Annotated in this window: 106 protein-coding genes and 1 pseudogene (2 of these 107 only partly in view); 58 read left to right on the top strand and 49 right to left on the bottom strand. The window is 62.1% G+C overall.

Going from position 1 to position 111,728, the window contains the following annotated elements; translation table 11 throughout:
* The 5 genes from ACM6IM_RS26765 to ACM6IM_RS26745 form a co-directional block, all read right to left on the bottom strand.
* On the bottom strand, positions 1–8 hold the 5' end (the start) of the coding sequence (locus tag ACM6IM_RS26765; RefSeq protein ID WP_192309761.1) for a DUF1244 domain-containing protein. 289 nt of this gene lie to the left of the window's left edge; the window shows 8 of its 297 coding nt (coding positions 1–8); it begins with the start codon at positions 6–8; its stop codon lies off the left edge, out of view.
* Between the two features lie 97 nt (positions 9–105).
* Positions 106–477, bottom strand: coding sequence for a dihydroneopterin triphosphate 2'-epimerase (folX, locus tag ACM6IM_RS26760; protein ID WP_108218231.1), 372 nt, complete (start codon positions 475–477; stop codon positions 106–108).
* 2 nt (positions 478–479) lie between these two features.
* A complete protein-coding gene (folE, locus tag ACM6IM_RS26755; protein ID WP_414866762.1) occupies positions 480–1,055 on the bottom strand; it encodes a GTP cyclohydrolase I FolE in 576 nt (191 codons plus the stop codon).
* A 21-nt stretch (positions 1,056–1,076) separates the two neighbouring features.
* Complete coding sequence (gene folM, locus ACM6IM_RS26750; RefSeq protein WP_192309765.1) at positions 1,077–1,787, bottom strand: dihydromonapterin reductase; 711 nt, start codon at positions 1,785–1,787, stop codon at positions 1,077–1,079.
* A gap of 114 nt (positions 1,788–1,901) precedes the next feature.
* Positions 1,902–2,462 carry an antibiotic biosynthesis monooxygenase gene (locus ACM6IM_RS26745; RefSeq protein WP_414866761.1) on the bottom strand — a complete coding sequence of 187 codons (561 nt, stop codon included), beginning with the start codon at positions 2,460–2,462 and terminating at the stop codon, positions 1,902–1,904.
* A gap of 210 nt (positions 2,463–2,672) precedes the next feature.
* Here ACM6IM_RS26745 and ACM6IM_RS26740 point away from each other — a divergent pair, with 210 nt between their 5' ends.
* The gene (locus ACM6IM_RS26740) at positions 2,673–3,629 is read left to right on the top strand and encodes a MerR family transcriptional regulator (protein ID WP_192309770.1); all 957 of its coding nucleotides are present in this window, start codon (positions 2,673–2,675) and stop codon (positions 3,627–3,629) included.
* A gap of 1 nt (position 3,630) precedes the next feature.
* Here the strand turns inward: ACM6IM_RS26740 and ACM6IM_RS26735 are convergent, their stop codons facing one another.
* Both ACM6IM_RS26735 and ACM6IM_RS26730 read right to left on the bottom strand, forming a co-directional pair.
* Positions 3,631–4,236, bottom strand: coding sequence for a hypothetical protein (locus ACM6IM_RS26735; RefSeq protein WP_201194714.1), 606 nt, complete (start codon positions 4,234–4,236; stop codon positions 3,631–3,633).
* Positions 4,237–4,308: 72 nt separating this feature from the next.
* Positions 4,309–4,767: a PAS domain-containing protein gene (locus tag ACM6IM_RS26730; RefSeq protein ID WP_414866760.1), complete on the bottom strand. Its 459-nt coding sequence runs from the start codon at positions 4,765–4,767 to the stop codon at positions 4,309–4,311.
* A gap of 101 nt (positions 4,768–4,868) precedes the next feature.
* Here ACM6IM_RS26730 and ACM6IM_RS26725 point away from each other — a divergent pair, with 101 nt between their 5' ends.
* Positions 4,869–5,324, top strand: coding sequence for a flavodoxin (locus ACM6IM_RS26725; protein WP_201194718.1), 456 nt, complete (start codon positions 4,869–4,871; stop codon positions 5,322–5,324).
* On the opposite strand, the gene ACM6IM_RS26720 is transcribed toward ACM6IM_RS26725, so the two are convergent.
* Positions 5,305–6,201, bottom strand: coding sequence for a LysR family transcriptional regulator (locus ACM6IM_RS26720; protein WP_414866759.1), 897 nt, complete (start codon positions 6,199–6,201; stop codon positions 5,305–5,307). The two genes, ACM6IM_RS26725 and ACM6IM_RS26720, sit on opposite strands and share 20 nt — an antisense overlap.
* A 93-nt stretch (positions 6,202–6,294) precedes the next feature.
* Between ACM6IM_RS26720 and ACM6IM_RS26715 the strand changes: the two genes are divergently transcribed.
* From ACM6IM_RS26715 to ACM6IM_RS26695, 5 genes are all read left to right on the top strand, one after another.
* Entirely contained in the window at positions 6,295–6,681 is a 387-nt protein-coding gene (locus tag ACM6IM_RS26715; RefSeq protein WP_414866758.1) for a CidA/LrgA family protein, read from the top strand.
* The gene (locus ACM6IM_RS26710; RefSeq protein WP_414866757.1) at positions 6,671–7,357 is read left to right on the top strand and encodes an LrgB family protein; all 687 of its coding nucleotides are present in this window, start codon (positions 6,671–6,673) and stop codon (positions 7,355–7,357) included. The genes ACM6IM_RS26715 and ACM6IM_RS26710 overlap by 11 nt, the downstream gene beginning before the upstream one ends.
* Before the next feature lie 131 nt (positions 7,358–7,488).
* A complete protein-coding gene (locus ACM6IM_RS26705) occupies positions 7,489–8,271 on the top strand; it encodes a class II aldolase/adducin family protein (RefSeq protein ID WP_414866756.1) in 783 nt (260 codons plus the stop codon).
* Positions 8,271–9,173, top strand: coding sequence for an alpha/beta fold hydrolase (locus ACM6IM_RS26700; RefSeq protein ID WP_414866755.1), 903 nt, complete (start codon positions 8,271–8,273; stop codon positions 9,171–9,173). Before ACM6IM_RS26705 ends, ACM6IM_RS26700 begins: the two co-directional genes overlap by 1 nt.
* A 270-nt stretch (positions 9,174–9,443) precedes the next feature.
* Positions 9,444–10,355 carry an SDR family oxidoreductase gene (locus ACM6IM_RS26695; RefSeq protein WP_414866754.1) on the top strand — a complete coding sequence of 304 codons (912 nt, stop codon included), beginning with the start codon at positions 9,444–9,446 and terminating at the stop codon, positions 10,353–10,355.
* Positions 10,356–10,409: 54 nt separating this feature from the next.
* On the opposite strand, the gene ACM6IM_RS26690 is transcribed toward ACM6IM_RS26695, so the two are convergent.
* On the bottom strand, positions 10,410–11,177 hold the full coding sequence (locus ACM6IM_RS26690) for an N-acetylmuramoyl-L-alanine amidase (protein ID WP_414866753.1): 768 nt from the start codon (positions 11,175–11,177) through the stop codon (positions 10,410–10,412).
* 585 nt (positions 11,178–11,762) lie between these two features.
* Here ACM6IM_RS26690 and ACM6IM_RS26685 point away from each other — a divergent pair.
* The 4 genes from ACM6IM_RS26685 (at position 11,763) to ACM6IM_RS26670 (ending at position 18,158) form a co-directional block, all read left to right on the top strand.
* Complete coding sequence (locus tag ACM6IM_RS26685; RefSeq protein WP_192309796.1) at positions 11,763–13,556, top strand: DUF1302 domain-containing protein; 1,794 nt, start codon at positions 11,763–11,765, stop codon at positions 13,554–13,556.
* 23 nt (positions 13,557–13,579) lie between these two features.
* On the top strand, positions 13,580–14,947 hold the full coding sequence (locus ACM6IM_RS26680; protein ID WP_414866752.1) for a DUF1329 domain-containing protein: 1,368 nt from the start codon (positions 13,580–13,582) through the stop codon (positions 14,945–14,947).
* Positions 14,948–15,087: 140 nt separating this feature from the next.
* Positions 15,088–17,640, top strand: coding sequence for a LuxR C-terminal-related transcriptional regulator (locus ACM6IM_RS26675; RefSeq protein WP_414866751.1), 2,553 nt, complete (start codon positions 15,088–15,090; stop codon positions 17,638–17,640).
* Between the two features lie 191 nt (positions 17,641–17,831).
* Positions 17,832–18,158, top strand: a complete 327-nt coding sequence (locus ACM6IM_RS26670) for a hypothetical protein (RefSeq protein ID WP_414866750.1) — start codon at positions 17,832–17,834, stop codon at positions 18,156–18,158.
* A 24-nt stretch (positions 18,159–18,182) separates the two neighbouring features.
* On the opposite strand, the gene ACM6IM_RS26665 is transcribed toward ACM6IM_RS26670, so the two are convergent.
* Entirely contained in the window at positions 18,183–18,977 is a 795-nt protein-coding gene (locus ACM6IM_RS26665; RefSeq protein ID WP_201194735.1) for an IclR family transcriptional regulator, read from the bottom strand.
* 163 nt (positions 18,978–19,140) lie between these two features.
* Here ACM6IM_RS26665 and hmgA point away from each other — a divergent pair, with 163 nt between their 5' ends.
* Genes hmgA through maiA form a run of 3 tightly spaced genes read left to right on the top strand, consistent with a single transcriptional unit; the run spans position 19,141 to position 22,401 of the window.
* The gene (gene hmgA, locus ACM6IM_RS26660; protein WP_414866749.1) at positions 19,141–20,445 is read left to right on the top strand and encodes a homogentisate 1,2-dioxygenase; all 1,305 of its coding nucleotides are present in this window, start codon (positions 19,141–19,143) and stop codon (positions 20,443–20,445) included.
* A 3-nt stretch (positions 20,446–20,448) separates the two neighbouring features.
* On the top strand, positions 20,449–21,753 hold the full coding sequence (gene fahA, locus ACM6IM_RS26655) for a fumarylacetoacetase (protein ID WP_414866748.1): 1,305 nt from the start codon (positions 20,449–20,451) through the stop codon (positions 21,751–21,753).
* A 12-nt stretch (positions 21,754–21,765) separates the two neighbouring features.
* Positions 21,766–22,401 (top strand): maleylacetoacetate isomerase, encoded by a 636-nt coding sequence (gene maiA / locus ACM6IM_RS26650; RefSeq protein ID WP_414866747.1) that lies wholly within the window; start codon positions 21,766–21,768, stop codon positions 22,399–22,401.
* Between the two features lie 117 nt (positions 22,402–22,518).
* Here maiA and ACM6IM_RS26645 read toward each other — a convergent pair whose 3' ends face one another.
* Positions 22,519–23,322 carry a SirB1 family protein gene (locus ACM6IM_RS26645; protein WP_414866746.1) on the bottom strand — a complete coding sequence of 268 codons (804 nt, stop codon included), beginning with the start codon at positions 23,320–23,322 and terminating at the stop codon, positions 22,519–22,521.
* A gap of 173 nt (positions 23,323–23,495) precedes the next feature.
* On the opposite strand from ACM6IM_RS26645, the gene ACM6IM_RS26640 reads away from it, so the two are divergent.
* Entirely contained in the window at positions 23,496–24,515 is a 1,020-nt protein-coding gene (locus tag ACM6IM_RS26640; protein WP_201194743.1) for a Glu/Leu/Phe/Val dehydrogenase family protein, read from the top strand.
* A gap of 176 nt (positions 24,516–24,691) precedes the next feature.
* Here the strand turns inward: ACM6IM_RS26640 and ACM6IM_RS26635 are convergent.
* Positions 24,692–24,931, bottom strand: a pseudogene (locus ACM6IM_RS26635) (YebG family protein); the annotation flags it as partial.
* Between the two features lie 283 nt (positions 24,932–25,214).
* Here ACM6IM_RS26635 and ACM6IM_RS26630 point away from each other — a divergent pair.
* Positions 25,215–25,715, top strand: coding sequence for a phosphate-starvation-inducible protein PsiE (locus ACM6IM_RS26630; RefSeq protein WP_192309824.1), 501 nt, complete (start codon positions 25,215–25,217; stop codon positions 25,713–25,715).
* Here ACM6IM_RS26630 and ACM6IM_RS26625 read toward each other — a convergent pair.
* Positions 25,712–26,029 carry a DUF3509 domain-containing protein gene (locus ACM6IM_RS26625; protein WP_192309825.1) on the bottom strand — a complete coding sequence of 106 codons (318 nt, stop codon included), beginning with the start codon at positions 26,027–26,029 and terminating at the stop codon, positions 25,712–25,714. The two genes, ACM6IM_RS26630 and ACM6IM_RS26625, sit on opposite strands and share 4 nt — an antisense overlap.
* Positions 26,030–26,534: 505 nt before the next feature.
* Between ACM6IM_RS26625 and ACM6IM_RS26620 the strand changes: the two genes are divergently transcribed.
* The 7 genes from ACM6IM_RS26620 (at position 26,535) to ACM6IM_RS26590 (ending at position 33,577) form a co-directional block, all read left to right on the top strand.
* Entirely contained in the window at positions 26,535–26,942 is a 408-nt protein-coding gene (locus tag ACM6IM_RS26620; protein WP_192309826.1) for an HPF/RaiA family ribosome-associated protein, read from the top strand.
* A 222-nt stretch (positions 26,943–27,164) separates the two neighbouring features.
* Positions 27,165–27,470, top strand: coding sequence for a DUF3649 domain-containing protein (locus tag ACM6IM_RS26615; RefSeq protein WP_414866745.1), 306 nt, complete (start codon positions 27,165–27,167; stop codon positions 27,468–27,470).
* Positions 27,467–29,047, top strand: a complete 1,581-nt coding sequence (locus ACM6IM_RS26610) for a PepSY-associated TM helix domain-containing protein (protein ID WP_414866744.1) — start codon at positions 27,467–27,469, stop codon at positions 29,045–29,047. Before ACM6IM_RS26615 ends, ACM6IM_RS26610 begins: the two co-directional genes overlap by 4 nt.
* A complete protein-coding gene (locus ACM6IM_RS26605) occupies positions 29,048–29,371 on the top strand; it encodes a DUF3325 domain-containing protein (RefSeq protein ID WP_201194753.1) in 324 nt (107 codons plus the stop codon).
* Positions 29,372–29,377: 6 nt separating this feature from the next.
* On the top strand, positions 29,378–29,941 hold the full coding sequence (locus ACM6IM_RS26600; RefSeq protein ID WP_201194755.1) for an RNA polymerase sigma factor: 564 nt from the start codon (positions 29,378–29,380) through the stop codon (positions 29,939–29,941).
* Positions 29,938–30,924 (top strand): FecR family protein, encoded by a 987-nt coding sequence (locus tag ACM6IM_RS26595; RefSeq protein ID WP_414866743.1) that lies wholly within the window; start codon positions 29,938–29,940, stop codon positions 30,922–30,924. Before ACM6IM_RS26600 ends, ACM6IM_RS26595 begins: the two co-directional genes overlap by 4 nt.
* Positions 30,925–31,147: 223 nt before the next feature.
* Positions 31,148–33,577, top strand: a complete 2,430-nt coding sequence (locus tag ACM6IM_RS26590; protein WP_414866742.1) for a TonB-dependent siderophore receptor — start codon at positions 31,148–31,150, stop codon at positions 33,575–33,577.
* A gap of 114 nt (positions 33,578–33,691) precedes the next feature.
* Here ACM6IM_RS26590 and ACM6IM_RS26585 read toward each other — a convergent pair whose 3' ends face one another.
* Positions 33,692–34,567 carry a helix-turn-helix domain-containing protein gene (locus ACM6IM_RS26585; protein ID WP_414866741.1) on the bottom strand — a complete coding sequence of 292 codons (876 nt, stop codon included), beginning with the start codon at positions 34,565–34,567 and terminating at the stop codon, positions 33,692–33,694.
* 136 nt (positions 34,568–34,703) lie between these two features.
* Here ACM6IM_RS26585 and ACM6IM_RS26580 point away from each other — a divergent pair, with 136 nt between their 5' ends.
* Positions 34,704–35,606, top strand: a complete 903-nt coding sequence (locus ACM6IM_RS26580; protein WP_192309849.1) for a DMT family transporter — start codon at positions 34,704–34,706, stop codon at positions 35,604–35,606.
* Between the two features lie 232 nt (positions 35,607–35,838).
* On the opposite strand, the gene ACM6IM_RS26575 is transcribed toward ACM6IM_RS26580, so the two are convergent.
* Positions 35,839–36,813: a 2-hydroxyacid dehydrogenase gene (locus tag ACM6IM_RS26575; RefSeq protein ID WP_201194768.1), complete on the bottom strand. Its 975-nt coding sequence runs from the start codon at positions 36,811–36,813 to the stop codon at positions 35,839–35,841.
* 171 nt (positions 36,814–36,984) lie between these two features.
* Positions 36,985–37,953, bottom strand: a complete 969-nt coding sequence (locus ACM6IM_RS26570; RefSeq protein WP_192309853.1) for a LysR family transcriptional regulator — start codon at positions 37,951–37,953, stop codon at positions 36,985–36,987.
* Positions 37,954–38,229: 276 nt separating this feature from the next.
* Between ACM6IM_RS26570 and ACM6IM_RS26565 the strand changes: the two genes are divergently transcribed.
* The 4 genes from ACM6IM_RS26565 (at position 38,230) to ACM6IM_RS26550 (ending at position 43,089) form a co-directional block, all read left to right on the top strand.
* Entirely contained in the window at positions 38,230–39,729 is a 1,500-nt protein-coding gene (locus ACM6IM_RS26565; protein WP_414866740.1) for an efflux transporter outer membrane subunit, read from the top strand.
* A gap of 115 nt (positions 39,730–39,844) precedes the next feature.
* Complete coding sequence (locus tag ACM6IM_RS26560; protein ID WP_192309858.1) at positions 39,845–42,025, top strand: FUSC family protein; 2,181 nt, start codon at positions 39,845–39,847, stop codon at positions 42,023–42,025.
* A complete protein-coding gene (locus ACM6IM_RS26555; protein WP_192309861.1) occupies positions 42,015–42,215 on the top strand; it encodes a DUF1656 domain-containing protein in 201 nt (66 codons plus the stop codon). Before ACM6IM_RS26560 ends, ACM6IM_RS26555 begins: the two co-directional genes overlap by 11 nt.
* A gap of 10 nt (positions 42,216–42,225) precedes the next feature.
* The gene (locus ACM6IM_RS26550) at positions 42,226–43,089 is read left to right on the top strand and encodes an efflux RND transporter periplasmic adaptor subunit (protein ID WP_414866739.1); all 864 of its coding nucleotides are present in this window, start codon (positions 42,226–42,228) and stop codon (positions 43,087–43,089) included.
* A 130-nt stretch (positions 43,090–43,219) separates the two neighbouring features.
* Here the strand turns inward: ACM6IM_RS26550 and ACM6IM_RS26545 are convergent, their stop codons facing one another.
* The 16 genes from ACM6IM_RS26545 to yaaA all read right to left on the bottom strand — a co-directional run bounded on the left by ACM6IM_RS26545 (position 43,220) and on the right by yaaA (position 63,478).
* Positions 43,220–43,615, bottom strand: coding sequence for a DUF4440 domain-containing protein (locus ACM6IM_RS26545; RefSeq protein ID WP_414866738.1), 396 nt, complete (start codon positions 43,613–43,615; stop codon positions 43,220–43,222).
* 124 nt (positions 43,616–43,739) lie between these two features.
* The gene (locus tag ACM6IM_RS26540; protein WP_414866737.1) at positions 43,740–44,564 is read right to left on the bottom strand and encodes an SDR family oxidoreductase; all 825 of its coding nucleotides are present in this window, start codon (positions 44,562–44,564) and stop codon (positions 43,740–43,742) included.
* Positions 44,565–44,594: 30 nt separating this feature from the next.
* Positions 44,595–45,059, bottom strand: a complete 465-nt coding sequence (locus ACM6IM_RS26535; protein ID WP_414866736.1) for a multidrug transporter — start codon at positions 45,057–45,059, stop codon at positions 44,595–44,597.
* 175 nt (positions 45,060–45,234) lie between these two features.
* Positions 45,235–46,686, bottom strand: a complete 1,452-nt coding sequence (locus ACM6IM_RS26530) for a mannose-1-phosphate guanylyltransferase/mannose-6-phosphate isomerase (RefSeq protein WP_414866735.1) — start codon at positions 46,684–46,686, stop codon at positions 45,235–45,237.
* 214 nt (positions 46,687–46,900) lie between these two features.
* Positions 46,901–47,557: an alginate O-acetyltransferase AlgF gene (locus ACM6IM_RS26525; RefSeq protein ID WP_371049138.1), complete on the bottom strand. Its 657-nt coding sequence runs from the start codon at positions 47,555–47,557 to the stop codon at positions 46,901–46,903.
* 15 nt (positions 47,558–47,572) lie between these two features.
* Complete coding sequence (locus ACM6IM_RS26520; RefSeq protein ID WP_192302771.1) at positions 47,573–48,748, bottom strand: alginate O-acetyltransferase; 1,176 nt, start codon at positions 48,746–48,748, stop codon at positions 47,573–47,575.
* An 11-nt stretch (positions 48,749–48,759) separates the two neighbouring features.
* Complete coding sequence (locus ACM6IM_RS26515) at positions 48,760–50,325, bottom strand: MBOAT family O-acyltransferase (protein ID WP_192302769.1); 1,566 nt, start codon at positions 50,323–50,325, stop codon at positions 48,760–48,762.
* A 209-nt stretch (positions 50,326–50,534) separates the two neighbouring features.
* The gene (locus ACM6IM_RS26510) at positions 50,535–51,656 is read right to left on the bottom strand and encodes a mannuronate-specific alginate lyase (RefSeq protein WP_414866734.1); all 1,122 of its coding nucleotides are present in this window, start codon (positions 51,654–51,656) and stop codon (positions 50,535–50,537) included.
* Between the two features lie 8 nt (positions 51,657–51,664).
* Entirely contained in the window at positions 51,665–53,113 is a 1,449-nt protein-coding gene (locus ACM6IM_RS26505) for an alginate O-acetyltransferase (RefSeq protein ID WP_414866733.1), read from the bottom strand.
* Positions 53,114–53,123: 10 nt separating this feature from the next.
* Positions 53,124–54,698, bottom strand: a complete 1,575-nt coding sequence (gene algG, locus ACM6IM_RS26500; RefSeq protein WP_414866732.1) for a mannuronan 5-epimerase AlgG — start codon at positions 54,696–54,698, stop codon at positions 53,124–53,126.
* A 26-nt stretch (positions 54,699–54,724) separates the two neighbouring features.
* Positions 54,725–56,212: an alginate export family protein gene (locus ACM6IM_RS26495; RefSeq protein ID WP_414866731.1), complete on the bottom strand. Its 1,488-nt coding sequence runs from the start codon at positions 56,210–56,212 to the stop codon at positions 54,725–54,727.
* Complete coding sequence (gene algK / locus ACM6IM_RS26490; RefSeq protein ID WP_414866730.1) at positions 56,209–57,714, bottom strand: alginate biosynthesis TPR repeat lipoprotein AlgK; 1,506 nt, start codon at positions 57,712–57,714, stop codon at positions 56,209–56,211. Before algK ends, ACM6IM_RS26495 begins: the two co-directional genes overlap by 4 nt.
* A 9-nt stretch (positions 57,715–57,723) precedes the next feature.
* The gene (locus tag ACM6IM_RS26485) at positions 57,724–58,893 is read right to left on the bottom strand and encodes a PilZ domain-containing protein (protein ID WP_414866729.1); all 1,170 of its coding nucleotides are present in this window, start codon (positions 58,891–58,893) and stop codon (positions 57,724–57,726) included.
* 35 nt (positions 58,894–58,928) lie between these two features.
* Positions 58,929–60,410, bottom strand: a complete 1,482-nt coding sequence (gene alg8, locus ACM6IM_RS26480; RefSeq protein WP_412547985.1) for a mannuronan synthase — start codon at positions 60,408–60,410, stop codon at positions 58,929–58,931.
* A gap of 155 nt (positions 60,411–60,565) precedes the next feature.
* The gene (locus ACM6IM_RS26475; RefSeq protein ID WP_192302756.1) at positions 60,566–61,882 is read right to left on the bottom strand and encodes a nucleotide sugar dehydrogenase; all 1,317 of its coding nucleotides are present in this window, start codon (positions 61,880–61,882) and stop codon (positions 60,566–60,568) included.
* Positions 61,883–62,698: 816 nt separating this feature from the next.
* Complete coding sequence (gene yaaA / locus ACM6IM_RS26470; RefSeq protein ID WP_414866728.1) at positions 62,699–63,478, bottom strand: peroxide stress protein YaaA; 780 nt, start codon at positions 63,476–63,478, stop codon at positions 62,699–62,701.
* Between the two features lie 171 nt (positions 63,479–63,649).
* On the opposite strand from yaaA, the gene ACM6IM_RS26465 reads away from it, so the two are divergent.
* From ACM6IM_RS26465 to cyoE, 12 genes are all read left to right on the top strand, one after another.
* Positions 63,650–64,774 (top strand): polysaccharide deacetylase family protein, encoded by a 1,125-nt coding sequence (locus ACM6IM_RS26465; RefSeq protein ID WP_414866727.1) that lies wholly within the window; start codon positions 63,650–63,652, stop codon positions 64,772–64,774.
* Between the two features lie 348 nt (positions 64,775–65,122).
* Entirely contained in the window at positions 65,123–66,517 is a 1,395-nt protein-coding gene (locus tag ACM6IM_RS26460) for a PhoH family protein (protein WP_192302750.1), read from the top strand.
* 255 nt (positions 66,518–66,772) lie between these two features.
* Positions 66,773–67,246 carry a cyclic pyranopterin monophosphate synthase MoaC gene (gene moaC / locus ACM6IM_RS26455; protein WP_192302748.1) on the top strand — a complete coding sequence of 158 codons (474 nt, stop codon included), beginning with the start codon at positions 66,773–66,775 and terminating at the stop codon, positions 67,244–67,246.
* A complete protein-coding gene (gene moaD, locus ACM6IM_RS26450; protein ID WP_201196759.1) occupies positions 67,243–67,485 on the top strand; it encodes a molybdopterin converting factor subunit 1 in 243 nt (80 codons plus the stop codon). Before moaC ends, moaD begins: the two co-directional genes overlap by 4 nt.
* A 3-nt stretch (positions 67,486–67,488) precedes the next feature.
* Positions 67,489–67,950 (top strand): molybdopterin synthase catalytic subunit MoaE, encoded by a 462-nt coding sequence (gene moaE / locus ACM6IM_RS26445; protein ID WP_192302744.1) that lies wholly within the window; start codon positions 67,489–67,491, stop codon positions 67,948–67,950.
* 258 nt (positions 67,951–68,208) lie between these two features.
* Positions 68,209–68,985, top strand: coding sequence for an ABC transporter substrate-binding protein (locus ACM6IM_RS26440; protein WP_192302742.1), 777 nt, complete (start codon positions 68,209–68,211; stop codon positions 68,983–68,985).
* A gap of 275 nt (positions 68,986–69,260) precedes the next feature.
* Complete coding sequence (locus ACM6IM_RS26435) at positions 69,261–69,770, top strand: disulfide bond formation protein B (protein WP_414866726.1); 510 nt, start codon at positions 69,261–69,263, stop codon at positions 69,768–69,770.
* 820 nt (positions 69,771–70,590) lie between these two features.
* Positions 70,591–71,523, top strand: coding sequence for a ubiquinol oxidase subunit II (cyoA, locus tag ACM6IM_RS26430; RefSeq protein WP_192302738.1), 933 nt, complete (start codon positions 70,591–70,593; stop codon positions 71,521–71,523).
* Positions 71,524–71,526: 3 nt separating this feature from the next.
* The gene (cyoB, locus tag ACM6IM_RS26425; protein ID WP_201196762.1) at positions 71,527–73,557 is read left to right on the top strand and encodes a cytochrome o ubiquinol oxidase subunit I; all 2,031 of its coding nucleotides are present in this window, start codon (positions 71,527–71,529) and stop codon (positions 73,555–73,557) included.
* A 3-nt stretch (positions 73,558–73,560) separates the two neighbouring features.
* A complete protein-coding gene (locus tag ACM6IM_RS26420) occupies positions 73,561–74,187 on the top strand; it encodes a cytochrome o ubiquinol oxidase subunit III (protein WP_034147024.1) in 627 nt (208 codons plus the stop codon).
* Positions 74,188–74,517 (top strand): cytochrome o ubiquinol oxidase subunit IV, encoded by a 330-nt coding sequence (gene cyoD / locus ACM6IM_RS26415; protein WP_192302734.1) that lies wholly within the window; start codon positions 74,188–74,190, stop codon positions 74,515–74,517.
* An 11-nt stretch (positions 74,518–74,528) separates the two neighbouring features.
* The gene (cyoE, locus tag ACM6IM_RS26410; protein ID WP_192302732.1) at positions 74,529–75,416 is read left to right on the top strand and encodes a heme o synthase; all 888 of its coding nucleotides are present in this window, start codon (positions 74,529–74,531) and stop codon (positions 75,414–75,416) included.
* A 124-nt stretch (positions 75,417–75,540) separates the two neighbouring features.
* On the opposite strand, the gene ACM6IM_RS26405 is transcribed toward cyoE, so the two are convergent.
* A complete protein-coding gene (locus tag ACM6IM_RS26405) occupies positions 75,541–76,950 on the bottom strand; it encodes a PLP-dependent aminotransferase family protein (RefSeq protein WP_414866725.1) in 1,410 nt (469 codons plus the stop codon).
* A 148-nt stretch (positions 76,951–77,098) separates the two neighbouring features.
* Between ACM6IM_RS26405 and ACM6IM_RS26400 the strand changes: the two genes are divergently transcribed.
* The 10 genes from ACM6IM_RS26400 to ACM6IM_RS26355 all read left to right on the top strand — a co-directional run bounded on the left by ACM6IM_RS26400 (position 77,099) and on the right by ACM6IM_RS26355 (position 86,371).
* Positions 77,099–78,199: a hypothetical protein gene (locus ACM6IM_RS26400; protein ID WP_414866724.1), complete on the top strand. Its 1,101-nt coding sequence runs from the start codon at positions 77,099–77,101 to the stop codon at positions 78,197–78,199.
* Positions 78,200–78,240: 41 nt separating this feature from the next.
* On the top strand, positions 78,241–79,521 hold the full coding sequence (locus ACM6IM_RS26395; RefSeq protein WP_414866723.1) for an ATP-grasp domain-containing protein: 1,281 nt from the start codon (positions 78,241–78,243) through the stop codon (positions 79,519–79,521).
* A gap of 49 nt (positions 79,522–79,570) precedes the next feature.
* Entirely contained in the window at positions 79,571–80,071 is a 501-nt protein-coding gene (locus ACM6IM_RS26390) for a RidA family protein (RefSeq protein WP_207195657.1), read from the top strand.
* An 82-nt stretch (positions 80,072–80,153) separates the two neighbouring features.
* A complete protein-coding gene (locus tag ACM6IM_RS26385; protein ID WP_414866722.1) occupies positions 80,154–80,621 on the top strand; it encodes a cupin domain-containing protein in 468 nt (155 codons plus the stop codon).
* A 209-nt stretch (positions 80,622–80,830) separates the two neighbouring features.
* Positions 80,831–81,478 carry a glutathione transferase gene (gene yfcF, locus ACM6IM_RS26380; protein ID WP_192302722.1) on the top strand — a complete coding sequence of 216 codons (648 nt, stop codon included), beginning with the start codon at positions 80,831–80,833 and terminating at the stop codon, positions 81,476–81,478.
* Positions 81,479–81,516: 38 nt separating this feature from the next.
* Positions 81,517–82,854, top strand: a complete 1,338-nt coding sequence (locus ACM6IM_RS26375) for a KamA family radical SAM protein (RefSeq protein WP_201196778.1) — start codon at positions 81,517–81,519, stop codon at positions 82,852–82,854.
* Between the two features lie 24 nt (positions 82,855–82,878).
* A complete protein-coding gene (locus ACM6IM_RS26370; protein WP_201196780.1) occupies positions 82,879–83,751 on the top strand; it encodes a branched-chain amino acid aminotransferase in 873 nt (290 codons plus the stop codon).
* 21 nt (positions 83,752–83,772) lie between these two features.
* Entirely contained in the window at positions 83,773–84,531 is a 759-nt protein-coding gene (locus ACM6IM_RS26365) for a TauD/TfdA family dioxygenase (RefSeq protein ID WP_192302716.1), read from the top strand.
* Between the two features lie 66 nt (positions 84,532–84,597).
* Positions 84,598–85,557 (top strand): diiron oxygenase, encoded by a 960-nt coding sequence (locus ACM6IM_RS26360; RefSeq protein WP_414866721.1) that lies wholly within the window; start codon positions 84,598–84,600, stop codon positions 85,555–85,557.
* Between the two features lie 13 nt (positions 85,558–85,570).
* Positions 85,571–86,371 carry an N-acyl homoserine lactonase family protein gene (locus ACM6IM_RS26355; RefSeq protein ID WP_414866720.1) on the top strand — a complete coding sequence of 267 codons (801 nt, stop codon included), beginning with the start codon at positions 85,571–85,573 and terminating at the stop codon, positions 86,369–86,371.
* Positions 86,372–86,501: 130 nt separating this feature from the next.
* Here ACM6IM_RS26355 and ACM6IM_RS26350 read toward each other — a convergent pair whose 3' ends face one another.
* The 4 genes from ACM6IM_RS26350 to ACM6IM_RS26335 form a co-directional block, all read right to left on the bottom strand.
* A complete protein-coding gene (locus ACM6IM_RS26350) occupies positions 86,502–87,932 on the bottom strand; it encodes a PLP-dependent aminotransferase family protein (RefSeq protein WP_414866719.1) in 1,431 nt (476 codons plus the stop codon).
* A gap of 212 nt (positions 87,933–88,144) precedes the next feature.
* Complete coding sequence (locus ACM6IM_RS26345; RefSeq protein ID WP_201196789.1) at positions 88,145–88,849, bottom strand: hypothetical protein; 705 nt, start codon at positions 88,847–88,849, stop codon at positions 88,145–88,147.
* 245 nt (positions 88,850–89,094) lie between these two features.
* Positions 89,095–90,612, bottom strand: coding sequence for a sensor histidine kinase (locus ACM6IM_RS26340; protein WP_414866718.1), 1,518 nt, complete (start codon positions 90,610–90,612; stop codon positions 89,095–89,097).
* Positions 90,609–91,325, bottom strand: a complete 717-nt coding sequence (locus tag ACM6IM_RS26335) for a response regulator transcription factor (RefSeq protein ID WP_192302696.1) — start codon at positions 91,323–91,325, stop codon at positions 90,609–90,611. The genes ACM6IM_RS26340 and ACM6IM_RS26335 overlap by 4 nt, the downstream gene beginning before the upstream one ends.
* 151 nt (positions 91,326–91,476) lie before the next feature.
* Between ACM6IM_RS26335 and msrB the strand changes: the two genes are divergently transcribed.
* Both msrB and msrA read left to right on the top strand, forming a co-directional pair.
* Positions 91,477–91,995: a peptide-methionine (R)-S-oxide reductase MsrB gene (msrB, locus tag ACM6IM_RS26330; protein WP_414866717.1), complete on the top strand. Its 519-nt coding sequence runs from the start codon at positions 91,477–91,479 to the stop codon at positions 91,993–91,995.
* 28 nt (positions 91,996–92,023) lie between these two features.
* Complete coding sequence (msrA, locus tag ACM6IM_RS26325) at positions 92,024–92,731, top strand: peptide-methionine (S)-S-oxide reductase MsrA (protein WP_414866716.1); 708 nt, start codon at positions 92,024–92,026, stop codon at positions 92,729–92,731.
* An 8-nt stretch (positions 92,732–92,739) separates the two neighbouring features.
* Here the strand turns inward: msrA and ACM6IM_RS26320 are convergent, their stop codons facing one another.
* Both ACM6IM_RS26320 and ACM6IM_RS26315 read right to left on the bottom strand, forming a co-directional pair.
* Positions 92,740–93,753: a sensor domain-containing diguanylate cyclase gene (locus ACM6IM_RS26320; RefSeq protein WP_192302690.1), complete on the bottom strand. Its 1,014-nt coding sequence runs from the start codon at positions 93,751–93,753 to the stop codon at positions 92,740–92,742.
* A 65-nt stretch (positions 93,754–93,818) separates the two neighbouring features.
* Positions 93,819–94,724: a LysR family transcriptional regulator gene (locus ACM6IM_RS26315; RefSeq protein WP_414866715.1), complete on the bottom strand. Its 906-nt coding sequence runs from the start codon at positions 94,722–94,724 to the stop codon at positions 93,819–93,821.
* 102 nt (positions 94,725–94,826) lie between these two features.
* Here ACM6IM_RS26315 and ACM6IM_RS26310 point away from each other — a divergent pair, with 102 nt between their 5' ends.
* Entirely contained in the window at positions 94,827–96,002 is a 1,176-nt protein-coding gene (locus ACM6IM_RS26310) for an aspartate aminotransferase family protein (protein WP_414866714.1), read from the top strand.
* A 3-nt stretch (positions 96,003–96,005) separates the two neighbouring features.
* On the opposite strand, the gene ACM6IM_RS26305 is transcribed toward ACM6IM_RS26310, so the two are convergent.
* The 5 genes from ACM6IM_RS26305 to ACM6IM_RS26285 all read right to left on the bottom strand — a co-directional run bounded on the left by ACM6IM_RS26305 (position 96,006) and on the right by ACM6IM_RS26285 (position 99,859).
* Positions 96,006–96,260 (bottom strand): Txe/YoeB family addiction module toxin, encoded by a 255-nt coding sequence (locus tag ACM6IM_RS26305; RefSeq protein WP_414866713.1) that lies wholly within the window; start codon positions 96,258–96,260, stop codon positions 96,006–96,008.
* A complete protein-coding gene (locus tag ACM6IM_RS26300) occupies positions 96,257–96,511 on the bottom strand; it encodes a type II toxin-antitoxin system prevent-host-death family antitoxin (RefSeq protein WP_371049183.1) in 255 nt (84 codons plus the stop codon). Before ACM6IM_RS26300 ends, ACM6IM_RS26305 begins: the two co-directional genes overlap by 4 nt.
* A 305-nt stretch (positions 96,512–96,816) precedes the next feature.
* A complete protein-coding gene (locus ACM6IM_RS26295) occupies positions 96,817–98,736 on the bottom strand; it encodes an alkaline phosphatase D family protein (protein ID WP_414866712.1) in 1,920 nt (639 codons plus the stop codon).
* Between the two features lie 84 nt (positions 98,737–98,820).
* Positions 98,821–99,078: a hypothetical protein gene (locus tag ACM6IM_RS26290; RefSeq protein WP_192302674.1), complete on the bottom strand. Its 258-nt coding sequence runs from the start codon at positions 99,076–99,078 to the stop codon at positions 98,821–98,823.
* Positions 99,068–99,859: a VacJ family lipoprotein gene (locus ACM6IM_RS26285; protein WP_414866711.1), complete on the bottom strand. Its 792-nt coding sequence runs from the start codon at positions 99,857–99,859 to the stop codon at positions 99,068–99,070. The genes ACM6IM_RS26290 and ACM6IM_RS26285 overlap by 11 nt, the downstream gene beginning before the upstream one ends.
* Before the next feature lie 168 nt (positions 99,860–100,027).
* Between ACM6IM_RS26285 and ACM6IM_RS26280 the strand changes: the two genes are divergently transcribed.
* Genes ACM6IM_RS26280 through ACM6IM_RS26270 form a run of 3 tightly spaced genes read left to right on the top strand, consistent with a single transcriptional unit; the run spans position 100,028 to position 102,586 of the window.
* Positions 100,028–100,738, top strand: a complete 711-nt coding sequence (locus tag ACM6IM_RS26280) for a response regulator (protein ID WP_414866710.1) — start codon at positions 100,028–100,030, stop codon at positions 100,736–100,738.
* Positions 100,735–102,096, top strand: coding sequence for an ATP-binding protein (locus ACM6IM_RS26275; RefSeq protein ID WP_414866709.1), 1,362 nt, complete (start codon positions 100,735–100,737; stop codon positions 102,094–102,096). The genes ACM6IM_RS26280 and ACM6IM_RS26275 overlap by 4 nt, the downstream gene beginning before the upstream one ends.
* Before the next feature lie 37 nt (positions 102,097–102,133).
* On the top strand, positions 102,134–102,586 hold the full coding sequence (locus ACM6IM_RS26270; protein WP_414866708.1) for a hypothetical protein: 453 nt from the start codon (positions 102,134–102,136) through the stop codon (positions 102,584–102,586).
* A 130-nt stretch (positions 102,587–102,716) separates the two neighbouring features.
* Here the strand turns inward: ACM6IM_RS26270 and ACM6IM_RS26265 are convergent, their stop codons facing one another.
* The 4 genes from ACM6IM_RS26265 to ACM6IM_RS26250 are packed head-to-tail and all read right to left on the bottom strand — an operon-like array spanning position 102,717 to position 107,849.
* The gene (locus tag ACM6IM_RS26265) at positions 102,717–102,938 is read right to left on the bottom strand and encodes a formate dehydrogenase subunit delta (protein ID WP_371049189.1); all 222 of its coding nucleotides are present in this window, start codon (positions 102,936–102,938) and stop codon (positions 102,717–102,719) included.
* On the bottom strand, positions 102,935–105,817 hold the full coding sequence (fdhF, locus tag ACM6IM_RS26260; RefSeq protein WP_414866707.1) for a formate dehydrogenase subunit alpha: 2,883 nt from the start codon (positions 105,815–105,817) through the stop codon (positions 102,935–102,937). Before fdhF ends, ACM6IM_RS26265 begins: the two co-directional genes overlap by 4 nt.
* Positions 105,814–107,373: a formate dehydrogenase beta subunit gene (locus ACM6IM_RS26255; protein ID WP_414866706.1), complete on the bottom strand. Its 1,560-nt coding sequence runs from the start codon at positions 107,371–107,373 to the stop codon at positions 105,814–105,816. The genes fdhF and ACM6IM_RS26255 overlap by 4 nt, the downstream gene beginning before the upstream one ends.
* A complete protein-coding gene (locus tag ACM6IM_RS26250; protein ID WP_414866705.1) occupies positions 107,373–107,849 on the bottom strand; it encodes a formate dehydrogenase subunit gamma in 477 nt (158 codons plus the stop codon). The genes ACM6IM_RS26255 and ACM6IM_RS26250 overlap by 1 nt, the downstream gene beginning before the upstream one ends.
* A gap of 657 nt (positions 107,850–108,506) precedes the next feature.
* Between ACM6IM_RS26250 and ACM6IM_RS26245 the strand changes: the two genes are divergently transcribed.
* Entirely contained in the window at positions 108,507–109,844 is a 1,338-nt protein-coding gene (locus tag ACM6IM_RS26245) for an MFS transporter (protein WP_414866704.1), read from the top strand.
* A 30-nt stretch (positions 109,845–109,874) separates the two neighbouring features.
* Here ACM6IM_RS26245 and ACM6IM_RS26240 read toward each other — a convergent pair whose 3' ends face one another.
* Positions 109,875–110,909: a LacI family DNA-binding transcriptional regulator gene (locus ACM6IM_RS26240; RefSeq protein ID WP_414866703.1), complete on the bottom strand. Its 1,035-nt coding sequence runs from the start codon at positions 110,907–110,909 to the stop codon at positions 109,875–109,877.
* 210 nt (positions 110,910–111,119) lie between these two features.
* Between ACM6IM_RS26240 and ACM6IM_RS26235 the strand changes: the two genes are divergently transcribed.
* A protein-coding gene (locus ACM6IM_RS26235) for an MFS transporter (protein ID WP_192302651.1) crosses the window boundary here: on the top strand, positions 111,120–111,728 show its beginning. 723 nt of this gene lie beyond the right edge of the window; only the first 609 of its 1,332 coding nucleotides appear in the window; its start codon is at positions 111,120–111,122; its stop codon lies off the right edge, out of view.

Raw genomic sequence — 111,728 nt, 5'->3', positions numbered from 1 at the left:
TCGGTCATGGGGCGTCTCTGCGAGACAGCTGTCAGCGGCGAGCTTCAAGCTGCAGGATGGGTGGTGGTGGATCGAAGTTTACAGCGTGCGGCGTGAAGCTTGTAGCTAGCGGCTCGCTGCCAAGGTGATTGACACCGACTCGGCGAAGCGCAGGGCGTGGGGTTTGTCGACCTCCACTTCCGCGTACAGCACCGACGCGTTGGCCATGACCAGGTCAAGAATTTCCTGGGTCAGGCGTTCGAGCAGGGCAAAGCGATTGCCCTCGACGTGGGCGATGATTGCCTTGGTGATGGTCCGGTAATTCAGCGCGTGATCGATGTCATTGTCACGCACCGCTTCCTGGGCTGCGTAAAGGATGGTCAGGTTGATCAACACATCCTGCTTGTTGAGGATCTCGTCCTCGTTGATACCGATGTAGGTGCGCAGGCACAGATCCTTTACCCGGATGCGTGCCATGCCTGGTTGAAGTTGTGGCATTACTACTTGCTCCGTCCAATCAATTGCAGGAACTCCTGGCGGGTGTTGCTCGACTCGCGGAAAGCGCCGAGCATCACCGAGGTGTTCATGGTCGAATTCTGTTTCTCGACGCCGCGCATCATCATGCACATGTGCCGGGCCTCGATGACCACCGCGACACCGGCCGCCCCCGTGACCTGTTGCACGGCGTCGGCGATTTGCCGGGTGAGGTTTTCCTGGATCTGCAGGCGTCGGGCGAACATGTCCACCAGCCGTGCAATCTTCGACAGGCCCAGCACCTTGCCCGTTGGAATATAAGCCACATGCGCCTTGCCGATGAAGGGCAGCATGTGATGTTCGCAGAGCGAGTACAACTCGATGTTGTCGACGATCACCATTTCATCGTTGTCGGAGGCGAACAGCGCGCCATTGACGATCTCTTCGAGACTCTGCTCATAACCGTGGCAAAGGTACTGCATGGCCTTGGCCGCGCGCATCGGAGTGTCGAGCAGGCCTTCACGGTCGGGGTTCTCGCCCAGGCCGATGAGAATCTCGCGATAGCTTTGGGACAGCGCATTCTGGTGCAGGGAAAACGTCATGGATGATCCTCGCTGCGTCGCCTACTTGAGGTGCCGTCCGCCGTTGACGGTCAGGGTCGTGCCGGTGACATAAGGGTTGTCGAGCAAATAACGCAGGCTCTGGTAAATCACTTCGCTGCCGGGTTCGATGCCCAGCGCCGACTTGGCCAGTGCCTTGGCGCGATACGTCGCGTCGTCGTGCGGATTGAACAGTAGCAGGGCCGGGGCAATCCCGTTGACCTTGATGGCGGGCGCGTACTTCGCCGCGAAGGACAGGGTCAGGCTGTCGAGCCCGGCCTTGCTGGCGCAGTAGCCGATGTGCTGGCTGCTGCCCTTGCGGGTCACGTCATCGCTGATGTGCACGATATCGGCCGGGTTCGAGCGTCGCAGCAGGTCGACGCAGTGCAGGTTGATCAGGTAGGGCGCCAACATGTGCACGCTGAACAGGCGGGTGAAGGCCTCGGCGTCGGTGTCCGGGGTCTCGGCCAGCCATTCGGAGGCGTTGTGGATAATTGCCCGCAGACTGTCGGTGTGGTTTTTCAGTTCGCCGATGAAAGCGAAAATGCCGGCTTCGCTGGACAGGTCGGCGAACAGCGCCGTTGCACCCAGATCACGCAGCGTCTGGACGCCGGGGCGTTCCGTGCGGTAGCTGAAAATCACCGCATGCCCGTCTTCGAGCAACCGCTGCGCACAGTGCAGGCCGACCCGTTGGGCGGCACCGGTAATGAGGATCGGGGCGGATGAAGAGGTCATGAACGGCTCGCGTTGCGGTCAGTGCAAAACTATACCAGCGCAACGCGAGGTTCACCTATGGCTGCAATTGCGTCAGCCCTGCCGGAGCGCGCTCGCTCCGGCACGAAGGCGACTTCAGCGGGTGGCTTCGGTCGACACTCGCCGCAGCGGGGCGCTGTTCAGCCAGCCCGCCAGCAGCCGGGTCGACAGCGGAATGAAGAAGTAGACCATCAGCGGCGTCAGGCACAGCGTGCTGATCAGCACCCGTGGCAGCAGGCTCAATTCGCCCAGCAGCGGACCGAGGACAAGGTTGAACAGCAACGATACCGGGAAGAACGCCAGCCAGATGGCCACTGCCTGTTTCCAGCGGGGCGGGCGCTGGCCGGCCGCACCGAACCAGCCTTCGATGCCGCTCACGCGATGTTCGGTCTTGTGCGCGAACAGGTCGCTGCCGCGGGTCAGCCAAGCCGTGCGCGAGGCCGAGTGCTCCCACGCCTGCATGGTCTGTTCATTGGCAAAGCGGAAGATGATCTGGAATTCGTCGCCGCCGGGTGGCGGGGCAAGCACGCCAGAGCCGAGATAACCCTGGAAGTCGGTGGCCAGTTGTTCGCCTTCGCGAAGCCAGGCCATCAGGTCCTGATAGCGTCCATCGGCGACGCGGCGCGCAACCATCAGTGTGACGGGTGAGGTAGTCATCATGTAACTCCGTAAGTCGAACGCGTCACTCCGGATAGGAGTTTCGCCAGGCGCAGCGCCGGGGTGGTGGGCTGCGTCTTGGTACAAGCAAGGAATACGCCGGATTCTACAGGTTATCGGATGACAATCCTCATTGACCTATGTCTTGAATCAAGAGGGGGTAGGCGAGGTAAGATAGGATCCAATTTGCCCAAAAGCGTTGTCTGCCCAATGCCTGTCTTGATTGACGATGTCACTGGTTCCCCGACGGCTGTTTCACTGGACCAGGAAGAACTGTTTCCGATTCGTGAGGTGTCTCGGCTGACCGGCGTCAACCCGGTCACGCTGCGCGCCTGGGAGCGTCGTTACGGTCTGATCCAGCCGACGCGCACCGAAAGCGGGCATCGTTTGTATGCGCTGGCCGATATCGAGCGGGTCCACAGCATCCTCGGCTGGCTCGACCGCGGCGTTGCCGTCAGCAAGGTCGGCAGGATCCTGGCCAAATCTGCGCCGCTTCAGGCGCTGTCGCACATCATCCCCAATGAGCTCGTACAGGCCGACTACGCGCAATGGCAGCAACAGGTGCATGCCGCCGTCAGCGCCTTTGACGACGTTCAGCTGGATCAGGTCTACGGGCAGATCTTTTCCAGCTACTCCCAGTCGGTGGTGTTCCAGGACATTCTGATCCCGCTGTGGAAGCGGCTGCTGCAGCACCAGGACCAGTTCGGCCAGACCAGCGAGTGGCTGTTCTATGACGGGTACCTGCGTACGCGGGTATTGCAACGCCTGCTGCTGATGCGCAATTCACCCCGTCGGGTGATCATCAGCGCCCTGGCGGGCCAGTGCCGTGAGCTCGAATTGCTGATCGCGGCATTGTTCCTGAGCGGCAATGACATGGGGGTGCGGTTGCTGACCATTGGCCAGCCGCTCGATGAGCTGACGCTGGTCTGCGAAAAGATCAAGCCGCAGGCGCTGGTGCTGTTTTCCAATCACGCACCGGCTCCCGACCTGCCGCGCCGGCTCAATCGATTGGCCATGAGCCTGGACTGTCAGTTGATGCTGGCGGGGGATGCGTCCGATCTGGCGCAGGAGAGCCTGGCCGGAACGTCCATCGGATGCCTGGGCAACGAGGGAACGGAAATGCGTCAGCGCTTGAAGCAGTTCCTGGCGGGCACCCTGGATACCTGAATCAGAGGTGCAGGGCGGGATGCGTCAGCCGGTGCTGCTGGAGGATGAACTGGCGCAGGCGCTCGGTTTCGTCCGTGTCGCTCTGGCTCAATTGATAGGCGTAGAAGCCGTTTTCGGCTTCTTTTTCGAAGGTGCCACGCATCGCGATGCGTTCGTAGCCTGAAGGGCTGAACCACAGGGCGAAATGCTTGGGCGGTTTGGTCTTGTTGCGCACTTCCAGCAGGACACCCTTGAACGACACCTCGTGCACCCACAGCGTCCCGGGCTGGCCACTGGCGTTTTCCAGGGCAACCGGTTCCTCGAGTACCAGGCGCCATGGCCGTATCGACGGCCCGTCCTCATAGATGCTGGGAACGCCCAGGCGCAGATGCAGGGCATGAAACTCATCTTCCACCAGGTGCAGCGGGAAGGTCATCTGCTGGTTTTCGAAACTGGCCTGGATGGTCACCTGCTCGTGCGCCGCGAGGCGCGTGAGCAGGTCACGGATTTGCGAACCACCGTTGACGAGCAGACTCGACGTTGCATCCCGCACGTTGAGTTGCGGGTTGTGTTGCATGGTCTGGATAAAATCCAGCTCATCCTGGGTCAGGAGTGCGTCACGTTGCATGATCTGCTCGAAAGAAAAAGTTACAAAGGCATCGGTGATTGTAGTTAATGACACTCAATTCTTTATTTTGTTTTAACCGTTCGTCGCTTTTAGTACGGCCAGCTCGTTTTGCAGCTCGGCGACCTGCGCTTCCAGCTGCGCAACCCGCTGTTGCGCCTTGACCTGAAGGGTGATGTCTTTCTGTACGCCGACAAAATACGTTTGGCCGTCCGCGGTGTTTTTCACTGTCGAAAGCGACAGTTCATTCCAGAAGGGTGTGCCGTCCTTGCGGTAATTGCGCAGGGTCTGCCGGCACGCGCCGCCGCGCTGCAAGGTGTCGCGAATCACCGCCAGCCCCTCTTGGTCACGGTCGCCGGACTGCAGGAAGCGGCAATCCTGATAGAGGATTTCTTCGCTGCTATAGCCGGTCATGCGTTCGAACGCCGGGTTGACGTAAATCAGGATGTTGTCGTGTTCGCCTTCCTTCTCTGCGATCACAATGCCGTCGTTGGACGCGTTGACCACCATTTGCAGTAGATGGGCGTTGATCATTTTGATGTTTTTCTCATTGTTGGACCTGCTGAAGTCTAAAAGAACATTCAGGACGGTGCTGTTAATATCCCGGTCTTTTACACAGCTCCAGGATCAGATTGATGAAAGTCGCCATCCTTTCCGGCTCGGTGTACGGCACGGCTGAAGAAGTCGCCCGCCACGCCGCGAACCTTTTGAAGACCGCAGGTTTCGAGGTGTTCCACAATCCTCGCGCGAGCTTCGCCGATGTCCAGGCCTTTGGCCCCGAAGCGTTCCTGGCAGTGACCTCGACCACCGGCATGGGCGAGTTGCCAGACAACCTGCAACCCTTGTACTTCGCCCTCCGCGATCAGTTGCCGGCGGCCTGGCGCGGTTTGCCGGGGGCGGTGATCGGCCTGGGCGATGCGAGTTACGGCGACACGTTCTGTGGCGGCGGCGAGCTGATGCGTGAGTTGCTGGGTGAAATGGGTGTTCGCGAAGTGCTGCCGATGCTGCGCCTGGACGCCAGCGAAAGCGTGACCCCGGAAACCGACGCCGAGCCCTGGCTGGCGCAACTGGTCAGCGCTCTGCGCGGCTGACGGGCCGCTCGCGCAACAGCGCGAGCCAGGCTTGTGCGGCCTTGGACAGGTAGGCGCCCTCGCGCCAGATGAACGCGATGTCCCAGCGCAGGTAGGCGGGGGCCTTCAAGGTCAGGCGGACCACGCCCGGTCGCACCAGCCCCCGCGCCACCACTCGTGGCAACAGCACCACGCCTTGCCCGGCCGCCACCAGCGCGGCGAGGAAGTCCGCCTGGCCGCTGCGCCCGCCTTCCTTCGGGGTGAAACCCACTTGCTGGCAGGCTTGCAGCAATCGGTCGTTGAGCACGAAGCTGCGCTGGTACAACAGAAACGGCGTATCCGCCAATTCCTCCAGCCTGATCGCGGTCTTTGTCGCCAGTGGGTGATCGGTCGGCAACAACGCGTCCATCGGTTCATCGCAAAACGGCTGGAAGGCGAACTGCGGGTCCTTGGGCAGCAAGCTACCGCCCAGTTCCAGCTCTCCGCTCAGGACACCCTGCTCGATGTTCAGGCTGCCGCCTTCGAGCAAGTGAATGCTGATGTTGGGGTAGCGACGCCGGTATTCGGCGAACAACTCGGCGAACAGCGCATCGCTGCCCAGCAGTGGCAACCCCAGGCGCAATTCGCCCCGGGCCAGTTGGCTCAAGTCATCGAGCTCGCTGAGCAGTTCGTTGCGCAGGCGCAGCATGCCTTCGGCGCGCTGCAGCACCACGCTGCCGGCGGCGGTCAGGCGCAATTGCGAGCCGAGGCGTTCGAGCAGCGGCGTACCGAGGCTCTTTTCCAGTTGGGCGACCTGCTTGCTCACGGCCGACTGACTGATGTGCAGGGTCTTGGCCGCCTGGGTGAAGCCCCCTTGGTGCATGACTTCGACGAAGCTGCGCAGCTGTTTGAATTCCATTGCCTGATTCCATTATGGAATGGCTTTGAGTCTAACAATTCGCTTCGGGGATGGCAGCCCGCTCCGTAAAATGAGCCGGCGAGGACTGAAGACATGAATGCATCCACCCTGAAAAACCTGGCCCGGCTGGCCACCGAACTGGCGGTCCTGCTGGCGATCTATGGGCTCGGCTGCCGGCTGGCTGTCTGGTCGGGTTGGCCGATTCCCGGTGGTGTCATCGGCATGGCGCTGTTGCTGCTGGCGTTCGCGCTGGGGCTGGTCAAGCCGGCCACGTTGCAGAAGGGCGCCGGTCTGTTGATGGCCGAGATGCTGCTGTTCTTTATCCCGGCGCTGATGAGCCTGCTCGATTACGGGGGGCTGTTGCGTGACGAAGGCTGGCGCATCCTGCTGGTGATCGGCGTCAGCACCCTGGTGGTGATGCTGGTGACGGCGTTCACCGTCGAATGGGTGGTGCGCTTGAGGAGGACCCGTGAAGCTTGAGTGGATGCCGATGTTCTGGCTGGTCTTCACGCTGCTGGCGTATGGATTCAGTCGCTGGATCTATCAGCGCACCGGGCGTTACCTGCTGTCGCCGCTGATTCTGGTGCCGGCCTTGCTGCTGGCGCTCGCGGTGCCGCTGCACACCGCGTACGCCGAATACTCGAGCAACACTCATTGGCTGATGGGGGTTCTGGGGCCGGTGACCGTCGCATTCGCGGTGCCGATCTGGCAGCAGCGCCAGGTGCTGATGCGGCATTGGTCGGCCCTTCTGCTCGGGATGCTGGCCGGCAGCGCGGCGTCCATCGGCAGCTTGTTCGGGCTGGCCAGGGCGCTGGCGCTGGACAGCTCGGTGACGATGTCGCTGGTGCCGCGCTCGATCACCACGCCATTCGCCATGCCCCTGGCCCACGACCTGGGAGGCGTGCCAGAGCTGACGGCGGTGTTCGTCATGTTCACCGGGGTGTTCGGGGCGATGCTGGGCGGCATCCTCCTCAAGTGGCTGCCCCTGCGCAGTGCCCTGGCCCGCGGCGCCCTGTTCGGTGTCGGCGCGCACGGTGCCGGGGTCAGTCGGGCGCGTGAAGTCGGCGGCGAGGAAGGCTCGGTGGCGGGGCTGGTGATGGTGTTGACGGGCCTGTTGAATCTGTTCGCTGCGCCCTTGTTGGCGTCGGTCCTTTGACATGGATCCAGACGACTTCGCGGACTGACTCGCTCGGCCATCAAGCTGGCTGCCAATGCAACTACAGGAACCTCGCTGCCTGACTAGACTGCTTCACGTGAGCAGAATAATAAGAACAGGAGTTCCTTGCCGTGAGCGTAGCCCCCGTCCAATCGCCCCACTCTGTCAGAGATCAGGTCAGTGCCGCCGAGTGGCAGACCCGTGTCGACCTGGCTGCCTGTTACCGCTTGGTCGCCCTGCATGGCTGGGACGATCTGATTTTCACCCACATTTCCGCCAAGGTGCCCGGCACCGAAGACTTCCTGATCAATCCGTTCGGGTTGATGTTCCATGAGATCACCGCATCGAGCCTGGTCAAGGTCGACCAGGCGGGCAACAAGTTGATGGACAGCCCTTACGAGATCAATCCGGCGGGCTACACCATCCACAGCGCCGTGCACGAGGTGCGCCACGATGTGGCCTGCGTGCTGCATACCCATACGGCATCGGGCGTTGCCGTGTCGGCGCAGAAGCAGGGCATCCTGCCGATCAGCCAGCAGTCGTTGTTCGTCCTGTCCAGCCTGGCCTTTCATGCCTACGAAGGTGTCGCGCTGAACCCTGAAGAGAAGGCGCGGTTGCAGGCCGACCTCGGTGAAAGCAATTTCCTGATGCTGCACAACCACGGCCTGCTGACCTGCGGCGGCACCATCGCCGACACGTTCCTGATGATGTTCATCTTTCAGCGCACCTGCGACATCCAGGTCATGGCGCAGAGCGGCGGTGCCGAACTGATTGCCATCCCGCCGCCGATTCTGGCGGGCGCCAAGGCGATGATCGCCGGTGTCACCAAAAGCGCTCAAGGGATGGGCGGCGCACTGGCCTGGCCAGCGTTGCTGCGCAAACTCGATCAACAAGACGCGGGATACAAACTCTGATGCCTCTTGCCGAGATTCCCCTGAGTGTCTGGCGCAAACGCGGTCAGTCGTTCGTGTTCCATGGCCAGACCGTGCGTTACTGGACGGCCGGGCAGGGTGAGCCGCTGCTGCTGATCCATGGCTTTCCCACCGCCAGCTGGGACTGGCATTACCTGTGGCAGCCCCTGGCCCAGCGCTATCGCCTGATCGCCTGCGACATGCTGGGCTTCGGTGATTCGGCCAAACCACTGGACCACGAATACAGCCTGCTGGAACAGGCCGATCTGCAACAGGCGCTGCTGGAGCACCTGGGTGTCGAGCAACCGGTGCACTTGCTGGCCCACGACTACGGGGACAGCGTGGCCCAGGAACTGCTGGCCCGGCACTACGAAGCGCGCATTCATCTGGCCAGTTGCGTGTTTCTCAACGGTGGCCTGTTTCCGGAAACCCATCGCCCGGTGCTGATGCAGAAACTGTTGCTCAGCCCGCTGGGCTGGATGATCGGTCGTGCGTTCTCTCGCGATGCGCTGGTGAAAAGTTTCCGGCAGATCTTCGGTCCGCAGAGCCGGCCAACCGAGAGTGAACTGGATGACTTCTGGAGCCTGGTGGAGAGCAATCGCGGACCACGGATCCTGCACAAACTGATCAGCTACATTCCCGAGCGACGGGTCCAGCGCGACCGCTGGGTCAGCGCCATGCAGCGCGGCGAAGTGCCGTTGCGGGTCATCGATGGCGAAGTCGATCCAATTTCCGGCGCGCACATGGTCCAGCGCTATCAGCAACTGATCCCCAGCCCGGACACGGTGTTGTTGCCCGGCATCGGCCACTACCCGCAGACCGAGGCGCCGGCACAGGTATTGGAGCACTACCTGGCGTTTCGTGACCGGCTGACGCCTGCGCCGCTCAAAGTCGCGTGCTCGTAGGACCAGCTTCGACTGCTGTGGCAACGAGCTTGCTCGCGAAAAGCGTCCGGACATCTCGCGCCTTCATTGAAAACCCTCGCCGGAACGCCGCCCGGAGCCGGCGCGCGCGCCCACGCGTTCTCTCATAAAGAGCATGCAGACAGTCCATTCCGCAGGCGCATCATCCCCCAGCCTTATCGCACACCATTCAGCCTTGCCCGGGATCATTGTGACCCGACCCTGCGTGGCCGACACTCGGATTCATAGTCCCTGGCCTGCTGGAGCCCCGCAATGAACGAGTCTGTGCGTTTCGAAGATAAAGTCGTGATCATTACTGGCGCCGGCGGCGGCCTGGGGCGTGCCCACGCGTTGCTGTTCGCCCGCCACGGGGCCAAGGTGCTGGTCAACGACCTCGGCGGCTCGACCCAGGGTGAAGGTGCCAACGCGTCGGCTGCCGATCGCGTGGTGGCGGAGATCCGCGAGGCGGGCGGCATTGCCGAGGCCAACCACGACTCCGTCACCGACGGCGAAAAAATCGTTCAGAACGCCCTCGATGCCTTCGGCCGTGTCGACGTCGTGGTCAACAACGCCGGCATCCTGCGCGACAAGACCTTTCACAAGATGGACGATGCCGATTGGGACCTGGTGTATCGCGTGCACGTCGAGGGTGCCTACAAAGTCACCCGCGCCGCCTGGCCACACCTGCGCGAGCAAAACTACGGCCGGGTGATCTTCACGGCGTCGACCTCGGGCATCTACGGCAACTTCGGCCAGTCCAACTATGGCATGGCCAAGCTTGGCCTCTATGGCCTGACCCGCACCCTGGCCATCGAAGGTCGCAAGAACAACATCCTGGTCAACGCCATTGCCCCCACCGGCGGCACCCGCATGACCGAAGGCCTGATCCCGCCGCAGGTGTTCGAGCAACTCAAGCCGGAACTGGTCAGCCCGTTGGTGGTGTACCTGGCCAGCGAAAACTGCCAGGAAACCTCCGGGCTCTTCGAGGTGGGCGGCGGCTGGATGGGCAAAGTGCGCTGGGAGCGCAGCCTCGGCGCGGGGTTCGATCCACGGGCCGGGTTCTCGCCTGAAGACGTGGCCGCCCACTGGCAGCAGATTTGTGATTTTGAAGGCGCGGCGCACCCGAAAGACAACATCGAAGCGCTGAAGGAAATGATGAACAACCTGCAGAAGTACGCGATCTGACGATCCGGCCTGTGGGTGGGAGCGAGCAGGGTCGCTCCCGCAGTGTCTCAACATTTACGCAAAGTACTTGCTGACCAGCGCCGCCAGGTTCGCCGCGGTTTGCACATCCATGACCCCGTCGTATCGCTCGGGGCGGAAGTGCAACTGAAACGCCCGCACCAGTTGGGTGAAGCCTTGATCGTTGACCGCGCCGCAAACGTCATAGCCATAGGTCTTGAACAGCCTGAGCAATTCGGCCCGCTCCGGCATTGCCGTTTGCGTGTACTGATCCTGGAAAGTCTGTTGAGTGGTTTCATCGAACCAGGCGCCGACGCCCTTCAAATACAGCGCATGCCAGGGAAACCTCGGTCCCGGGTCGCTTTTGCGACCGATTGAAATGTCCGAATGACCGAGAACCTGGGTCGGAGCGATATCCGGGTAACGTCCCAGGATGTTCAACGCCAGCGTTTCAATCGCCTCGATCTGCGCCGGATGATAGGGCGGAAACGTGAACACGCCATCCTTGAAGGATGCAAGGTTGACGATTTCCACGCCGATCGCGGTGTCGTTCAAACTGGTTCGACTGCCCCAGGCGCTGACGCCCGCGTGCCACGCGCGATGCTGTTCGTCGACCAGATTGAAGACTTCCTGCTCACGATAGCCCGCCTCCAGATAACTCTGGTCCGTCATGTCGGGGATCAGGTAGTGGGCGCTCACATTCGGGCCCGTCAGTGTGCTGAGGGAATTGGAAAAGTTGCCGGCGGTGTAATGGAAAACAAGAAAGCGGATGCGGCTGTTGTAACTTTTTATGGAGCGGAATTTGTTATAGAGGATGGGCTTCATAAAAATGCTCTTGTATGAGTGGGTTGATCCTGCGATTGCGGCAGTGATCAGCTTTGCTCATTCGGCATTTCGCGTGGTTACAGATTCCTGTAGTCACTTTCCTCAAGTGACGTCAGTCATCAAAAACTCACCCCCAAAAAAAGGCCGCTGCAAACGCAGCGGCCAAGGTAAGACGTTGGATTAAGGAGCTACAAATCAACGTCAGTGCACACAGGGTGAAGAGCCGAAAACCTTCGACTCCTCTGAATGTTGTCGCCGCATCACACCGCGTCGCGACGGCCTTCCAGGCGGTCCTCGTGAAAGCCAGACAAGAATAAGCGGCTGAACCCAAAGGAAAAATAGCGATTCCCGACATGCAGTATTGCAGGCTGAGCAACAGTCGGGGGCCGGGGATTCGATTGGCTCTGTTACATCATGCGTCTGACTGATCAGCCCCTATCCACTGCGTCCATGCCTGGCGCAATCCCGTGCGCTGCAAGGCCATTCATCCTTTCGAGCGACACCGCAAATACCTCCTTCGTGCGCTTATCGCCTCCCGGCGGCGGCAGTAGGGTGTGGCCTTCTGTCACTCACCGGGGAAGACGCATGACAAAAACAACAATGCGCGCCATCTTCACGCCGCAGGCGCTGGCCACTGCGGTGGCCTTGGGTTGCTGTGCCCAGGCGCAGGCAGTCTCATTCAACATCGGAGAAATCGAGGCCACGTTCGACTCTTCGCTTTCGGTCGGCGCGAGCTGGGGCATGCGCGATGCCAAGCAGTCGCTGGTCGGCACCGTCAACGGCGGCAGCGGGCAGGCATCGACCGGTGACGACGGACGCCAGAACTTCACCAAGGGTGAAACCTTCTCGAAGATCTTCAAGGGCATCCACGACCTCGAGCTGAAATACGGCGACACCGGCGTGTTCGTGCGGGGCAAGTACTGGTACGACTTCGAACTGAAGGATGAAGACCGGCCGTTCAAGCCGATCAGCGATCACAATCGCAAAGAGGGTTCCAAGTCGGCGGGTGCGGAAATCCTCGATGCCTTCGTCTATCACAACTATTCGATCGCCGACCTGCCGGGCTCGGTGCGTGCCGGCAAGCAGGTGGTCAGCTGGGGGGAAAGCACGTTCATCGGCAACTCGATCAACAGCATCAACCCGATCGACGTTTCCGCGTTTCGCCGTCCGGGCGCCGAGATCAAGGAAGGCCTGATACCGGTGAACATGCTGTTCGCCACCCAGGGCCTGACCGACAAGCTGACGGTGGAAGGCTTCTATCAACTGGAGTGGGACCAGACCGTTCTCGACAACTGCGGCACCTTCTTCGGCGGTGACGTCGCGGCGGACGGTTGCACCACCGGCTACACCGTCGCCAGCCCTGCAATCGCTCCGTTGCAACCGATTGCCGCAGCGTTTGGCCAAGGCTTCCAGGTCGGCCGGGAAGGGGTGATCGTGCCCCGTGGCGGCGACCGCGATGCCCGCGACTCCGGACAATGGGGCACGGCGCTGCGCTGGCTGGGTGACGACACCGAATACGGCCTGTACTTCATGAACTACCACAGCCGCACGCCGTACGTCGGCACCAGCACCGCCGGGCTGGGTACGCTGGCGCGGCTGCCGGCGATCATCGCAACCGCGAACGCCATCGCCCCCGGCAGCGGTGCAGGCTTGGCCCAGAGCGTGATGCTCGGGCGCGGCCAGTATTACCTCGAATACCCGGAAGACATCCGTCTCTATGGCGCCAGCTTCTCCACTACCTTGCCCACCGGCACCGCGTGGACCGGCGAGATCAGTTACCGGCCCAACCTGCCGGTGCAGATCAACAGCACAGACCTGACCCTGGCCATGATCAACCCGATTGCAGGCGGCGCGGCATCGCCGATTGCCACTCGGCCCGGGGCTGACAACAAAGGCTATCGGCGCAAGGAGGTGACGCAGGTCCAGAGCACCCTGACGCATTTCATCGATCAGTTCGCCGGGGCCGACCGGCTGACCCTGGTGGGCGAAGCGGCGGTGGTTCACGTCGGTGGCCTGGAGGACAAAAGCAAACTGCGTTACGGCCGTGATTCGGTCTACGGCCAATACGGCTTCGGCGGCGACACCGACGGTTTCGTCACGTCGACCTCCTGGGGTTATCGCGCCCGCGCGATCCTCGATTACAACAACGTGATCGCCGGGATCAACTTCAAACCCAACCTGTCGTGGTCCCACGACGTCGCCGGTTACGGCCCCAACGGGCTGTTCAACGAAGGCGCCAAGGCGATCAGCGTCGGCGTCGATGCGGACTACCGCAACACCTACACCGCGAGCCTGAGTTACACCGATTTTTTCGGTGGTGACTACAACACTCTGGAAGACCGTGACTTCCTGGCGTTGAGCTTTGGCGTGAACTTCTGATCTGGCTGAGAAGGATGATTTCAATGCGCAAGATGATTTTGCAATGTGGCGTTCTGGCCCTGGGCCTGTTGGCTGCCCATGTAATGGCCGCGGTGTCGCCGGAAGAAGCGAACAAGCTCGGCACCAGCCTGACGCCGTTGGGCGCAGAAAAGGCCGGCAATGCCGATGGCTCGATTCCGGCCTGGACCGGCGGCCTGCCGAAAAATGCCGGCGCGGTGGACAGCAAGGGCTTCCTGGCAGACCCCTTTGCCAGTGAGAAGCCGCTGTTCACCATCACGGCGGCCAACGTCGATCAATACAAGGACAAGCTGTCCGACGGGCAGGTCGCGATGTTCAAGCGCTACCCGCAGACCTACAGGATTCCGGTCTATCCGACGCATCGTACGGCGGCGGTGCCGGCGGACATCTACGAATCGGCCAAGCGCAGTGCGCTGAACGTGACACCGATCAACGACGGTAACGGCCTGGCCAATTTCACCGGCAATCGTTACTACGCCTTTCCGATTCCGAAGAACGGCGTCGAAGTGATCTGGAACCACATCACCCGTTATCACGGCGGCAACCTGCGTCGCACCATCACGCAGGCCACGCCGCAGGCCAATGGCGATTTCACCGTCATCCGCTTCAAGGATGAAGTGGCCGTGCCTTCGCTGCTGGGGGATCTGAAGCCGGGCAGCGACGATAACGTGCTCAATTACTTCAAACAGGAAGTCACGGCGCCGGCGCGGCTGGCGGGCAACGTGCTGCTGGTTCACGAGACCCTCGACCAGGTCAGGGAACCGCGCAAGGCCTGGATCTACAACGCTGGCCAGCGTCGGGTGCGGCGTGCGCCGCAGGTGGCGTATGACGGCGTCGGCACCTCGTCCGACGGGTTGCGCACCACCGACAACTTCGACATGTTCTCCGGCGCGCCGGATCGCTACGACTGGAAGCTGATCGGCAAGAAGGAAATGTACATCCCCTACAACAGCTACAAGCTCGACTCGCCGGACCTCAAGTACACCGATGTGATCAAGGCCGGGCACATCAACCAGGACCTGACCCGCTACGAACTGCACCGGGTCTGGGAAATCGTCGCCACGGTCAAGCCCAACGAGCGCCACGTCTATGCCAAACGCCACATGTACATCGACGAAGACACCTGGCAGGTGGCACTGGCGGACCACTACGACGGTCGCGGGCAACTGTGGCGTGTGGCTGAAGGGCACGCGCAGAACTACTACGATCATCAGGTGCCGGCCTATACCGTTGAAGCGTTGTATGACCTGATCGCCGGACGCTACATCGCCCTGGGCATGAAGAACGAGGAGAAGCGCAGTTTCGAGTTCGGCATCGAAGCCAAAGCGGGTGACTACACGCCGGCAGCGCTGAGGAGTACAGGCGTTAGGTAATCATTCCTACGTGTTCAACAGAAAAAGGTGACTTTGCGGTCACCTTTTTTATAGGGGCCAATCAGTGTGTTGAATACTTCTTCAACAAGCCGTGTGGAGAGGACTAGGGTGACGCTACAAAAATAACAAGGCGCACCGCTATGACCGCCATGACAGCATGGCCGGACCGTCCTGGATTCCTGCCCCGTTTATCCACCCATCACCTGTCTCGCGAGCGACTGACCGAGCCACTGCTGGCCTCTAGCGCACGGGTCAAACTGATCTGTGCACCGGCCGGCAGCGGCAAGAGTGCGCTGCTCATCGAATGCCTGTTGCGTGCGCCGGCGTCATGCCAGGTCTGTTGGCTGCCGTTGGCCGGGGCGTCGATCAGTGCCGCTGAGTTTGTCCTGCGCCTGGCGCAGGGGCTGGGATCGGACGCGGTGGACGAGGCCGGATTGCGCGCACACCTGGCACGGGTGCAAACGCCGATCTGGCTGTGCCTGGATGACTATTGCCGCACGCCCAATCCGGAGCTGGACCCGTTGCTCGACCGCCTGCTGGCCGACAGCAGCCCGGCGGTCACCTGGTGGTTGAGTGCGCGCCGGCGCCCGCTGTGCAATTGGCCACGGTTATTGCTCGCGGACGAACTGTACGACTGCGAACGTGAAACCCTGGCGTTCACCCAGGCCGAAATCGCCGGGCTGCTGCGTCACCTGGAGCCGGAGCAGGCCGCCAGGCGTGCCGGTCGAATCATCGAATTGAGCGGCGGCTGGTGCGCGGGCGTGCGCATTGCCCTGCTGCAAAAGTGCGACAGGTCGCGCAATGAGCAACTGCACGGCCGGCCGGACACCCTGCATGACTACCTCGAACACGAGCTGTTCGGCATTCTCACCCCGCAACTCAGTGAGGCCTGGCGCGTGCTGGCTCATTTGCCGCGATTCAACGCCCGCTTGTGCGAACACCTGTTCGGTGCCGGGGAGGGGGCCCAGTGCCTGAGTACGTTGCAGGCGTTGGGTTGTTTCATCGAACCCTGGCGGGACTCCACGGACTGGTTGCAGGTTTTCGCGCCGCTGACCCAGTTGATGCGTGAGGAACAGTGGCCGCAGGCGCGATCCTGGCATCGTCGCGCCTGCCAGTGGTTCACGGCCGAGCACGACTGGAAAGCGGCCTTCGAGCAGGCCTTGCTGGCCGAAGAATTTGAAGTCGCGGTCAGCCTGTTGCGGCATTTCAGTTTCGAGCACCTGTTCGAGGAGCAGACCATCGTGCTGTTGTTGCGCCTGCATGAGCGCAAGGGGGAGGCCCTGATGCTGGGTTCGCCCCAACTGGTGGGGCTGATCAGCGCTGCCTTGCTGGTTGCCGGGCGTTTCGAGCAGGCGGGTGAGTGCATCGACAATCTGTCGCGCTTCCTGCCTCAGCCGTCGGCGTTGCTGCAACGCCAACTGATCGCGCGCTGGCAGACATTGCAGGGGTGGCTGCTGCATTTGCAGGGGCGCATGGAACCATCGCAGGCCCATTTACAGGCAGCGCTCGGCGAGCTCGGCCCCGAGGTCTGGAATGCCCGGGTGATGTGTCTCTCGGGGCTGACCCAGCAGGCCCTGTTGCGTGGCGAGCTGGACGTGGCGCAAGCCCTCAACCGTGAGGCCTTGTGCCTGGCGCGTGCGCAGGATTCGCTGGTGTTCGAGGGGCTGCTGGAACTCGATCATGCGCAGTGCCTTGAGCAGCGAGGGGCGCCTTGTCGGGCGGAGAATCTGCTGGCCCATCTTCACCAATGGCTGAGTGACCGCGCCGAGTGCGCCGTTCCACTGTTGGGGCGAATCGCCCTGCGGCGAGGTCGTCTGGCCCTCAGTCGTGGCGAGGACGAGGTCGCTCGTGGTTTCTTTCAGGCCGGCCTCGAGCGTTGCCTGCACAGCCAGGATAAACGCGTGCTGTATGGGTTTCTCGGGCAGGCGCAGCTGGCCGCCAATCAGCGCGATTACGCCCAGGCGTTCAATCGCCTGCGCGACGCCGAGCGGTTGATGCAACAGCGGCAGATTCCGGACACCGTCTACCGGGGGGCATTGCTGCAATTGAGCAGTCAGTTCTGGCTGCAACAGGGGCGCCCGGAACTGGCCTGCGAGGCCCTGACCCGGGTGCTGCGGCATTACCGCGGGCCTCACGCACGCCAGGCCCCGCCGGCCACGTTGCAATTGATCGCCCGTATCGAGTACCAGTTGGTGCTGGCCGAGACCTATCTGCAAAAAGCGCAAAACCCCCTCGACACGCTGGGGGCTTTGCTCGAACGCGCGCAGGCTCAGGGGATGCTGGCCCTGGAGTGCGAGCTGCATCTGGCCATCTGCGAAGTGGCGGACCTGACAGGCCAACCCGCGCGCGCCAGCGCTGCGCTGCAGACAGGCCTGGAGCTGGCGGCCCGCTGCAATTTACAGCAACCCCAGCGCGAACTGCGCCTGCGCCGGCCGAGCCTGTTCAGTCGATCGCAAGAAGGTACGCCCGTGATCCCGGGGACAACGGACGCCCACTTGCTCAGTGGACGTGAGCTCGAAGTGTTGAGCCTGATTGCCCAGGGCAACTCCAATCAACAGATTGCCGAGCAATTGTTCATTTCGCTCCACACCGTCAAAACCCATGCGCGGCGAATTTACAGCAAGTTAGGTGTTGAACGACGTACGCAGGCGGTGGCACTGGCAAAGAAGTCTGGGTTCATTACTTTGGCCTGATGCAAGTTTGTCCTGTTTGTCGTCTGTCTTTGTTAGTTGCTGTTTTATTGTTTTCTGCGCAACAAATTAAAACACACCGCACGATTACAAGTGTCGTTGTTTTAACTAATATCCGCTCCAGTGCTTAAATATCAAACAGTCATGGAATGGCTGGGTGGGCACTGTCATTTTATTAATTAAGGATTGAAGAAATGGAAAATCTTAATATTGATCGCGTGCGTGCCATCCTGCATGCGCGGTTAAGTGGTCGCGGCATCGATGTCGATAAAGTTTATATTACCGGTGTCAATACGCCTCAGGAAAAGTTGGTTATCTACTCGGAGTCCCTGGTGTGGGCCTGCTTTCTAATGTTGCAGGAAGGGCAAGTACCAAAGTTCGGCGGCGAGCACATGGGCGTTTTCTCCGAACGTCATACATTCGACGATAAATACCGCTTCAAAGGTCTGGAGTTTGATGAAATCAATGGCCTGGGTGCGGACATGGCCAAGGTTTTTCTGGCTGAACCTGCCATGGCCTGAAACCGGGTGTTAAACCCCCGTCTTTCATGAACCCGGTGCGGTGGATTCAAATCCCATCCGCCAACTCACGGCCCGTGTCGCCGCCAGCAATCGCTGCGCCGCCGGGCCGTTTTCGTCGGCGTGAAACAGGGACGCCGGGCCAACGATGGTCATCACCGCAACCACGTTGCCCAGGGCATTGAACACCGGCGCCGACAACGCATCGACGCCCGGCATCAGCAAGCCATGCACATGGTGCAGGCCACGCTGACGGATCTGCTCGCAGAGTGTGGCGTAAGCCTGATCATCGGCCAGCGCATGGGCCTTCACGTTGTGCAGTTCCTGGACGCGCAAGTCGATGGTTTCACGCTTGGGCAAAAAAGCGCCGAACACCAGCCCGGTGGATGAACTGAGCAGCGGCAGCACCGAGCCCAATTGCGTCACCACGGTCACCGCACGCACGGCCGGCTCGATGTGCACCACCGTTGCACCCTGATTACCCCACACCGCCAGGAAGCAGGTTTCGTTCAGCTCGTCGCGTAACTCGGCCAGGGGCAGGGCGCCGACTTTCAGCACGTCCATACTGTTGAGTGCGGCCAACCCCACCCGCAGGGCTTCGCGCCCCAGGCCATAGTGGTTGGTGGTGGCGTTCTGTTCGGCAAAACCGCTGGCGATCAGTGCCTGCAAATAACGATGGACCTTGCTCGCCGGCATCTGCACGTGCTCGGCCAGGCGCGACAGCGAAGTCGACGGCGCCAATTCCGCCAGTGCCTTGAGGATGTCGGTGCCGACCTCGGCCGAGCGGACTTTCTGTTTATCGTTGTTGCGCGGCGTTTCCATGGTGGCGATCTGATCCGGGACGAATGGGCGTCTTTATAGCTTGACGGTCAATACCGATCAAATTACGTTAAGCGTAATTGAATTACGATAAAAATAACCCAGGCATGCCGCCACCTCTGCAACAGAGTGCCGGCCATTGCCTACGCCCTGTTCAGGAGGCTCCATGAACCTCGATTCAACGTCGCCAGCGCTGGCTTATCAGTCGGGCTTCGGCAACGAATTCAGCAGCGAAGCGTTACCCGGCGCGCTGCCCGTCGGCCAGAACTCCCCGCAAAAAGCCCCCTACGGCCTGTACACCGAACTGCTGTCCGGCACCGCGTTCACCATGCCCCGCAGTGAAGCGCGACGCACCTGGATGTATCGCATCCAGCCCTCGGCGAATCACCCCGCCTTCGTCAAGCTCGAGCGGCAGCTGTCCGGTGGCCCGTTGGGTGAAGTGACGCCCAATCGCCTGCGCTGGAATGCTCTGGAGATGCCTGCCGAACCGACGGATTTCATCGATGGCCTGGTCAGTATGGTGGCCAATGCCGATGCCGATAAACCGACCGGCATCAGCATCCACCAGTACCGCGCCAACCAATCGATGGAGCGGGTGTTCTACAACGCCGACGGCGAACTGTTGCTGGTCCCGCAACTCGGGCGCCTGCGCATTGCCACCGAACTGGGCGTGCTGGACGTGCAACCGCTGGAAATCGCCGTGCTGCCACGGGGCCTGAAATTTCGCGTCGAGTTGCTTGATCCGCAGGCGCGCGGGTACGTCGCCGAGAACCACGGTGCGCCGCTGCGCCTGCCGGACCTGGGGCCTATCGGCAGCAACGGCCTGGCCAATCCGCGAGATTTCCTGACCCCGGTCGCGCACTACGAACACCTCACGCAACCGACGGTGCTGGTGCAGAAATTCCTCGGTCAGTTGTGGGGCTGCGAACTCGATCATTCGCCCCTCAACGTGGTCGCCTGGCACGGCAACAACGTGCCGTACAAGTATGACCTGCGTCGGTTCAACACCCTCGGCACGGTCAGCTTCGATCATCCAGACCCGTCGATTTTCACCGTCCTGACGTCGCCGACCAGCGTTCACGGCCTGGCCAACCTGGACTTCGTGATCTTCCCGCCCCGTTGGATGGTGGCCGAGAAAACTTTCCGGCCGCCGTGGTTCCACCGCAACCTGATGAACGAGTTCATGGGCCTGATCACGGGCGAGTACGACGCCAAGGCCGAAGGCTTCGTGCCCGGTGGTGCGTCGCTGCACAGCTGCATGAGCGCCCACGGCCCGGACGGCGAAACCTGCACCCGGGCGATCAACGCCGAACTGGCCCCGGCAAAAATCGATAACACCATGGCCTTCATGTTCGAGACCAGCCAGGTGCTGCGTCCGAGCCGTTTCGCCCTGGACTGCCCGCAACTGCAAACCCGCTACGACGCCTGCTGGGCCACGTTGCCCGCCACTTTCGACCCGACCCGGAGATAACCCATGACTCAGACTTCCATCACTCGCAGCTGGGTAGCCTCCGCCAACGGTCATGAGGATTTCCCCCTGCAGAACCTGCCGCTGGGCGTGTTCAGCGTGCAAGGTTCGGCGCCACGCAGCGGCGTCGCCATCGGTGAGCATATCTTCGATCTGGAAGCGGCACTGGAGGCCGGCCTGTTCGAAGGCGCTGCGAAAGCCGCCGTGCAAGCCACCCGTGGCGGTCAGCTCAATGCCTTTTTCGAACTGGGCCGCGACGCACGCATTGCCTTGCGTGAACGCTTGATCGAGCTGCTCAGGGAAGGCAGCACCCTGCACGGCAAGATCGAAGCCCAGGGCGCAAAACTGCTGCCGCTGGCGGCCCACTGCGAGATGCACCTGCCGGCCAGGATCGGCGACTACACCGACTTCTATGTCGGCATCGAGCACGCGCAAAACGTCGGCAAGTTGTTCCGCCCCGATAACCCCCTGCTGCCGAATTACAAGCACGTGCCGATTGGTTATCACGGTCGGGCCTCGACCGTTCGCCCCTCCGGTACCGACGTGCGTCGTCCCAAGGGCCAGACCCTGCCGGCCGGTCAGACCGAGCCAACGTTCGGCCCGTGTGCACGCCTGGACTACGAGCTGGAGCTGGGCATCTGGATCGGCCAGGGCAATGCGATGGGCGAGTCGATTGGCATTGCCGAGGCTGGCGACCACATCGCCGGCTTCTGCCTGCTCAACGACTGGTCGGCGCGGGACATCCAGGCCTGGGAGTACCAGCCGCTGGGACCGTTCCTGTCCAAGAGTTTCATCACCAGCGTTTCGCCGTGGGTGGTGACCGCCGAAGCGCTGGAGCCGTTCCGCCGTGCGCAAGCGGCGCGACCCGAAGGCGACCCGCAGCCGCTGCCTTACCTGTTCGACAGCCGCGACCAGGCCGCAGGCGCTTTCGACATCGAGCTGGAAGTGCTGCTGATCACCGAAGGCCTGCGCGAGCAGAATTTGCCGGCCCATCGCCTGACCCTGAGCAACACCCAATACATGTACTGGACCGTGGCGCAGATGGTCGCGCACCACAGCGTCAACGGCTGCCAGTTGCAGGCCGGCGACCTGTTCGGTTCGGGCACGTTGTCGGGGCCGGAAAGCGGCCAGTTCGGCAGTCTGCTGGAAATCACCGAAGGCGGTAAAAAGCCGATCGAACTGGCCTCTGGCGAAGTGCGCAAGTTCCTGGAGGACGGCGACGAAATCATCCTGCGCGCGCGCTGCCGTCGCGACGGCTTTGCCTCCATCGGTTTCGGTGAATGCCGTGGCAAAGTGCTGTCGGCGCGTTGAGAGGAGCGAGGTATGGAGCTCTACACCTACTACCGTTCGACTTCGTCCTATCGGGTGCGGATTGCGCTGGCGCTCAAGGGGCTGGATTACCAGGCATTGCCAATCAATCTCGTCGCACCGCCCGGCGGCGAGCATCGCCAGGCGCCTTACCTGAGCATCAACCCACAAGGCCGGGTGCCGGCCTTGCGCACCGAAGAGGGGGCGCTGCTGATCCAGTCACCGGCGATCATCGAGTACCTGGAAGAACGTTATCCACAGGTGCCGCTGCTGTCGAAAAGCCTCGCTGCCCGCGCCCGTGAGCGCGGTGTGGCGGCGGTCATCGGTTGCGACGTACATCCGCTGCACAACGTCAGTGTGCTCAACCGCCTGCGCCAGTGGGGGCACGATGAAACACAGGTGAGCGAGTGGATCGGTCACTGGATCGGCCAGGGTCTGGCGACGGTCGAGCAGTTGATTGGCGATGAAGGTTTTTGCTTTGGCGAGAAGCCGGGCCTGGCGGACGTGTATCTGATTGCGCAGCTTTACGCCGCCGAGCGCTTCAAGGTTTCGCTGGAGGCGTACCCACGGATTCGTCGGGTGGCGGAGCTGGCGGCGCAGCATCCCGCGTTTATCAAGGCTCACCCATCGAATCAGCCGGACACACCTTGAGGCACACGCACGAGATTGTGGGAGCGAGCCGGCTCGCGATGAGGCCCGCTCAGTCAACATCCATGGTGCCTGATACGCCGCCATCGCGAGCAGGCTCGCTCCCACAGGGGTTTGGGGTCAGTGGACGATCGAGTTGGGCGGCAAATGCCCCAGCCGTTCGGTCAGGCGAATCCGCTGGATCGGGTCGTCGGTGAGCAGCAGGGCATGCTCCAGGTCGAAGCGCTCGGCGTTCGGGCAGTCCAGCCGCTGGTAAAGACTGGCACGGGCCAGGTAGTCGGCCGTCGTGCCATTGCCCAGCTCCAGCACACGCTCGGCGTCGACCAGCGCACTGATGTAGTCGTCGTGGGAAAGGTACAGCTGGCGCAGGTTGCGCGACAGCCGCTGCAGCATTTGCCTGGGTTCGGCGGTGAGCAGGTGCTCGGCGCTGAGCTTCAGGTTCGGGCCGTATTGGCGTTGCAGCAGTTCGCGGCAATCGTTGGGGTACAGCCGGCGTCCGCCGCACGGGTCGAGCAGGTGGTCGGCCCCTGGCACCCGCAACAGGAAATGCCCCGGAAAGTTGACGCCCACCATGGGGATTTCCAGGCCCCTGGCCAGTTCCAGCGCAATCAGCCCCAGGGCCAGGGGTTGGCCGCGCCGGCGCTCCAGCACCTTGTCGAGCAATGCAGCTTGCGGGCGCAAGGGGGTGAAGTCGTCCTGGGCGAAGCCCAGGTCATTCAGGCGGCGCAACAACGGTTGCGCCAGCTCGCTCACGGACAGCATCGGCAGGCCATGACTGACGCGCTGTTGCAGGTCCCGCAGGTTGGCCAGCACCGTCGCCGGATCCACTTCCCTGTCGTGTTCGACGGCGATCCACAGCGCTGCCTCGAACAGCGCGGGCGGTGATCGTTGCAGGCAATCGAAGAAGTGTTGGCGCGGCGTCATCAGAATCTCCGGTGAATGCCTCGTTTTAGCCCCGTCGCCGACATTCGTCCAGTGGCAGGCCTGGTTATGTCCGAAACCCCGAATAGCGTCGCTGCTTATTCCGGCGTGCTTCAGCAATTTTTGGGCGCGAGCCTATACTGGCGACTACAAGAAGTGATTCGGGAGCCCTTACGATGTTCGCTCTCATGCAAAGCACTCGCCTTGAATCGCTGCATCTGAGCGTCGACCCGGTCACCGGGTTGAAGGCGGTCATTGCCATCCATAACAGCCGTCTGGGGCCCGCCCTGGGAGGTTGTCGTTACCTGGCCTATCCCAGCGACGATTCAGCGGTCGAGGATGCAATTCGCCTTGCCCGGGGCATGAGCTACAAGGCGGCGCTGGCGGGGCTCGCGCAGGGCGGCGGCGTGGCGGTGATTGTCCGTCCGGTTCACGTGGAAAATCGCGCCGCGCTGTTCGAGGCGTTCGGCCGCTGCATCAATCAGCTCGACGGTCGCTACATTACCGCGATCGACAGCGGCACCTCGGTGGCGGACATGGACTGCATCGCCCAGCAGACCCAGCATGTCACCAGTACCACCTCGGCCGGCGACCCGGCGCCCCACGCGGCGATGGGCGTGTTCACCGGCATCCGCGCCACGGCCATGGCCCGCCTGGGCAGCGATAACCTTGAAGGTCTGCGCGTGGCCATCCAGGGCCTGGGCAATGTGGGTTACGCGTTGGCCGAACAGCTGCACGCCGTGGGCGCCGAACTGTTGGTCAGCGACATCGATCAAGGCAAGGTACAACTGGCGATGGAGCAGCTCAACGCCCATCCGATTGCCAACGACGCATTGCTCAGCACCCCGTGCGACATTCTTGCGCCATGCGGCCTCGGTGGCGTGCTCAGCAGCCACAGCGTGTCGCAACTGCGTTGCTCGGCGGTGGCCGGCTCGGCGAACAATCAACTGACCCATCTGGACGTCGCCGATCAACTGGAGCGGCGGGGCATCCTCTATGCGCCGGATTACGTGATCAACTCCGGCGGGCTGATCTACGTGTCGCTCAAGCACCGGGGCGAAGAGCTGGCGACCATCACGGCCCACCTGTCGAAAATCAGTTCGCGGCTGACCGAAGTGTTCGCTCATGCCCAGGCGGAAAAACGCTCTCCGGCGCGGGTGGCGGACGAATTGGCAGAGAAAGTCCTGTACCGCTGATAGCTCGCCTTTATCCCGGGCATGAAAAAGGCCCTGAGCCATTCGACTCAGGGCCTGTTCAATCCGGGGGCCTACTTCGCTGTTTTAGCGGCCTTGGCCGGCTTGGCCGGCGCAGGTGCTTGCGCCTCTTCAACGGCCGGGGCCTGTTCTTCGGCAACTTCAACCGGCGCATGAATCAGTTCGGACAGGGCGTCCGGCTGGCTCTTGAACGCCTTGGCAAATACCTCGCGGTTCTTCGCCATGTAGATCCCGACCTCGTCCACCTGCTGTTCGCTCAGGGACGGGACGGCTTTTTGCAGCACTTCAGCCAGCAATTCGGCCAGTTCGAGCATTTTGTCATGACGGTCAGCTTCGGCTTTATCCATGAACAAGCGCTCCAGATCTCGGCTGCTGCGGTATACCACTTCGACGGCCATTCACCACCTCACATGCCTTCACGATAGTTGTCTGTTTCGACCACTGTATTTATATACAGCGAAAAGGATAAGCGAATCCCTGCGCTTTGGGTAGTGGCTTTTTAATGTAGACCGGAATCAGGATTTGTCAGCATCCCTGTCAGGTGCGACCAAACGCCACGGCGCGCGTTTTCGGGGCGCTCGCCATCATGTTGCTGGCGCCCCTGGCCTTTTTTCTGCATGCAGAACAACCGTCACGTCCAACCCGCATCATCCGCTCGAACCGAGCTAAGGAAGAATCATCGTGAAAATCAACTGGGCCGAAAACCTGCGGCAGAACGTGCATGAACTGGCCGAGTCACTGGGCAATCTGTTTGTCGAGAGCTTCCACTACCTGGCGCTGTTCGCCATTGGTGCGGTGACCGCCTGGGCGGCGGTGATGGAATTCCTGGGAATGCTCGACAAGGGCCACATCAAGATCGACGACATCCTGCTGCTGTTCATCTATCTGGAGCTGGGGGCGATGGTCGGGATTTACTTCAAGACCAATCACATGCCGGTGCGTTTCCTGATCTACGTGGCAATCACGGCGTTGACCCGCCTGTTGATCTCCAACGTCTCGCACCATAACCCGCCCGACCTCGGCATCATCTACCTGTGTGGCGGCATTCTGCTGCTGGCGTTTGCGATCCTGGTGGTGCGTTACGCCTCGTCGCAGTTCCCCTCGGTTAAGATCGACCACCCGCAACGCAAGATCGGTGCGGGTTCCGCCGAACATCCCGAGGTGGAGAAGGGCGAACTCTAAAGGCGCAGGTCCGGCCGTTGCTGCCCCTTGGCGGGCGGTGGCGGCAGGGTGCGGCTGTCGCCGTCGGTCATGGCTTCGAGGATGGTCATGGCGCTATGACCCTGCTCGATGGCAATGCCGAACTGGATGCTTTGCACCAGGCGCTTGAGGCGCTTGGGGTCGTTGCGCTGTTCGCTGCTGATCATTCGCTTGGCCACGATTCGACCGCTGTTGGACAGGGTCAGCATGATGCTGCCATCAAGCCCCTGAATGCTCAGGTTGATCTGGTAGTCCGGTGCGAAGGCATCGGTAATGATCTGAAAAGGGTTGTCCATGATGCGTCACCGCCTGATTGAACGTGCAGTTGTTGACCGGCCACGATCGGGTTGGTTCGCAACTCCGGACCACTGGGCACGTTGCAAGCGGCATGCCCATCGCAAGCGCCGCTTCTCCGGCAGGAGCGAGCTCGCTGGCGAAAAACGCGAGAACCACTCGGTACAGCGGGCTGAACGCAAGCCGCAACCGTTCATCGCAAACGGAAATTGCCGTCGAAATGTCTTCGGATTGATTGCCCGATTCAGGGCATGGAGGAGGTTTGATGAGCGCTGAAGGAGCGGCAGATGTGAGCAATTATGACAGGGAAGCGAAGCGACCCAACTCCCGACCTTACCAGCGCTTTTACCCATTGTCCGGCTTTTTTTGCGAATGAATATTTATCTTTTTTTAGGGGTTGAATTGTTCGGCGCGCAGACCGATTGTGTAAGCAAGAGGTCACGGTGACGACGCCCAAGGGCCAGCCGAAGGGGCCTCTCGCGAGCTAGCTGAAATAAGGGATGAACTATGCAAATCCAAGTCAACAGCGATAACCATATTCAAAGCAGCATCCGACTGGAGGAGTGGGTACGTACTACCATTGAGAGCACGCTCGAACGATATGAAGAGGACCTGACACGCGTCGAGGTTCACCTGCGGGACGAGAACGGCGACAAGCCGGGTCCCCACGATTTGCGCTGCCAGCTGGAGGCGCGGCCAAAAGGCCATCAACCAGTTTCCGTCACTCACAAAGCCGACACCCTGGAGCAAGCGATCGACGGTGCGGCGGAGAAACTCGAACACGCGCTGGAGCACCTGTTCGGCAAACTGCGAGGCAAGCCACGTGCCGCAGTAGTGCCGTTCGACAGGGGCACCGCCGATGCGCTGCTCGAAGATGAATTTCTCGAAAACGAACAGGCTGCACAAAACGGCTGATGCCTGATTCGCCTGTTACTGTCCACCACTGAAAACGGGCCTGCTGATGCAGGCCCGTTTTTTTGTGCCCGCTCCAGGGTGATGGGTTGCTTTGTTGTGCATCAATTTTCATCAGGCAATCGGATCTGTTTTGCGTATGAGAATATTTATCATTAATATTGCAGCCTGACTGGCCCGCAGGGCCGGCGGTGAATTCGCTTCCGAGCATCTCCAGGTCTGAACATGAAAGGCAAAACCCGTTCGCTCCCCGTGTCCTATCGGCTGGCCGTTGCCTCACGGGTGCTGGCCGCCGTGTTGGGCGGCTACATCGTCGCAGCGCTGGCCAGCGTCAGCCTGAGTTCGTGGGTGCCCATGGCCCGGGCGGACGCGGTGGTCACCGGCATGATGGCCTCGTTCCTGGCTTACCTTGGCGCGGTGATCTGGTGTTTCGCCTGTCGCACGGCAGGTCGGGCCTGGCTTGGATTGATCGTGCCGGGCCTGCTGCTGGCGGCGGTGTCGGGGTTGGCGTATTGGGTGGGGCGCTCATGAAAGAGGGTTTTCGTCAGGCGATGGCCTGGCTGCACACCTGGGCCGGCCTGACCTTCGGCTGGTTGCTGTTCGCGATTTTCCTGACCGGCACGCTCGCCTACTTCAAGGATGAAACCAGCCACTGGATGCAGCCGGAAATCCCGGCCCGTTCGGTGAGTTCCGAAGCCAGTCTGAACGTGGCGCAAAACTACCTGGAGCAACACGCGGCCGGCGCCTCGCGCTGGTTGATCGAGCTGCCGAATGCCCGCGAACCCGGCCTGTCGGTCCGCTGGCAACAGACGCCCGCCAAGCGCGGCGAGCGTGGCCAGTTCACGGAAAAACGCCTCGACCCGCAAACCGGTGCCGAAGTGCAAGGCCGGGAGACCAGCGGCGGCGAGTTCTTCTATCGCTTCCACTTCCAGCTGCAAATGCCTTATCCGTGGGGCCGCTGGCTGTCGACCATCGCGGCGATGGTGATGTTTGTCGCGCTGATCAGCGGGATCATCACTCACAAGAAAATCTTCAAGGACTTCTTCACCTTCCGCCCGCGCAAGGGCCAGCGTTCCTGGCTCGATGGCCATAACGCGGCGGCCGTGCTGGTGCTGCCGTTCCATTTGATGATCACCTACAGCAGCCTGGTGATCTTCATGTCGATGGTGATGCCGGCCAGTATTCTGGCCTCTTACAAAGGCGATGTTCGGGGGTTCTTCGACGAGGTGTTCCCGGCTTCGACGACGCCTGAGCTGTCAGGTCAGCCCGCCGCGCTGGCGCCGTTGGCTCCGCTGCTGGACAAGGCTCGCGAGCAATGGGGAGGGGGGCGGACCGGGCGTCTTACGGTGAACAATCCGGGGGACGCGAACGCCTCGGTGGTGCTGGTGCGTGACGGTGCCGATCGCGTGGTGCATGACTTCGGCAGCGCGGTGACCTTCAATGGCGTCACCGGGCAGTTGCTTGGCACGACCCCGGAGCCGTCGCTGCCGAGGGCGATTGCCGGCAGTTTCTACGGTTTGCACATGGGCCATTTCGCGGGCCCGGTGCTGCGCTGGCTGTACTTCGTTTTCGGTTTGGCGGGCACGGCGATGATCGGCACCGGGCTGGTGGTCTGGCTGGGCAAGCGTCAGCTCAAACATGCCAAGAGCGCGGCGATGCCGTTCGAGTTGCGGCTGGTGGAGGTGCTGAACATCGCTGGCATGTCCGGGCTGATGGTCGCGGTGGCGGCATTTTTCTGGGCCAATCGTCTGTTGCCGCTGGATCTGGCTGGGCGTGCGGCGTGGGAGGTGAACGCTTTCTTCATCGTCTGGGGCTTGAGTGTGCTGCACGCCGTGGTGCGCCGTGGCCGTCGGGCCTGGGTCGAGCAGTTGGCGCTGGCGGCGGTGCTGTTTGGCGCGGTACCGCTGTTGAACGCCCTGACTACGCCGTATCACCTGGGCGCCAGCCTGGCACAGGGCGATTGGGCCATGGCCGGTTTCGATCTGACCTGCCTGGCCACGGGTGTGTTCTTTACCTGGGCTGCCTGGAAAATGCAGCGCGCCGCACAGGCGGAACGCGTGATCCGGGTGCGCGCACAACCGATCACCCTTGAGCAGGAGGCGCACTGAATGCTGCTCGCCCTGTTGCTCTGTTATGTGGGTTTTACCGCCCTGTGTCTGGCGATGGATCGTCACCATGTCGAACTGTTGGGCCGTCGATCGTCCCCGCGCCGTCGTCAGGGCCTGAGGCTCGGCGGCGGATTGTTGCTGGCCTTGGCGTTGTGGCCGGCGGTGGCGTCCTCCGGTTGGGGGCTGGGGCTGGTGCAGTGGTGTGCGGTGTTGATGCTCAGTGCGTTGCTGCTGGTGCTGTTGATCCCGTACCGGCCACGCCTGGCCCTGTCGCTGGCTGGCCTGAGTCTGCTCGCCAGTCCCGTTGCCGTTTTGGCGCAGTAGACATCGATGATCAGTACGCCTCCGGACGCCCGTGACGACGAACCGCACGGCGCCCGTGCGCATTTCCTCAAGGTGTTTCTGTCCCAGCGCTCGCAAATGGAGGCGTTGGTGAACCGTCGCGTGGGCTGTCGGGCGACGGCGGCGGACCTGGTGCAGGATCTGTTTCTGCGCTTCTGGCGGCGGCCGCTGGTGCAGGTCGAAGAGCTCAGCACCTACCTGTTGCGCTGCGCCGGCAACATCGCCATCGATCATTTGCGCAGCGAAGGCACGCGGGTCCGGGTCAACGAGGGCTGGCAACCGGATGAACCGGACAGCCACGGCAGCGAACCGCAGGCGGCGCTGGAGGCCGGCAATGATTTGCGCCATGTCGAAGCGGCGTTGCGCGCATTGCCCGAGCGTACGCGGCAGATTTTCCTGCTCAATCGCATCCATGGACGCAAGTACGCCGAGATAGCCAAGGCAATGGGCTTGTCCCAAAGCGCCGTGGAAAAACATATGATGCGCGCCCTCGACGCCTGCAAGGCCAGCCTACGGGACCAAGAACCGCGCACGCCAAGGAAAGCCCCGTGAACCAGCTTGATCACGTCACCCCGACGCCCGCCCAGGAGCAGGCTGCTTTCGCCTGGCTGAGCCTGTTGCACGATCAACCCAGCAGCGGTGACCAGGCAACGTTCAGCCAATGGCTGCAAGCCGATCCGGCCCATGCCGAGGCCTACGCCCGGGCGCAGGTGGTGTGGGAGTTGAGCGAGGGGCCGGCGCGCACCCTGGCCGATGAAGACGCCTTGGCCTTGCAGCGCTACCTCAACGTGATGAATGCGCCTCGTCGCCCGAGCATTCGACGCGTGGGCGGGGCGCTGGCGATGGCGGCCTGCCTGATGTTGATGATCAGCCTCGGTGCCGGCTGGCAGCCGTTGCGCTGGGTCGATGACCTGGGGGCTGACTACGTGTCGGCGCCGGGTGAAATCCGCACCGTGACACTGGCCGATCAATCCCGGGTGACCCTCGACGCGGACAGCGCCATCGCAGTGGATTTCAGTGCCGGCGAACGCCATGTGCAGTTGCGTCGCGGCGCGGGCTTTTTCAGCGTGACGCACACCGGTGCGCCGTTCGTGGTCGACGCTGAAAAGGGCCAGGCGCGGGTGCTGGGCACGCAATTCGAAGTGCGCCTGCAGGACCACGGCGCCCAGGTCACGGTGTTGTCCGGGCGGGTGGGCGTGACGGCGCACAGGCACGCTGAACAGCAAGTCCTGGGCGCTGGCCAGCAAGTGGCTTACGGCAACGGCGTCGCGGAAAAACTTCACGCTGTGGACAGCGAGGCGCAGTTGGCGTGGCGCCAGGGCTGGCTCAACTACTACAAGGCGACCCTGGCCGAGGTGGTGGGGGATTTGCAGCGCTACTACCCGGGCAGGATTGTGCTGCTCAATGATCAACTGGCGGCGCGTCGAGTCAGTGGCAGTTTTCCGAGCAAGGATCCGCAGGCGGTGCTGGGGTCCTTGCAGGGGGTGATGGGGTTTGAGCGGGATTCTCTGGGGAGTCTGATTATTTTGCGGTGAGGCAGCCGGCCCCATCGCGAGCAGGCTCGCTCCCACAGGTTTTGCGAACCCCACCGATCACTGTGGGAGCGAGCCTGCTCGCGATGGGGCCAGAACAACCCCCCCATTACGCAACTAAAAATAATTTCAAAAATCCAGTGAGGTAAACCCGAACCCCATCCGTGTAGTGACTGAAACTGCGAGTCATTCGCATCCGTAGCGGTTCTACACAGGTCATTGAGCAATGAAGTCCAGGGCAAAATCCGGTTCGGTCAAACAGTGGTTGGGTGCTTCGGCACTGGGTATTTCGGCGTTGGCGTTGCTGCCGTTGAGCGTGGCACTGGCTGCCGAGTCCGGCACGGCGCAGCAGCAGGCGCAGTTTCGTTTCGCAATGGCCGCCAAACCGTTGCCCCAGGCCCTGAGCGACTTCAGCCGGATCACCGGCCTCAGCGTGGTCTACACCGATGAAGCCCCCTATGGTCTCACCGCACCGGCGGTCAGCGGGCAGATGAGTGCCGAACAGGCGCTGCAGCGTTTGCTCAGCGGTTCGAATTTCACCTTCCGCCGCACCGACGCCCACACCCTGGCACTGGAACCGCTGCCGACTGCAGGCGCCTTGAACCTGGGCGCCACCACCATCACCTCGGTGATGGATCAATCCATGAGCTACCAGCCGCCACCCACCAGTTCGGTGATGCGCTCCTCGGCCCTGCTCCAGGAAACGCCCCAGACCGTCAACGTGATCCCGGCCCAGGTCATCCGCGACCAGGCCCCGCGCAACCTCGACGATGCGCTGGCCAACGTCAGCGGCATCACCCAGGGCAACACGCTGGGCAGCACCCAGGACTCGGTGATGACCCGGGGGTTTGGCGACAACCGCAACGGTTCGATCATGCGCGACGGCATGCCGGTGGTGCAGGGGCGTGGCCTGAACGCCACGGTCGACCGGGTCGAAGTGCTCAAGGGGCCGGCCTCGTTGCTCTACGGCATCCAGGACCCGGGCGGTGTGGTCAACATGGTCAGCAAGAAGCCTGAACTGCAGCAGTACAACGCCCTGACCCTGCGCGGCTCGACCTATGGCGACGGCAAGAACGGCAGCGGTGGCGGCCTCGACAGCACCGGCGCGCTCGGCGATTCCGGGTTGGCGTACCGCCTGGTGCTGGACCACGAGGACGAAGATTACTGGCGCAACTTCGGCACCCACCGCGAGTCCCTGGTGGCGCCTTCGCTGGCCTGGTTCGGCGAGCGCACCACGCTGTTGTTCGCCTACGAACACCGCGAATTCCTGACCCCGTTCGACCGTGGCACGCTGATCGACCCGCGTGACAACCATCCGCTGGACGTCTCCCGCGACCGGCGGCTCGACGAGCCCTTCAACAACATGGAAGGGCGCTCGGACCTCTATCATTTCGAAGCCGATCACGAGCTCAACGACAACTGGAAGGCTCACCTGGGCTACAGCTGGAACCGTGAAACCTACGACGCCAGCCAGGTGCGCGTCACGGCCATCAACACCGACAAGGGCACGCTGACCCGCAGCATGGACGGCACCCAGAACGCGATCAGCACCGACCGCTTCACCACCGCCAGCTTCGAAGGCAAGGTCACTGCGCTGGGCATGCAACATGACCTGGTGTTCGGCATCGACGACGAGTACCGCAAGATCTATCGCGAGGACCTGATTCGCCAGAAGAGCCTGACCACCTTCAGCTACCTCAACCCGGTCTACGGCCGCGAAGTCGAAGGCACCACCGTCAGCCCGGCCGACAGCGCGCAGACCGACGAGCTGCGCAGCAATTCAGCGTTCATGCAGGACTCCATCCACCTCACCGACCAATGGATTCTGGTCGCTGGCGCGCGTTTCCAGACGTATGACCAGTACGCGGGCAAGGGCGTGCCCTTCAAGGCCAACACCGACGGCAATGGCCAGAAGTGGGTGCCGCGCGCCGGCCTGGTCTATCGCTACACCGATGAGCTGTCGTTCTACGGCAGCTACACCGAATCGTTCAAGCCCAATTCGACCATCGCCCCGCTGAGTGGCAGCAGCACGGTGCTCGACGGTAGCGTGGCGCCGGAAGAAGCCAAGTCCTGGGAGATCGGCGCCAAGCTCGACATGCCGGGGCGCATCACGGGTAACGTCGCGCTGTTCGACATCAAGAAACGCAACGTGCTGGTGGCCAACTCCGAAGGCCCGGTGACGCTCTACAGTGCAGCGGGTGAAGTGCGCTCGCGTGGCCTGGAAGTGGATGTGTCCGGCCAGCTCAGCGACCGCTGGAGCCTGATCGGCAGCTATGCCTACACCGATGCCGAAGTCACCGAAGACCCGACCTACAAAGGCAAAGCGCTGCAGAACGTGGCAAAGAATTCCGGTTCGTTGTCGGCGGTCTACGACTTCGGCACCCTCGTTGGCGGCGATCAGTTGCGGGTCGGCGCGGGCGCGCGTTATGTCGGTGAACGGGCGGGTAACGCCGTGAATGATTTCGACCTGCCGAGCTACACCGTGGCCGACGCGTTCGCCACCTACGAGACCAGACTCGAGGGGCAGAAGGTCAAGTTTCAGCTCAACGTGAAAAACCTGTTCGACCGTACTTACTACACGTCGGCGGCGAGTCGGTTCTTTGTGTCGATGGGGGATTCGCGGCAGGTGACGTTGTCCAGCACCTTGGAGTTCTGATCCGGGACCGTGTCGCTTCTATCGCGAGCAGGCTCGCCCCCACAGGGAGAAGCCTTGCAAAGGTGGGAGCGAGCCTGCTCGCGATGGCGGGCGGTCAGGCAGCTAAAAACTCGGCTAGCGCAAAAACGCCTGCCGATACTCCCCGGGCGTCCCACCCAGTACCTGGCGGAACCGGTTGGTGAAGTGACTGGCGCTGGCGAACCCGCAGGTCAGCGCGATCTCCCCCAGAGGCTGCGAAGTGCTGCGCAACAACTCCCGCGCCCGCTCCAGTCGCCGCGCCAGTACATATTGGTGCGGCGGCAAGCCGAAGCTCTCGCGGAACATCCGCGCAAAGTGATATTCGGACAGCGCACACAACCCGGCCAGTTGCCCCAGGCTGATGGCCTCGGCCAATTGGTTGTCGATGAATTCCACCAACTGCCGGCGTTGATGCGCGGCCAATCCACCCTTGAGCCGCAGGCCGTCGCGCAGGCCCACCTGGCCGAGCAGGACGTGGCTGAGCATTTCGTGAGCCAGGCTGCTGGTGAGCAGGCGCTCGCCCGGTTCATCCCAATTGAGCGTGAGCATCTGGCGAAAGCGCCGGGCCTGCTGCGGGTCGTCGAGGAAGGTGCGCTCGCGCAGCTGCAGCTCACGGGGCTCGCGATCCAGTAACGTGACGCAGCCAAGGGCGAACTGTTGCGCGCTGAAATACAGGTGGGCCAGGCGAATATTGCCGTTGATCACCCAGCCCGACTGGTGCTCGGCGGGCAGGATGCACAGCTTGTCCGGGCCGCCCTTGGTGCCGGGCTGGTCGCGGCGAAAGGTGCCGGTGCCGCCGGCGATGTAGCAGGACAGCGTGTGGTGGCCCGGCGCTTGGTAATCCTGGGCGTCGTGGTGGTTGCTCCACAAGGCTGCAGCCATGCCGTCACCGAGCTCGGCGCTGTGCTCGAGGCGAGCATGGGGCGAGCGGTTGAGGGCTTGAAAGACTTGCAGTGATTCCAGTGCGGGCATGATCTGTTCTCCAACGCCTTGCATCCTACTCCGTAGACGCCGGCCTGCCAGCCCGTGCGCCGACAAAAGCGCAAGTTTGTGCAAGTGCGAAGGCAACGGGCACGGGACACTGGAGGCCTATCGAGGAGTGTGTGCCATGAACCTTTCGCTGTACCTGCTGACCGTGCTGATCTGGGGCACCACCTGGATTGCCCTGAAATGGCAATTGGGCGTGGTGGCCATACCGGTGTCGATCGTCTATCGCTTCGGCCTCGCCGCGCTGGTGCTGTTCGTCATGTTGCTGCTCAGTCGCAAGCTGCAAGTGATGAATCGGCGCGGGCACCTGATCTGCCTGGCGCAGGGGTTGTGCCTGTTCTGCCTCAACTTCATGTGTTTCCTGACCGCGAGCCAGTGGATACCGAGCGGCCTGGTGGCGGTGGTGTTTTCCACGGCCACGTTGTGGAACGCCCTGAATGCGCGGGTGTTCTTCGGCCAGAAGATCGCGCGTAACGTGCTGTTGGGTGGCGCGTCGGGGCTGCTCGGGCTGGGGCTGCTGTTCTGGCCGGAACTGGTGGGCCACACCGCGAGCCCGCAGACCTTGCTCGGCCTGGGCCTGGCGCTGCTTGGCACGCTGTGCTTCTCGGCGGGCAACATGCTGTCGAGCCTGCAACAGAAGGCCGGCCTGAGGCCATTGACCACCAACGCCTGGGGCATGGCCTATGGCGCGGCGATGCTGTCGGTGTGGTGCCTGTTCAAGGGCATTCCCTTCGAGATGGAATGGAATGCGCGCTACATCGGCTCGTTGCTGTACCTGGTCATCCCCGGCTCAGTGATCGGTTTCACCGCCTACCTGACACTGGTCGGGCGCATGGGCCCCGAACGTGCCGCCTATTGCACGGTGCTGTTCCCGGTGGTGGCACTCAATGTGTCGGCGTTCGCCGAAGGCTACCAGTGGACGGCCCCTGCGTTGGCCGGGCTGGTGCTGGTGATGCTGGGCAACGTGTTGGTGTTCCGTAAACCCGGTCCGCTAAGGGTCCCGGGCAACGGCAAGCTGGCGTGAACATCGGCGGATCGAGCGCATTGATTCAGCGTTCGATCCGCATCACCAGATAAATCAATAGCGGCAGGATGAACACGACAACAGATCGAACCCATTCCCTGTCATTCCAGTGTTTCGATTCATCCCTGTTGAACACGGGACGCCGATGACGTGAAAGCACACGTAGACTGCGGGCTGGACTGAATTGCAAGGTGTGCAACGGGCAGACGCCGACAACGTCTGCCCGTGTTGATCAGCCTTTCCAGACTTGCGGGTTCACCAGGTCCTGCGGGCGTTCACCCAACAGCGCACTGCGCAGGTTGGCCAGGGCGCGATTGGCCATGGCTTCACGGGTTTCGTGGGTCGCCGAGCCGATGTGCGGCAAGGTCACGGCGTTTTTCAGCTGGAACAGTGGCGATTCGCCGAGGGGTTCCTTCTCGTACACATCCAGGCCGGCGCCGCGAATCCGGTTGTTTTGCAGCGCCTCGATCAGCGCCGGTTCGTCCACCACCGGACCACGGGCTATGTTGATCAGAATCGCGCTGGACTTCATCAGCGCCAGTTCGCGATGGCTGATCAGATGCCGGGTCTTTTCGCTGAGCGGCACCACCAGGCAGACGAAATCGGCTTCGGCCAGCAACTCGTCAAGGCTGCGAAACTGCGCGCCGAGTTCCTGTTCCAGCGCGCTCTTGCGGCTGTTGCCGCTGTAGAGGATCGGCATGTTGAAGCCGAGTCGGCCGCGACGGGCAACGGCGGCGCCGATGTTGCCCATGCCGACGATGCCCAGGGTCTTGCCATGCACGTCGGTGCCGAACAGCGGGGCACCGACCGAGGCCTGCCATTGGCCGGCCTTGGTCCAGGCATCCAGTTCAGCCACGCGGCGGGCGCTGCTCATGAGCAGGGCGAAGGCCAGGTCGGCGGTACTTTCGGTGAGCACATCGGGCGTGTTGGTCAGCATGATCCCGCGTTCGTTGAAGTACGGGACGTCATAGTTGTCGTAGCCCACCGACACACTGGACACCACTTGCAGCTTGCTCGCGTTCTCCAGTTGCGCCCGGCCGAGCTTGCGGCCCACGCCAATCAGGCCGTGGGCGTGGGGCAGGGCTTCATTGAATTGCGCATTGATGTCACCGGCCTTGGGGTTCGGCACGATGACCTCGAAGTCCTGCTTGAGGTGTTCGATCATTTCAGGCGAGATGCGGCTGAAGGCGAGGACGGTCTTTTTCATGGGTGGCGGGCTCGTCGGGCATGGAGAATGCCAAGCACGCTAACATTCTTTCCCCTGTGGGAGCGAGCCTGCTCGCGATGAGCCCACTGACAACGCGCACGAGCACTGAAAGCGTCATCGTTGACGATCATCGCGAGCAGGCTCGCTCCCACAAGGGGGGCGGGAGCGAAATCAGGTGGCCAGTCGCGCGCCGCTCAGGCTTCCGCTCAACTCATACGCCGCCAACTCTGCCTGATGCGCCGCGAGGATTTCCGGCAACGAACCCCGCAGGTACTCGACCCAGGTCTTGATCTTCGCGTCCAGGTACTGGCGCGACGGGTAGATCGCATACAGGTTCAGTTCCTGCGAGCGGTAGTTGGGCATCATGCGCACCAGCGAGCCGTTGCGCAGTCCTTCAATCGCGGCGTACACCGGCAGCACGCCAACCCCCATGCCACTGATGATCGCGGTCTTCATCGCGTCGGCGGAGTTCACCAGGAACGGCGAGCTGTTGATGGTGACTATCTCCTGGCCTTCCGGGCCGTCGAAGGCCCACTTCTCCAGTGGAATCACCGGGCTGACCAGGCGCAGGCAGGCATGGTTGAGCAGGTCGCTGGGCTTTTGCGCACAGCCGTTGGCTTTTACATAGGCTGGCGAGGCGCAGACGATGCTGTAGGTGATGCCCAGGCGCTGGGAAACAAACCCCGAGTCCGGCAACTCGCTGGCCAGGACGATGGACACGTCGTAACCCTCGTCCAGCAGGTCCGGCACGCGGTTGGCCAGGGTCAGGTCGAATGTCACGTCGGGATGCGTCTTGCGGTAGCGGGCGATGGCATCGATGACGAAGTGCTGACCGATACCGGTCATGGTGTGCACCTTGAGCTGGCCGGCCGGGCGCGAATGGGCATCGCTGGCCTCGGCCTCGGCTTCTTCGACATACGCCAGGATCTGCTCGCAACGCAGCAGGTAACGCTTGCCGGCCTCGGTCAGGGCGATGCGCCGGGTGGTGCGGTTGAGCAGGCGGGTTTGCAGGTGGGCTTCCAGGTTGGAAACCGCGCGCGAGACGTTGGCCGTCGTGGTATCGAGTTGTACGGCGGCAGCGGTGAAGCTGCCCGCTTCGGCCACGTAGCTGAAGGCGCGCATGTTTTGCAGGGTGTCCATGGAGTGCTCTCGGGTGCGATGGCAAATTGTGACACGAAGTTTCAGGGTCTGAGACCCCCGACTTAGGGATTATCGCGCGAACGGTAATAAAGATTCACAGGAATTCCAGCTTATCGCCTTACAGGGTCCCTCATAGAATTGCCTGTCTGTGGGAGCGGGCTTGCTCGCGAAAACGGTTTGGTGGTCACTTTCCATGTTGACTGAGCAACCGCTTTCGCGAGCAAGCCCGCTCCCACAAGGACCCTTGCGCCTCCCTCACCTCAGGAAATTGCAGCAGTGCCGCGTCGCATTAAAGGAGCGTTTCAGACGCTCAGTGTTCTGGCTTTAACCCTGGCAATCAGCGGCTGCATCGGAACCGGAGGCATTGCCCCGCAAGGCAAGGCACTGGACGCCAATTCCCTGGCCACCGACGAAGCGATCCAGAGCGCCGCGCGAGACGCCAACTGGCCCTCGACGCAATGGTGGCAAGCCTATGGCGACCCGCAACTGAACCACTGGATCGACCGTGCGCTGCAAGGCAGCCCGACCATGGCGATGGCGGCTGCGCGGGTACGCCAGGCCAAAGCCATGGCCGGCATCGCCGAGTCGGCCGAGTCGCTGCAGATCAATGGCGAGTCGACCCTCAAACGCCACAACTGGCCCACCGACCCGTTCTATGGGCCTGGCGACCTGGCCAACACCACGACCTGGGACAACAACGCCGCGCTGGGCTTCAGCTACGCCCTCGACCTGTGGGGCCGCGAAAGCAACAGCACCGAGCGTGCCGTCGACCTGGCGCACATGAGCGCCGCAGAAGCGCGCCAGGCCCAGCTCGAGTTGCAGAACAACATCGTGCGCGCCTACATCGAACTGTCGCTGCACTACGCACAGCGCGACATCGTGGCGGCGACCCTGAAACAGCAACAGCAGATCCTCGACCTGGCACAAAAACGCCTCGACGGCGGCATTGGTACGCACTTCGAGGTCAGCCAGGCCGAGACGCCATTGCCGGAAACCCATCGCCAGCTCGACGCGCTCAACGAAGAAATCGCCTTGAGCCGCAATCAACTGGCGGCCTTGGCGGGCCTTGGCCCGGGTGAGGGGGCGCCGTTGCAGCGACCGACGCTGATCCTGGGCGCGCCATTGAAACTACCGTCGTCGTTGCCGGCGCAATTGCTCGGCCAACGCCCGGACGTGGTCGCCAGTCGCTGGCAAGTGGCGGCGCAGGCCCGTGGCATCGACGTCGCGCACGCCGGTTTCTACCCCAACGTCGATCTGGTCGGCAGCCTCGGCTACATGGCCACCGGTGGCGGTGCACTGGAGTTCCTGACAGGCAGGAAGCTCAATTACAGCGTCGGCCCGGCGATCTCGTTGCCGATTTTCGACGGTGGCCGCCTGCGTGCCGAACTGGGCGAAGCGTCCGCCGGGTATGACATCGCCGTGGCCAGGTACAACCAGACACTGGTCAATGCGTTGAAGAACATTTCCGATCAATTGATTCGCCGCGAATCCATGGACAAGCAGCAGGACTTCGCCGCCGAGTCCGTCGCCACCGCGCAGAAAACCTACGACATCGCGATGATTGCCTACCAACGCGGGCTCACCGATTACCTCAACGTGCTCAACGCCCAGACCCTGCTGTTCAAACAGCAACAGGTCCAGCAGCAGGTCCAGGCCGCGCGCCTCAGCGCCCATGCCGAGCTGGTGACGGCGCTCGGCGGCGGGCTGGGCGCGGGCAATGATGTGCCCAAGGACAGTCGGACGCTGCCCCCGAAAAAACCGGCCATGCTCAATTGAACATCGTATCCAGGGTGGGAGCGAGCTTGCTCGCGATAGCGGCCTGTCCGCCAATGCACACCTCGCCAGACACACCGCCATCGCGAGCAGGCTCGCTCCCACAGGGGGCTGCTCGGTGACGACTTTACGCTGGCTGTACTCGCTTGACTGGCGCCGGGGTTTCTTCGACTGGGCGCGCAGCGACGGCGTGACCTGGGTCTACATCTTCAAGGTGTTGCTGGCCGCGTTCCTGACCCTGTGGCTGGCAATGCGCCTGGAGTTGCCGCAACCGCGCACGGCGATGATCACCGTGTTCATCGTCATGCAACCGCAGAGCGGCCAGGTGTTCGCCAAGAGCTTCTACCGCTTTCTCGGCACCTTGACCGGTTCGGCGGTGATGGTGGCCCTGATTGCCCTGTTCGCGCAGAACACCGAGCTGTTCCTCGGTTCGCTGGCGATCTGGGTGGGCATCTGCTCGGCAGGGGCGGCGCGTTACCGCAACTTTCGCGCCTACGGCTTCGTGCTCGCCGGCTACACCGCCGCGATGGTCGGTCTGCCGGCCCTGGCCCATCCTGACGGCGCGTTCATGGCGGCGGTGTGGCGCGTGCTGGAAATTTCCCTGGGGATTCTTTGCTCCACCCTGGTCAGCGCCGCGATCCTGCCGCAAACCGCCAGCGCGGCGATGCGCAACGCGTTGTACCAGCGCTTCGGCGTGTTTGCGTTGTTCGTCACTGACGGGTTGCGCGGTCGCAGCCAGCGCGAGGCGTTCGAGGCGGGCAACGCGCGTTTCAGTGCCGAGGCGGTCGGCCTGGAAGGGCTGCGCAGCGTCACCGTGTTCGAAGACCCGCACATGCGCCGGCGCAACGGACGGTTGAGCCGTCTCAACAGTGAGTTCATGGGCGTCACCACACGCTTCAACGCCTTGCACCAGTTGCTCGAACGGTTGCGTGGCGCTGCCGCCGAGCATGTGGTGGCTGCCATCAAGCCCGGGTTGCAGGACCTTGCCGAAGTGCTCGACGGTTTCAGTGGCCGCGCCCTGACCAGCCCGGATGCGGCGCGTCTGGTGCTGGCCCTGGCCGCCTACAAGGAAGCGCTGCCGGCGCGGGTGCGCAGCCTGCGGGCGACGTTCCAGGAGCGCGCGCCGAGCGACGCCGAGTTGCTGGACTTTCATACGGCCTACGAACTGCTGTATCGCTTTGTCGACGACCTGCACGGTTATGCACAGACCCACGCCTCCCTGGCCGATCACCGTCACGAGCGCGAGCAGTGGGACGAGCCTTTCACACCGCAAACCAACTGGATGGCCTCGGCGGCGTCGGGCATTCGCGCGGCGTTCATCCTGGTGGTGCTGGGCAGTTACTGGGTGGCGACGGCCTGGCCGAGCGGGGCGACCATGACCTTGATTGCGGCGGCCACGGTCGGCCTGTCCGCCGCCACGCCGAACCCGAAACGCATGGCGTTCCAGATGGCTTGCGGCACGTTCCTCGGCGCGCTGATCGGCTTCGTCGAGATGTTTTTCATCTTCCCGTGGATCGATGGTTTTCCCTTGCTGTGCGTGATGCTGGCGCCGGTGATCGTGCTCGGTTCGTTCCTGACCTCACGCCCGCAATACGTCGGGGTCGGACTTGGCCTGCTGATCTTCTTCAGCACCGGTTCGGTGCCGGACAACCTGACGATCTACAACCCCTACGCCTTCATCAACGACTACATCGCCATGGTGCTCGGGATGCTGGTCTGCGCCGCTGCCGGGGCGATCATCATGCCGCCCAACAGCCGCTGGTTGTGGCGTCGACTGGAACAGGACCTGCGCGAACAAGTGGTGTACGCGATCAGCGGCAAACTCAAGGGCCTGGCGTCGAGTTTCGAAAGTCGCACCCGGGACCTGCTGCACCAGGCCTACGGTTTCGCCGCCGGCCAGCCGCAGGTGCAGCGGGACCTGCTGCGCTGGATGTTCGTGGTGCTGGAAGTCGGCCACGCGATCATCGAGTTGCGCAAGGAGCAGGCGATCCTGCCGGTGCACCCGGCCTACGCCGAATCCCAGCCCTGGCGCCAGGCGATCCGCGTGATGGGGCGCTCGCTGGTGCGCCTGTTCCTGCAACCGAGCGCCAGCAACCTGGAGCGTGGACTGGTCGCGGTGGACCATGCGATCAGCCGGGTGCAAGCCACCGACGAACCCTTCGCCCCGCACTTCGACACCTCGGCGTTGCGCCGGGTGAAGAGCTACCTGCACTTCATCCGCAGCTCTTTGCTCGATCCGCAATCGCCGCTCGCCGCCTACGTGAATACCTCGCCCCAAGGACTTGCCCATGCCCCGTGAGATCGCCTTCCACGGCGTGTACATGCCGACCATGACGCTGATGTTTCTGATCGCAGCGGTCCTGGCCTGGGCGCTGGACCGGTTCCTTTCCGGCTTCGACCTGTACCGTTTTTTCTGGCACCCGGCGTTGCTGCGCCTGAGTCTGTTTACCTGTCTGTTCGGCGCCCTGGCGCTGACGGTCTACCACTGAGAATGCCCTGATGAAAAAGCTTTTCAGCCTGCTCGCCACTTTGCTGGTGCTGGCCCTCGCGATCTGGGTCGGCCGGACCCTGTGGGAGCACTACATGAACACGCCCTGGACCCGCGACGGCCGGGTGCGCGCCGACATCATCAACGTCGCCGCCGACGTCACCGGGGAAGTGGTGGACGTGCCGGTGCGCGATAACCAACAGGTGAAGAAGGGCGATCTGTTGATGCGCATCGACCCCGAGCACTACCGCCTCGCGGTCAAGCAGGCGCAGGCACTGGTGGCTTCACGCAAATCGACCTGGGAGATGCGCAAGGTCAACGCCCACCGCCGCGCCGACATGGACAACCTGGTGATCTCCAGGGAAAACCGTGACGACGCCAGCAACATCGCCGATTCGGCCCTGGCGGATTACCAGCAGGCGCAAGCCCAGCTGGAAGCGGCCGAACTGAACCTCAAGCGCACCGAAGTGCGCGCGGCGGTGGACGGTTATGTGACCAACCTCAATGTCCATCGCGGCGACTATGCGCGCATCGGCGAAGCCAAAATGGCCGTGGTCGACATGCATTCCTTCTGGGTCTACGGCTTCTTCGAAGAAACCAAGCTTCCGCATGTGCGAGTCGGCGACAAGGCCGACATGCAACTGATGAGTGGCGAGGTGATGAAGGGGCACGTGGAGAGTATTTCCCGCGGCATCTACGACCGCGACAACCCGCAAAGCCGTGAGCTGATCGCCGACGTGAACCCGACGTTCAACTGGGTGCGGCTGGCGCAACGGGTGCCGGTGCGGATACACATCGACGAAGTGCCGGAGGGGGTGCTGCTGGCGGCGGGGATCACCTGCACGGTCGTGGTGAACCCGTCCGAAACCCTGTAGGCGCGCATCACTCCTGTGGGAGCGAGCCTGCTCGCGATGGACGGCAAGGCACCACGGGCATCCGCAATGCCGCGTCATCGTTAACGATCATCGCGGGCAGGCTCGCTCCCACGGTCGAAACTTGTGGGACTCACTCCTTGCAGAACGTCTCGTGAAGGTGCCGCCAGAGAATCCTGCCGTCCACCTTCTCGAACACCACTGTCGAGCGCCGGTCGGAGTGCAGGCCGGTGGCATCGGTCTGCTGTTCGCGGTAACTGACGGTGGCGCCGGTGTCGTGCAACGCCAGGCCACATAACTCGCTCAGCTCGATGCGGAACCCGAGCTTCTTGCCGCCGGCCAGCAGGAACAGTTCATTCAGCGCGGCGAAATCCAGCACCCGACCCAGGGGCGAGACCATGGAGAACTGCGGCGAAAAACGCATCAGCAGGTGTTCGAGTTCGGCGGCGTCGCGTTCTTCGGCCAGCCATTGCTCGATGGCCACGTGGGCCTGGATCACTTCGTCGAAGTATTGGGTGTAGTCGGTCATGGTGTTTCCTTCAGAGCTTCAGCGTCTGTTCTGCCGTCATCGCGACCAGGCTCGCTCCCACAGGGGGCGGCGTGCACGGTCAAAATGTGGGAGCGAGCCTGCTCGCGATAAGGTCGCTGCGGTATCAGAGCTGGCCACGCAACCCAAACCGCCGCATCAACGTCGACTCCAGCACCCCTTGGGGCAGCAACGTCGCCAGCAGCGGCAACGCCCGGCTGCCGTTGCCGAGGCGAATCAGCCTTGGCGGTTTGTCCTGCTGCACGGCCTTGAGCAAGCCGGCGGCAAACTCGCTGGCCGGCGTCGGTTTGTCCTGAGAAGCCCGGGCCCGTGCGCGAATCCCCTCGCGCAGGGGGAACCAGGGTGACTGCTCGCTGATCAACTGTTCGGCTTCCTGCCCGGCATTGCGGGCGAAACTCGAGGCGATGGCCCCCGGCTGCACTTCCATCACCCGCACACCGAACGGGGCGAGTTCCATGCGCAACGCATCGCTCAAGGCATGCACCGCTGCTTTCGAGGCGCAATAGGCGCCGGCGAACGGCGTGACCAGGACGCCCGAGACGCTGCCGATGTTCACCACGATCCCCCTGGCCCGGCGCAATACCGGGAAAAACGCCCGGGTCACGCCGACGATGGCAAACACATTGGTTTCGAACTGGCGCTGCATGGCGGGTACACCGCCGTCCAGCAGCGGGCCCATGGCGCCGTAACCGGCGTTGTTGATCAGCACGTCGAGGCCGCCGTGCTGTTGATTGATCTGCTCGCTCAACTGCTCCAGCGCCGGGCCATCATTGACGTCCAGTTGCACGGCGTTGAAACCCGCCGCCGCCAATGCCGCGACGTCTTCGGCCTTGCGCGCGCTGGCCCAGACCTGGTAACCGGCCGTCTTGAACACATCGGCCAGTGCGCGGCCAATGCCGCTGGAGCAACCGGTAATCAACGCAACAGGCATGGCGCGTTCCTTGTGTAGAAAGAGAAGGGATCAGTCGGAGAAACTGCCTTGCAAATGCTCGGCACGAAACTCCAGGGTTTGTGGACGATAACCGGGTCGCAGGGGCGGCATGGGCAAGCAGTCTTCCCAACTGGCGCCGGCCTGCAACTCGCCGGGTCCACGATAGCGCGGTGCGCTGTACTGATTGTCGGCGAGGTTGACCGTGTCGCCCGGCGCATAAGCGGCGACACGCCAGCGCAATTCGGTGAGCGGCACCTCGTTGCCGTTGTTCATCGTCAGTTGCAACGGACGATCCGCCGGGCATTGTTGCGGCGCGTAGGTAATGCGCAACTCAAGGCGCGCCAGTTGCTTGACCTCGCGGTTGTCCATCCAGATCACCCAGCTGGCGACCAGCCCCAGGCCAACGGCAGCCGCCACCGAGACGGGCAAGGCCTTGGCCGGGTAACGGACTAACAGAATCAACCAGGTGATGACCAGCAAGACGCCAATGAACATGTCGCACAACCTCGCGCAAGAGAGGGCCATCCTACCTAAGGGCAGGTGAGCTTGGCGATGGGCGAGCGCGGTTGCTCCGCACACCTCGGCCGGACAGGCATGAAAAAGCCCCCAGCCCACCCGCTGCGGATAGGGGACGCAGCGGGTGGGGCGGGGGCTTTGTTTTTCCGAACGCTTATTGCGCGATGGTTTTCACCGACACGCCGCGTTCGAGCGGTGTAGACCGACCATAGATGTCTTCGAAACGCTCGATATCGTCCTCACCCAGGTAGCTGCCCGATTGCACTTCGATGATTTCGAGTGGAATCTTGCCCGGGTTGCGCAGGCGGTGAACCGAGGCAATCGGAATGTAGGTCGACTGGTTCTCGGTCAGCAGGAACACGTTTTCGTCGCAGGTCACTTCGGCGGTGCCGCTGACCACGATCCAGTGTTCGGCGCGGTGGTGGTGCATCTGCAACGACAGGCAGGCGCCCGGCTTGACCGAGATGTGCTTGACCTGGAAGCGGCCACCCATGTCCACCGAGTCGTAGGAACCCCACGGGCGATAGACTTCGCAGTGGTTCTGGGTTTCGCTGCGGCCCTGTTCGTTGAGGGTGTTGACCATCTGTTTCACGCCCTGGACCTTGTCCTTGTGCGCAATCATCATGGCGTCCTTGGTTTCGACGACCACGATGTTTTCCAGGCCGATCACCGACACCAGTTTGCCGTTGCCGTGGATCATGCAGTTCTTGCTGTCCTGAACCACGACGTCGCCCTTGGTGACGTTGCCGTTGGCGTCTTTTTCGTTGACTTCCCACAGCGACGACCAGCAGCCGACATCGCTCCAGCCGGCGGTCAGCGGCACGACGCAGGCGCGCTGGGTTTTTTCCATCACCGAGTAGTCGATGGAGTTGTCCGGGCAGCAGGCGAACGTGGCTTCGTCGATGCTCACGGTATCGACGTCATGCTCGCTGCGCTCCAGGGTCAGCAGGCAGGTGTCGTAGATGTCCGGGTCATGTTTTTTCAGCTCTTCGAGGAAGCGGCTGGCGCGGAACAGGAACATGCCGCTGTTCCAGAAATAACCGCCGGACTGGACGTACTCGGTGGCGCGTTTCACGTCCGGTTTTTCGACGAAGTGCGAAACACGGCTGACGCCTTCGGGCAGCAGCGAGTCGTTGGTCGACTTGATGTAGCCATAACCGGTTTCCGGTTTGGTCGCCGGGACGCCGAACAGCACCATTTCGCCGTTTTCGGCGGCGACGGTGGCCAGGGCGAGGGCTCGCTGCAAGGCTTTCTGGTCTTCCAGCACGTGGTCGGCCGGCAGCACCAGCATCAGCTCGTCACGGCCTTCGTTGACCAGCATCATCGCGGTCAGCGCTACGGCCGGCGCGGTGTTGCGGCCGAACGGTTCCATCAGGATGCGCTGGGTTTCCAGCTTGCGAGCGGTCAGTTGCTCGTTGACGATGAAGCGGTGGTCCTTGTTGCAGACCACGATAGGCGTGTCCATGCCTTCGAACACCAGGCGTTCCAGGGTTTGCTGGAACAGCGTGTGTTCGCCGGTCAGGGCCAGGAACTGTTTAGGGAACTGCTTACGGGAAAGCGGCCAAAGACGTGAGCCGCTACCACCTGACAAGATCACCGGAATCATGTTGTTACTCCTTGAAAATCGTATGGGTCAGAGCACGAACGTTCTGTCGTTTCACTCTTGTTTTTGTTCCGTATCCGGATTGACGCCTCGGTCCATTGTGGGAGCGGGCTTGCTCGCGAAAGCGTTTTGTCAGTCGACATCAGGGTGAATGTCAGACCGCATTCGCGAGCAAGCCCGCTCCCACAGGGGTTGAGGTGTCAGTCAGGAATATTCATTAGCGCGTAGACACGGGGCGCTTGACCCACACTGGCGACAGGCTGCTGCCGTTGCCGGTGACGTACAGTACCGCCGCTTCACCGCGTTCCAGGGCAACCGGTTTCACGTCGCCGACTTTCGTTGCGCCATCGTATAGCGCCAGGCTGACTTTTACCGGGTTGATTTCACGCTCGCCACGGCCTTTGGCGGCCACGGAAGGCACGACTTCGGTCTTGCCGTCGGCGGTTTTCAGGGTCAGGGCCTTGTCGCTGAGGTTCTGCACGCGGACCAGGGATTTCTGCTTGTTCTTGAACGGCGGCTCTTCGATCAGTTGTGGCGCGCCGCTGGCGTTGTTGACCAGGGTGTAATAGTGGTCGCCGGCCAGTTTCACCGGCAGGGACTGGCTGCCGACCTTGGCGCTGTAGTCGCCACCCGGCATGAAGCTGAAGTCGGTGCTGGACAGCGGTGCGACGTCGCTCAGGCTGGTGCTGCCGACGGTGGCGCTGACTTCGGTGTTGCCGGCGTTATAGACCCGTACGAAGGACGAGCCTTTCGGCGCGGTCGGACCGTAGAGTGCGGAGTCGCCGGCGGCGAAGGCGTTCATCGACAGTACGCCGAAGGTCGCGGCCAGGGCAAAGGTCTTGGCGAGACGACGAGGAGTAGTAGTGAAAGTCATGGAAGTACCTCTCTTTCAGTTTTGCGCCCGGTCGGGCGTCTCGGATTTAGTGTTGATGGCTACATTTTGTTGGCGGGCGCCGGCTTCTTTGAGCGCTGCGACCCAGTGCGGGTCGGCGTCGCCGATTTCGTTGTTGACGGGCAGATAACGTTCAGGAAACTCCCAGATCAGCACCTGCGGCGGGCTGTTCTTGAAAGCGTCGCTCTTGAGGTAGCTGAGCATCGGCAGGATCGGGCCATGGCCGTCTTCGGCGTAATTGACCACGTCGCTGTTCAGCGCCTGTTTCAGCGCGCCGACGAAGTTCCAGTTCGGGTTGGCGCTGTAGCTGGTGCCGATCAGCGCGACGGGCACTTCGGTGTTGGCAAACAGGGCGTCGTCGCCGCTGGCCTGATCGTCAGCCGCTACGGTGTTGCGTTTCTGCAGTGGCTCGGTCGCCGGCATCAGGTTTTCGAACAGCGGGTCCAGCGGCAGGAACAGGCGCAGGTCACCCTTGTGGGTCACGGTTTGCGCAGGCTCGGTGACGAAGCGCTGAGGCTCGCCGCTCAGCGGGGCTTTCTCGGCGATGGCTCTGGCCAGGGTTTCGGCGGCGATCTGAGCGCCCTCCGGGGTCCAGTGGGTGTCGGTGCGCAGGAACACTTGCTGGCCGTCCAGCTTGCCCTTTTGCAGCGGGCTCAGCAGGTCGGGCGCGAGGATCTTGTTGGCGGCGACACGGGCGTGGAAGTCTTCATAAAGGTTGGCGTGAATGCTCGAAGGCTTCACTTCACCCAGGTGTTCCGGGTACAGGCGGGTCTTGGCCGGCACGATGGCCATCACCAGTTTCACGCCTTTCTCCTTCAGTTCCTGGCGCACGCCTTCGACCAGCGCGTAATTGCCTTGCAGGTTCAGCTCTTCGTTGACGATCGGGTTGAATTCCTCATCGCTGTACAACCACTGGTCGCGACCGAGCACCACGCCGGGACGACCTTCGTTGAACAGTTTGAAATCCAGCGCGGCCCAGAGGTTGGTGCCCAGGCGCTTGATCGGGAATTCGTCGTCGTAGTGGGTTTCGACGGCCTTGGCCCAACGGCCGTTGAGCACCGTCGCATCGGCGTTGGTGCTGAAGCCAAAGAAGCTGCGCACCGACCACAGGCCCAGGACCAGCAGGGTCACCATGAACAGGGCGATGTAGAAAATGCGTAATGAGCGGGTCATGGTCAGATCCCTCAGAACTGGAAGTAAAGGAACGGCGAGAAGCTTTGCGCCGAGAGTTTGAGAATCGAGGCGATGAACAGCAGCAGCACCAGGGCGCGCATCACATAGCGCGACCAGTCGGCGCTCCAGTAGGCCGGTTGCACGGTGGCTTCGACGCCCACGGTGTAGCCTGGCTGGTGGATGCTGGCCGGGTTGTCGCCCGGGACCGCCTTGATCATTCCAGGCGTCGCAGCGGCGGGGCCATCGGCCTCGACGTTGACGGCCGGTTTGGTTTTCGCCGGTGGCGGGTTGCTGTAGAGATCACGCAGGCCGAAAAACGCCAGGGTCGCGTAGGCCACCACCAGGGTTGCCACTTGCAGGCCGGTGAGGTTGGCCCGGTTGAGTTCCGACAGCGACCATTCGCCGAAGCTGAACATCGCGCCGTACATGCGACCGGCCACGTGCAGGTTTTCCGCACGGAAGATCACCCAGCCCATCACCACCAGCAGGAAGGTCAGCGCCCAGCGGATCGGGTTGAGGCTGCGCGGCGACGTGTTCAGGCCCAGGGCTTTTTCAATGGCCAGCCACATGCCGTGCCAGGCACCCCAGACGATGTAGGTGATGTTCGCACCGTGCCACAGACCACCGAGCAGCATGGTCAGGAACAGGTTGCGATAGGTCATCAGCGTACCTTTGCGGTTGCCGCCCAGCGTGATGTACAGGTAGTCACGCAGCCAGGTCGACAGGCTGATGTGCCAGCGCCGCCAGAACTCGGTGATCGACTGGCTGATGTACGGCTGTTTGAAGTTTTCCATGAAGCGGAAACCCATCATCAAGCCCAGGCCGATGGCCATGTCGCTGTAGCCGGAGAAGTCGAAGTACAGTTGCGCGGTGTAGGCCAGCGCGCCGAGCCAGGCGTCGCCCGTGGTCGGGTTCTGCAAGGCGAAGCAGTGGTCGGCGACCACCGCCAGGGTGTCGGCGATGAAGACCTTCTTGATGAAACCCTGCATGAACCGCGTGCAGCCCTCGGAAAATTTGTCGAGGGTGTGGGTGCGGTTGTTGAACTGGTCGGCGAGGTCGCGAAAACGCAGCACGGGACCGGCGATCAGGTGCGGGAAGATCGCCACGAACGCCGCGAAGTCGATCAGGTTGCGCGTGGCCGGGGTATCGCCACGGTAGACGTCGATGATGTAGCTGATGGACTCGAAAATGTAGAAGGAGATACCGATCGGCAACAGCACGTGGGTCAGGATGAATGGCGACAGGCCGACCGAGGTCATCAGCGCGTTGATGCTGTCGACACCGAAGTTGGCGTACTTGAAGTAGCCGAGGATGCACAGGTCGACGGCCACACCCAGCAGCAGCCAGCGTTGGGCCGGTTTGGTGCGCACACCTGCGGCGCCGACCTTGAGGCCGATCCAGTAGTTCCACAGCGTGACGGCGGCGAACAGCGCCAGGAAGTCCACGCGCCACCAGGCATAGAACACATAGCTGGCGATCAGCAGCAACAGGTTGCGATAGCGTATTCCGCTCAAGTAGTACATGCCGAGGAAGATCGGCAGGAACAAGAACAGGAACACGTTGGATGAAAATACCATCCCGGTCTCTCCGTGTTTAACCAACAGTCAAGGGCCGCAGCCCCCCCAAACCCCCCATGAAAAACTCGGGGGCAACTCATATCTCACATCTGGTCACTCACCCTGTGGGAGCGGGCTTGCTCGCGAATGCGGTGTGTCAGTCGACATCTCTTTCTGATGTCAGACCGCTTTCGCGAGCAAGCCCGCTCCCACAGGGATTCAGCGTGTCTTCAAGATCCCTTGCCCTTGTCATTCGCAGGGTCATAAACCTTGGTCAGGTCGCCGCCAAGGCGGAAGGTCTTGAACGGCTGCATCCCGTGTTTCTTCTCCAGCACCTGCGGCGCGCAGGTGTAGAGCGAGCAGAACGGTTCGAGCCAGGCGAATTTCATGTCCTTCTTCAGGTCGGTCATGTCCTGTTCCTTGCCGTTCTTCTTCTCGAAGATGTCCGGGTCTTTGACCCCGGCCAACACCTGATCCCCCAGACGCTTGAGGGCGCCGTTGTTTTCCTGGCGCAGGTCCACGCCATTGACCTGGGCGAAACTGGCGATCATCGCCAGGGGCGGCAGGGCATAGTTGTGGTAGGCGAGGGCGCGTTGCTGGCGTTTGAGTTCGTTCGGCAGGAAGCCCTGCGCATCGACCTGGTTGGCGCCGACCTTGTATTCCTTCACGGCCCAGTCGAACAGGTCGCGACGGTTGGTGGCGACGGCGGTGGCCATCACCGACCAGGCTGCCCAATACGAGTGGTTGTTGGTTTTTTCCAGCGGCAGGTTGTCCCAGTCGCTGACCACCTGGTCGGCCATCCTGTTGAACCAGGCTTCGATCAACTGCGATTCCTGCTGGTGGTTGGCCAGCGGGTGCGAGTCGGAAAACTTCAGGCGCAGGTAAGAAGACGCCATGCTGCCCAGCGCCCATTTGCGCATGGACTTGCCGGTGTGGTTGAAGTCCTTGGACATCAAGGCGTCGGCCTTGGCCCAGGCGGTCAACCAGTTCAACGTGCATTCGAGCTGTTCCGGACGCCCGTCGCGCATGAATTGCATGACGCGCTTGCTGGTGCCGCGCTCGATCCTGGTGATGTCGGCGGTGCTGTCGCGAAAGGCTTTTTCCGACTGGACGTTCAGGGTCGAGCGGGCCTTGTCCGAGCCTTCGTACTTGCTGCGAAATTGCAGCGAGCCGGTGTAAGGCGTCGGTACCGCCTCGCAGCTTTCATTGCTGTCGCCGGTCTTGAGTTTCTCGATCGGCGCGAAGTACCCCTGGGGCGGGCGCAGCGGTGCGGCGGCCTGGGTGGCGCCGGCGAACATCGCCAGTGCCAGCAGGGAGGGCGCGAGTAGCTGTTTCAAGGTTCGATTGTGCATGGCAGACCTCATTGCCCGATCTGGGCGGTACGTTGCCCAGCGTTCGGGAACACGTTGCGTTTGCAGATTTTCGCTTCGACCTTCTGTGGCGCGGCGCCGGCTTCCGGCCCCTGGACTTCGACGGCCAGCAGGTTCTGCGAGGCCCAGTCTTCGTCGGTGCGCAATTCGAAGGCGAAACGACCGTCGGTGTCGGACGTTTCCGGTTTTTCGATCTTGATGTCCTCGTGGCGCCCGTTCATGTACCAGAGGGTGGCTTGCAGGGTTTTCACCGAGGTGTCGGCGAAGCGGATGTCGACCTGGTGGCTGCTGTTCTGCAGGTTCATGTTCTTGCTGTTGACCATCAGTTCGTTCTTGCCCGGCTTCAAGCTGGCACTGGCGGACATTTGCGCGTCCTTGCCTTCGCAGCCGTTGTCCAGCAGCGCCATCATCTGGCGGTAAATGGTTTCCTGGTCCAGGCGGTAGAGCGGCGAGAATTCCCAGATGAGAATCTTCGGCGGGTTTTTCTGGAACTCTTCGCTGCCCAGGTACTGCAGCATCGAACCTTCCAGGCCGCCGCCAGGGAACGCCACGTTGAGAATGTCGGCGCCGATGGCCTCTTCGAGGAAACCGGCGAAGTTGTAGTTCTTGCCACTGTGGCTGGTGCCGACCAGGGTGATCTGCGGATTGCCGGAATCGCCGAACAGGTCGCCATCGCCCGCTTCGCCCTTGGGCTCGGTGGTGAACTGATCCATGTACTGGATCGCGTAGCTGGTGCCACAGAGTTGACCGGCCATGTTGTGCAATGTTCCGGTCTTGCCCATGCGACCCGACTTGTGGGTCTCGAATTCACGCTTTGGAATGTCGGCAAAGGCCGGGATCTGCTTGACCTTCTCGGCGACGATCTTCGCCGTGCGCTGCGCGCCGTAAGGCGTCCAGTGCTGGTCGCCACGGAAGTAGAAGTCGTGGGCGGGCAGGGTCTCGGGCAGCGATTCGTTGGTCAGCGGCGACAGGTCGGGCACCACGTAGCCCATGGCGGCGAAACGGCCGAGCATGCTCTTGTAGTTCTTCAGTGCCTTGTCGTAATCGAACCTGGCCTTGTCTTGCGGGTTGAGTTTGTTGCGGTTCACCAGGCCTCGGGTCGGCTGGTAGACCACCACCAGTTCCACGCCTTTGCTCTTGAACGCATCGTGCAGTTGCTGCATGCGCTTGTAGCCGGCGGGGGTGGTGTCGAATTCGGTGCGCAAGTCTTCCTGGGTACGGAACAGCCAATCGCCCTGGGCCTGCACCAGCGTGGTGAAGTTCTGCTGGTAACGCGTGGTGTAGTTCTTCGCGTCGTGGGCTTCCGGGCACAGGTTGCAGCACGGCTCGGCTTCGAAAGTCGGCGCCTGGATGTCCTCGGCGCGCGCCCCGGCGCTGGCCGCGAGAATACCGGCAGTCAGGGCCGACAGGCTGAGTAATTTGATCAAGTGTGGGTGCATAAAATTATCCTCAGTCCTGCAATTCGGTCTGGCGTTCGACAGGGTCGATCAGCACGGCTTTCTGCTGGCGCACCATCAGGTCGAGAATTTCATCCTGGCGCTCGCCAAGGATCCCGTTGAAGCTGATGCCGCTGGATTTGGTCGGCGCGAGCATCGACACGCGATACAGCTCCACGCTCAGAGGCGAGTCGATCGACAGCGGTCCGCTGCCGTTGCCGGCCAGTTCGCCGCCGACGATGATCAGCGACACCTGGGCGTCGAACGGGTCGAGCTTGATGTCGCGGTCGGTGTCCGTCAGGTCCTTGATGTGGCCGTAGACGCCGGTCAGGCCGTTGGCCAGGGACAGGTTTTCGTAGAGGCGGATGTTCACGCTGTTACGAATGCGGATGCCGTGGCGTTTGTTGCTGATCACCTTGTTGCCGTAGATCAGGTTGTCACCGCTCTCGTACAGCGTGATGCCGTCGGTGTGGTTCTTGTAGATCTCGTTGTAGGCGATCAGGTTGTTGACGCTGTTACGGTCGATCACCAGGCCCGACAACTTGTTGTCGTAGCTGCGGTTGTTGAAGATGAAGCTGTCGTTGACCTCACGGGAAATGATGATCCCGTGCTTCTTCTTGGTCCCGTAGACGGTGTTGTCGGCGATGATCAGCCCGTGCGAACGGTCGTGCGGGTCGATGCCGTAGACGATGTTGTCCTTGTAGGTGTTGCCCTTGACCACGAAGTTGCTGGTTTCGTAGCAATAGAACCCGTACCACATGTCCGAGAACTCGGAGCCGATGATCCAGCCGGTCGGTTCAGGGCGCTTGAGCACCTTGGCCATGTTCGGCGTGTACTGGGAAATACTCACGCCGTAGGACTTGCTGTTGGCGTAGCCGAAACTGGCCATCTTGCTGTTGACGATGTAGGTCTCGGTGCCACCCCAGGCCAGCAGGAACGGACGGAATTCCTTCGGCGACTTGAAGGTCGCCGGGCCGTTGTCCTTTTCACGCCAGCCGGTGATCTTGCTGTCACGCACGAACAGGCGACCGTCGTTGACCAGGAACGAGCCGGCCTCCTGGGACAGGCGCAATTCCTGGGTCTGTTGGTCGATTTCGAGAATGCCCTTCTCGCCCACCACAATCGGCAGCCTGGCGAGGAACACGCCCGGCGAGGTTTCGCTGAAGTACTGCTTGGGCAGTTTCTTCGCCAGGTCCTTGAGGTTCATGTAGCCGTCGTCGATGAAGATCGCCTGCGGGATGCCGTGCTGGCGCACCACCCATTCGGCCATCTTGTTGTCGCCGCCGATGAAGTCCTTCAGGGCGTTTTCCTGCATCATCCGGCGCACGCTGACCTTGCCGGCCTTGCTGCGCACGATCTTTTTCTCGACGGCTTGCGCGTTGTAGCCGCTGATGTCCGGCGGGACCGGCTTCTTCAGTTCCAGGGGCGCGGTCGGCGCGCTGGCGACGGTGTAGGTCTTGGCCTGTTGCAATTCCTTGGCCGTGGTCACCGGCTTCGGCGCTGGCTCGACATTGGCGAAGGCGGCCGAACTGGCCAGCAGCATCGCGCCGGCCAGCAAGGTCAGGGCGCCTGTCTTCGGACTGTGCATGTCGGGAACTCCTTTAGCGGTTCGCATCAGAAGCGCCAGATCACGTCGATGAACGCGCGGTGCATGTACGAATCGACCTGTTTGCCGTAGGCATCACCCGGCTTGAACACGCCGCCACGCAGGCGCACCAGGGCCGACGGCTCGTCGATCGACTGGCTCAGCGCGGCCGGCAACAGGCCCTGCTTGAAGTACTTGGTGACGACCACGTCCATTTCCTGGCCAAGGTCCTTGTTGCCATCTTCCAGCGGCAGGGACGTGCTGGAGAGAATCGCGCCCGTGGCGTCGTCGGTGGTGTTCTCGACGGCGTTGATGCCGTTGCTGCCGACCGGCTTGTTGCCGTCGACACGCCAGAATTTGTGATAGATCAGGCTCGCGTCGTATTCGTCGTTGAGCATCCACGAACCGAACAGGGTCGCGGTCTGCATGTTGTTCATTTCGCCACGGAACGCCTCGCCGAAGCGGTGAACCCGCGAACGCGTACCGGTGTAGTTCGAGCGGTTGCTTTCCAGGCCATTCTGTTCGTAATCGGCGCTGGCGCGGGCATAGGCGGCACCGACCTGCCATTGTGGATCGAGGCGCAGGCGCACACCGACGTCGGTGGCCCAGCCGTTGACGTCTTCACCACGCTTGGCTTCGGTCGGACGCGTGCCGTCGGCGTTGAGCGGGTTGACCGTGTCGGTGTCGCCGCTCATGCCGGTGATGCTGCCCCAGTAGTTGAGGGTATTGGTGTTGCGGTAGTTGTAGGCATCGCTGTCGGCGGTCAGGCCGAGCCAGCTGATGTCGCCGTTCTGCTTCTTGTCCAGCGAATCGCCGGCCACGCCCGGCTCCGGGTAATCGAGCTTGCCGTCATCGTGGGTGTGGTGGCCGCGAATGCCGACCCAGTTGCCCGGTGTCCACTGGTACGCCGCATCGCCGTAGACGTGCAGGCGATCCTTGTCCTTGGGCGCCAGTTCCTTCAGGTCGGTGCGGTACTCGCTGAAACGTTCGGCGACACCGGCATTGGCCCGCAGCAGGGTGGTGTCGAAGGTCCAGTTCAGGGCTTCGATGTTGGTGTCGCGCCATTGGCCGTCGTCGTTGCGCAGGCGTTGGCGACCGAGCTTGAGGATCTCGCCGGGGTAGGGCGTGAGGCCGCTGTAGCCGACCCAGAACTCGCGCATCGCCAGGTAGTTTTTCTTGGTCTTGCGATCACCGTTGTCGGTGGTCTGGGTGCCGTCGCTGTCGGACTGCTGCAGGGTGTCGGTTTCGATGATGTCGGTGGACGTCACGGCCTGGCCCATGGCGTAGGCGCTCCACGCGCCGCTCTCGCCGTAGACCCAGGGGCGCAGGTCGAGGCCGACGCCGTTGACGTCGCCGCCATGGGCAGTGCCCAGGTCGCGGTCGTCTTCGGACTGGCCGGTGACTTTGACTTCCAGGCCGAAGTTCTTGGCGTCGGTCAATGCCGCCAGGGTCGGGCAGGACCAGAGCAAGGCGAATGTCAGGCCAATGCCGGCCTTCACGAATGGATTCAACTTCATAAGGTTTCCTCGCCGTCTTCTTCTTGCAGGGCATGCAGTTCCAGCGTGTTCTGGCTCAAGGCACCACGAACGGCCTGTTCCTGTTTCAACAGACGTTGGGCCTCGGCGAGCTGGGCAGGCGGCAGTTGGGCTTCGAGTGTTTGCGCAAGCTCAGTGGCTTGCGGGGTGTTCTGGGCCTTGGCCAGTTGGCTGAACACATAGGCATTCAGCGGGTTGGGCTTGGTGCCCTTGCCTTGGGAGAACAGCTGGGCGATGGCGAAGTCGGCACTGTTCTGGCCGTTGCGGGCGGCGGTCAGCAGGTGATCCAGGGCTTTTTGCGAATAGACCTGGCCCAGGTAGCCGCGACGGTAGATCTGGCCGAGGTAGTAGTCGGCGGCGACTTCCTTGCCGACGGCTTTCTGGAAATGCGCTTCGGCGACTTTGGCGTCGGCCGGCACCCACTTGCCTTCGTAGTAGAGCTTGCCGAGCAGCAGTTCGGCACGCGGCTGGTCAGCGGCGCGGCCGTTTTCCAGGTATTTCATCATGGTGTCGACGTCACCGAGTTCCGGGAAGTCGTAGAGCAACTGCGCCAGGCTGACCCAGGAAGCCGGGTAGCCGGGGGCGATGTCTTCGAGCAGCGACTGGGCGGTTTTTTCGTCGGTCTTGCCCAGGCTCGAGTCGCCGAGGACGCGGGCTACGCTGTCCACACGTTGCGCGGACACGGTGCCGCGAGCGTGCGCCGCCTGCATCTGCTTGATCAGCTCGGCCTGCTCGTCGGCCTTGCCCTGTTTCTGGTAGACCGTGGCCAGCTCGACGTAGCAGATATCGGTGGTGTTCAACGCGGCCTTGCAGATGCTCGCCACTTCGTCCAGGTGCTGGTCGTAAGTGCCCTGGGTGCGATACAGCAGCACTTGGGCGAGGCCGGCTTCCGGTTTGCCTTCGGCGCGCCATTGGCTGATCTGCTGCTGGGCATTGATGTCGGGGAAACTGTGCGGGTATTGCAGGTACAGCATCGCCAGCGGGATCAGCGTGTTGCCTTCACCGTTGGCCGAGGCTTTTTTCAACAGGGTTTCGGCTTCGTGCTGTTCGGCTTCGGTGGAACCCGGCTTGGCCACCAGCAGGCGGCCGAGGCGCGCCTGGGCACGCGGCGATACGTCGGCGGCGGCGCGATAAGTCGCTTCCGCCTGCTTGATCTGTGCCGGGTCGCGGCTGTCGACCTGGATGTCGGCGAGGCCCACTTGAGCTTCGCTGTAACCGAGGTCGGCCAGGGCCTTGTAGTTCTGCTGGGCCAGCGCGGTGTCGCCGCGCTTGAGGGCTTCATTGGCCAGGCGCTGGTCGGGCAGGCCGGCGCAGCCGGCGAGGCTGACTGCCAACGCCAGAGCACACACCGCCCCCCTGTGGGAGCCAGCCTGCTGGCGATGCAGGCGCCGCGTTGCATCAGACAGACCGCGCTGATCCCATCGCGAGCAGGCTCGCTCCCACAGGGTTTGCGGTGTATGGAGGATAGGTTTCATCACGGTCATGTCCTCCGCTTACAGGCCAGCAGCCATGGCTTTGTTGATCAGCCAGTTCAGGTTCGGGCCGCGGTCGCTGTTCACTTCCACCGGGCGACCGGCGAATTTGCTGTCCAGGGGCTCGTCCGGCTGGATCAGCACGCGGATGTCGGACGACAGGTCGGCGCTTTTCAGGCTGGTGCTGCTGACGATCTTGCCGGTGCGGCTCTGGTCTTCGCCGGCGATCTGGAAGCTGACGCTGGTGCCTGGGCGAACATCGCTGAACTGGCGATAGGAGAAGCGTGCCTCGACGTTGGCTTCGCTGTTGCGCGGCACCAGCTGGAAGATCACGTCGCCCTTGCTGGCGTACTGGCCGTCGGCGACCAGTTGCTGGGCCACGGTGCAATCGCACGGCGAGGTCAGGGTGCCGGTCATCTGCTTGCCGAACAGTTCTTCAACCTTGGCCGGTTGCAACTGGTCTTCGTCCAGGTGGCCCTTGAGCACGTCGAGCATGCTGGTGCTGAAGGTCGCCAGCGGCGCGCCCTTTGCGGCGACGCCGTCGGCCTTGACCAGGCTCTGCACGGTGCCGTCACGCGGCATGGTGATGTTCATGCCCGGCACGGCAACCAGGCCGGCCTGGGCGTGGCTGACGAAATACATGCCGTACACCGATTTGAAAATGAAGCCGAACGCCGCCAGGCCGACGAGGAAAATCGCCAGGCTGAAGGTCACTGCACGCAGACGACCGAACGGGGTCATGCCGCTGCCGCCGTCTTTTTGCTTGCGCGCCTTGGTGAAGTTGTCGCGCTGCAGGGTCGCCAGCACTTCGCCGATGCTGACGATGTCGCCGGCCAGGTGCGAGGTGATCAGGTGGCGCAGGGTCGAGATGTCCTGCTGCTCCAGGTTCTGGAACTGGCAACCGGCACGACCGGTCTGGCGGTCGAATGAGCGCACTTGCAGTTCGACGTCCATGGCCAGGCCGAGGTTATCGATGACGAACTGCAGGCGCGCCTTGTGCACGTCGCCGATCTTGAGCGGCAGCTGGCCGGCGTTGAACGCCAGGCCGCCGGCGGAGAGGTCCAGGACTCGGGCTTCGACCGGTGTACGGTCGGGGCCGAAGAAGCGCAGCTTGGCCGGGATTTTGACCCGGGCGTGCTGGCGCTGGGCTTCGGATTCATGCACTACGTTGGCGTTGACGGCGGTATTCATATGGGCGGTTTCCTAGTTAATTCAGGCGAGTTCGGTCAGACCATCAACAGCAGCGTGGCGACAAAGATGCTGCCCGCAGAGAAGGTCATGGTCCGAGACGACCAGGTGTTGAACCAACGTTGAAAGCTGGCGAGATCACGGGACAGAGAAGTGGGTTGGCGAGTCCAGGACTGTTGGTCGAGGCGGAAGAACACGTAGATCTTCACCAGCGCGCCGACGATCTGGTTGTAATAGAGAATCGCCGGGTAGGCCGGGCCGATCCGGTGACCGGAACACGACAGCAGCAGGGTCAGGATCAGGCGGGTGATGCCGATCCACAGCAGGTAAACCAGGATGAACGCGGTGCCGTACTTGAAGCTGGCGAGCAGCGCCACAGTCAGGCCCAGCAGCGAGGTCCACATCGACACGCGCTGGTCGAACAGCACCACCGAGGTAAACAGGCCGAGGCGTTTCATCCCCAGGCCCAGGGCGCGGGAGTTCTGGCGCAGGTTATTGCCGTACCAGCGGAACATCAGCTTGCGGCTGGCCTTGATGAAACTTTTCTCCGGCGGGTGTTCCACGGTGTGGATCGCCGCGTCGGGCACGTAGAAAGTGTCGTAGCCCAGGCGCATCAGGCTGAACCAGCTCGATTTGTCATCGCCGGTGAGGAACTTGAAGCGGCCCAGGCGCCAGTGTTGCAGCGAGTCGCTTTCCACGTCGGCGATGAAGTCGGGGTTGGTGACCACGGAGGCGCGGAACACCGACATGCGGCCGGTCATGGTCAGCACACGCTTGGACAGGGCCATCGAGCACATGTTGATGTGGCGCTGGGCGAAGCGCAGCTTGTGCCACTCGCTCATGATGTAGCCGCCGCGCACTTCGCAGAACTCGTTGGTGGTCAGGCCGCCGACGTTGCCGAACAGCTGGAACCACGGCACGGTCTTGAGCACGACGCCTTCGGCGAGCACGGTGTCGCCGTCGATCACCGCCACGACCGCACGGTCATCCGGCAGGTGGCGGGAGATGGCGCGGAAACCGTAGGCCAGACCATCGCGCTTGCCGGTACCCGGAATGCGCACGAAGTCGAGTTTGACCCGCGACGGTGGGTTCATCCGGTTCCACAGGCTTTTCACCAGCAGTTCATCGGACATTTCCACGATCGAGCAGACCACGGTGGTTGGCAGGCCGCAGTCGATGGCTTCGCGGATGACCGAGCTGTAGACCTGGGCGGTGGTCAGGGCGTCGATACGGAAACTGGTGACCATCAGGAACACATGGGACGGGTCTGCCGCTTTGCCCAGCTTGCGCACTTTGCGCCGCAGGTGCGGGTAGACCACGTACAGAAACAGCATGCCGCGCAGAAAGTGCGTGGCGCCCATCGAGTAGCGCCAGATACCGACGATACCGATCAGGAAAATGAAGTCCTTCGACTCGGAGTCGAACGTGGACACAGGCAACGCCGTGGCGATGCCCATCAAGATACTCAAGTAAAACAGCCAACCGGCGGCCTGGAGTAGGCCGTGCTTTAGCCTGTGCATAATTTGCATCCGTCTCGATCCGTAAAAGCTGTAGGAGCAAGCTTGCTCGCGAAGGTCGCCAACGATGCCGCTGGCAACCTGACACCCTGCGGTGTCGCTGAGTCCATCGCGAGCAAGGACTGGGCGTCCCCCTCGCTCCTGCAGGAGAGGCTGCCTTACCAGCAGATCCCTTCGGTGCGACCACTGACGCTGGTGGCTTGAGCCATGAAGCCCACCAGGTCGATCACTTGCTTGCCGTGCGGGACGTTCTGCACCAGGGTGCGGAATTTCTCGTCGCGGTTGCCGAGGATGATCACGTCGGAATTGTCGATGACGGCGTCGAAGTCAGAATTGAGCAAGGACGAGACGTGCGGGATCTTCGACTCGATGTAGTCCTTGTTCGCCCCGTGAACGCGGGCGTATTCGACGTTGCTGTCGTAGATGCTCAGGTCGAAACCCTTGCCGATCAGCATTTCCGCCAGCTCCACCAGCGGGCTTTCGCGCAGGTCGTCGGTGCCGGCCTTGAAGCTCAGGCCCAGCAGGGCGACTTTGCGTTTGTCGTGGCTGGAGACGATGTCGAAGGCGTTCTGCACCTGGGCCTCGTTGCTGCGCATCAGCGAGTTCAGCAGCGGCGCTTCCACGTCCAGCGAGCCGGCACGGTAGGTCAGGGCGCGAACGTCCTTGGGCAGGCAGGAACCGCCGAAGGCGAAACCCGGGCGCATGTAGTACTGGGACAGGTTCAGGGTCTTGTCCTGGCAGACCACGTCCATCACTTCACGACCATCGACGCCGACGGCCTTGGCGATGTTGCCGATCTCGTTGGCGAAGGTCACCTTGGCGGCGTGCCATACGTTGCAGGTGTACTTGATCATCTCGGCAACGGCGATGTCCTTGCGGATGATCGGCGCGTCGAGTTCTTCGTACAGCGATTGCAGAACGTCGCCCGAGGCTTTGTCCAGTTCGCCGATGACGGTCATTGGCGGCTGGTCGTAGTCGGCGATCGCGGTGCTTTCACGCAGGAACTCAGGGTTCACGGCCACGCCGAAATCCACACCGGCTTTCTTGCCCGAGCAGTCTTCGAGGATCGGGATGACAACGTTTGCGACGGTGCCCGGCAGCACGGTGCTGCGCACGACGATGGTGTGCCGAGTGGATTTTTCACGCAGGACAAAACCGATCTCGCGGCACACCGCTTCGATGTAGTTCAGTTCCAGGTCGCCGTTCTTTTTGCTCGGCGTGCCGACGCAGATCATCGACAGGTCGGTATCGCGAATCGCCTCGGCGAAGTTGGTCGTACCGCGCAGACGGCCGGTTTCGATGCCCTTGGCCAGCAACTCACCCAGACCCGGTTCAACGATCGGTGATTTACCGGCGTTGATCATGTCGATCTTGTCCTTGGCGACATCGACGCCAACGACGTCATGACCCCGTGCAGAGAGGCAACCGGCACAGACTGCACCGACGTAACCCAAACCAAATATGCTGATGCGCATCGCATTTTCCTCTGTGTTTAATCAAGCCATTACATGGCCGGAGTTAATGGTGTTCAGCGGTCATAGTGCACTCGGAAGTGCGGCTGACAGGCGTCGCAGTGCCGTGTGCAGGCATATAAGTTCCGAGTGTCTAAATAAGTGCACTCAAGGTGTGCGTAACTAGGCCTTAATTGTTATGACTTGCCCCGTTATGCAGCTGAGTCCTCTGGTCAGAGGTTCTTCGTGCAAAGGTCTTCCACACTCGATGCCAGGCAAAAGGCCCGTGGATCAAGCGTTTGGGTGCTCGGGAGAGCACGTTTACAGGGGCGCAGCCTTGGCCGTGTAGGGGATATTAATGGTGCGTATCTCCTTTCCTGTTGGTCTTGCCCAAATCAGGGATTACCGAGTTGAAGTTGTTGTGACAATTCAGGCCAGGTAAATCTCTACTCTGCGTAAGTTATCTCGTACATATCCAGAGATAATCGCTACCGGTGGTATGAGCTATGCATTTGGACATAGTTCCGATCCGCCCATCGCGATTTCTGAAATTTCTTGAAATATGGAAAAAGATGGCACTACTTTCAAATTGATGGCACTTGCTGTCTCACCCTTGTTACACGGGGACTTAAACGCGTGAGATATTTTTGTGCCACTACTGAGAATTTTTTTCAGTGCCACTACGGAAAAAAATGCGCCAAGTCGAGTGAAACTAAAGTTAAAAATATGACAGACAGTGTTTTGGCGCCAAAATAATGGCGAATCGGCGGGAGGATTGTCGGACGAAAAGGGAAGAGGCGCACGACCGGGTTTTTGCGGTCGTGCGCCAGATTGGCGCGTTTACTCGGGCGCGTGATCGCGCAGGAAGACCAAGCTGTCGGGTTTCGACTGTTCGGCGCTGTAGCGATAGCCTTGAACGTCGAATTGCTTGAGTCGAGCCGGGTCATTGATGCGTTCTTCGATGACGAAGCGGCTCATCAGGCCCCGGGCCTTTTTCGCGTAGAAGCTGATGATCTTGTACTGGCCGTTTTTCAGGTCCTTGAACTCGGTATTGATGACGCGGGCGTTCAGGGCCGTGCGTTTGACCGCCGAGAAGTACTCGTTGGACGCCAGGTTCAGCAGCACATCGTCGCCCTGGTCGGCCAGGGCTTCGTTCAACCATTCGCTGATCCGCGTGCCCCAGAAGGCGTACAGGTCCTTGCCACGGGCATTGGCCAGTCGAGTGCCCATTTCCAGGCGATACGGCTGCATCAGGTCCAGTGGGCGCAGCAGGCCATACAGGCCGGACAGCATGCGCAAGTGCTGTTGCGCATAATCGAAGTCGGCTTCGCTGAAGGTCTGGGCATTGAGGCCGGTGTACACGTCACCCTTGAACGCCAGCAGGGCCTGCTTGGCGTTGTCCGGGGTAAAGGCCGGGGTCCAGCTGCCGAAGCGCGCGGCGTTGAGGCCGCCGATCTTGTCGGAGACGTGCATCAGTTCGCTGATCTGAGCAGGCGTCAGGTCGCGCAATTGCAGGATCAGTTCCTGGGAATGGTCGAGGTACTGCGGCTGGGTAAAGCGCTGGGTCGCCGGCGGTGTTTCGTAATCGAGGGTCTTGGCGGGGGAAATCACCATCAGCATGAAGTCGTCTCCTTTGATCGTGGGGGCGATTCTAGGGGGTTGTCCCTGATGACTCCAGCTATCAAGTCCATAGGTGATGGTCGGTGCCTGACACATAACCCTGGGGGGCATCGTGGTGCAAGTGCCGGATCGGCTATAGTGCCGCGCGGGTTTTGTTATGGAGACATCCCATTGCGTATCGGTTTTATATTGTTGGCCTGGCTGTTGAGTGTCGGTGCGGTGGCCGCGCCGGGCGATGTGGCGACGCTCGATCGCGGCACCTGGCCCGAGCCGCTTAGCAACCCGACGCTGTTCGATGTGGCGTCGCGTGCGGAAATCCTGATGTTCGCCCGAGTGCTGTGGGCCAGCGAGTCGCTGGACGACGCCGGGCTGGCTCAGCGCCTGGGCCTGCGCACGGTCAATTCGGACTCGGTCAATCACCTGCGTCAGCGCCTGTGGCAACGCCTGCTGGACAACTACAACTTTGCGCAGAAGAGCTGCGACCAGGATGCGTCCTTCTGCTTCCTGGTCGAGGACATGGCCACCCTGCGCGAACAGGCTGCCAAGTTCCAGATCAGCGAAGACAGCTACTATGTAAAGTGGGCCGAACCCAGCCGGTTGTTCCATGCGCAGTACCTCGACGAGCTTCTGCGCAAGGCCGCGTTGTTCCCGCAAACCAGCAGTGAAATCGATCGTTTCGGCGACTACGAGCGCAATGGCGAGGCGATGCATGACCGGCTGTTCCTGCTGACCTTCGACAGCGCCGCCAATGCCGCGCCGGACAACACCGCCTGGGTCGCCGATTACCTGCGCAAGGCGAATCTGACCGGCACCTTCTTCGTGCTCGGCAAGGACGTCCAGGCGCGCCTGGGCGATCGTTCGGTGGCCAGCCTGCAGGCCACTTACTCCACGCAATGCATCGGCGTGCAGGGTTGGGAGTTCCGTTCCCACAGCCATTGGCAGGACTGGCAGGACTCGGTCCGCCGTAGCGCGGAACTGGTCAGGAGCAAGCTGCCCGAGAACTATGTGCCGCTGTTCCGTCCACCCGATGGTCAGCGCCGTTCGGACGCCGAAGGCTTCTTCAGGTCCCAGGGCTTGCAGGTTGCGTTATGGGACATCGACGCCCAGGACGGTGCCGGCAAGCTCAAGGCCCATCAAAGCGCACAACGGGTGCTGACCCTGATGCTGCTGTGGCGGCACGGGGTGATCAACTTCAACGTCAAGCAGGACGGGGTGAAAACGGCGCTGCCGTGGCTGATCACGCAAACGGCGCCCAGCGGGATCGGTTGGGAAGATTGTCAGGACGCGTTTCGCTGAACAGGAGAACGCCCGTAAACATTGGGTTTTGGGCGGTTTTTCGAGGAAATTCGATGCAGGCGGACTTCCGACTTTAACGGCACATTGCCTGCACGCCAAGGGCTATTCGTCACTCTGAAAAATAAACTTCAAAAAAGCGTCAAAGTGCTTTTTTCTGTCATGGGTTTTGGAGTATTACGAAGACAGACCGCCGAAACCTGCATCACAGGTGGCGTCTTCCAAGACCCCTTGTGTGCAGTCCGCTTGCTCTGCGCTTTTCGTAGGTAGTGCGGGTGGTTTCGGCAGTCACTTCGAGGCGCAGCACCGCCTGGGTATTGCGTCGAATGGCTCCCACAAAGGTGACCGAGTATGGATGACAACGGACGTAGTTCTTCCTCCAACCAGCCAATCCTTTATGTACTCGATACCAACGTATTGATTCACGATCCAAACGCCCTGCTGAATTTCGAAGAACACCACGTCGCGATCCCGATGACCGTGCTTGAGGAGCTGGACAAGCTCAAGAGCGGGCATCACAGCGTGGCGGCCGAATGTCGCCAGGCGATTCGCCTGATCGACAAGACCCTGGGCGAGGCCAGCCCGGAAGACGTCGAACTGGGGGTGCCGATCCAGCGTGGCAAGAGTGGGCCCAAGGGCTTGCTGTCAATTCTGATGAGCAAGCGCGAAGAGCCGAACATCATTCTGCCCGAGCACCTGAACGACAACATCATCATCAACCAGTTGGTCGATCTGCATGCGCGCCAGCCCAAGCTGCCGGTGGTGCTGGTCACCAAAGACATCAACATGCGCCTCAAGGCTCGCGCCTGCGGGATCGCGGCCGAGGACTACAGCACCGACCAACTGGTCGACGATGTTTCGTTGCTGCCCAATGGCTATCACGACATGACGGGCTCGTTCTGGGACCGCGTGAGCAAGGTCGAGACCCGCCAGGATCATGGTCGCACCTGGCACCAGGTGCAGTTGATCGACAACCTGCCGGCCGTGCACATCAACGAATTCATCATCGACGAACAAGGCTTTGTCGGCTGGATCAAGGAGATCGAGGAAGACCGCCTGCTGATACTCGACCTGCATCAGGAACCCCTGTTGCACCAGGAAGCCTGGGGCCTGAAACCGCGTGACATCTACCAGAGCCTGGCGCTGTATGCCTTGCTCGACCCGGACATCCACCTGGTCAACCTGTCCGGCGCCGCCGGCTCCGGTAAAACCATCCTGGCGCTGGCGGCGGCCATCGAGCAGACCATGGTCAGCAAGCGCTATCGCCGCATCATCGCCACCCGCAGTGTGCAGGGCCTGGACCAGGAGATCGGTTTCCTGCCCGGCACCGAAGCCGAAAAAATGGAGCCGTGGCTCGGCGCCATCACCGACAACCTCGAAGCCTTGCACATGGATGACGAGAGCACCCATGGCAGCGTCGACTACATCCTCAGCAAAGTGCCGCTGCAGTTCAAATCCCTCAATTACATCCGCGGTCGCAGCTTCCAGCAGAGCCTGATTCTGATCGACGAATGCCAGAACCTCACGCCGCACCAGATGAAAACCATCATCACCCGTGCCGGCGCCGGCTCCAAAGTGGTGTGCCTGGGCAACCTGGCACAGATCGACACCCCGTACCTGTCCGCGACCAGTTCCGGGCTGACCTACCTGACCGAACGCTTCAAGGATTTCCCGAACGGCGTCCACATCACCCTGCAAGGGGTGCCTCGTTCGATTCTGGCCGAATACGCCGAATCGCATCTGTAACCGCTCACACAAAGCCGGGCGATCGCAAAGTCGCCCGGTTTTTTTATGCCCCAAACAAATCCCCTGTGGGAGCGGGCTTGCTCGCGAAAGCGGTGCGTCAGGCAATAGCGATGTCGTTTGACACGCGGTCGCCCGGTTTTTTTGTGCTTGATCCAGATCAAACTGTCCGCACGCGGCTTTGCCGATCCTGTAATCAAGTGTGCGGATATTTGACCGGCGGGTTTACAATCGGGGCTCCTGATCAGGAGTAAACCCGTGCTGACTCATCTCGATTCCCAAGGTCGCGCCCACATGGTCGACGTCACCGACAAATCCGTCACGTTCCGCGAGGCGACGGCGCAGGCGGTGGTGCGCATGCTGCCGCAAACCCTGCAGATGATCGTCAACGGTGACCATCCCAAGGGGGATGTGTTCGCCGTTGCCCGCATCGCCGGCATCCAGGCGGCGAAGAAAACCAGCGATCTGATTCCGCTGTGCCATCCGCTGATGCTGACCGGGGTCAAGGTCGAGCTGAGCGCCGAAGGTGAAGACAGCGTGCGTATCCGCGCGTGCTGCAAGTTGTCGGGGCAGACCGGCGTCGAGATGGAAGCACTGACGGCGGCCAGCGTCGCCGCGCTGACGATCTATGACATGTGCAAGGCCGTGGATCGCGGCATGACCATCGAAAGCGTGCGCCTGCTGGAGAAACTCGGCGGCAAGAGCGGCCATTTCCAGGCGGATCAACCATGAAAGTCACTGTGAAGTTTTTTGCCCGTTACAGGGAAGCGCTGGGCGTCGAGTCGGTGAAGGTCGAGGGCAGTTTCGCCACGGTCGACGACGTGCGTGCCTTGCTGGCGCAGCGTGATGGCGCCGAGGTGCTCAGCGAGCAGAACCTGATGTGCGCCCGCAACGAAGACCTGTGCCAACTCGACGAACCGGTGAGTGACGGCGACGAAGTGGCCTTTTTTCCGACCGTGACCGGGGGCTGAGGCATGGCCATTCGCGTGCAGTCCACGGCGTTCGATCCGGGCGCCGAAGTCAACGCCATGCACGCCGCCCATGTCGGCGTCGGCGCCGTGGTGAGTTTTGTCGGCTACGTGCGCGACTTCAATGACGGGCGAGAGGTCGCCGGGATGTTTCTCGAGCACTATCCGGGCATGACCGAAAAGGCCCTCGGCAAGATCGCCGACGAGGCCGGCCAGCGCTGGCCGTTGCTCAAGCTCGAAGTGCTGCATCGCATCGGCGCCCTCGAGCCGGGCGAACCGATCGTCTTCGTCGGCGCCGCCAGCGCTCACCGCCAGGCCGCGTTCGACGCCTGCGCCTTCGTCATGGACTACCTGAAAACCCGCGCACCGTTCTGGAAGAAGGAAAACACCAGCGACGGCCCGCGTTGGGTGGAAGGGCGCGACAGCGATCATCTGGCGGCGGACCGCTGGAAGCAGCAGGTTCAGTAGCGCCTTCAATTCTTCATCGCGAGCAGGCTCGCTCTCACAGGGAACCGCGATCCCCTGTGGGAGCGAGCCTGCTCGCGATAGCCATCACTGCGTTTTCCCATTCTGCCGTCCGACCATCGGCCAGCCCATTCCCCCATTCCCCCGATTGACGCCATGTACATAAAAGTCCAGTATGGATTTATTAGTACAAAAAAGGCTTCGTGCGTGTCGCTTTTCTTCTGTCTTGCCAAACCAACAACAACCCGCGAGAAAACGAACATGAAGAAATTTCCCCTCATCACCGGTCTGGCCCTGAGCCTGTTGGCGTGCAGCTCCCTGTTTGCCGCCGAGAAAACCCTGCGCATCGGCATCGAAGCGGCCTACCCGCCGTTTGCGTCGAAAACCGACAAGGGCGAGATCGTCGGTTTCGACTACGACATCGGCAATGCGCTGTGCGCGCAGATGCAGGTCAAGTGCGTGTGGATCGAAGGCGAGTTCGACGGCCTGATTCCTTCCCTCAAGGTGAAGAAAATCGACATGGCGCTGTCGTCGATGACCATCAACGAGGACCGCAAGAAGTCGGTGGATTTCACGCACAAGTACTACTTCACCTCATCGCGCCTGGTGATGAAGGAAGGCGCGGTCGTCGATGACCAGTACGCCAGCCTCAAAGGCAAGACGGTCGGCGTGCAACGGGCCACCACCACCGACCGTTACGCCACCGAGGTGTTCGAGCCCAAGGGCATCAACGTCAAGCGTTACGGCAATAACGAAGAAATCTACATGGACCTGGCGGCCGGTCGTCTCGATGCCATCTTTGCCGACACCATCCCGCTCAATGACTTCCTGTCGATGCCGCGCGGCAAGGGCTACGCCTTCGTCGGCCCTGAACTCAAGGACCCGAAATACGTGGGCGAGGGCGCCGGGATTGCGGTGCGCAAGGGCAACAGCGAGCTGGTCAGCCAGTTGAACACGGCCATCGACGGCATTCGCGCCAGTGGCGAGTACCAGAAGATTTCGGACAAGTACTTCAAGTCGGATATCTACGGCGACTGACCAACGTCCTTGATCCAATCCCCCCTGTGGGAGCGAGCCTGCTCGCGAGGGTCTTCAACGATGATGCAGGCTACCTGACGCCCCGCGCTGTTCTTGAGTCCATCGCGAGCAGGGCTCGCTCCCACAGAAGAGGGGGGGGCGAGCTAACCTCGGTTTAATGCTTCCTTAACAGACTTATCGTTTATTCCCGACATCCATTGCACGCGCCCCCGGGCTCTCCAAGGCCCGGGGCAGCGTGTAGACTGGCGGTCATCGATATCTGGAAGGGAAACGCAATGAGCGAGGAAACGATGCGGTTGGGCCGTGAGCGGCGCTACCTGGTATTGCTGGGCATCATCTGCCTGGCGCTGATCGGCGGCGCGCTGTACATGCAAATCGTGCTGGGCGAGGCACCCTGCCCGCTGTGCATCCTGCAACGCTATGCCTTGCTGCTGATCGCGATCTTCGCGTTCATCGGTGCGGCGATGCGTACCCGCCGCAGCATCACGGTGTTTGAAACCCTGGTGGTGATCTGTGCCCTGGCGGGCGTCGCGGTGGCCGGGCATCACGTCTATACGCAGTTCTATCCGGCGGTCAGCTGTGGCGTCGATGTGCTGCAACCCATCGTCGATGACCTGCCGCTGGCGAAAATCTTCCCGCTGGGCTTCCAGGTCGACGGTTTCTGTTCGACACCGTATCCGCCGATCCTCGGTCTGTCGCTGGCGCAATGGGCGCTGCTGGCCTTTGTGCTGGTGGTGGTGCTGGTGCCGCTGCTCACTTCGCGCAATCGCAAGGCGCTGCGCTGACGGCATCCGTCACACTCATCCGAAACGCCCCGGCCCTCATCGAGGTCACCGGGGCGTTTTGCATTTCAAGGGGGCTGCAGGAAGTCCTTGATGAACGTCAAGAACAGGGGCTGCGCATGTGCGACATGTTGTCACAGCGCACGTGTCGCAGGCTCATCGCCCGCGCTGAATTCAACCTTCTGCACGCAAGAAAATGTCACCTTTGCCGCGCTGTTCGGTTTCAGTGCGCCGAGCCCGGAGCAGGCAGTTTTAACAGGGTATGGCATATGGCCAGAACCCCCGTCGTACCGGGGCTTAAACAGGGTGGGCCGAGCGTATCCGACCCTGGAAGCTGTCTGAACTGGGCACGATAGACCTACTATTTTTGGTGTTTTTGTTGAGAATCAATTTCGATAACATGGCGCACTTTTGCAAAAAAGTTCACGAATTGTTGCCGGCACGGATATAAATTATTTCGGGATGAGACATGGTTTATGAATCGCTACATATCTACAATCGCCCGCACTGAATCCCCGGCACTGCTCAAGCTGACCCTGGTCCTTGGGCTGTAACAGGACGTCGAGAGGCCCGATGGCTTCACGCACGTCCTCTGGTGTCGGTGCCTTCCAACTTCCGCACCAAATGGAATTGGTCTGTAACAAGGCCTTTGACCACGAATTCGAATAAGAACTCACCGCTAGCCCAGGATTTGTCGAACGGCGTCTGACGCACGACGGGCCGGCCCTTATTCAATCCAAGAAGAAATGCCAACCCTTGGCAGGGTGAAGTGTTGGCGATCAAAACCCAACTGCATGGCGCAAGCTGCTTTAGAGGTCGTGAGATGATTAAAAACAGGTACCCCAGATTACTAGGCCTCGTGCCGCTGCTCGGCACGTTGTTGCTGGGAGGCTGCAACATGACCCTGCTCAATCCAACGGGCCAGGTTGGTCTGGAGCAGCGAAACCTGATCATCACCGCAACGCTGCTGATGCTGTTGGTCGTGATCCCGGTCATCGTCATGACCTTCCTGTTCGCCTGGAAATACCGCGCGTCCAACACCAACGCGACCTACACGCCGAAGTGGAACCACTCCACCAAGATCGAGATCGCGGTGTGGACAGTGCCGATCCTGATCATCATTGCCCTGGGTTACATCACCTACAAGTCGACCCACCAGCTGGACCCTTATCGTCCGCTGGATTCCGACGTCAAGCCGGTGACCATCGAAGTCGTGGCGCTGGACTGGAAGTGGCTGTTCATCTACCCGGAACAAGGCATCGCGACCGTCAACAAGATCGTGTTCCCGGCTCACACCCCGATCAACTTCAAGGTGACCTCCGACGCGGTGATGAACTCGTTCTTCATCCCGGGCCTGGGTGGCCAGATCTACGCAATGGCGGGCATGCAGACCAAGCTGCACCTGATCGCCGATCGCAATGCTGAAATGGAAGGCATCTCCGCCAACTACAGCGGCGCGGGCTTCACCGGCATGAAATTCAAGGCAACCGCCACCACCCAGGAAGAGTTCGACGCCTGGGTCAGCGAAGTCAAAAAGGCACCTAAACAGCTTGAACAAGCTGAATACGCAGCCCTGTCCAAACCCAGCCAGAACAACCCGGTCGAGCTCTACTCCTCGGTCACGCCGAACCTGTTCCAGATCATCGTCGACAAGTACGAAGGCATGAAACCAGGTCCGAAACTGAACCACGAGAAGAAAGAGAAAGAAGTGGCCGCTACGGACAACTCGCATTCAGCTGCCGGGGCAGAGGAGTAAACGATGTTTGGTAAATTAAGTTGGGAAGCGGTCCCGTTCCACGAGCCGATCGTGATGGTGACCATCGCCATGATCGCGCTTGGCGGTCTGGCGCTGTTCGCTGCAATCACCTACTTCAAGAAGTGGACCTACCTGTGGACCGAGTGGTTGACCTCGGTGGACCACAAGAAAATCGGCGTGATGTACATCATCGTCGCCATGGTCATGCTGCTGCGCGGCTTTGCCGACGCCATCATGATGCGTACCCAGCTGGCCATGGCCACCGAGGGTTCGCCTGGCTACCTGCCACCTGAACACTATGACCAGATCTTCACCGCTCACGGTGTGATCATGATCATCTTCATGGCGATGCCATTCTTCACCGGCCTGATGAACCTCGCAGTGCCGCTGCAGATCGGCGCGCGTGACGTTGCCTACCCGTTCCTGAACTCCCTGAGCTTCTGGCTGCTGGTCTCCGGCGTGGTGCTGATCAACCTGTCCCTGGGCGTCGGCGAATTCGCCAAGACCGGCTGGGTTGCCTATCCGCCGCTGTCGGGCCTGCAATACAGCCCTGGCGTGGGGATGGACTACTACATCTGGGCGCTCCAGCTATCAGGGCTCGGGACAACGCTGACGGGGGTCAACTTCCTGGCCACCGTGCTGAAAATGCGTACCCCTGGCATGAAACTGATGGACATGCCGATCTTCACCTGGACCTGCACCTGGGCCAACGTCCTGATCGTGGCTTCGTTCCCGATCCTGACCGCTACCCTGGCGCTGCTGACGCTTGACCGCTACATGGATTTCCACATTTTCACCAATGAACTTGGTGGCAATCCGATGATGTACGTCAACCTGTTCTGGGCGTGGGGCCACCCTGAGGTCTACATCCTGATCCTGCCGGCGTTCGGTATCTTCTCCGAAGTGATCTCGACGTTCACCGGCAAGAAACTGTTCGGCCACCACTCGATGATCTACGCATCGGGCGCCATCTCGATCCTGGGCTTCATGGTGTGGCTGCACCACTTCTTCACCATGGGTTCGGGTGCCAGCGTCAACGCCTTCTTCGGCCTGGCGACGATGCTGATTTCCATCCCGACGGGGGTGAAGCTGTTCAACTGGCTGTTCACCATCTACCAGGGCCGTCTGCGCTTCACCAGCCAGGTGATGTGGACCCTGGGCTTCATGGTGACCTTCGCCATCGGCGGCATGACCGGCGTACTGCTGGCCATCCCGGGTGCCGACTTCGTTCTGCACAACAGCCTGTTCGTGATCGCGCACTTCCACAACGTGATCATCGGCGGCGCGGTATTCGGCTACATCGCCGGTTTCGCCTTCTACTTCCCGAAAGCGTTCGGCTTCAAGCTGCACGAAGGCTGGGGCAAGGCAGCGTTCTGGTTCTGGATCACTGGCTTCTTCGTCGCGTTCATGCCGCTGTACGTTCTGGGCTTCATGGGCATGACCCGTCGCCTGAACGCCACCACCAACCCTGAGTGGGTGCCGTACCTGTACGTCGCCATGTTCGGTGCGGTGATGATCGCTGTCGGCATCGCCTGCCAGCTGATCCAGCTCTACGTGAGTGTGCGTGACCGCAACAAGCCAGAGAACATGTGCGAACACGGTGACCCGTGGAATGCCCATACCCTGGAATGGTCGACCTCGTCGCCACCACCGTTCTACAACTTCGCCGTGCTGCCAAAAGCCGATGTGGTCGATCCGTTCACCGAGGCCAAGGAAAACGGTACCGCGTACCAGGCTCCGGCCAAGTACGAGCCGATCCACATGCCCAACAACACCGCGACCGGTGTGGTCATGGGCGCTCTGCTGACCGTGTTCGGTTTCGCGATGATCTGGCACATCTGGTGGCTCGCCATCGCCAGCCTCGCGGGCACCGTGATCTACTTCGCGATCCACGCGGCCCGTGATGATCAAGGCTATATGGTGCCGGTCGACGTGATCGAGCGCATCGAAGCCGAGCAGCACAAGCGTCTGGTTGCGGCAGGGAAGATCCCGGCCACCGCCACCCGTGTTGAAACCTCGTTGGAACAGGCTTAAACCATGTCGAACTTAGTGACCAATGCTGGACACACCCATGTCGATGGACATGGGCACGATGACCATCACCACGACTCGGGCGAGATGACCGTATTCGGTTTCTGGCTCTACCTGATGACCGACTGCATTCTGTTTGCGTCGATCTTCGCGGTGTACGCGGTACTGGTTAACAACGTAGCCGGTGGCCCGTCGGGCCACGACATCTTCGAACTGCCGTACGTGCTGGGCGAAACCGCTCTGCTGTTGTTCAGTTCGATCACCTACGGCTTCGCCATGCTGGCGTTCTTCCGTGGCAACAAGAAGCAGGTGCTGGGCTGGTTGGGCATGACCTTCCTGTTCGGCCTGGGCTTCATCGGCATGGAGATCAACGAGTTCCACCTGCTGATCTCCGAAGGCTACGGCCCTAGCCGTTCCGGCTTCCTGTCCGGGTTCTTCACCCTGGTCGGCACCCACGGTCTGCACGTGACCAGCGGTCTGATCTGGATGGCGATCATGATGTACCAGGTGCAGAAGAACGGCCTGACGGCAACCAACAAGACCCGTCTGAGCTGCCTGAGCCTGTTCTGGCACTTCCTGGACGTGGTGTGGATCTGCGTATTCACCGTTGTCTACCTGATGGGGACTATGTAAATGGCTAACACACACTCCCACGACGAAGCCGGTCACGGCAGCGTCAAGTCCTACGTCATTGGCTTCGTGCTGTCGGTGATCCTGACCCTGATTCCATTCGGTCTGGTGATGTACCCGTCGCTGCCCAAGTCGCTGACCCTGTGGATCGTCCTGGCGTTCGCAGTGATCCAGGTGCTGGTGCACCTGGTGTACTTCCTCCACCTGGACCGTTCGGCCGCGCAGCGTAACAACGTGATTGCGTTTGTCTTTGCCGCGATCGTGATTGTCCTGCTGGTTGGCCTGTCGCTGTGGATCATGTTCAGCATCCATACGTTCATGATGGCGAAGTGAGGTAAGTCCGGATGTCCTTGAAGCACTTTATCCAAATCACCAAACCGGGGATCATTTTCGGTAACGTGCTTTCAGTGGCAGGCGGATTTTTCCTGGCCTCGAAAGGGCATGTCGATCTGGCCGTGTTCCTGGCGGCCATGATCGGCACGTCCCTGGTGGTGGCGTCCGGTTGCGTGTTCAACAACTGCATCGACCGCGACATCGACCTGAAGATGGAACGCACCAAGAACCGGGCGCTGGTCCAGGGCTTGATCTCCCTGAAACTGGCCCTGGTCTACGCGACCGTCCTGGGTGTCGCCGGCGTGGCCTTGCTGTACACCGTGGCCAACCCGTTGGCTGCGCTGTTCGCCGTGATCGGCTTCATCATCTACGTCGGCTTCTACAGCCTGTACCTCAAGCGCAAGTCGGTTCACGGCACGCTGGTGGGCAGCCTGTCGGGGGCGATGCCGCCGGTGATCGGCTACGTCGCGGTGAGCAACACCTTCGACATGGCCGCGCTGACCCTGCTGGTGATGTTCAGCCTGTGGCAGATGCCGCATTCCTACGCCATCGCGATCTTCCGCTTCAACGATTACCTGGCCGCCTCGATTCCGGTGCTGCCAGTGAAGCGCGGGATTCAAGTGGCCAAGAAGCACATCCTGATCTACATCCTGGCCTTCCTTGTGGCGACCTTGATGCTGACCTTCAGCGGCTATGCCGGCATGAGCTACCTCGCCGTCGCCGCGGCCATGGGCATGTACTGGCTGTACATGGCCTGGACCGGCTACAAGGCCGTGGATGACACGGTCTGGGCACGCAAGCTGTTCGTGTTCTCGATCTTCACCATTACCGCGTTGAGCGTGATGATGTCCCTGGACTTCAAAGTGCCGACCGAGCTGTTGCTGACGTACGCGCACTAAGCGTCGGCCGATGCAAAGAAAAACCCCGCCTTCGTGAGAAGCGCGGGGTTTTTTGTGGGTAGGTTTCGACAAGCCCTGTGGGAGCGAGCCTGCTCGCGATGGCTGCGGCCCGGTCCGCCAGACGTCAGCTGTCCAGCAACCGAAAAAACCGCTCCCGCACCTGGAAGTTGTCACTGTGCGCCACGTTGAAACGCAGGAACTGGCTGGCGTCCGCTGCCTTGCTCAGCAGTGTGCCGGGGGCCAGCACCAGGTCGATTTCCAGGCCTTTGCGCGCCAGGGTCTCGGCGTGCAGGCCCTGCGGCAGGCGCGTCCAGATGTACAAGCCTTCATGGGGCAGTGACGACACCGAGCAGCCGGCCTCGATCAGCCAGCCGGATACCCGACTGCTCGATTCGTACAGCCGGTCCACCGTGCGCCGCGTGTGTTTGGCGTAGCTGCCATCGCTGAGCATGGTGCAGATGATCTGTTCCGCCAGTTCCGAGGTCATGCCGCCGCAGGCCATCTTCAACGTGACCATGCGGGCGGCCAGTTGCGGCGACAGCACCGCGTAGCTGACGCGGCTGTTGGCAGTCAGGGTCTTGGAGAACCCGGACACGTAGCTCACATTGTCCAGCCCGCCTGCCGCCAGGCGCGGGGTCATGCGCTGTTGCAGGTCGCAATACAGGTCGTCTTCGACGATATGGAAGCCATAGCGATGGCTCAACTCCAGCAGACGGTACACCTGCGCCGGGGAGAACGAGTGCCCGGTCGGGTTGTGCAGGACGTTGTTGGTCATGTAGAGCACGGGGCGCTGGGCGATCACCAATTGCTCGAAGGCCTCCAGGTCCATGCCGTCGGCCCTGCGGGGGATGGTGATGACCCGGGCGCCGTGCAGGGCCAGGTTGGTGTGCATGGTGATGTAGCACGGATCGTCCAGCAGTACCGTGTCGCCGGGTTTGACCAGCAGGCGCATCAGCATGTCGATGGCCTGCACGGTGTTGGCGGTGGTGACGATCTGGTCCACCGGCACGTCGATGCCGATCGCCGTCAGCTTGACCCGAAGCGCCTCGCGCAGCGGCAGGTAGCCGGCGGCCACACCGTATTCGCCCATTTGCAGCGAAGCCGCGCGCAGGGTGCCGCGCACGGCCTTGAGCAGTTCTTCGGCCGGCAGCCACGAGGACGGCAGGAAACCGGCCCCGGGGCGCAGGGCACCGGTGTCCTGCAGCACGGCGCGACGGACCACGCTCAGGGTGTCCTGGGGTTGCAGGTCGGGCCCGGCATCGGGCCTGATCGTCAGGGCGGAGCGGTGCACGTAATGCCCCGAGCCCTGGCGTGAAACCACCAGGCCCTTGGCCCGCAAGCGGTCCAGCGCATCCACCACCGTGGACTTGCCGACGTTCATCAATTCGGACAGTTCGCGAATCGGCGGCAATCGCGAGCCGTGAGGCAGCCCGCCCTGGGTGATGGCTACCGACAATTGATCGACGATCTGCTGGACCAGCGGTACACCCGGCTGGAACTCGAAGGCCGCGATCACGGCACGCTGAACCTGCATTTTACTGGTCGCTCCGGCAGTAAAGTTCGTTCGATTCTATACGAACTTGCTCTGATGAAAACAAACGGCTCTCTCTACCATCACCTTACAGACTATCCAGATTGTCGGCGTTCGTCGCCTGCACAATCGCCGGTTCCAGAGGTGCTGCATGAGTGTTCAAACAACGGCCGCCGTCGCCAAACCGGTGATCAACATCCGGCTGTTCATGATCCGGATCATCACGGCGGTGTCGCTGTTCGCGGTATTGGGCAAGGCCAACGTCTGGCTCGATACGGCGACCAACAGCATCCTCGCCCTCGGCTACCGGGCCTTGCTGTTGCTCCTGCCGCTGACTTTGCTGGTGCTGGGCCGCCGCTCCCTGAGCGTCACCCTGACCTGCGCCGCCGCCGGCCTGGTGCTGCTGGCGGTGACCCACAACCAGGGCGTGGTGATGTTCGCCGCCGCGTTGTTCGCCTACGGCATCGCGATTGCCGGTTACCTGATCAAGAGCGAAGCGGCGCAGACCAAGGAAGGGGCGGCGTACAACCGCGTCGCCATGAACATGGGCAGCCTGCTGGCCGGCCTGATCCTGCTCTCGCCGCTGCTGACCCCGAGCCTGTTTTTCCTCGGTGCGGCGGCCTTCGTCCTGCTGTGCCTGCCGATCGCCGCCGGGGCGACCTTCACCACCCAGCCGGTGACGGCGAGCCCGGTCACCCATGATGGCAGCGGCTGGCGCAACAAGCTGCCGTGGGTGATTGCCGGCATCATCATGGGCATCAAGCTGTTTGGCGTGTTCTCGATCCTGCCGCAGGCGATCCTGCTCGAAACAGGTGAGCTGCCCGCCTGGTACGGCCTGATGCTGATCCTCAACAGCGCCGTGGTGGTGTTTGCCCAGGTGCCGGTGATGAAACTGATCGAGCGTACCGGGCGCTTCAAGGTGCTGGCGGTGATCGGGATCATTGCCGGTGGCTTCGCGGTGCTGTCCTCGCCCGCGGCGTTCCACGTCGAAACCCTGGTGGGCGCGCTGATCTGGGTGGCGCTGTTGTCCGTCGCCGAGTGCGCGTTCAGCTACCTCGATTACTTCTCGGTCAAGCAGAACAACATGTTCGTCAAGGAAGTCTCCCTGGGCGTCGGCGCCGGGCTGACGGTGCTGGTCATGCGCGTTGTGCCGGCGCCGTACAACGCCCTGTTGCTGGCCGCCATCGGCGCGGCAGGCATCCTGGCGTGGTACTGGCTGAGCCGCAGACACGCCGCGTCGCTGCAGGACTGATTCATCGTGTCTGGTTTTTTACTCCACAGGTCGGAGGCTTCATGAGTACGACGTCATGCGTAGTAGTGGTCGGGTACAACGGCAATCGGGTGCACGACATCCGCAAGCTGCGCGACCTTTGCAAGACGCTCTATAACGCCCGGCTGATCCTGGTGGTCGAGCAGATCCAGGCGCAGGACGACCAGGTGGCCGATCACGTCTGCACGGCGTCGATGGCGGTGCAGGACATTGCCGATTCCGTCGACCTGATAGCCGGTTGCCTCAGTGTCGATCAGTGGAAACTGATAGGCGTGCTGCCTTTTTCCGACCGGGGTGTGTTGCTCGGCGCCGCATTGGCGACCTATTTCGGCTTGCCGGGCATTACCCCGGGCGAAGCGCGTGCAGGCCTGGATAAACAGATTTTCCGCAAACTCGAAGCCAGCGCCGAAAGCGCCCCCGAGGATTACCGTCCGCTGTTTTCCGCGCGTATCGACAGCCTGGGCGAACTCCGCCAACGGGTGGTCGAGCTGGGCGGGAGAGCCTTCGTCAAACCGGCTTGCGAAGGGGCCAGTCGCGGGTGCCGGGTCATCCATCATCCGTCCGAATGCGACGAGGCCTGGCAAGCGCTCAAGCCCTATCGCGAAGGCGGCATCGTGATCGAGGAACTGATCCAGAACGCCCGGGAGTACAGCTGGGATTACGTGGCGGGCAGCACCTGGGTCACCGAGAAAACCACCACCGAAGGCGCCTACCGCGCGGAAATCCAGCAAGTCGTGCCGGCGCCACTGGCGGCCGACGTGCAGGCGCGCCTGGCCTCGGCCGGTCGGCACATGGCCGGGCTGGCCTCGGTGGAAAACGGCGCCTACCACAACGAAATCTTCCTGCGCAGCGATGGCCTGACGTCGGCGGTCGAAACCAACATGCGCCCCGGCGGCATGCACATCTGGGACCTGGCGCGGTTGGCATTCATCGACTTCAACCCTTGGGAGCGCTGGGTCAAATGGGCGGTGGAAGGTCGGGTCGAGCATGTCGATCCCGTGCCCCGTGGTTATTGCGGCATTCGCCTGCTGCGCTCGCCGGCCGGTGGGTTGTTGCGCTCCGTGCCGGACATCGAGTCGCTGGCCCGGGGGATGAACATCGAGCTGATCGAAGCGGTGTACAGCAAGCGCCTCAGTGATTCAGTCACGGCCCTGGTGAAGGACAACACCTCGTTCATCGGCCACATCGTGCTGTTCAACGAGCAATACGCCGCACTCAGCGACGACCTGTTGCGCCTGGCCGAGGCCATCGAGTCGCGCGTCGAGGTCACTGCGCTGGCGACGCCGGCAAGGGCCGTGGGCTGAGTGGTCGGGATCAATATTTCAAGGGTTCAGGGTCAAGAGGATCGGGTCAATGATTGTGCAGAAAAAGATGTCTTGTGATGAACGCTTCATTGCCCTGGCAAAAGAGCTCGACTATGACATCTACGGTGAAAACACCGCCGGTGGGCATTACGCGCCGCTGGTGCGTCATCACGATGAGCTTTACGTCAGTGGCCTGGTGCCGCGCATGGGCGGCAGGATCCAGTACCCCGGCAGAGTGGGGCTGGAACTCAGCCTGACGGACGCCCAGGCGGCGGCCAGTATCAGTGCCATGCGCGGCCTGGCGTTGATCGTCGATGCCATCGGCTCGCTGGACAAGATCAAGTCGCTGATTCGCATCACGGTCTACGTGAAATCCACCGCGGATTTCGTCGACCTCAGCGAAGTCGCCAACGGGGCGTCGGACGTCTTCAGTCATGTACTGGGCGATGCAGGAAAACATACCCGCACCACGGTCGGCGTTTATCAATTGCCGAAGAATGCCGCCGTGGAAGTTGACATGATTGTGGCGCTCAGGCCTTCGGTATTATGAGTGTTAGTTGTATGGCTTTACAGTGATCGATTGTTCGCCTAGGGTCTTGTTACTTGAGTCGACCAATAAGCGGTGATTGCAAATGAACAATGTCAGAGGCGCTTTCTTTTCATATAAGGATTTTCGCCAGAGCCTGAACAGTCCCCCGGCCGGCGCCAAGGTGTGGAAGGACAGTGAACTGTCGGATCTGCGCCACAGCCTTGAAACCAGCGAGATCGATATTGTCGCGCTGGCCCAGGACCACAGCGTCGAAGGTTGCAAGCTGACGCCAGGGATGGCGGTGTCCATGCAATGGTTGAAGCCCGGTACGGCGCTCAATGGTCATGCCCATTCATGGTGGCACCTGTTCATCATCCAGAGCGGCAGCGGCACGCTGACCCTGGGGGATGCCGACGAAGTCAGCGTCAGCCCCGGCGATGTCCTGCTGGTTCCCGCCTGGACGCGGCACGGTTTCGTCAATACCAGTACCACTGAAGCGCTGGCCATGCTCAACCTGAGCAACATGCCGCAAATCGCCCAGCTCTCCAGTTCGACAGACGCCATCGCCTGAATCCCCCCCTACCGCTTTGCCCTGCCTGGGAGTCCGCCTGTGCCGACTCCCTTTTCTGTTTTTGCTGCTGGTCTTTTTTACCGCTCGCCGGTTTGCAGTTCTGTATCCGTATAAACAGAGAATTTCTGTATCTGTTCAGCGCTTAATCATCTAAATACGATCGTCCCCAATGCAACGGATTTATGTAAGTTGATGCAAGGGAGCGTTCTATGGAAAGTGCGAAGCTTGAATTGTATGTCGGCGCAGATTTTGTCAGCGCTTTTGCAATGTCGGTATTTGTAGCGTTAAAGGAAAAGCAACTTTCTTTCAAACTTGTCACGCTGGATTTAAAAGCGCGTGAGAACTATCAAAGTCCCTATCGCGATCTATCGTTGACCTGCAAGATTCCCACGTTGGTGCACCAGGGGTTTGCCCTGTCGGAATCATCAGCCATCGCCGAATACCTGGAAGACATCGCACCGGGCCATCCAAAACTGTTCCCGGTGGAGGCCAGGCAGCGCGCCCGCGCCCGTCAGCTCCAGGCCTGGTTGCGCAGTGACCTGCTGGTCATCCGCAAGGAACGCCCGGCGGACCTCATCTACTTCGGCAAGCAACACCCCCCGTTGTCCGACGAAGCCCAGGCGGCAGTCGCCCGGCTGTTCTTCGTCGCCGAGCGTTTGCTGGCGCAGGGCGCCGAACACCTGTTCGGTGACTGGAGCATCGCCGACACCGACCTGGCCATCATGCTCAACCGCTTGGTGAGCAACGGCGACCCGGTGCCCGAGCGGCTGGTGACCTACGTCCATCGGCAGTGGGATCGCGACAGCGTTCGGGCGTGGATGGATCTGGAGCGCACGACGCCCGCCATTGCCCCTTGAATCACTCGGACTTCTTGAGGCAAACCAGGAGCGCCGCCATGCAAGGATTGTTGGAGCAGCAACGATACAAACCCTACAACTCACGCACCATTCGCGACACGCCGTACTGGCAGAAGCTGACACCCGCCTTGCAGGAAGCCATGGACATCGTGGCGCGGGTCATGCCGTTTCGCACCAATGAATATGTGCTGGGCACCCTGATCGACTGGAACAACATTCCCGACGATCCGATCTTTCGCCTGACCTTCCCGCACAGGGACATGCTGCTGCCGGACGAGTACGCGTCCCTCAAGCGCTTGATCGCCCTCGCTGACGCCGCCGCCATCAAGCGGCGGATCGAGGCGATCTGGCTGCGCATGAACCCCCATCCGGCCGGGCAACTGACGCACAACGCCGCGACCCTCGACGGAAAAGTCCTGCCGGGCCTTCAGCACAAGTACCGCGAGACCGTGCTGTTTTTCCCCGGTGCCGGCCAGACCTGTCACGCCTACTGCACGTTCTGTTTCCGCTGGGCGCAGTTCATCGGCGAGGAAGAGCTCAAGTTCAATGCGCGTGAGTCCCAGGACCTGGTGAACTACCTGCGGGTGCACACCGAGGTCACCGACGTGCTGATCACCGGGGGCGACCCGATGATCATGAATACCCGTTCGCTGGCCGGGTACATCGAGCCGCTGCTGGCGCTGCCGCACCTCAAGAGCATCCGCATCGGGACCAAGGCGGTGGCGTACTGGCCGCAACGGTTCGTCAGCGACAAGGATGCACCGGCATTGCTTGAGTTGTTCCAGCGGATCGTCGCCGCGGGTAAACACCTGTCGGTCATGGGCCACTACAACCACCCGGTGGAGATCCGCCAGGACATCGCCCGCCAGGCCATCGAGCGCATTCGCTCGACCGGGGCGACGTTGCGCATGCAGGCGCCCGTGATCCGCCACATCAACGAGAACCCTGCCGACTGGGCCGAGCTGTGGACCGAAGGCGTGCGGCTCGGGGCGGTGCCTTATTACCTGTTCGTCGAACGCGACACCGGGCCCAGTCACTACTTCGCCATGCCGCTGGCGCGGGCGTTCGAGATTTTCCAGGCGGCCTACCGAACGGTGTCGGGGCTGGCGCGAACGGTGCGCGGCCCGTCCATGAGCACCTTTTACGGGAAGGTGTTGATCAACGGCATCGAAGTGGTCGCCGGGGAAAAAGTCTTCGTGCTGCAGTTTCTCCAGGCCCGCGATCCGCAGTGGGTGTTGCGCACCTTCTATGCGCGCTTCGACCCACAGGCGACCTGGTTCGACCAGTTGCAGCCGGCTTTTGGCGAGGCGAGGTTCTTCTTTCAGCCACCGCCCGCAGCGCCCGAATTGATACCGGTCCTGCTCGAAACGGCGTAGGACGATTCATCTGGAGACAAGGACATGAGCAGCATTCCGTTTGATCAGCGAGAAGGTTTTATCTGGCTCGATGGCGAATTCGTCGAGTGGTCCCAGGCACGGCTGCACGTGCTCAGCCACGGGCTGCACTACGCCAGTACCGTGTATGAAGGGGAGCGGGTCTACAACGGCAGGATCTTTAAACTGCGCGAACACAGCGAGCGGTTGTATCGCTCGGCGCAGTTGATGGACTTCGCCATTCCGTATGAGCTGGCCGAACTGGAATCGGCCAGCCATGAGTTGCTGCAACGCAACCGTGTGGTCGACGGTTACCTGCGCCCAGTGGCGTGGCGCGGCAGTGAAATGATCTCCACCTCGGCGCGCTTCAACCGCGTGCATGTGGCAATTGCCTGCTGGCAGTGGCCAAGCTACTTCGACCCGGCGGCGCGCATGGCCGGCATTCGCCTGAAGACGGCCGGGTGGCGACGCCCGCCACCCGACACCAGCCCCTTCGAAGCCAAGGCCTCCGGGCATTACCAGATCGCCACGCTCAGCAAGCACGATGCCGAGAACCAGGGTTATCACGACGCGCTGATGCTCGACTGGCGCGGCCATGTCGCCGAAGCCACCAGCGCCAACGTGTTCTTCGCCAAAGGCCGGACGCTGCACACGCCACGGCCCGATTGCTTTCTCGATGGCATCACCCGCCAGACCGTCATCGAACTGGCCAGGGCACTGGACTACCAGGTGGTTCAGCGCACGATTCTTCCGACGGAGCTTGGCGATTTCGAGGAGTGCTTTCTGACCGGCACCGCCGCTGAAATCACCCCGGTACAGAGCATCGACGCGCAACGCTATCGACCGGGCGACGCCTGCCGCGACTTCATTGCCGCTTACACCTCAACCGTTAACGCCTGAACAACCACCAGGAACACCGCCATGTCAGATCAAGGGATTGCTGTGTCTACACCTTACGTTTCACTGGGCCATCGCCACGAAGAGCTTTCGTCCCGTGGCTGGACGCTACTGACCGCTGCAGAATTTGCCTACGATGTCGTCGGCACATTGCAGGCGTTCGGTCGGATCCTTCCGCAATTCAATGGGCAAACCGCCTTCGCCATCACCCGCAAGCCCGGGTACGAAGATTTGCCGTACTCCCAGAGCATGAACGGCATCGGTCCGCACACGGAAGCGCCGGTCTATGGGCCGCCACCGCGTTATCTGGCGCTGCATTGTCATCAACAGGCGACCTGCGGCGGCGGTCATACGGGGCTGGTGGATGGCATCGAGTTCCTGACGTTCCTGGCGCGCACCGAGCCGGCGCTGCGGGAATGGCTCGACGAAACCCCGGTGGAATTCGTCGCCACCGCCAAACCCGGTGAAGCGGCGCAGACGCGGGTCAAGGAATACATCCTTACGCCTACGGAGGAAGGGGATATTTTCCGCTTCAGCTACAACCAGTTTCACTACGGCGATGTGAACCCTTCGAAGGAGGACCTGCAGCAATCTCAAGTCACCAACAGCACCTCGCCATTGGCCCGCTTCGCCACCCTGGGCGAAGCCTATTTCATTGAGCACAACACGCCGGTGCTGATTCCCGATGGCTGCCTGCTGATCTGGGACAACTGGCGCATGATCCATGCCCGCAGTCGCTACACGGACCCCGGTCGCCACCTGACCCGCTACTGGCTGGCCTGAGTCATCCGTCGCTCACTTTTCCTTCGGCGTACCCCAAGTGGGTACGCGTCCTACAGGTATCGCGTCATGAAAACTGCAATCGAGATCGCCAAGGTCGATCATCAACTGGTCGTGCGCCTCAATCAGGCCTGGACCCGGCGCGCCACGGTGTGCTCGCCGGACAAGGCGCTGGTCAGCGAAGCGTTCGACCCGGCCCGCCCGGATTACCCGGAGTGCATGGTGCCGTTTTTCCATCATCCGAAATTCCAGGCCCTGAGCGACGAGCTCAAGAGCACCGTGCTGACCTGGGGCTGGATCGGCTACAACCTGCGCACGGTCACCGCCGAAGAACACGTGGTGAACCCGGCACTGAGCGTCATTGCCAACCAGTACCTGGGCAAGGACGACTGGCATTTTCGCGAGGCGATGCAACAGACACTGATCGATGAGCACTACCACACGCTCATGCACCTGCGCGCCATCGAACGGACCCGAGAGGACCGCGCGCTCGATCAGGACCTGGACTTGCCGCCCTCCGTCACCTACCGGCGGCTTGTCGCGTTGCGTGAAACCCTGGCCGAGCAATGGCAGCGCGACCTGGCGTCGATCACCTTTGCGGTGGTGGCCGAGATCAGCGTCAACGCCTACCTGGACCTGCTGGCCGACGACCAGACCATCCAGCCGCAAAACCGCCGGGTCGCCGAACTGCACAACCGCGACGAATATGCCCACAGCAAGGTGCTCGCCGAGGTGGCGAAAGTCATGTACGCCAACCTGCAGCCAAGCCAGCAGGCATTTTTCACACAGACCTTGTCGGTGGCGCTGAGTGCTTTTGTGGCCCAAGACTACTCGATGTGGGAGGCGATTCTGACCCAGCTCGGTGTGGAGGCGGCGCCGCAGATCATTGCCGACACCCAAGAGCGCAACAAAAACGCCACGATCATGCGCGACTACAGCGGCCTGCAACGGTTGGCCGAGGACCTGGGGATCAGCGACGCAATCGATTTCGACTTCCGACCGACCCTCAAACCCGCCGCAGTGGCCTGATCAGGAGATGAACATGTCCATTCCCGTGTACGAAGTGTTCGCCATTCGTGTCGGCGCCAATGCCCAGCGCACGGCGCGGGAGAACTTTCTTTACGACGCCTGCTGCGGTGATCCGAACGCGTCGATGCCGCTGGATTACTACTTCTGGGTGATTCGCAACGCGCAGCAGGTCATCGTGGTCGACACCTGTTTTCAACCGGCCACGGCCGACCGGCGCAACCGTCAGATGTATCGCCTGCCGGAACAATCCCTGCGCCAACTGGATATCGATCCGGCAGCGGTCAAACACTTGATCCTGACCCATCTGCACTGGGATCACGCCGGCAATCTTGGGTTGTTTCCCAACGCCACGGTGCACCTGCAGGAAGCCGAGCTGCGCTTCTGCACTGGCCCGAAAATGACCCATCGCACGGTCAACAAAACCTATGAGGTGGAGGATGTGATGTCGGCATTGCCGCCGCTGTTCGAAGGGCGCATGCGTTTGCATGGCGGTGGGGTGGAGGTGATGCCGGGCGTGACCCTGCACCCCGTGGGCGGGCATACGCCGGGCAGCCAGGTGGTACGGGTCCACACGGCGCGTGGCTGGATTGTCCTGGCGTCGGACGCTGCGCACCTGTGGGCCAACATCCGCGAGCGCAGCCCGTTTCCGATTCTGGATGATTTGGCGCAGACGCTGGAGGCGTTCAGCCTGATCGATGACTTGTCCGACGGCGAGGATCACGTCATACCCGGCCATGACCCGCTGATCGCCGAGCGTTTCCCCCATTGGCATGACGACCCGCACATCATCTGCCTGCATCAGCCGCCAGTCTGAGGGTCCACTGCTTCCAACAGGCCGGCACTGGTCCTGCGGGGCGAGCCTGCTCGCGAAAAAAGGGGGTGTCAGGCACCCGGCGTGATCGTTGACGCTCTTCGCGAGCAGGCTCGCTCCCACACGGTTGGGTTCATTCCTGTTTTTTCAGGAGCTGGCCCAATGTCGCCAGCGCCTCGTCGATCTTCGGCGAATACGGCGCCCCGCAGCCCATCCGCACGAAATGGCTGAAACGCTGGCCATTGGAAAAGATATCCCCAGGGGAAATCTGGATCCCCGCCTTCAAGCCCTCATGAAACAGCCGCATCGCCGAGCAGTGCGACGGCAACTCCACCCACAGCAACGTCCCGCCCCGAGGCTCGCTGACGCAGGTGCCTGTCGGGAAATAGCGGGTGATGGCCGTGCTCATGTGCTGGCGTTGCTGTGTCAGGGTTTTCCTCAAGCGGCGCAGGTAACGTTCGTAGGACGGTGTTTTCATGAACGCACTGACCGCCAGTTGCGATAACACCTCACAACCCCGGGATTGGCTGTGTTTGAGCATTTCCACCCGTTCGTGCCATTTCCCGGCGCTGATCCAGCCCAGGCGCATGCCCGGGGCCAGGGTTTTGTTCAGCGAGGCGCAGTGGATCACGGTGTCGCCGCGGTCCCAGTACTTGAGCGTGGACAGCGGCTGCTCGGTGTCCACCAGATCGCCAAAGGTGTCGTCTTCGATCAGCACCGTGCCGTGCTCGGCGCACAGTTGCACCAGCCGTGCCTTGTTGGCGTCGGGCATGATGCTGCCCAGCGGGTTTTGCAGGTTGGGCATGACGATCAGCGCGTGAATGCGCTCCGGGCTTTGCAGCAGTTGCTCGAGCGCCAGCAGGTTGATGCCCGACTGGGCCGTCGCCGGCACTTCCCGTACGTGCAGATGCAAGCTTTCGAGCATCTGAAGCAGCCCGTAGAAGGTCGGCGACTCCACGGCCACGGTGTCGCCGGGTTGGGTGACGGCTCGCAACGCCAGGGTGAGCGCTTCGGTGGCACCGTGGGTGATGACGATTTTCTCGGCCGGCAGGTGGGCTTTGGCGGTCAACGCGCGGCGGGCGAGGACGCTGCGCAGCGCCAGGTGGCCGCAGGTCGAGCCTTCGGCATCGAGCAGGTGCGCGTCCCGACGCAGTGCCTTGGCCATATGGTCCTGCAGGATCTTCAGCGGGTAGAGCGACGGCGCGCAGTAGGCGCTGGCGAAATTGACCTTGACCGTCGCCCGCTGGCCAGCCTTGAACACCGCCGACACGGGCGGGTGAATGCCGACGTAGACGCTGCTGTCGAGGTCGGCGGGGGAGGCCGTCGGGGCGGTTTTGGGCGCCGCCTCTGGCTGGCGAATGTAGTTGCCGGAGCGCGGACGGGCTTCCAGCACGCCGCAGTCCTCGAGTTCGCGGCAAACCTGCACGGCGGTCGACAGGCTGACGGCGTGTTTTTCCATCATCAGCCTGATCGAGGGGAAGCGTTCGCCGGTTTTCAAGGTGCCGCTGCGGATGGCGTCGAGGTAGTGGTCGGCTAACTGACGGTACAAGGGAGGCGTGTGCATGATGACCTCAGCAATCGCACCACTGAAGTCTTGGGCTGGAAAGTGAGTTGACGTTCCCCGCAGGCGGACCCGTGATGCTCAAGGGTGGAGGGAAGTGTTTATTCATGTGTCGATACTGTGAGAGTAATCGGGGTTTTGCAGGAATCGCGGGCAATAAAAAGCCCCGCTCTGGGGCGGGGCTTTCAGGTCAGCGGCGAGCGTGGCGCGGAGGGTTACTGCGCGGCGATGCTGTAGCCGTCGAAGGCGGTCTGCTGTTGAAGCGCGGTGATGATGTTCTTGCGGTTGACCGCTTGTTCGGTGCCGGCATTGTCGAGGAACGTCTCATTCTCCAGCTCTGCTTCATCGCCCTCGCCGACGAAGGCGAAACCGAGGAACTCCAGCGCTTCACGGTCAACGCTCAGGCGCGAACGCGGGGTGCGCAATGGCAGGGTGACGCTGACGCCGTCCTTGCTGATGGTGAACACTTCGGCTTCTTTCTTCACGCGGGACGCCTTGCTCTTGCCACCGCTGGGGTTGCTGATGGCCTGATGCGTCTGGTTCAGCACTTTCAGCGCCAGCCCATAGACGATCTCCTGGAACGCCGGATCGTCCTTGAAGCTGGACAGAATGCGGCTGATCGGGAATTTGCTGCTCAGGTCCTCGAGGGCCGCGATGTCGGCGGCTTCGGCGTCCTTGAGCTGCTTGAGCTGGCCCATCAGCTCGTAGGCGGTATCGTCATCGAAGCGGTCATGCGCCTGGCGAATCGCGGCACGCAGCTCGCGGATCTGGTCACTTTCCCGGGTGGACTGGAAAGCGTCCAGGACCATCTCGCTGATGGTTTTGGCCTGGGGCACATGCTGTGAAAGATTGATGGAGTTTTCGTATTCCGCTTTGGACGACAGGGTGACTACGGATTCAGCGGTATTGGAATCGGACATTGAAATTTCACTACGTTGTTCAGCTTGAATAGAAGCGAGAAAGCGCCAGGGCTTTTTCCGGCCGACTAATCTATTGGACCGAGGCGGGGTTGTCACGAAAAGACCGGCCGAGATAGCCACATCGGACCTGTGGGGTTACCAATACGGTGAGACCGGAGCCCGCTCCCACAGAAATAGCACCGGACCTGGTGGGAGCGAGCCCGCTCGCGAAGAGGGTCAACGATAACCACAGAATCGCGGCGGCTTCAGATTTGTGGCGAGTTCAGGTTCATCGAGCGCACGGCCCAGTGTTCGGCGGTCTGTTGATCCACCGGCAATGTGAAGCGAAAGGTTGCGCCGCGCCCAGGCACGTCGACCAGTTGGATATCGCGCCCGTGCAATTGCAGGATTCGATGGACGATGCGCAACCCCAACCCGCCATCACGGCGTGCGCCGCCGATGTTGAACGGGCGCAGGAACAGGCCTTCGCGCAGTTCCGCAGCGATCCCCGGCCCGGTATCGCTGACAGTCACTTCAATGAAGGACCCCTGGGGCCGCAGGCTGAGTTCGATCTCCCCTCCTTGCGGCGTGTGGCGCAAGGCGTTGTCGAACAGGTTGGTCAGCACCCGCTCGATCAGCCCCAGGTCGGCGCAGGCCGCCGCCACGTTGGGGGCGAAGCTGGCCTTGAGTTCGACCTGGCGCGCCTCGGCGGTGAGTTCGAACTTCTGGAAAATGTCCTGCACCAGGTCGGTCAGGGAGAAGCGTTCGAGCACCGGTTGCACAAAACCATGTTCCAGCCGCACCAGTTCCAGCAACGACTGCGCCAGGCCACCCACCTTGCGGCTCTGATCCAGGGCGATGCCCAGGTAACGGCGCCGGTCGGCGGGGGACAAGGTCGCGTCCTTGAGCGACAGGGTTTCCAGGTAGCCATGCAGCGAGGCCAGGGGCGTGCGCAGGTCGTGGGAAATGTTCGCCACCAGTTCGCGGCGCTCCTGATCCTGGCGGGTCAGCGAACGCCATTGCTCGCTGAGCCGCGCCTGCATCTGCCGGAAGGTCGCATCGAGGATGGCGATTTCGTCATGGCTGGCAATCTTTTCCGAGGGTGCGGCCGCCGGTGCAGGAACCGGTACGCCATCGATGTCGAACTGGCTGACGGTGTCGGTCAGGCGCCGCAAGGGCCGGGTGATCAGCGCAAACGCGGTGAGACCGGCGATCAGGCAGAGCAGGGCGACCAGACCGATGGACAGCAAGGCGGTATTGAGCGCCGCACTGGTGGCGCCCCGTTCGGCGAGGCGATCGTGGTCCTCGCCCAGCAGCACCACGTACAGGTAACCGGCGGGTTGGCCGTCGACCTTGAGCGGCGCCGCACTGAACACCTTGCGGGCCTCGGCGCTGCGCGGGTCGTCGCCGAGGATCGGCAGGGCGTCGCCCCTGAGCAGGCGCTGGATCGGCGCCAGGTCGACCCGATCCCGGTGAATCCGCCCTTCGGGCGCTGCACTGCCGACAATCCTGCCCCCGATGTCGAGCAGATACACCTCGACACTGGGATTGACCAGCATCAGCTTGCTGAACAGGTCGCGCACGGCATTGGGCATGAGGCCCTGGGTGTCCATCAGCACGGTGTCACGGGCGATGTGCTGGGCCAGGTCTCGCGACAACCCTTGCACCACCTCTTGCTCGTGCATCTGGTTGGAGCGCACCTGCATCCAGGCCGACGTGCCGCAGCACACCAGCAACAGCACGGCGAACACCAGCGACAGCCGTTGCGTCAGGGTCAGCCTCATGGCTGCTCCTCCCGTGCCGCGAACTTGTAGCCGCGGCCCCAGACCGTGAGGATACGCACCGGCTCTGCGGGATCGGCCTCGATCTTGGCCCGCAGGCGATTGATGTGGGTATTGACCGTGTGCTCGTAGCCCTCATGGCTGTAACCCCATACGGCATTGAGCAGGTCCATGCGCGAGAACACCTTGCCGGGCTGGCGGGCGAAGAAAAACAGCAGGTCGAATTCCCGTGGCGTGAGGTCCAGGCGCCGGCCGTCGAGGGACACCTCGCGGGTGATCGGGTCGATGGCCAGCCCGTCCAGAAGCAGGCTGCCGGCGTCCATCTTCAGGTTGCGCGCCATGGCGTCGACCCGGCGCAGCAGGGCCTTGACCCGGGCCACCAGCTCGAGCATGGAAAAGGGCTTGGCCAGGTAATCGTCGGCGCCGAGCTCGAGCCCGAGAATCCGGTGCATTTCGCTGGAGCGCGCGCTGGTAATGATGATCGGCGTATAGCGGGCCATGGCGCGGGCGCGCCGGCAGATTTCCAGGCCGTCGACGCCGGGCAGCATCAGGTCGAGAATCAACGCATCCCAGCTGCCCTGCTGCAACCGTCGCATGCCTTCGTCGCCATCGGCGCAGTGCACCACCTCGAACTGCTCATCGCGCAGATGCAGGCAGATGAGGTCGGCGATATGCAGGTCGTCCTCGACCACGAGGACGCGTTTGGTCTGTTCCATCCAGTTCAATCCTTCGACGCAATGAGCACATTGTGCGGGTTTTCCAACGCCAGAGTTATCACGAATTGTTTAACTTGCCGTGAGGATTTGGCGATCAACCCAAGCCTAGGCTGTGTTCCACGAAAGGCACTTTGGATAGTGGGAGACGGCCATGTTTTCACGGCGACAATTTCTTCTCGCGGGCGGTGGGCTGGGGGCTGCAGCCCTGGTGGTCGGTGTATTGCCAAAATTTGCCGCCAGCTCGGCACTGCTCGGCACGGCCAATGCCGAGGAGGTGTTCGAGGTGACCCACAGCGACAGCGAGTGGCGTTCCCTGCTCAGTGCCGAGCAATACGAAATCCTGCGCGAGGAAGGCACCGAACGGGCCTACAGCAGCCCGCTGAACAACGAGCACCGTGATGGCACCTTTGCCTGCGCGGGTTGCGACCTGCCGCTGTTTTCATCACAGACCAAGTTCGACAGCCACACCGGTTGGCCGAGTTTCTGGGCGCCGCTGGACAAGGCGGTCGCCACCCGTCAGGACCGCACCTTCGGCATGCTGCGCGAGGCCGTTCATTGCCGGCGCTGCGGCGGTCACCTGGGGCATGTCTTCGATGACGGCCCCAAACCCACCGGCCTGCGTTACTGCATGAACGGCCTGGCCATGACCTTCAAGCCACACGCGGTTTAACCCGCACTTTTCACTCGGAGTCAGCCTCATGAAATCCCTGTTCACCTGGCGTCGTACCTTGTTGGTACTGGCTGCCGCCGGCCTCGTCGGCCAATGCTCGGCGTTTTCCCTGGGCGGCGCCGAAGACGCGGTACTCCTGCCGCCGCCCACCCTTGATGAAAACACCCAGGCCCACAGCGAAACGGCGGTCTTCGCCGGTGGCTGCTTCTGGGGTGTGCAAGGGGTGTTCCAGCATGTCAAAGGCGTGAAGAACGCCGTGTCCGGCTATGCGGGCGGTGCGGCTGACACCGCGCAGTATGAGCGGGTCAGCGAGGGCGATACCGGTCATGCGGAATCGGTCGAGGTCACCTTCGACCCCGCTCAAGTCAGCTATGGAACCCTGCTGCAGATCTACTTTTCCGTGGCGCACAACCCGACCGAACTCAACCGCCAGGGGCCTGACCACGGCACCCAGTATCGCTCGGCGATCTTTGTGCAAAACAGCGAGCAGCAGCGGGTCGCCCAGGCCTACATCGCGCAACTGGGCGCGGCCAAGGCCTTCGACCAGCCGATCGTGACCCGGCTGGAAAGCTACAACGGTTTCTACCCGGCGGAAGAGGAGCATCAGGACTTCCTGACCGAGCACCCGACCTATCCGTACATCGTGATCAACGATCTACCGAAAGTGGCGCAGTTGAAGCAGCTGTATCCGCAGCGCTATCAGGAAAAACCGGTGCTGGTGAAGGCGGGACGCTAGGCCAGGGCTCAGCCGGAAATCACATCCTTGCCCGCCACTTTCGAGCGGTACAACGCCTGGTCGGCCCTGGCCAGCAAGCCGGTCTGCTGTTCTTCGTCGAAGCGCTGGACCACGCCAAAGCTGAGGGTCAGTTGAAAATCGCCCACGGGGGGCAGGTCGGCGAGATTGTGGCGAATGGTTTCGGCGAGGGCCCTGGCCTCGGCCAGGGGCGTGTTGGGCAGGATCATGATGAACTCGTCACCGCCCCAGCGCACCAGCAGGTCGCCTTCGCGCACGCACTGCCTGACCCTTTCCACCACCCGCACCAGTGCCGCATCGCCGAGCGCGTGGCCGTAGTGGTCGTTGATGTTCTTGAAGTCGTCGATGTCCATGGCAATCAGTGACAGCGGCTGACGAAAGCGTTGGGCGCGATCACATTCCTGGGGCAGTGCCGTACTCAAGCGATGGCGGTTGGCGGTGGCGGTCAGTTCGTCGGTTTGCGCCAGCTTGCGGTTTTCCTCGAGCTGCGCCTGCAACTGCCGGTTCACCCGCGACAGTTCCTGAGTGCGCGCTTCAACGAGGGCCTCAAGGGATTCGTTCCTTCGTTCAAGGGCTTCGACCAGGCGTTTCTTGTCCTCGATGCTGCGGTGCGCACCGACCATGCGCGCCACCGAGCCATCGGCATTGCGGGCAATCACGTAGCCCCGGTCTTCGATCCAGATGTAACGGCCATCCTTCGTGCGGCAGCGATACTCGGCCTGATAACCGGCCGAGCGTTGTTCCAGGTAGGCATCGAACAGCGCCATGACTCGCGAATAATCGTCGGGATGCATCACGCTTTCCCAGGTCAACACCGTGTTTTCCAGGGAATGGGGTGTGTAGCCCAGCATTTCGTACCAGCCGGGGTTGCGGTAAACGAATCCGGTATTGGCGTTCCAGTCCCAGATGCCATCGCTCACCAACTGCATGATGGTGTGCAGCATGTCTTCGTTCAAATCAGACAGATTGATCTTCAGCGTTTCAATTTCCGATGCACCATCCATCAACGATCTCCCTGACGAAAGTGATCCGCGTGCCGAGCAGATTAGTCGATGGTGTGTGACGGCGCCTAGTGCTTGCCCCACATCCCGATGGCGAAATCGACGAAGCTGCGCAGTTTCGGCAAACGGTAGCGATCTTGCGCGTACATCAGGCTCATCGGCCGGCTCGGCGGCAGGAAATCCGGGAGCAGGGCCACCAGTCTGCCGTCCTCGAGGTCCTGTTCCACCAGCGCGTCGGGCAGCACCACGATGCCCATCCCGGTCCGCGCCGCCTGGTGCAACCCGGCGGAACTGTTGATCAACATCGGCCCGTTGACCGCCACGGCAGCCTCGCCGTCGGGCCCGCTCAGGCGCCATTGCTTTTCCACCGAGTGCCAGTCGTCGCCGGCCGGGTAGGCGAATGACAGGCAATCGTGGTGTTGCAGGTCATCCGAGGATTGCGGGGTGCCGCGCCGCGCCAGATAGCCCGGTGAGGCGCACATGGTCAGCGGGTAGTCCACGAGCGGGCGGGCGATCAGGTTGGTCTGTTCCATGTGGCCCAGGCGGAATGCCACGTCGAAGCCGTTTTCCAGCAGGTCCGGGCGGCGGTTGGTCAGCACCACGTCGAGTTTGACCCGTGGGCACAGCAGGGCGAACTCGCTCAGGGCCGGCGCCAGTTTTTCCGTGCCGAACGTCAGCGGTGCGGTGATCCGCAGGGTGCCGCTGGGCTCATCCAGCGCCTGCTCGGCCAGACGCTCGGACTCGGCCACCATGCCCAGCACTTCCAGGCAACGCTGGTAGTACGCGGTACCGAATTCCGTCAGGCGCTGGCGCCGCGTCGTACGGTTGAGCAAGCGTACGCCCAGGCGTTGCTCCAGCGCCCGCAAGTGATTGCCGACCATGGTGGTGGAGATCTCGCAGTGCAGCGCGGCGGCGGTCAAGCTGCCGGTTTCCACCACCTTGACGTAAACGGTCATTGCCTGGAACAGATCCATTATCAAGCCTGACTTTAAAATGATTGAAGTTTTGCGCAGTTTATCCAGTTCAGGTGGCTAACCATACTGCGAAAAACACCCACCCCGCTGGAGTCTGATGTCATGACCGCCGCCTGCCTGATGAGCACTTACCAACCACTGGCCTTGAGCTTCAGCCGAGGGCTGGGCACGCGTCTGTGGGATCAGGCGGGACGAGAATACCTGGACGCGGTGGCGGGGGTGGCGGTGACCAACGTCGGCCATTCCCACCCCCGGATCGTCTCCGCCATCAGCGAACAGGCAGGCCTGCTGCTGCACACCTCCAACCTCTACAGCATCGACTGGCAACAGCAACTGGCGCAGAAACTGACCCGGTTGGCGGACATGGAGCGGGTGTTCTTCAACAACTCCGGTGCCGAAGCCAACGAAACCGCGTTGAAGCTGGCGCGCCTGCATGGCTGGCACAAGGGCATTGAACAGCCGCTGGTGGTGGTCATGGAAAACGCCTTCCATGGCCGCACCCTCGGCACCTTGTCCGCCAGCGATGGCCCGGCGGTGCGCCTGGGCTACAACAAGCTGCCGGGGGATTTCGTCAAAGTGCCTTTCGGCGACCTCAAGGCGCTGGACCGCGTGCAACAGGCCCACGGCCCGAGCATCGCGGCGATCCTGATGGAACCGATCCAGGGCGAAAGCGGCGTGCAACCGGCACCGCCGGGTTACCTCAAGGCCTTGCGCGAGCTGTGCAACCGGCATGGCTGGCTGCTGATGCTCGACGAAATCCAGACCGGTATCGGTCGCACCGGGCAGTGGTTCGCCTTTCAGCATGAAGGCATCGTGCCGGACGTGATGACCCTGGCCAAAGGCCTCGGCAATGGCATCCCCATCGGCGCCTGCCTGGCCCGGGGCCGGGCTGCCGAGCTGTTCACCCCCGGCAGCCACGGCAGCACGTTCGGCGGCAATCCACTGGCCTGCCGCGTCGGTTGCACCGTGCTGGACATTATCGAGGAACAAGGGCTGCGGGAGAACGCGAGGGTGCAGGGCGAACGCCTGTTGGAGAAATTGCGCATCGAACTGGCCGGCGACCCCAACGTCCTGGCCATTCGCGGCCAGGGCCTGATGATCGGTATCGAACTCAAGCAAGCGATCCGCGACCTGGCCCTGATCGCCGCCCGCGATCACGGCTTGCTGATCAACGTGACCCGCGGCAAGACCATCCGCCTGCTGCCGCCATTGACCCTCGACGAGCGTGAAGTGGAGATGATTGTCAGAGGGGTGGGGCGGGTGGTGCGGGAGGCTTGAGGTTCAATAATGATATCTGCACATGACAATGCAGATTTCACCTTCCTCAATGGCGTAGACCAACCTGTGCTCGGCCGTAATCCGGCGCGACCAGAAGCCGCTGAAATTGTGTTTGAGCGGCTCTGGTTTTCCCAGGCCATCGAAGGGTTCGCGCTGAATGGATTTGATCAGCAGGTTGATTCGCTTGAGCCCGGCCCTGTCGTTTTGTTGGAACCACAAATAGTCTTCCCAACCTTCGGGAGTGAATTCGATCTTCATTCTTCGATAAGTTGCCGGGTTTTGGTTTTCCCTGCGCGCAGGCTACCAATCGATTTGATCAGGCGTTCAGCATTGGCTGGAGATCGCAGCAGGTAAGCAGTCTCTTCGAGAGCGTTGTACTCCGCCAGGGACATCATCACCACCGGCTCGCCTTTCTGGCGTGTGACCAACAAGGGAGCACGATCCTCGTTGACCCTGTCCATGGTTTCGGCAAGGTGCGCGCGTGCGGTGGTGTAGTTGATGGTTTGCATGTTGTGGTCCTCGCTCAATGCGATGACCGTACAGAAACGTGTACAGGTTGACAAGGCGATACCTACCAGTGGTTGCTACGCAGACGACGTATCTGCGTTTGTACTGAAGTATCGCTGAAGCCGCTTCGAGACGTTTCTGTGACTGATGTAGTCCTGGTCTCAGAGTGAGGTCGCCCGCAGGAACGGGCTTGCTCGCGATGGTCGATAAGGACTACACGGGCTGCCTGAATACCTGCGCGCCTGGGTGTTTTTCGCGAGCAGGCTCGCTCCCACAGGGTTGTAGGCAGAGGATTGGGGGCGGGGCTTCAGTCCTGCGGCTGGGGCGCGACCATCCGGGTTTTCGGCGAGCCATCGGCGTTGAGCTGGAAGATATCCTGAGGCTGGCCCTGTTCGTTGAAGAACACCTGGCCGATGCCCGCCGAATTCCACAACCGCTCGCCCATTTCCGCGTGCTCCGGTACATGCGGCACGATGCGCATCAGCCGGCGTTTGGTCAGCCAGTTCAGGGGTGAGCGCGGCGAGTAAAGCCAGCGGTTGAGGCGGTCGAACCATTCCAGCAGGCTCGGTGGAAATTCGTTCTTGATGCCGCTGCTGGTGATCTGCCAGATCCTCGGACCGGCCTTGCGGTGGCGGATCAAGACCTCGTAGACGAAGGAATAATGCACGTCGCCTGACAGCACCACGTAATTACCCGGTGTGCGCGAGTGTCGGAAAATGTTCAGGATCACCTGCGCTGCGCCGCGATGGGCCATCCAGTTTTCGGCGTCCACCAGCAGCGGGTGACCGAACCAGCTGAACACCCGCTGCACGGTCTCGATCAGCTTCACGCCGAACACCGGGGCCGGCGAAACGATGATCGCCGACGGATGATCGAGCAGTTCCTGTTGCAGCTCGCAGAGGGCTTCCCAGTCCAGCAGGCCGGAGGGTTGCTTGAGGTTCATTTCGCTGCGCCAGCGCCGGGTGCGGGTGTCGAGCACCACCATCGCCGGGGTGGTGGGCAGCACGTAATGCCAGTGCTGGAACTTCAGCAGCTCGTCGATCAACGCATCTTGCACCGGGCTGTCGAGGTAGCCGTCCTGCCCGGTGGCGATGACACCGCCGGCCCTTTGCAGCAGGGCGCCGAAGGCATCCGGGTTGTTACCCCAGCCCTGACACAGCAGGTAGGCGATCAACGCGTTGCCGATGATGCGCTTGGAGAACGGGTGGCCGTAGGCCGTTTCCTCCCATTGCGCGGAAAGGTTCCAGTCATCGGTAATGTCGTGATCGTCGAAAATCATCAGGCACGGCAGATGCGCAAAAGCCCGCGCGACGCCACCCAGACCGGCCTTGAAGGCATCGATGCGCGTCTGCTCCAGGGCATAACGTTCACGGCGTTCGGGAATCAGCTTCGGCGGTTTGGGCGCGATCAGCGTCCAGGGCGTCGGCGACCACACCAGCAGGTACATGGCCATGACTTCGGCAAACGTCACCAGGTGGTTGTCGGCACTGCTGCTGGTGAAAATCGGCTTGCGCGCGCCACCGAAAAATCGCTCGCGCAGGGTTTCGTTGCTTTGCAGGGCCGGTAACAAATCCGCACGGTGGTAGTAACTGGCCGGGTGCTCGTAGAGCTTGGCGCTGTCGCTCACCACCGCGCCTTCGAGGTGTTCGCCGAACAGCCCCAAGCGCTCGATCAACGCATGGATCGCCCGCAGCATCGGCCCCGCGACATCGTCGGCATACACCTGGTCGCCGCTCATCATCAACAGCGCCGGGCGCTCCGTCGCGGCGTGCTCGGACGCCAGCAACTGATCGACGCAGAGCAAGCCGTCCACCGCCGGGTAGTGCGGTTTGCGGCATGAGCCGTGCAGCAACTGGTCGATCCGCGAGCGCAGGACGAAATTCGGGCGGCCCGCTCCAGCGTACAGCAGGTGCGGCGCCCATTCGGCCATGCCGCTCACGTCGTCGATCAGCAGGTCATACTCAATCAGCGTGTCGCACGGCAGTGGCGTGTCCAGCGGCACGTCGATCAAGTGGACGAACGCGTGAGCGCCGACCGGTATGACGGTGCACTGTTCGGCATCCAGGCGAACATCGTCACGGTGTTGCAGACGCAGCGTCAGCGCCAATGCCCGGCTTGCCACCAGCCACATCACCAGCCGTGAAGGCTCCAGCCGCCGCAACAGCGGGCCGGCCAGGACGGGAGGCAGGGGTTGATCAGCGGCGAGGGTTGGCAAAGGCATCGACATCCGGGTTCTTCGTACACAGAAACGCAGGATGATAACGCAGCCGATGTCAATGAAACGTAACGGGCTTGAAGACATCGGTCGCTGTCACGAACCGGGTGTTTTCGCCACCTCGACCTCGCCATGGGCCACCAGCCAGCGAAACAGATCGCTCACCGACACCGTATGGCTACGCTCGATCCAGCGCACCAGCGCCGGGCCGTAATGCTCGGTATAGCGGCTGAGCACCAGTTGCCGGCAATCCGGCGACAAGCGCAGGGTGATTTCGCGGCATTGCAACGTGGCTGGATCACGCCAGGTCACCCGCTGCTGCAGAATCAGGCTGTTGCCGGTTTCAGAACCCATCGTTCGGTGCTCCTGTGCAGTGAGGTGGGGTCTGGTCGGGCGAGCCTTGCCTGCCTTCCAGCACGTACGCCGCTCGGTGCTCGGCGACCACGTTGCGCAAGGCGCTGTAGTAGTCCGGCAGTTTTTTCAGGCTGTCGGTCAGTGGCAGGGCCTCGGCGCGACCATCGACGATGCCGCCGACCGTGTCGACGGTGGACAGGGTGTCCACGGTGTCGCTGTTGTTGCCGAACGGACTCACCACAAAGTTCAGCACCCGGCCGGCGGCATCCCGGCTGTTGGAGGTGCCGAACAGCGGCAATTCGACAATCGGGCCATTGCCGATGCCCCATACGCCGAAGGTCTGGCCGAAGTCGGCGTCGTGGCGGGCGATGCCCAGCTTGCCGGAGACGTCGATCAAGCCCAGCACGCCAACGGTGGTGTTGAGCACGAAACGCCCCAGGGTGTTGACCGAGCGCCGCGGGTTGCCTTGCAACAGGTCATTGATGAATACCTTGGGCTCGCCGAAGTTGGCGACGAAGTTATGCACACCGGTCTGGAAAAAATCCGGCGTGTACCGATAGCCACGGGCGACCGGCGCCAGGGCGTAGTCATCCACCACCCGGTTGAACGCGAAGAGGCCACGGTTGACCGGTTCTGCCGGGTCGTACACGGAATAGGCGATGTCGGCGCAACTGACGTCGGCGGTGGACGGCGACTGGCTGCTGCAACCTGCCAGCCCGGCGGTCAGCAGGGCAATCGAAGTGGTGCGGGTCAGCCACGGAGCACATTTTGAAGGCAACATGAACGCAGGTCTCGGAAGGAATTCGCCGTGATCCTGAGCCCCATGCCTTGCGCAAAGATGTCCGGTTTATTGCGCCGCTGACGTTTTGTTGCACGATTGAAATATATGACGCGCCGCCGTGAATGGTTTTAGATGACGGCTCCTTTCGCGCCCTTGAAGTGAGCCTTGGTGAACAGCCTGTTAATCGTCGACGACGATGTCGAAGTCCTCGATCTGCTGAAAAAATTCTTCGTCCAGCACGGCTACGGCGTTGAAGTCGCCAGTGACGGCGCGTCGCTGTGGGCGGCCATCGAACGCCAGACGCCGGACCTGATCATTCTTGATGTGATGTTGCCCGGCGACAGCGGGCTGATCCTGTGCCAGCAGTTGCGCATGCGGTACGCCCTCCCGGTGATCATGCTCACCGCCATGGGTGAACTCAGCGACCGCGTGGTCGGGCTGGAACTGGGCGCCGACGATTACCTGACCAAGCCCTTCGATGCCCGCGAACTGTTGGCCCGGGTGCGTGCGGTGCTGCGCCGGGTGGACGAGCGCCGCCCGCTGGCCCAGGAACGGCCACGGCCGCTGATCGATTTCGCCGACTGGCACCTGGACGTCACGCGCCGTGAACTGCGCTCGCCGGACAACGTGATGATCCCGCTCTCGGCCGGCGAGTTCGACTTGCTGCTGGTGTTCGTCGAACACCCGCAGCGCATCCTCACCCGGGAGCAATTGCTGGACCTGGCGCGCGGGCAGCGTCACGACGCCTTCGATCGCAGCATCGACGTGCAAGTCAGCCGCCTGCGGCGCAAGCTGGAGTCCGACACCAAACGCCCGGCGATGATTCGTACCGTGCGCAACGGCGGTTACCTGTTCACCCCCAGCGTGACACGGCGATGAACGGGCTGAAGCGGATTCGCCGGGACACCGTGGCGCGCTGGATCGCCTTGACCATCATACTGGCCATGTTGATTTCACTGGCGCTCAACGGCCTGTTTATCCAGTTGGCCGGGGTCTGGGCGCGCCCGCCATTGACCGAGACCGGACTGCTGGAAAAAGCGGCCGCCGTCACCCGCGTGATCGATGCCGCCCCGGCCGTGCAACGGGGCAAGTTGGCCAGCGCCGCCAGCGAAGACGGTTTCATCGTCACCTGGCACCCCGACCGACAGACGATCAAGGTGCCCCCGGTGGATGACCCGATATCCGAGGAAGGCTCGAACATCCTGCAACCTCTGCTCAAGTCGGCGGGGCGGCACGTCGAGGCCTATGAGCCCAGCGACTGGCCCGAGCCCTCGCCGGACGCCCGCTACATGCTGTTGATCGAGTTGTCCGACGCCTCGTGGCTGATGTTCTCGCCGCCCACTCGCAGTTGGGGCCTCGACGAGACGCCGCGCTACCTGATCGTGGTCCTGCTGGTACTGATTTCCACGGCGCTTGTCGCCCTGATCGCCACCCGGCGCCTCGCCACCCCGTTGCAACACTTCACCGAAGGCGCCCGCCGTTTCGGCGCGGACTTTCGCGCCCCGCCCATCGAACCCCTCGGTCCCCAGGAAATCCGCCAGGCGATTCTCGCGTTCAACGCGATGCAGGCCCAGTTGCAACACTTCATCCGCGACCGCACGCAAATGCTCGCCGCCATCTCCCACGACCTGCGCGCCCCCCTGACACGCATGCGCTTGCGCGGCGAATTCATCGAAGACGCCGAGCAGCAGCGACGGCTGTTTCGTGATGTGGATGAAATGCAGGCCATGATCAATTCGGCGCTGGAGTTTTTCCGCGATGATGCGCGACTGGAACCGGCGACCCAGTTCGACCTGGCGGAGCTGCTGCACACCTTGCTGGATGACTATCGCGATCAGGGGGTGGAGATTGACTTCAATGGCCCGCAACGGCTGGTGTACTTCGGCCGGCCGCTGGGGCTTAAGCGGGTGATGACCAACCTGCTGGATAACGCCATCAAGTACGGCAGTGAACCGAAGATCGAGTGGCTGGCCGCAAGTGAGCAGGTGCGGATCGACGTGCTGGATCGCGGCCCGGGCATTGCGCAGGACAGTCTGGAGCAGGTGTTCGTCCCGTTCTTTCGCGTGGAAGGCTCGCGTAACAAAAGCACCGGCGGCGTCGGTTTGGGGTTGTCGGCGGCACGGGCGATTGTGCTGGAGCATGGAGGGGAACTGACATTGCGCAATCGGTCAGCGGGCGGGTTGTCAGCGCGGGTGGTGTTACCGGTGCACCCGAGCGCAGGTTTCGAACTACAGTGAAGCATCCGGGCAACGTGTTGATCAGAGGAGAGCGTGTGTGAACAAAACCATCCTGTCGGCCCTGGCCATCTTGCTGCTGGCGCAATCACCGGCCTACGCCATCAACGACAAGTACCGCAAACAACTGGAGCAGTCGGGTTGCACCCAGGTGAGTGAGCTCGAGGGCTGCGATATCCACAAGTCCAAAGCCGAGAACGCCAAGGCCGGGTTCAGCAACCCCGCAACGGGCAGCGCCAACACCCAGACGCCCTACGCCGGGCAATGGGTCGCCAAGAGCACGGCCGGCGCAACCGTGGCCACCATTCGTATCGATGCCAAGGAGCAGGTCTGGGTCAACGGCCAGCGGGTCAATGCCAAACGCACCGATGGCGCGCTGCAATTCAAGCAAGGCAAGCTCACCTTCACTCTTCAAGGCGACCGACGCCTGGTGGGGGAGGATTACTGGACCGACAGCGATGCCGGCACCAAGGGGCCGATCGAAATCGAATAACCCCGCCCGTGGGAGCGGGTGTCTCATGTGGGAGCGTGCCTGCTCGCGCTGAGTGTCCGGGCAACGCGGGCATTGGGACTGCCCGCGTTATCGGTGACGCCATCGCGAGCAAGCTCGCTCCCACAGGTGTTCAGGCCTTCCAGCCCGCCTCGCTCACCGCTGTCTGCACCAACGGATGCAAATCCGCCCCCTGATGCTCCGTCTGCCAGGCCAGCAGCTCCATGCGCATGCCCGGCGTCCAGAACATCTGCAGGTGGTTGCGCACGCTGAGCACGGCTTGCTGCTGGTCCGGTTCGTTGGCGAAATACAGGGCGATCTGGTTCGCCATCTTGATCAGGTTGGCCGTGCTCATCGGCGCACCTCCGCTTTATCGCCCCGAGCCTGACGGCGTTCCTTGAGCAAACGGTCCTGCTCATCGCTGAAGGCCTGGTAGCGTTTTTGCCACTCGGAAGGGTGGTAGACGCGGCTGACTTCCACGGCCGTGACCTTGTACTCAGGACAGTTGGTCGCCCAGTCCGAGTTGTCGGTGGTGATGACGTTGGCACCCGACTCAGGGAAGTGGAAGGTGGTGTACACCACGCCCGGGGCCACGCGTTCGGTTACCCGTGCGCGCAACACGGTCTGCCCGGCGCGGCTGCCGATGCCCACCCAGTCGCCTTCGTTGATGCCACGGCTCTCGGCGTCGGTCGGGTGGATTTCCAGGCGGTCTTCGTCATGCCAGGCGACGTTCTCGGTGCGCCGGGTCTGCGCGCCGACGTTGTACTGGCTGAGGATGCGCCCGGTGGTCAGCAGCAGGGGATAGCGGTTGTTGACCTTCTCTTCGGTCGCCACATACCCGGTGAGCATGAAACGCCCCTTGCCGCGCACGAACTGCTCGATGTGCATGGTCGGCGTGCCGTCCGGTGCCGCCGCGTTGCACGGCCATTGCAGGCTGCCGTGGCGGTCCAGTTCGGCGTAGCTGACGTTGGTGAAGGTCGGCGTCAGGCTGGCGATTTCATCCATGATTTCTGACGGGTGCCGGTAGTTCATCGGGTAACCCAGGGCGTGCGCCAGGGCCACGGTGCCTTCCCAGTCGGCCTTGCCGCCCAGCGGTTCCATCACCTTGCGCACCCGCGAGATACGTCGCTCGGCGTTGGTGAAGGTGCCGTCCTTTTCCAGGAACGAACTGCCCGGCAAGAACACATGGGCGAACTTGGCGGTTTCGTTGAGGAAAATGTCCTGCACCACCACGCACTCCATGGCCGACAGGGCCGCCGTGACGTGCTGGGTGTTCGGGTCGCTCTGGGCGATGTCTTCGCCCTGGCAGTACAGACCTTTGAAATGGCCGGCCAGCGCCGACTCGAACATGTTGGGAATACGCAGGCCCGGATCGGGTTGCAGCGTGACGTTCCACGCCTGTTCGAATTGCGTGCGCACCTCCACATTGGAAATGTGCCGGTAGCCGGGCAACTCGTGGGGAAAGGAGCCCATGTCACAGGAGCCCTGCACGTTGTTCTGCCCGCGCAGCGGGTTCACGCCCACGCCTTCGCGGCCGATGTTGCCGGTGGCCATGGCCAGGTTGGCGATGCCCATCACCGAGGTGCTGCCCTGGCTGTGCTCGGTCACGCCCAGGCCATAATAGATCGCCGCGTTGCCGCCGGTGGCGTACAGCCGGGCCGCCGCGCGGATGTCGGCCGCCGCCACGCCGCAGATCGGCCCCAGCACTTCCGGCGAGTTTTCCGCGCGGCTGACGAACTCGCTCCAGCGGGCGAAATCGCTGCCCTCGCAACGGGCGTCGATGAACGCCTGATCCTGCAGGCCTTCGGTGATGATGGTGTGGGCCAGGGCGTTGAGCATGGCGACGTTGGTGCCCGGACGCAGCGCCAGGTGCAGTTCGGCGCGGGCGTGCACCGAATCCACCAGGTCGATGCGCCGTGGGTCGATGACGATCAGGCGCGCGCCTTCACGCAGGCGACGCTTGAGCTGCGAGCCAAACACCGGGTGCGCGTCGCTCGGGTTGGCACCCATCACCAGAATCACATCGGCCTGCATCACCGAATCGAAACTCTGGGTGCCCGCCGATTCGCCCAGGGTTTGTTTCAAACCATAGCCGGTGGGCGAGTGGCAGACCCGCGCGCAGGTGTCGACGTTGTTGTTGCCGAACGCTGCGCGCACCAGTTTCTGTACCAGGTAGGTTTCTTCGTTGGTGCAGCGGCTGGAAGTGATGCCGCCGATGGAGTCGCGGCCGTATTTTTGCTGCAGGCGCCGGAACTCGCTGGCGGCGTAGGTCACCGCTTCGTCCCAGCTGACTTCCTGCCACGGATCGCTGATGTGTTTGCGGATCATCGGCTTGGTGATGCGATCCGGGTGAGTGGCGTAGCCCCAGGCAAAGCGTCCCTTGACGCAGGAGTGGCCGTGGTTGGCCTGGCCGTTCTTGTCCGGCACCATGCGCACCAGCTGGTCGCCCTTCATCTCGGCGCGGAACGAACAGCCCACCCCGCAATAGGCGCAGGTGGTGATCACGCTGCGTTCCGGCTGGCCCATCTCGACCACGCTTTTTTCCATCAGCGTCGCGGTCGGGCAGGCCTGCACGCAGGCACCGCAGGACACGCATTCGGAGTCGAGGAAGTTCTCGCCACCGGCCGCCGAAATCCGCGATTCGAAACCGCGCCCGGTCACGGTCAGGGCAAAGGTGCCCTGGGTTTCCTCGCAGGCGCGCACGCAGCGGTTGCAGACGATGCACTTGCTCGGGTCGTAGTCGAAATACGGGTTGGAGGTGTCCTTGACGTCGGCCAGGTGGTTCTCGCCTTCATAGCCGTAACGCACCTCGCGCAGGCCGACCTGGCCGGCCACGGTCTGCAGCTCGCAGTTGCCGTTGGCCGAGCAGGTCAGGCAATCGAGCGGGTGGTCGGAGATGTACAGCTCCATGACGTTGCGGCGCAGGGTCGCCAGTTTTGGCGTCTGGGTGTGCACCGTCATGCCTTCGCTGACCGGTGTGGTGCAGGACGCCGGATAACCGCGCATGCCGTCGATTTCCACCAGGCACATGCGGCAGGAGCCGAAGGCTTCCAGGCTGTCGGTGGCACAGAGTTTCGGAATGGTGGTGCCCATCAGTGCGGCGGCGCGCATCACCGAAGTGCCTTCGGGCACGCTGATGCTGCGGCCATCGATGTTCAGGGTCACTTGCACCTGGCTGTCGCGGGCCGGCGTGCCCAGGTCGATATCGGTGTTCGGGTCGAAGAGAGTGATCATTGCTCGGCCTCCGAGGCGTGCAGACCGAAGTCGGCAGGGAAATACTTGAGGGCGCTGACCACCGGGAAGGGGGCCATGCCGCCCAGGGCGCACAGCGAACCGTATTGCATCGTGTCGCACAGGTCCTTGAGGATGATCGCCTGCTCATCGCGACCGCTTTGGTCCGGGGCCGCCAACAAGCGATCGATCACCTCCACGCCCCGGGTCGAGCCGATGCGGCATGGCGTGCACTTGCCACAGGATTCCTCGGCGCAGAACTGCAGGGCGAAGCGCGCCATGTGCGCCATGTCCAGGCTGTCGTCCGCCACCACCACACCGCCGTGACCGAGCATCGCGCCGATGGCGGCAAACGCTTCGTAATCCAGCGGCGTGTCGAACTGCGAGGGCGGCACCCAGGCCCCCAGCGGTCCACCGACCTGTGCCGCTTTCAGCGGTCGGCCACTGGCCGTGCCGCCGCCGTAGTCTTCCACCAGTTCGCGCAGGGTCAGGCCGAATGCCCGCTCCACCAGGCCGCCGCGACGAATATTGCCCGCCAGTTGAAACGGCATGGTGCCCAGGGAACGGCCCATGCCGTAATCGCGATAGAACTGCGCGCCCTTGGCCAGAATCAGCGGCACCGAGGCCAGCGTCAGCACGTTGTGCACCAGCGTCGGCAGGCCGAACAGGCCTTTGAGCGCCGGAATCGGCGGCTTGGCGCGCACGTAGCCGCGCTTGCCCTCCAGCGAATCCAGCAGCGCGGTTTCTTCCCCGCAGATGTACGCACCGGCCCCGACCCGCACTTCCAGGTCGAAGGCCTGGCCGCTGCCGCCGACATTGGCCCCCAGGTAACCGGCGGTGCGTGCGATGTTCAGCGCCTGGCGCAACACGGCCACGGCATCCGGGTATTCCGAGCGCACATAGATGTAGCCGTAGGTCGCCCCCACGCAGAGGCCGGCAATTGCCATGCCTTCGATCAGCAGGAAGGGATCGCCTTCCATCAACATGCGGTCGGCGAAGGTGCCGGAGTCGCCTTCGTCGGCGTTGCACACAATGTACTTCTGCGCCGCCTCGGTGTTGCGCACCGTGCGCCACTTGATCCCCGCCGGAAACGCCGCGCCACCCCGGCCACGCAGGCCGGAGTCGAACACCGCCGTCGCGGTCTGCTCACCGCCCAGCGCCACGGCCCGGGCCAGGCCCTCGAAACCGCCATGGGCGCGGTAATCGTCCAGCGACAATGGCCGGGTGATCCCGGCGCGGGCGAACAGCAGGCGCTGTTGCGTCTTCAGATAAGGCAATTGCTCCACCAGCCCCAGGGCCAATGGATGTTGAAACGTCGGGTCTTGCAGCGCATCGAGCACCGACGGCACGTCGGCAGCGGTCAGCGGCCCAAAGCCGATACGGCCTTGCGGGCTGTCCACTTCCAGCAAGGGCTCCAGCCAGTACAGGCCACGGGAGCTGGTGCGTTGCAGCTCCAGCGGCAGGTGGCGTTCGGTGGCCTGGGTGATCAGCGCCGTGGACACCTCATCGGCCCCCACGGCGCGGGCCAGGGAGTCGGCAGGCAGATAAAGAATTGGCATCACGCGTCCTCCCGGCAAGCATCGAGCAGGGCATCCAGACGCTCGGCACTGAGCCGCGCATGCACCCGGCCATCGAGCTCCAGGGCCGGCGAACAGGCGCAGGCACCCAGGCAATACACCGGCCGCAGACTGATGTGGCCGTCGGCGCTGCTGCCGTGGTCATCCAGTTGCAGGCGCTCGCGCAACTGCGCGGCCAACTGCTCGGCACCGCGGCTCTGGCACGACTCGGCGCGGCACAAGCGCAGGATATGGCGGGCCGGCGGCGCGGTACGGAAGTCATGGTAGAAACTGATCACCCCGCGAACCTCGGCCTGGCTCTGGTTCAGCGCGTGGGCAATCTCGGGGACGGCGACATCGGGGATGTAGCCGATGCGCTCCTGAATATCATGCAGCAGCGGCAACAGCGCACCCGCAGAGCCCGCATGGCGCTCCAGCAAGCTGTTGACCACAGACAGGTGCAAACTCTCATCAGGCATTCCAGCAATCCTCACGGTCACGGACGAACCAGATGGTTGTCGGTTGTCCGAAAGTGTCGGCTGCGGCACTCACACCACGTCACGGTATCGTGGCATTTTCAGGCCGTTGGCCAGGGCACCCTGAATGGGCATCTTGTTGTGCCCGACACGGTCTTCGCCGCGCCTCCAAAGGGCATAAAAGGCAGAGTGCCACGGCGCCCTGGGTTTAAACGCACCAAAGCGACGTGTTCAGTTCTGTCTACGACTCTCCTTTGAGTCTAGATGAGAGACGCCCAAGGCGTGCCCCCACCGACCCAACGCCCAGCGGGCTTGTCGATAAGGGATGTATAACAGGCGTAAGCGGTGAGAAACAGCATCAGAAGGGTAGGCAAATCCACGGTGCAGACCTGCCCGAACAAAAACCTTGAAACAAAAAAACCACCAGACAACCACCACCCCCTGTGGGAGCGAGCCTGCTCGCGATGGCCGTAAACGATAACGCCGCAAACCAGACACCTCGCCGCATCCTGTGTCATCCACAGCCTCCAATGGCCCAAATCCTGCCTGTCTAACCTGCAACAGGTCGCTACTGACTACGCGGACGACACATCTGAGCCCAACCGCGTCGGTGGCTACCCCGATAATCGGACGTGAATGGACGAATTGGCGAGGTTCAGCATGACGAACGTAACGACAGAGCAGGTCAGCCCGCAGACGCTGAGAAGGGTGATCGTGGCTGCCGGGATCGGCAATTTCGTCGAGTGGTTCGACTTCGCGGTCTACGGCTTTCTGGCCACGACCATCGCGCAGCAGTTTTTCCCCAGTGGCGACGCCAGTGCCGCCTTGCTCAAGACGTTCGCGGTCTTCGCCGTGGCGTTTGCCTTTCGTCCCCTGGGCGGGCTGTTCTTCGGCATGTTGGGTGACAAGATCGGCCGCAAGCGCACCCTGGCGATGACGATTCTGTTGATGGCCGGCGCGACCACCTTGATCGGCCTGCTGCCGACCTACGCCGCGATTGGGGTCATGGCGCCGATCCTGCTGTCGCTGATCCGTTGCGCCCAGGGCTTTTCCGCCGGGGGCGAGTACGCGGGCGCCTGTGCCTACCTGATGGAGCACGCGCCGAGCGACAAGCGCGCCTGGTACGGCAGCTTCATTCCGGTGTCGACGTTTTCCGCCTTCGCCGCAGCGGCGGTGGTGGCTTATGCACTGGAGGCCTCGCTGTCGGCCGAAGCGATGGGCAGTTGGGGCTGGCGCCTGCCGTTCCTGATTGCCGCGCCGCTGGGGCTGGTGGGCCTTTACCTGCGCTGGAAGCTGGACGAGACGCCGGCCTTCCAGGCCGTGACCGAGGAACACGCCGTCGCGCATTCCCCGCTCAAGGAAACCCTGCGCAACCATGGTGCAGCCATCTGCTGCCTGGGCGCGTTCGTGTCACTCACGGCGCTGTCGTTCTACATGTTCACCACCTACTTCGCCACGTACCTGCAAGTCGCCGGCGGCCTGAGCCGCGCCACCGCGCTGCTGGTGTCGCTGATCGCCTTGCTGTTCGCGGCGATGATCTGCCCACTGGCCGGGCTGTATTCGGACTGGGTCGGCCGGCGCAAAACCGTGGCCACGGCCTGCATTCTGCTGATCGTGGTCGTTTATCCGTCGTTCCTGATGGCCAGTTCCGGCTCGTTCGCCGCCTCCATCGTCGGCGTGATGCTGCTGGCCATCGGCGCGGTGTTGTGCGGCGTGGTCACGGCCGCGCTGCTCTCGGAAACCTTTCCGACACGCACTCGCTACACCGCGTCGGCGATCACCTACAACATGGCCTACACGATCTTCGGCGGCACCGCGCCATTGGTCGCCACCTGGCTGATCACCACCACCGGCAGCAACCTGTCGCCGGCCTTCTATCTGATCGCGATTGCCTTGCTGGCGCTGGCGGGGGGATTGGCGCTGCCGGAAACCTCGCGCATTTCCCTGCATGACGTACCGAGTGATGAAAAGCGCGCAGCCATCAGCGCGACGGCGTAACACCATTCAACAAGGCGCACGGAGGCGCCTTCAGTCAGCGCAACGCAGCGAGGAGCTCGCCCGCACCTGCAACTGCGGGGCGAGGATGATCGACTCGGCGGGCTCGCCCTTGATGCGCTTGAGCAATAACTCCACGGCGTGCCGGCCCATCTCCGCCAACTGCAGGCGCACGCTGGTGAGCGGCACGGTCAGTTCGTTGGCCAGCGCAATGTCGTTGAAACCCACCACGGCAATGTCCTTGCCCGGCATCAAACCCTTGTCACGGGCAGCCCCCATCAGGCCGATGGCCAGGAAGTCGTTGACCGCAAAAAACGCCTGCGGACGAGGGTTGAGCCCCAGCAGATACTCGCCCTGTTGGTGCCCGGTCAGGCTGTCAAAAGGACCATTGACGGTCCACTGCGGGTTCAGTGTCAGGCCCTGCTCGCGGTAGTAGCGGATGAAGCCACGGGTACGATCAGCACCGGTGGACGCATGGCGCTCGCCCGCCAGGATCGCCACATCGCGATAGCCCAGCTGGTGCAGGTGTTGCGCCGCTAACCAACCGCCCCGTTCGTCGTCGCTCGCCGCCGCCAGGTGACCGGCAATCTGCCGGCTGACCAGCACGTATGGAATGTGCTTGCGCATCAGCAAGTCCAGCAGCGGTTGGCTTTCTCCAAGGTGCGAGTCCGCCACGATCAGCCCGGCCACCGAACGGCGCAAGGCGTGTTCGGCGCGCGCTTGTTGGCGGGGTTGCTGGTCGTCGGTATTGGAGACGAAGGTGAGGTAGCCGGCCTGCTCGGCCGCGCTGTCGATGCTGTCATAAATGGTTGCCATCACCAGGTCAGTCAGGCGTGGCATGAGCACGCAGATTTCCTGGCTCTTGCGCAACTTCAAGTTGGAAGCCTGGGTGTTCGGCCGGTAATCCAGTGCCTCGGCCAGTGCGCGAATCCGCGCCACCACCTCGGGCGACGCCGCACGCTCGACGCCGGTCGGGTCGCCGTTGAGCACGCGCGATACCGTAGAAACGTGCAACCCGAGTTCGGCCGCCATGGATTTCAGCGTGGCGGGGCGAGATTGATTCGGCATGTGTGCGGGGCTTCCAACCTTCTGTTGTCCAGCCCGGGATTCTAACCCAAGGGCTGCATCCTCCCGGAAAAATCCTTTACCCAAACGATTGACTAAACGTTTTGCGGAATCTACATTCGGCCAACCCAAACGTTTGGGTAACACAATAAAAATACGCCGGACGCGGCCGACTTTTTGACTTCTGCCCTCATTTTGAAGAGTCAGACACCTATGAAAAGCGCAGCTATTCCGTCTTTCCGCTACCAGATTTTCTTCCTGATCATGCTGATGGCGTTGCTCAATTACATCGATCGCGGGGCCATTTCCTACGCTTCGGCGAGCATTCTTCCGGAGTACGGTTTCGATAAGGCCGACTGGGGCAATGTCCTGGGTTACTTCGGCTACGGCTACATCCTGGGCGCGTTGATCGGCGGCATCCTGGCCGACCGTTTTGGCGCCAAGCGCATCTGGCTGATTGCCGGCGCCACCTGGTCGATTTTCGAGATTTGCACCGCGTTTGCCGGCGATCTCGGACTGGCCTTCATGGGCGGCTCGGCCATGGCGGGGTTCGCCACCATCCGTGTGCTGTTCGGCTTCGCCGAAGGCCCGGCCTACTCGGTGATCAACAAGAGCGTGGCCAACTGGGCGACCCCCAGGGAGCGCGGTTTCGTGGTGTCGGTAGGCCTGCTCAGCACGCCGCTGGGTGCGCTGCTGACTGCGCCGATAGCGGTCGGCCTGCAAACCCTGACCGGTGACTGGCGCAGCATGTTCGTGGTGCTGGGCGTGGTCAGCCTCGCGCTGTTGATCTTTTTCATGACGCGCTTCACCAATACGCCCGAC

The sequence above is a fragment of the Pseudomonas sp. IT-P12 genome, from assembly GCF_949767465.1.
In the GTDB taxonomy this organism is placed as follows: Bacteria; Pseudomonadota; Gammaproteobacteria; order Pseudomonadales; family Pseudomonadaceae; genus Aquipseudomonas.
This window is presented reverse-complemented; position numbering and strand designations above follow the sequence as displayed.

Excerpts from the sequence above, each read along its gene's own strand:
- folX (WP_108218231.1), bottom strand. The coding sequence starts at position 477 with ATGCCACAACTTCAACCAGGCATGGCACGCATCCGGGTAAAGGATCTG.
- folE (WP_414866762.1), bottom strand. The coding sequence starts at position 1,055 with ATGACGTTTTCCCTGCACCAGAATGCGCTGTCCCAAAGCTATCGCGAG.
- folM (WP_192309765.1), bottom strand. The coding sequence starts at position 1,787 with ATGACCTCTTCATCCGCCCCGATCCTCATTACCGGTGCCGCCCAACGG.
- ACM6IM_RS26745 (WP_414866761.1), bottom strand. The coding sequence starts at position 2,462 with ATGACTACCTCACCCGTCACACTGATGGTTGCGCGCCGCGTCGCCGAT.
- ACM6IM_RS26740 (WP_192309770.1), top strand. The coding sequence starts at position 2,673 with ATGCCTGTCTTGATTGACGATGTCACTGGTTCCCCGACGGCTGTTTCA.
- ACM6IM_RS26735 (WP_201194714.1), bottom strand. The coding sequence starts at position 4,236 with ATGCAACGTGACGCACTCCTGACCCAGGATGAGCTGGATTTTATCCAG.
- ACM6IM_RS26730 (WP_414866760.1), bottom strand. The coding sequence starts at position 4,767 with ATGATCAACGCCCATCTACTGCAAATGGTGGTCAACGCGTCCAACGAC.
- ACM6IM_RS26725 (WP_201194718.1), top strand. The coding sequence starts at position 4,869 with ATGAAAGTCGCCATCCTTTCCGGCTCGGTGTACGGCACGGCTGAAGAA.
- ACM6IM_RS26720 (WP_414866759.1), bottom strand. The coding sequence starts at position 6,201 with ATGGAATTCAAACAGCTGCGCAGCTTCGTCGAAGTCATGCACCAAGGG.
- ACM6IM_RS26715 (WP_414866758.1), top strand. The coding sequence starts at position 6,295 with ATGAATGCATCCACCCTGAAAAACCTGGCCCGGCTGGCCACCGAACTG.
- ACM6IM_RS26700 (WP_414866755.1), top strand. The coding sequence starts at position 8,271 with ATGCCTCTTGCCGAGATTCCCCTGAGTGTCTGGCGCAAACGCGGTCAG.
- ACM6IM_RS26695 (WP_414866754.1), top strand. The coding sequence starts at position 9,444 with ATGAACGAGTCTGTGCGTTTCGAAGATAAAGTCGTGATCATTACTGGC.
- ACM6IM_RS26690 (WP_414866753.1), bottom strand. The coding sequence starts at position 11,177 with ATGAAGCCCATCCTCTATAACAAATTCCGCTCCATAAAAAGTTACAAC.
- ACM6IM_RS26685 (WP_192309796.1), top strand. The coding sequence starts at position 11,763 with ATGACAAAAACAACAATGCGCGCCATCTTCACGCCGCAGGCGCTGGCC.
- ACM6IM_RS26680 (WP_414866752.1), top strand. The coding sequence starts at position 13,580 with ATGCGCAAGATGATTTTGCAATGTGGCGTTCTGGCCCTGGGCCTGTTG.
- ACM6IM_RS26675 (WP_414866751.1), top strand. The coding sequence starts at position 15,088 with ATGACCGCCATGACAGCATGGCCGGACCGTCCTGGATTCCTGCCCCGT.
- ACM6IM_RS26670 (WP_414866750.1), top strand. The coding sequence starts at position 17,832 with ATGGAAAATCTTAATATTGATCGCGTGCGTGCCATCCTGCATGCGCGG.
- ACM6IM_RS26665 (WP_201194735.1), bottom strand. The coding sequence starts at position 18,977 with ATGGAAACGCCGCGCAACAACGATAAACAGAAAGTCCGCTCGGCCGAG.
- hmgA (WP_414866749.1), top strand. The coding sequence starts at position 19,141 with ATGAACCTCGATTCAACGTCGCCAGCGCTGGCTTATCAGTCGGGCTTC.
- fahA (WP_414866748.1), top strand. The coding sequence starts at position 20,449 with ATGACTCAGACTTCCATCACTCGCAGCTGGGTAGCCTCCGCCAACGGT.
- maiA (WP_414866747.1), top strand. The coding sequence starts at position 21,766 with ATGGAGCTCTACACCTACTACCGTTCGACTTCGTCCTATCGGGTGCGG.
- ACM6IM_RS26645 (WP_414866746.1), bottom strand. The coding sequence starts at position 23,322 with ATGACGCCGCGCCAACACTTCTTCGATTGCCTGCAACGATCACCGCCC.
- ACM6IM_RS26640 (WP_201194743.1), top strand. The coding sequence starts at position 23,496 with ATGTTCGCTCTCATGCAAAGCACTCGCCTTGAATCGCTGCATCTGAGC.
- ACM6IM_RS26625 (WP_192309825.1), bottom strand. The coding sequence starts at position 26,029 with ATGGACAACCCTTTTCAGATCATTACCGATGCCTTCGCACCGGACTAC.
- ACM6IM_RS26620 (WP_192309826.1), top strand. The coding sequence starts at position 26,535 with ATGCAAATCCAAGTCAACAGCGATAACCATATTCAAAGCAGCATCCGA.
- ACM6IM_RS26615 (WP_414866745.1), top strand. The coding sequence starts at position 27,165 with ATGAAAGGCAAAACCCGTTCGCTCCCCGTGTCCTATCGGCTGGCCGTT.
- ACM6IM_RS26610 (WP_414866744.1), top strand. The coding sequence starts at position 27,467 with ATGAAAGAGGGTTTTCGTCAGGCGATGGCCTGGCTGCACACCTGGGCC.
- ACM6IM_RS26605 (WP_201194753.1), top strand. The coding sequence starts at position 29,048 with ATGCTGCTCGCCCTGTTGCTCTGTTATGTGGGTTTTACCGCCCTGTGT.
- ACM6IM_RS26600 (WP_201194755.1), top strand. The coding sequence starts at position 29,378 with ATGATCAGTACGCCTCCGGACGCCCGTGACGACGAACCGCACGGCGCC.
- ACM6IM_RS26590 (WP_414866742.1), top strand. The coding sequence starts at position 31,148 with ATGAAGTCCAGGGCAAAATCCGGTTCGGTCAAACAGTGGTTGGGTGCT.
- ACM6IM_RS26585 (WP_414866741.1), bottom strand. The coding sequence starts at position 34,567 with ATGCCCGCACTGGAATCACTGCAAGTCTTTCAAGCCCTCAACCGCTCG.
- ACM6IM_RS26580 (WP_192309849.1), top strand. The coding sequence starts at position 34,704 with ATGAACCTTTCGCTGTACCTGCTGACCGTGCTGATCTGGGGCACCACC.
- ACM6IM_RS26575 (WP_201194768.1), bottom strand. The coding sequence starts at position 36,813 with ATGAAAAAGACCGTCCTCGCCTTCAGCCGCATCTCGCCTGAAATGATC.
- ACM6IM_RS26570 (WP_192309853.1), bottom strand. The coding sequence starts at position 37,953 with ATGGACACCCTGCAAAACATGCGCGCCTTCAGCTACGTGGCCGAAGCG.
- ACM6IM_RS26555 (WP_192309861.1), top strand. The coding sequence starts at position 42,015 with ATGCCCCGTGAGATCGCCTTCCACGGCGTGTACATGCCGACCATGACG.
- ACM6IM_RS26550 (WP_414866739.1), top strand. The coding sequence starts at position 42,226 with ATGAAAAAGCTTTTCAGCCTGCTCGCCACTTTGCTGGTGCTGGCCCTC.
- ACM6IM_RS26545 (WP_414866738.1), bottom strand. The coding sequence starts at position 43,615 with ATGACCGACTACACCCAATACTTCGACGAAGTGATCCAGGCCCACGTG.
- ACM6IM_RS26540 (WP_414866737.1), bottom strand. The coding sequence starts at position 44,564 with ATGCCTGTTGCGTTGATTACCGGTTGCTCCAGCGGCATTGGCCGCGCA.
- ACM6IM_RS26535 (WP_414866736.1), bottom strand. The coding sequence starts at position 45,059 with ATGTTCATTGGCGTCTTGCTGGTCATCACCTGGTTGATTCTGTTAGTC.
- ACM6IM_RS26530 (WP_414866735.1), bottom strand. The coding sequence starts at position 46,686 with ATGATTCCGGTGATCTTGTCAGGTGGTAGCGGCTCACGTCTTTGGCCG.
- ACM6IM_RS26525 (WP_371049138.1), bottom strand. The coding sequence starts at position 47,557 with ATGACTTTCACTACTACTCCTCGTCGTCTCGCCAAGACCTTTGCCCTG.
- ACM6IM_RS26520 (WP_192302771.1), bottom strand. The coding sequence starts at position 48,748 with ATGACCCGCTCATTACGCATTTTCTACATCGCCCTGTTCATGGTGACC.
- ACM6IM_RS26515 (WP_192302769.1), bottom strand. The coding sequence starts at position 50,325 with ATGGTATTTTCATCCAACGTGTTCCTGTTCTTGTTCCTGCCGATCTTC.
- ACM6IM_RS26510 (WP_414866734.1), bottom strand. The coding sequence starts at position 51,656 with ATGCACAATCGAACCTTGAAACAGCTACTCGCGCCCTCCCTGCTGGCA.
- ACM6IM_RS26505 (WP_414866733.1), bottom strand. The coding sequence starts at position 53,113 with ATGCACCCACACTTGATCAAATTACTCAGCCTGTCGGCCCTGACTGCC.
- algG (WP_414866732.1), bottom strand. The coding sequence starts at position 54,698 with ATGCACAGTCCGAAGACAGGCGCCCTGACCTTGCTGGCCGGCGCGATG.
- ACM6IM_RS26495 (WP_414866731.1), bottom strand. The coding sequence starts at position 56,212 with ATGAAGTTGAATCCATTCGTGAAGGCCGGCATTGGCCTGACATTCGCC.
- algK (WP_414866730.1), bottom strand. The coding sequence starts at position 57,714 with ATGACCGTGATGAAACCTATCCTCCATACACCGCAAACCCTGTGGGAG.
- ACM6IM_RS26485 (WP_414866729.1), bottom strand. The coding sequence starts at position 58,893 with ATGAATACCGCCGTCAACGCCAACGTAGTGCATGAATCCGAAGCCCAG.
- alg8 (WP_412547985.1), bottom strand. The coding sequence starts at position 60,410 with ATGCACAGGCTAAAGCACGGCCTACTCCAGGCCGCCGGTTGGCTGTTT.
- ACM6IM_RS26475 (WP_192302756.1), bottom strand. The coding sequence starts at position 61,882 with ATGCGCATCAGCATATTTGGTTTGGGTTACGTCGGTGCAGTCTGTGCC.
- yaaA (WP_414866728.1), bottom strand. The coding sequence starts at position 63,478 with ATGCTGATGGTGATTTCCCCCGCCAAGACCCTCGATTACGAAACACCG.
- ACM6IM_RS26460 (WP_192302750.1), top strand. The coding sequence starts at position 65,123 with ATGGATGACAACGGACGTAGTTCTTCCTCCAACCAGCCAATCCTTTAT.
- moaD (WP_201196759.1), top strand. The coding sequence starts at position 67,243 with ATGAAAGTCACTGTGAAGTTTTTTGCCCGTTACAGGGAAGCGCTGGGC.
- moaE (WP_192302744.1), top strand. The coding sequence starts at position 67,489 with ATGGCCATTCGCGTGCAGTCCACGGCGTTCGATCCGGGCGCCGAAGTC.
- ACM6IM_RS26440 (WP_192302742.1), top strand. The coding sequence starts at position 68,209 with ATGAAGAAATTTCCCCTCATCACCGGTCTGGCCCTGAGCCTGTTGGCG.
- ACM6IM_RS26435 (WP_414866726.1), top strand. The coding sequence starts at position 69,261 with ATGAGCGAGGAAACGATGCGGTTGGGCCGTGAGCGGCGCTACCTGGTA.
- cyoA (WP_192302738.1), top strand. The coding sequence starts at position 70,591 with ATGATTAAAAACAGGTACCCCAGATTACTAGGCCTCGTGCCGCTGCTC.
- cyoB (WP_201196762.1), top strand. The coding sequence starts at position 71,527 with ATGTTTGGTAAATTAAGTTGGGAAGCGGTCCCGTTCCACGAGCCGATC.
- ACM6IM_RS26420 (WP_034147024.1), top strand. The coding sequence starts at position 73,561 with ATGTCGAACTTAGTGACCAATGCTGGACACACCCATGTCGATGGACAT.
- cyoD (WP_192302734.1), top strand. The coding sequence starts at position 74,188 with ATGGCTAACACACACTCCCACGACGAAGCCGGTCACGGCAGCGTCAAG.
- cyoE (WP_192302732.1), top strand. The coding sequence starts at position 74,529 with ATGTCCTTGAAGCACTTTATCCAAATCACCAAACCGGGGATCATTTTC.
- ACM6IM_RS26405 (WP_414866725.1), bottom strand. The coding sequence starts at position 76,950 with ATGCAGGTTCAGCGTGCCGTGATCGCGGCCTTCGAGTTCCAGCCGGGT.
- ACM6IM_RS26400 (WP_414866724.1), top strand. The coding sequence starts at position 77,099 with ATGAGTGTTCAAACAACGGCCGCCGTCGCCAAACCGGTGATCAACATC.
- ACM6IM_RS26395 (WP_414866723.1), top strand. The coding sequence starts at position 78,241 with ATGAGTACGACGTCATGCGTAGTAGTGGTCGGGTACAACGGCAATCGG.
- ACM6IM_RS26390 (WP_207195657.1), top strand. The coding sequence starts at position 79,571 with ATGATTGTGCAGAAAAAGATGTCTTGTGATGAACGCTTCATTGCCCTG.
- ACM6IM_RS26385 (WP_414866722.1), top strand. The coding sequence starts at position 80,154 with ATGAACAATGTCAGAGGCGCTTTCTTTTCATATAAGGATTTTCGCCAG.
- yfcF (WP_192302722.1), top strand. The coding sequence starts at position 80,831 with ATGGAAAGTGCGAAGCTTGAATTGTATGTCGGCGCAGATTTTGTCAGC.
- ACM6IM_RS26375 (WP_201196778.1), top strand. The coding sequence starts at position 81,517 with ATGCAAGGATTGTTGGAGCAGCAACGATACAAACCCTACAACTCACGC.
- ACM6IM_RS26370 (WP_201196780.1), top strand. The coding sequence starts at position 82,879 with ATGAGCAGCATTCCGTTTGATCAGCGAGAAGGTTTTATCTGGCTCGAT.
- ACM6IM_RS26365 (WP_192302716.1), top strand. The coding sequence starts at position 83,773 with ATGTCAGATCAAGGGATTGCTGTGTCTACACCTTACGTTTCACTGGGC.
- ACM6IM_RS26360 (WP_414866721.1), top strand. The coding sequence starts at position 84,598 with ATGAAAACTGCAATCGAGATCGCCAAGGTCGATCATCAACTGGTCGTG.
- ACM6IM_RS26355 (WP_414866720.1), top strand. The coding sequence starts at position 85,571 with ATGTCCATTCCCGTGTACGAAGTGTTCGCCATTCGTGTCGGCGCCAAT.
- ACM6IM_RS26350 (WP_414866719.1), bottom strand. The coding sequence starts at position 87,932 with ATGCACACGCCTCCCTTGTACCGTCAGTTAGCCGACCACTACCTCGAC.
- ACM6IM_RS26345 (WP_201196789.1), bottom strand. The coding sequence starts at position 88,849 with ATGTCCGATTCCAATACCGCTGAATCCGTAGTCACCCTGTCGTCCAAA.
- ACM6IM_RS26340 (WP_414866718.1), bottom strand. The coding sequence starts at position 90,612 with ATGAGGCTGACCCTGACGCAACGGCTGTCGCTGGTGTTCGCCGTGCTG.
- ACM6IM_RS26335 (WP_192302696.1), bottom strand. The coding sequence starts at position 91,325 with ATGGAACAGACCAAACGCGTCCTCGTGGTCGAGGACGACCTGCATATC.
- msrB (WP_414866717.1), top strand. The coding sequence starts at position 91,477 with ATGTTTTCACGGCGACAATTTCTTCTCGCGGGCGGTGGGCTGGGGGCT.
- msrA (WP_414866716.1), top strand. The coding sequence starts at position 92,024 with ATGAAATCCCTGTTCACCTGGCGTCGTACCTTGTTGGTACTGGCTGCC.
- ACM6IM_RS26320 (WP_192302690.1), bottom strand. The coding sequence starts at position 93,753 with ATGGATGGTGCATCGGAAATTGAAACGCTGAAGATCAATCTGTCTGAT.
- ACM6IM_RS26315 (WP_414866715.1), bottom strand. The coding sequence starts at position 94,724 with ATGGATCTGTTCCAGGCAATGACCGTTTACGTCAAGGTGGTGGAAACC.
- ACM6IM_RS26310 (WP_414866714.1), top strand. The coding sequence starts at position 94,827 with ATGACCGCCGCCTGCCTGATGAGCACTTACCAACCACTGGCCTTGAGC.
- ACM6IM_RS26305 (WP_414866713.1), bottom strand. The coding sequence starts at position 96,260 with ATGAAGATCGAATTCACTCCCGAAGGTTGGGAAGACTATTTGTGGTTC.
- ACM6IM_RS26300 (WP_371049183.1), bottom strand. The coding sequence starts at position 96,511 with ATGCAAACCATCAACTACACCACCGCACGCGCGCACCTTGCCGAAACC.
- ACM6IM_RS26295 (WP_414866712.1), bottom strand. The coding sequence starts at position 98,736 with ATGTCGATGCCTTTGCCAACCCTCGCCGCTGATCAACCCCTGCCTCCC.
- ACM6IM_RS26290 (WP_192302674.1), bottom strand. The coding sequence starts at position 99,078 with ATGGGTTCTGAAACCGGCAACAGCCTGATTCTGCAGCAGCGGGTGACC.
- ACM6IM_RS26285 (WP_414866711.1), bottom strand. The coding sequence starts at position 99,859 with ATGTTGCCTTCAAAATGTGCTCCGTGGCTGACCCGCACCACTTCGATT.
- ACM6IM_RS26275 (WP_414866709.1), top strand. The coding sequence starts at position 100,735 with ATGAACGGGCTGAAGCGGATTCGCCGGGACACCGTGGCGCGCTGGATC.
- ACM6IM_RS26265 (WP_371049189.1), bottom strand. The coding sequence starts at position 102,938 with ATGAGCACGGCCAACCTGATCAAGATGGCGAACCAGATCGCCCTGTAT.
- fdhF (WP_414866707.1), bottom strand. The coding sequence starts at position 105,817 with ATGATCACTCTCTTCGACCCGAACACCGATATCGACCTGGGCACGCCG.
- ACM6IM_RS26255 (WP_414866706.1), bottom strand. The coding sequence starts at position 107,373 with ATGCCAATTCTTTATCTGCCTGCCGACTCCCTGGCCCGCGCCGTGGGG.
- ACM6IM_RS26250 (WP_414866705.1), bottom strand. The coding sequence starts at position 107,849 with ATGCCTGATGAGAGTTTGCACCTGTCTGTGGTCAACAGCTTGCTGGAG.
- ACM6IM_RS26245 (WP_414866704.1), top strand. The coding sequence starts at position 108,507 with ATGACGAACGTAACGACAGAGCAGGTCAGCCCGCAGACGCTGAGAAGG.
- ACM6IM_RS26240 (WP_414866703.1), bottom strand. The coding sequence starts at position 110,909 with ATGCCGAATCAATCTCGCCCCGCCACGCTGAAATCCATGGCGGCCGAA.